Below are 115,343 nucleotides of genomic sequence, written 5' to 3'. Positions count from 1 at the left end.
CAGATGAATGAGCCACCAGGTGCCCGTATGCGGGTTGCACTGACTGGTTTGACCATTGCGGAATACTTCCGTGATGTGGAAGGTCAGGATGTGCTTCTTTTCATCGACAATATCTTCCGTTTCACGCAGGCTGGTTCAGAAGTATCTGCCCTCTTGGGTCGTATGCCGTCAGCCGTTGGTTATCAGCCAACACTGGCAACGGAAATGGGTCAATTACAAGAACGAATTACCTCAACTAAAAAAGGTTCTGTTACATCTATCCAGGCTATCTACGTGCCTGCCGATGACTATACAGACCCTGCCCCAGCGACAGCTTTCGCTCATTTGGACTCAACAACTAACTTGGAGCGTAAATTGACCCAGCTTGGTATTTATCCAGCAGTAGATCCTTTGGCATCATCATCTCGTGCCCTTTCTCCACAAATCGTAGGGGAAGAGCACTATGCAGTTGCCATGGAAGTTAAACGTGTCCTTCAGCGTTACCAAGAATTGCAAGATATTATCGCCATTCTCGGTATGGATGAATTGTCTGACGAAGAGAAGACCTTGGTTGGTCGTGCTCGTCGTATTCAATTCTTCCTATCTCAAAACTTTAACGTTGCTGAGCAATTTACAGGTATGCCAGGTTCATATGTGCCAGTTGCAGAAACTGTTAAAGGCTTTAAGGAAATCTTAGACGGTAAACATGACCATCTACCAGAAGATGCCTTCCGAAATGTCGGTTCAATCGAGGATGTAGTCGCAAAAGCTGCAAAAATGAGATTCTAAGAGGTGGCTTATGGAACAAATGACTGTTCAAATTGTGACACCAGATGGAATGAAATATGACCACCATGCTGCCTTTGTTTTGGTAAAGACTGTCGAAGGTGAGATGGGAATCTATCCCGGGCATGAGGAACTGATTGCCGTTTTGGAAATCGATGAAATGAAAGTCCGCCGTGTAGATGATGAAAACCACGTGGACTGGATTGCCGTCAATGGTGGGATTATTGAAATCAATAAGAATATGATTACGGTAATTTCGGACTCAGCAGAGCGTGAGCGTGATATTGATATCAGTCGTGCAGAACGGGCTAAGTTGCGTGCCGAAAGAGAGCTTGAAGAAGCTCATAAGGCCCACAATGCTGATTTGGAAAAACGTGCTACAGTTGCACTTCAAAGGGCCATTAACCGTATTCGAGTTGGTAAACATTAACACACTAAAAGAGATGGGATTGGACTTAGTTCAATCTCATTTTTTGTTTTCATGGTATAATGAAAATATGATTATTTCAATTTTACAATTTTTTAGTCACATCCTGTTTATCTATCTGGCCCATCATCTTTTGGTGACAACAGTTGACTGGTCACGTTGGTTAAAGGTTACAGGAGAAAACCGGCAGAAAATCAACCTGCTCATTCTCTTTCTAGCCATTGCGCTGGGCTACTTAGTTTCCACCTTCTTTTTAGAATTGTTGGTGGTGGGGCGCTCATTTGCAAGTATGTGATTTAAGTAAGAAAAGGATAGTAAATGGATACAATTATTGTTAAAGGTAGTAAAACTGGCTTGAAGGGTCAGGTAGAAATCGAAGGTGCAAAGAATGCTGTTCTACCATTATTGGCAGCGACGGTACTAGCTAGTCAAGGACAGACCAAATTAACTCAAGTGCCTATTTTGTCGGATGTTTATACCATGAACAACGTCGTTCGTGGTTTAGGAGTTCGTGTGAAATTTGACGAGGAAACAAAGACTATAGCTATTGATGCGACAGGTAAACTTGGTAGCGAAACACCTTATAAGTATGTAAGCCAGATGCGTGCTTCTATTGTCATTTTGGGGCCAATTTTGGCTCGCAATGGTTATGCTAAGGTATCCATGCCGGGTGGGTGTACCATTGGTAGTCGTCCAATTGATTTGCATTTGAAGGGCTTGCAGGCACTTGGTGCCAAGATAAAGCAACGTGCGGGTTATATTGAGGCGAGTGCAGAGAAATTGCAGGGGGCTCATATCTATCTTGATTTCCCAAGTGTTGGGGCTACGCAAAACTTAATGATGGCTGCAACGCTTGCTCAAGGTACGACTGTTTTGGAAAATGCTGCGCGGGAACCAGAAATCGTTGACTTGGCAATTTTCCTCAATAAAATGGGTGCCAAGGTCAAGGGTGCTGGTACAGAAACCATTACCATCACAGGTGTTGACCAGCTGCATGGAGCTGAACACCAAGTTGTTCAAGACCGTATTGAAGCAGGGACCTTTATGGTGGCTGCTGCTATGACTGGTGGAGATGTCTTAGTTAAGGATGCTGTCTGGGAACACAACCGTCCACTCATTTCTAAGATGCTAGAAATGGGTGTTGAAGTGACGGAAGAAGAAGGGGGCATCCGAGTTCGTTCGCAAGTGGATAAACTTAAACCCGTAACCGTAAAAACCTTGCCTCACCCAGGTTTCCCAACAGATATGCAGGCTCAATTTACAGCCCTTATGGCAGTTGCTAAGGGGGAATCAACCATGATTGAAACAGTATTTGAAAATCGTTTCCAACATCTAGAAGAGATGCGTCGGATGGACTTGCATTCAGAAATTTTGCGTGATACAGCTATTATTACAGGTGGTCAGACCTTGCAGGGTGCCCAGGTGATGTCAACGGATTTGCGGGCAAGTGCAGCCTTGATTTTGGCTGGTTTGGTCGCTGAAGGTGAAACGATTGTTGGGAAATTGTCCCACTTGGACCGAGGTTATTATCGGTTCCATGAGAAATTGGCAGGACTTGGCGCTGATATCAGACGTGTAAGTGGAGAAATTGAAAATGTTTAAGGAAAATCTAAACTATGTTGGAAAAAATCTGCTTTTGGTTGCTATCGTAGCACTTTTAGCCCTACTGGTTTTTGCTTTAGGACTTATGGTAGGCTATGGTGTCATTGGTGATGGGGATAATTTATTTGCAGTCCTATCCCCTGCAAAATGGCAGGATTTAATCAATAAATTTACAGGAAAGTAGGGTAACCTACTTTTTTGATGGGGGATTTTATGGCGAAGAAAAATGTAAAGAAACAGGCTATGAGCCTACTAAGTTTGTTAGCTACTATTGTTGTAGTTGGTGGTGGCTACTTTTTAAATAATACGAGCAGCGACAATGCTGCAAACTATTCTTATTATGTCAATCAGTCGCAAGCAAGCGAGTTTACACCTAGCCAGGAGCTGGCTAGTTCGGTATTGACGGAGAAAGTAAGGAAACAACTTGGGAATTCCATTGAATGGAATGGAGCTGGAGCTTTTCTAATCAACGGCAATAAGACTGATTTAGATGCTTCAGTGGCTAGTGCACCTTATGGGGATAACAAGACAAAGACTGTGCAAGGAGAAACGGTTCCAACCGTAGCCAATGCCCTATTGGCTAAGTCAACACGTCAGTATAAGGATCGTGAAGCAACTGGTAATGGGCGTACATCATGGACTCCTGCTGGCTGGCACCAAATTCATGATTTGTCAGGGGAATATGATCATGCAGTTGATCGTGGGCATCTGCTTGGCTATGCTTTGATTGGTGGTCTAGCTGGATTCGATGCCTCAACAAGCAATCCAAAAAACATAGCGGTTCAAACAGCCTGGTCTAACCAAGCCAATGATCCTACCTCAACAGGTCAGAATTACTTTGAAACCTTGGTACGAAAAGCCTTGGACAAGAACAAGCGTGTCCGCTACCGTGTTACCCTAATCTATGCAGAAAACAATGACTTGATTCCAGTAGGAAGCCATCTAGAAGCAAAATCATCCGACGGTAGCTTAGAGTTCAATGTATTTGTCCCCAATGTGCAGAGTGGCTTGAGTATAAACTACCATAGTGGTGAAATCACGGTGAATGAATAAAGAAATCAGTTGCTAAACTGCCTATATTTTGTTAAACTAGAAGTAATTGAATAGAAGTCTGTGAGACTAGTACACCTATGGAAACTGTCCAGGGAGTTGAGCCGTGACTGCAAGCTCAATCAGTGAAAGTTGGTCGAATTCACTCACGCAAGGACTTAGAACTAAGGTCTGCTTAGCAGATGAAAACGGATGGTACCGCGTGACAACGCTCCGATACGAGTGGTGTCATGCGTTTTTTTATTGGAGGAATTATGTCAAATATTGAACAACAGTTGGCTGAATTAAGCCAAACGACACTAGAAAAGTTAAAAGAAATCCAGCACCAAGGAGAAAAAGAACTACAAGACCTGCGTGTTGCGGTTTTGGGTAAAAAAGGGTCCTTGACTGACTTGTTGAAAGGTTTGAAAGACCTATCTAGCGACATGAAACCAATCGTTGGTAAGCAGGTCAATGAAGTACGTGATGTGCTGACAGCTGCCTTTGAAGAGACAGCTCAAAAGGTTGCAGCAGCGAAAATTCAACAACAATTAGCATCTGAAACCATTGATGTGACCTTGCCGGGTCGTCAGGTCAAGGTCGGAAAACGTCATGTCTTGACCCAAACTTCTGAGGAAATCGAAGATATTTTCTTGGGCATGGGTTTCCAAATCGTTGACGGATTTGAAGTGGAGAAAGACTACTACAACTTTGAGCGTATGAATTTGCCAAAAGACCATCCAGCGCGTGATATGCAGGATACTTTCTACATCACTGAAGAAATTCTTATGCGGACCCACACATCACCTGTTCAGGCACGTACAATGGACCAGCATGATTTTTCAAAAGGTGCTTTGAAGATGATTTCGCCTGGACGTGTTTTCCGTCGTGATACGGATGATGCGACCCACAGCCACCAGTTCCACCAGATTGAAGGCTTGGTTGTCGGTGAAAATGTATCCATGGGTGACCTCAAAGGTACGCTTGAAATGATCATCAAGAAGATGTTCGGTGAAGAGCGTCAAATTCGTCTGCGTCCGTCTTACTTCCCGTTCACAGAGCCTTCTGTTGAGGTGGATGTTTCCTGCTTCAAGTGCGGTGGTGACGGCTGTAACGTATGTAAGAAGACAGGCTGGATTGAAATCCTCGGTGCCGGCATGGTCCACCCGCAAGTATTGGAAATGAGTGGCATTGACTCAACCAAGTACTCTGGATTTGCCTTCGGTCTTGGTCAAGAACGTATTGCCATGCTTCGCTACGGTATCAACGACATTCGTGGTTTCTACCAAGGTGATGTACGCTTCTCGGAGCAGTTTTAACGTAGCACTACTTAAGGCTGACAAAGCCAGCTCTTAAGAAGACGGAAATCGCCATTAAGCGACTTTCCTAGCTACCTTACTAGGCTTTCAAGCGAAAAATATCGTTTCGCTTGAAAGCCGTCGTGATTTAGTAAGTTTGTCAGGTTGTTTAAGGTGAAAAACGGTAGCTGCTATGGCGGTCTACCTACTCCCCTCACTAAGTTCAAGGTTGGAAAAAATGTCGTTTTCAACCTTAGAACGTCGTAATCTCGCACTATTTAAGGTGTGGGAATCGTTATTGAGCGACTTTCCTAACCCAGTTAGAAATGAGAGGCAATGAGATGCAGATTGATCCTATACGTTTGGAAGAGGTTTCTGTTTTGCAGGAGCTGGCTAAGCAGACTTTTGCAGAGACCTTCGCTCACGATAATGACCCGAAGGAACTGGAGGCATTCTTTGAGGAGTCGTATTCCTTGGAGGTCTTGACTAGTGAGTTGTCGGACCCCAATTGCCAGCATTATTTTCTAAGGATTGATGATCAGGTGGCTGGTTATCTTAAGCTCAACCAAGGTTCTGCCCAGACGGAGCAGGAGTTGGAAAATGCCTTTGAAATCCAGCGTATCTATCTCTTGCAGGCTTTTCAAGGTCGCGGTCTTGGGAAGGTCTTGTTTGAATTTGCTTTGGAAAAAGCAGAGCAGTCTAGTTGTGACTGGGTCTGGCTGGGAGTTTGGGAACATAATTACTAGGCTCAGAAATTCTATTCCAAATACGGATTTGAAAAATTTGGCCAGCATGAATTTGCGGTCGGTGATAAGATTGATGTGGATTGGCTACTGAAACGGCCTTTGCACCAGAAAGGATAATATGTTAGTAAGTTACAAATGGTTAAAAGAACTCGTTGACTTTGATGCGACAAGCCATGACTTGTCTGAAAAAATGTCAACAACAGGAATTGAAGTAGAAGGTGTTGAGCAAAAGAGTGCTGGCCTTTCTAAGTTGGTTGTCGGGCAGGTTGTATCTGCTGAGCCTATTCCAGATACTCACCTCAATATCTGCCAGGTCAATGTGGGTGAAGAAATCACGCAAATCGTTTGCGGTGCTCCAAATGTCAAGCCTGGTATCAAGGTGATCGTCGCTCTGCCAGGAGCTCGTATCGCCGGCAACTACAAGATTAAGAAAGGCAAAATCCGCGGGGTTGAGTCTTTGGGAATGCTCTGCTCATTGAGCGAAATCGGCGTGTCCGACTCAGTTGTACCAAAAGTCTATGCGGACGGTATCTACCACCTGCCAGAAGATGCAGTCTTGGGTGAGCCAGTCTTTTCATACCTTGACCTCGACGACGAGATTATTGAGTTGTCCATTACACCAAACCGTGCCGACGCCCTCTCTATGCGTGGTGTGGCTCACGAAGTGGCAGCTATCTATGACAGCAAGGTCAACTTCAAGCCGGTGGTCTTGGAGGAAAGTGACAAGAAGGCCAGCGATGTGATTGAAGTGGCCATTGAGTCAGACAGGGTGACTGCCTACACGGCTCGTGTCATTGAAAATGTGACCATCGCACCAAGTCCACAGTGGTTGCAAAATCTGCTCATGAACGCAGGTATCCGCCCGCTTAACAACGTGGTTGACATCACCAACTACATCTTGCTCTACTTCGGTCAACCTATGCACGCCTTTGATTTCGATAAATTTGAAGGCAAGAAAATCGTGGCTCGTCAGGCAAAAGAGGGTGAGAGCCTGGTGACGCTTGACGGCGAAGAACGTGACCTGATTGCCGACGACATCGTCATTTCCGTTGGGGACAAGGCAGTTGCCCTTGGTGGTGTCATGGGTGGTGCCAACACAGAGATTGACAACAACTCTAAGACCGTCGTGCTGGAAGCTGCCCTCTTTGACGGCAAGTCTATCCGCAAGACCTCAGGTCGTCTCAACCTTCGCTCTGAGTCCTCTTCTCGCTTTGAAAAAGGCATCAACGTAGCGACCTTGACGGAGGCTATGGACACAGCCGCTGCTATGATTGCGGAACTGGCTGGCGGTCAGGTCTTGTCTGGTATCGTTTCTGCGGGCAGCGTGGACACATCGGATGTCCCAGTCACAGCGACCATTGATTACGTTAATCGCTCGCTCGGTACTAATCTTGACTATGCCCAAATCGCAGACATTTTCCGTCGTTTAGGTATGGAAACAACTGGCGATGTAAGTCAATTTACAGTCGCAGTACCGCGTCGCCGTTGGGACATTCGCATTCCAGCAGACTTGGTAGAGGAAATCGCTCGTATTTATGGCTACAATAATCTTCCAACCACTCTTCCGAAAGAGGACGGAACAGCAGGCGAGTTGACCCTGACCCAGAGCATCCGTCGCCAAGTTCGTAGCCTGGCAGAAGGTGCAGGCCTGACAGAAATCATTTCCTATGCCTTGACAACGCCTGACAAGGCTGTGGAATTTGCGGCTCGTCCAACCACTGTGACCGAACTCATGTGGCCAATGACCGTTGACCGCTCTGCCCTTCGTCAGAACATGGTGTCTGGTATGCTGGAAACAGTAGCCTACAACGTGGCTCGTAAGAATAAGAATTTGGGTCTTTACGAAATCGGTAAAATCTTTGAACAGTCTGGCAATCCAAAAGAGGACCTACCACAAGAAATCAACAAGTTTGCCCTTGTCTTGACTGGCTTGGTAGCTGAGAAAGACTTCCAGACACCAGCGGTGCCAGTTGATTTCTTCCATGCCAAAGGAATTTTGGAAGCTATCTTTGCTCATTACAAGTTGGCTGTTGACTTTGTGGCGACTAGTGAGATTGCTGCTCTGCATCCAGGTCGTACAGCTGAAATCCATTTGAATGGGGCGGTTATCGGCTTTGTCGGTCAGGTACATCCTCAAACGGCTAAGGACTACGGTATTCCTGAAACCTATGTGGCTGAAATCAATCTGGATGCGATTGAAGAAGCCCTCCAGCCTGCTCAGCCATTTACCGAAATCTCCAAATTCCCAGCGGTTAGCCGTGATATTGCCCTGCTCTTGAACAGTGATGTCAAACATCAGGATGTCTTGGATGCCATTGCGTCTGCGGGCGTGAAACGCTTGACTAAGGTGACCCTCTTTGATGTCTATGCGGGCAGCAATATTGAGTCTGGTAAGAAATCTATGGCTTATAACCTGACCTTCCAAAATCCTGCGGACAGCCTGACGGATGAGGAAGTGGCGAAGTATATGGAGAAAATCAGTAAGGCTTTGGTGGAGCTTGGTGCTGAAATTCGTTAATTTGTAAATCTTGTGATATCCTAGTCTGCGGGCTAGGATTTTTGGGAGGGAGATATGAAGGCTCAAGATATTCACGAAAAATTTTTCCGAGATGGAAAGTTGATTGTCATTCCGAAAAAGTTGAAGAGTAAGCAAGTTTTATTTACCTACTTGCAGGAGGAATTAGCTAAGAAAGGCTCAACATTCACTGAAAAAGAGGTTAATGCCTTTCTAGCTGAAATCTATGATGATTATGCTATTTTAAGACGCTACTTGGTGGACTACGGCTACTTGTCGCGTGACCAGTATGGATTAGAATACAGAATAGAAGAACAGAACTGATGTCATCGAGTAGAGAAAGGCTGGTAATCTGATTTTATCAAATCCTAGTTTTCAGACTAGGATTTTTTGCAATTTTTTTATAGAATTCATAGAAATTTCTTGTACAAAATAGTATAATATATATAATTAAAGGCTAGTTTATCAATAGTAGGTATCAACTCAAGGAGATTTTTCCTTGCTGGTCTTAGACCCGAAGGCTAAACGAAAGGGGTAATCTATGCTAAATAGTGATATTCGTGCGAAAGCAAGAGATATTAGAAGTACAACAGATGGGATGATTTTCTTGTTTATGCCCCCCATTTTGATTTCTTTCCTCTCTACTCTGGTTACATCTTACTTGAAGGTTGCTTATGGCTGGGCTGGTATCCCTATTTTTAACAAAACGATTGAGGAATTTGGCAGTGTTCGTAGCTTTCAAATCCACCTATCTCCACCAAGCATATTTTTTAATCTGGCTATAGAATGCCTGATTATCACCGCTTGTTTTCAGCTCATACGAGTTGTTCGAAAAGAAGGTTGCCGTCTGACTTTCATGGATTGTTTTAACCGACTGGATGAGAAGAATATCTTCCCGCTGGTTTTAACGGTTGTCATTCGAAGAGCCTTGCTCTTTGTGTGCAGTCTGCCGATTTTGATTGGAACCAGCTTGATTACTTGGGCGCTGTTAGATGAGGGAGCTTTAGGAGCTATCTATTTTGGACTACTACCAGACATCGGTGCCTTATTTCATTCTAGTGGTATGCAGTTAGGACTGGTCTTGCTCATCATAGGTGGCTTAGTGACCGGTTTTCTTGGCTATGGTTTTAGCCTGGTCGAATTTCTACTCTATGACCATGTGGAAATTGGGACCTATTCCTCACCTTTGGTCTTATTCAGACAGAGTTGGCAATTGATGAAAGGAAATAGATGGCGTTTGTTTTTGCTAGACCTGTCTTTCCTGGGCTGGTTTATCGGTATTTTCATGACTTTGGGATTGCTAGCTTTCCATGTTTATCCATATTATTGGACCTGTAGGGTCTTGTTTTATGAGGACTTGAAGGCAAAAAATCCTCTTGTCTTTAAAAGTCTTTTCTCAGACAGTAATCGGTTTATATCATCGTCGGTAGTTTAGCTTTTACTTTAGTAGAGTGAATAGTTGAGTTAACAAGTAGAGAGTTGAAAGGAGGGATGATGATGTGGATGAAGGAGAAGATGGCAGAAGCCACCCTGATCCGTGAGGCAACCCAGGGGATGACGGCCGCCTTTTCGCCTGTAGTTGTATTGTCTATTTGTCATCTTCTCGGGGGCTTACTTGCAGCCCTGCGAGGCTTTCTTCTGCTTAGGCAGGATAGCAGTCTGGTTGTAGAACGTTTGGTAGCCCATCTCTCTCTGGCCCTGGTCACTAGCTCGATATTAAATGCTATCATACACATTCTCTTTGGTCTAGCAAGCCTTCAGCTAATAGACTTTCTCAAAGGGCAAGTGGACAAGCTCAGTTTAAAGGGCAGTCTGTTCCTTCCCAGAAAGGAGTGGACAAAACCAGTCTTAATCACTCTGATTTTCCATTACTTGATTGATTTTCTAGCGGGGCTACCGCTGGTCCTAGGTATTGGCCATCTCATCGCCGGCTTGGTTTTACATAGTTTGATGATTTTATCACCTGGGGCAATGGCAGAGCTGGCACTTTATCATCCAAGCCAATTCTTACAGACAGGCTTCATTCTTCTGGTCCTTGGAAGTCTAATCTATTTCTTTATCCATTATCGCTTCTCCCAGACCGTATTTGTTTTATATGACCAACTAACAGAGGACCGCTACCATCAGCCTAGAGCTGTTTTTCAAGAAAGTCAGCTATTGATGAAGGGAGCTTATTGGAAAGCTTTCTGTTTGGACTTGGCATTTTTTGTCTGGTTTATCAGTGAATGCTTGACCCTCAATCTTCTATCATTCTATGTCAGACCTTACTATCAAATCAGCAGAGCTATTTTTTATCAGGATTTAAAAGAAAGACTGTCAGCTAATCACTAGCCAACAGTCTTTCTTCATTATTGAGCTGTATTTTTATTTTTAAAGTAGAGGTCGTAAATCAACCAGGCGATGACAAGACCTTGGACGATGAGGCTGATAACGGATCCTTCCACACCGAAAGCACCGCCTGACAACCAGTCTGGGCCAGAGGTTTCTACTGCAATAAAGGCTTGAACAGCCTGGTTACCGCTCACTGGAAAGGCGAAGACATTTCCTTGGAAACAATTCCATGCGGCATGGATACCACCAATCACCCAGAGATTGCCTGTTTTCAACATGACCAGACAGGCCAGAATGGCAAAGAGGGTCAGGTCTAGGATAGGAATGAGGGAGATAGCATTATTTCCCAAGTGGAGAAAGGTGAAGAAGAGGGAAGAAATAAGGATACCGACAGGGATATTGTGCTTGGCAGCTAGGGATGAAAACATCCAACCACGAGTGAGTAATTCTTCGGTCGTTCCCTGAACGGACCAGGCCAAGACCAGAATGAGAAATTCTCCCAGAAAGGCGGGCGAAACATGGAAGCTAGTAAACTGCACGACACCAAAGGCCCACATAAGCAAGACACAGGCAGTCAACATAGCGGCTCCAAGTCCCCAACCCAGTAGGAAGTCTTTTAGGGCTCCTTTTTTTATCATGCCCAGTCCAGACCAGGAGCTCTTTTCAAGAAATCTAGCCCAGAGGATAACAGCGAGGCTGATAAAGGCAAAGGAAAATAATTCCAAACTTAGTGATACAAATGGGTCGTAGATGTAGTTGAAAAATAAGGTCATTATGACTATATAGCCGATAATTTCCGCTAGAATCATCAAGATAATGCCCACGATAGGCGATAGGATAAAATTGAGATTAAAGCGTGATTTGGCTTTTTCAGAAATGAATGCTGTTTTCATATTTTTCTCCTAGTTTGTGTTTAGTAATAGTCTATCATATTTTCCTATGGAAAACTAGACAGAATTTTGATAAGCGTGATATAATGATACAAAAGTATAGAAGGAGATACATCATGCATTTACAGGATTGGCTATCAGATTTTCAATTTGGCGAACACCAATTGGTAGGTCCGTTTTTTTATGCGACCCCTGTGGCGCTCCGATTTGAGATTGGTCCTGCGGATGAGGCTGAGCAGCTACCTAGAAAAGTGTATCTGGATAGGGCTTATGCGCGTGCGGTAGAGCTTTTGGGGCGGGCTAGTTCAGCATACGACTATGTGGTTCTTTCGCTGCTTCGCCAGGAAGATAGGGACATCGACACTTACCTTTGGCATTTTACATCGAAATTTAACTTTGACAAGTGTCCTGAGCCTGACTTGATTGAAGTGGTGGACTGGACGGGAGAGGTGCTGGTCTTTGAACGCTATCTTTTCACAGTCACTGACCAAGATTTGAAAGCTCTCTTGTGGGAGATTATCCGAGCCGATCATGGTGGCTTTAACTACCTTTCTGCATCTCTTATCTTTCTATCTAGCAAGGAAAAGGTTCTGTACCATTGCTATGACGATAGGGGAGTGGATATCGCGGTGGTGGATGATGACAAGCGTCGTCAGCTTTTTACGGACTGCCATGACCTGCTTTTTGATTATGATATGGAGGAGATGGTGAGGAGGATGAAGAGATAGAAATCCTTGTCTAAAGATGGTATACTACATCTGGAATCAATATTTGAAGGAGATTTTATGGAAATTGATAACCGACTGGTTCTCTTAGGGGATCAGTTAAAAGAACATTTAGGAAAAGGCAGTAAAGTTAAGATGGCTGCAGCAACCTTTTCCATGTTTGCTTATCAGTCTTTAAAAGAAGAGCTCGAGCAAATTGAAGAGCTGCAATTTATTTTTACAAGTCCAACCTTCACGACCAACGAAGTCGCCAAAGAATACCGCGAATATACTATACCCAAGAAACAGCGAGAATCATCTATATTTGGAGCTGAGTACGAGCTCAAATTGATGAATGAACTGACCCAAAAATCGCTTGCCAGAGAATGTGCCGACTGGGTACGTCGAAAGGCTCAGTTTAAGTCTATCAATGTCCATGAAGAAATTGACAACGGCATTCGGATTGACAACGGTCAAATCATCGCAGTAGACAAGCTGAAAAATTTTGACCGTAAGGAACTGGGTTATGAAAATTCTTTGTTTAAGTCCAGTCGCAATCTCTACACAGAGCCACAAAGTTTGACCTATCTGCGAAACTTTGAAGATTACTGGGAAAATGATGAATATTTCCGTGATGTGACCGAGGAAGTTTTAGAAAATCTGACCTTGGCCCATAAGGAACATTCGCCAGAATTCCTCTACTATGTCATGCTTTATAATATCTTTAGTGAATTTTTAGAAGATGTCAATCAAGACCAACTGCCAAATGAACATGTTCAGTATAAGGAAACCAAGATTTGGAATCTCTTGTATGATTTTCAAAAGGATGCGGTCAAGTCGCTGATTTCAAAATTGGAACGATACAACGGCTGTATCTTGGCGGATTCGGTCGGTCTAGGAAAAACCTTTACAGCTCTTGCTGTCATGACCTACTATGCCTATCGAGGCAAACGGATCTTGGTTCTTTGTCCCAAAAAGTTGGAGCATAACTGGAACATGTACCGTCACGACTATGTCAACAATCCCATTTACGACCGCTATCTCCAGTATGATGTGCTCTACCATACAGACCTCAGCCGTGACAAGGGAATATCAAATGGAATTGATTTAGCACTTAATCGTTGGGATACCTATGATTTGGTGGTCATTGATGAATCACATAATTTTAGAAACGGTGGATCATCTGATGCCGAGATTGAAGAAGGTCGTGAAAATCGCTATTCCCGCTTGATGAATCGGATCATCAAAAGCGGTGTACCGACAAAGGTTCTTATGCTGTCTGCTACACCTGTCAATAACCGCTTTAATGATTTGAAAAATCAAATTGCCCTAGCCTATGAAGGTGATACGGCACAATTTGATGCCAAATTAGATACCAAATCCTCCATCAATGATATCTTCCGTCTGGCACAGGCTGCTTATAATCAATGGGCAGAGCTACCAGCAGAATCACGGACGACAGCAGCTTTACTAGATAGACTTGATTTTGATTTCTTCAAAGTTCTTGATAGCGTGACCATTGCACGAAGCCGTAAGCATATCCGACAATTTTATGATAGAAATGCGATTGGTGATTTTCCAGAACGACTGGCCCCTAAAAACTTCTATCCAGACTTGACGGTCAATCGAACAGACATTACTTACGAACGGATTTATTCTCTATTGGATCAGCTACAACTGACCATTTATCAGCCAAGTCTTTTCATTCATCCCTCAAAACGTTCCCGCTATGAAAAAGCGGAAGGGCAAGGTTTGACCCAGCTTGGACGGGAAACGGGAATTAAGAAACTGATGATGATCAACCTCTTGAAACGCTTGGAAAGTTCTATTGAGGCCTTTCGCTATACCTTGATTGACGTGGTCAAGGCTTATGTAGACAAAACAATTCTGAGCATAGAAGAGTTTGAAGTTGCAGGTGGTGAAGGGAATGTTCAGTTGCAAGAGTTGGCTGAAGATGATTTTGATGTCGAAGATAGCAACACGGATTTCTTTGTTGGAAAGAAATTCCCTATCAAGCTGGCAGATATGGACTACCTATCTTGGAAGAGGGATTTACAGGCTGACCAAATAGTTTTGAGAGAATTAGAAGACCTGGTCAATTTAATCACCCCACAGGAAGATCAGAAATTACAGACCTTGTTTAACTTGATTGATGACAAATTGGCACAGCCAATCAATCCAGATAACAAGAAAGTGATTATCTTCTCAGCCTTTGCGACGACTACAGACTATCTTTATAAAAATATTAGCCACTATCTCTTGGATAAGTATGGGCTTCATACAGCCCAGATTTCAGGGACAAAAGGTTTTTCGACTACTTTGCCACTCAAAAATAAGGACTTGAACACCCTTCTGACCTATTTTTCACCGAGATCCAAGCAGAAGGACTTGCTGTATCCTGATGATCATCGGGAAATTGATGTCTTGATTGCGACAGATGTTATCTCAGAAGGTCAAAACCTGCAAGACGCAGATACCATGATTAACTATGACATTCACTGGAACCCTGTCCGTATTGTCCAGCGCTTTGGTCGGGTAGATCGTATCGGTAGTCAGAACAAATACATCCAGCTGGTCAATTTTTGGCCCAACATTGCTTTGGATGCTTATATCGATCTCAAGGCGCGTGTGGAATCCAGAATGAAAATCTCTGTGCTGACTTCAACGGCTGATGACAATGTCTTGACCAATGAGGAAATCGAGGAGAACAATTATCGGAAGAAACAGCTTGAACGCCTCCAGACAGAGGTCGTTGATTTGGAAGATATGAATGAGGGGATTTCCATTATGGATCTAGGTTTGGAAGACTACCGTATGGACCTGCTCAGCTATTTAGCCAAACACCCAGAGTTAGAAGCTATGCCTAAAGGTCTTCAAGCAGTGGTTCAAGCAGGGCAAGGTCAACCAGCTGGAGCCATCTTCCTCTTGAAGAATATTGCCAACCAGACCCATCTCAGTAAAAAAAATCGTCTTCATCCTTACTATCTGGTCTATATCAGTGACCAGGGAGAGACGGTCTACTCCATTGCGGATACCAAGGCATTGCTGGAGCACCTACGCATGATTACCAAGGGCAAAAATCAGCCTGAGAAAGATTTGGTGGCAACCTACAATCGTGCCACTGATGATGGTGCCAAAATGGAGCATTACTCCGACCTCTTGCAAAGAAGTCTTGAAAATCTCGTGGAGAGTGATGAGGAGACCTTCAATGAGTCCCTCTTCACGTCAGATACCATTGACTTTATGGATAGCGGGGTGGACGGAAGTGATGATTTTGAACTAATGGCCTTCTTTGCCGTTTTGAAAGGAGAAGACTAAGATGCCATTTTTACCATCTACTCTAATTCCAAGACCCAAAGTCCTCTACAAGCCTTATCAAAAAGGCAACAAGGACTTTCTAGATAATTTTGGCCTGTCTACAGCTGATAAGCAGCTCCTCAGGCAACAAATCGGCCAGATTACCGCTACCCACCAACTAGATGCCAAGACCCTCCCCATTCCAGCGGGCAAGACCATTCAGCAAATCATCGTCCTTCGGATTGACCTCTTGAGTCAGCAACTAGACACGCACTTACTAGCAGAGCTGGACACTTATCTGGGATTTTACACCCTCTTTCATCTGGTATTTCCAGATGGGACTAGCCAGTATTTGATTCATTATAAGGAAAAGCTGGCGCAATCGAGAGAGGGACGGAATTTTAAGATTGTTCGTCACTTTCAAACAGACAAACCTCTGGCATTGACCTACCAAGAAAGGGACTTGGACCAGTTTTATGAAAACTTGGTCAAACAAGCGGGGGAAGAAGAACTGGTCGGGGGCGGAGCTTCTATCAAAGACCAGATTGAGCAGACGGAACGCTTAGTAGCAATGGAAAAGCAAGCAGCCCAGCTCAAAAAAAAGATGTTTGCCGAAAAAGCCATGCGCAAACAAATGGAACTTCGAAAGGCCTACAAGGCCCTAGAAGAAGAAATCCAACAGTTGAGAACCAGCATTCACAGTTCAGCACCTTCATCTAAGGCTAGTTTTTAAGCTACTCATCGTTCGTTTTTTTCAAAATACAGCCAGTATTTCTTCAAAAAACTGCCTGGATTAGCTAAAAACTATTACTTATATGAAAGCACTTCACAAGTGAATATAGGTTCAAAAAATCCACAGTAAATTCTGTGGACGATATGGTATAATAGAACAGTAGAAAAGTACTCCTGTATCCATGAATGGCTGTAGGAGAAAGACGGTGGTTACTTTCTAAGTGAGAGGCTAACCTAAACTTGATGGCAAGTAAACTTGCTCATCAAGTAACGACAAATCCTAAGCGATTTGTCTAAGGTTCGCACTAGTTCAATTTTTGAAAAATATCGTTTCAAAAATTGAACGTCGGACGCGGGGTTATCAGCAATTGAAGTGGTACAAACTTTATTTAGTTTTGGTGGTTTCACCATCGCCTTGATAGGGTTGTGCTATAAAATCTTCAAAGATGATGACCAAAAGAAATAGCCGTCAAAACTTTGGGGAGTGACGGCTATTTCTAAATTAGCATAACACGAACCACCGTCTTAAGCGGTTCTACTGGGATTGAGTTGACGCTCAATCCCTTTTTCAAAACCATTATACCACAAACTAAAATCGTTTGACAAATGCTACATGAAATTTTAGTAAGCATTAAAATCCAGGTGAATTCTGTAAAAAAACATGGTATAATAGAACAGTAGAAAAGTGCTCCTGTATCCATGAATGGATGTAGGAGAAAGACGGTGGTTACTTTCTAAGTGAGAGGACGGTGATGCCTATGAGCAACTCATCAAAATCTGACGGAAAGGGGGTAACAATCTTTTGACAGCGTTTGAAGTGGTACAAACTTTATTGAGTTTTGGTGGTTTTACCATCGCCTTGATAGGGTTGTGCTATAAAATCTTCAAAGATGATGACCAAAAGAAATAGCCGTCAATACTTTGGCTAGTAACGGCTATTTCTGAATAGTTAAAAATGAGCCACCGTCTTTAAAGCGGTTCTACTGGGATTGAGTTGGCGCTCAATCCTTTTTTCGAAACTATTATATCACAAACTAAAATCGTTTGACAATTTTTTATCTACATCATCAAAAAAGGCTTGACAGCCTAAGAAAAGGAGATTACCATGAGCACAGCACAGCACAGCACAGCACAGCACAGCACAGCACAGCACAGCACAGCACAGCAAAAGCTTGGAGAATACACTCAAGTTGAAAAGCTAGACCTAACGTCAAAAGATATTTTATCAGACAACATTGCAAAAATTGGTCAGCTTTTTCCTGAGGTTCTGACAGAAAGTAGCGATGAAAATGGCAGGTTGCGTCCAGCCATTGACTTTGATAAGCTACGCCAATTCCTTTCAAGAGAGATTGTAGAGGGGCGGGAGTCCTATGAGTTTACCTGGGTCGGCAAACGCGGAGCGATTGCCGAGGCAGGTAAACCGACCACCCAGACTCTCCGCCCAGATCTTGAGGAAAGTGTTGACTTTGATAAGTCTGAAAATGTCTTTATAAAAGGGGACAACCTTGAAGTCCTCAAGGTCTTGCAGGAGTCTTATCTGGGCAAGATTGATATGATTTACATCGATCCGCCATACAATACAGGCAAGGACTTTGTATATTCAGATAAATTCCAGATGAGCGAGGAAGAACTGGCAGATGAAATGGATCTGCGAGATGAGGACGGTTTGCAACGGGTGGGCTTGACCAAGAATGAAAAATCCTCCGCCCGCTATCACTCTGACTGGCTCAATATGATGTACCCCCGCCTAGTCCTCGCCCGCAACCTCCTCAAAGACAGTGGCGTTATTTTTATCTCCATTGACGATAACGAACAAGCCAACCTCAAAGCTATCTGTGATGAGATATTTGGGGAGGGGAATTTTGTTGGGAATTTTGTATGGGAAAAGACTCAGCATTTCGGAAGACAAAAGATAAATTCCTATAATAATGCAGACTATTTACTAGCGTATATGAAAAATTCAATAGATGAAGGGAGACTGAGAGAGGTCCTTGTTGAATTTGAGAAAGAGGAGTTTGAGGATGCTCCTTTGTATAATGCCTCTAATAACCTAAATGTATTGGAGTTTCCAGAAGGAAGTGTACAGTTTAATATACCTGATGGAGAATATTTTCAATCCACAGATGAAAAATATTCTTTGTTAACCCCTGTGACTGTAAAGAATTCCAAGAACCTAAATAATTTTCGGTTACAATTTCGTTCTCGTTGGTCTAATGATACAATTCAGAAAGAGATAAGTAAAGGAACAACATTTTGGGTGAAGACAGATAAATTTGCAATTCGAGCAATTTATGCTGAAGGTAAAAAAGCACTTGAGTCGCCAAGACAAATTATTTTAACCAATAATACAAACAAGTCTCAAACTGTAAGTCGATTTGGAAAGAAAGTAGGAACCTCTGAAGTAGCAACGTCTTACACGAATAATCTGTTGAGTGGAGATTATTTTTCCTACCCCAAGCCAAAGTCTCTTATTGAGTATATTGTAAGTCTATATTATTGTGGAACTGAGCATCCTAAAGATATGTATATCCTCGACTTCTTCGCTGGTTCCGCCACCACGGCTGATGCGGTTATGCAGCTGAATGCAGAAGACGGTGGTAACCGCAAGTACATTCTCTGTACCTTGGACGAGCAGGTGGCAGACAAGTCAGCTGCCAAGGAAGCAGGCTATGAAACAATTGACCAGATTTCTCGTGAGCGGATTCGTCGGGCAGCCAAAAAGATTCAGGAAGAACATCCTGAAACCGTCGGCAAGCAAGACTTTGGCTTTAGGGCTTATAAGCTAGACAGTTCAAACTTCAAGGATGTCAGCCAAACACCAGACAGCTTTAGCCAAGAAAGCCTATTTGACAGTGTTTCCAATATCAAAGACGGTCGGACAGACCTTGACCTCCTCTTCCAGATTATGCTGACTTTGGGGATGGAATTATCTCTTCCAATCACGAAAACTCAAATTGACGGCACAGACATTTACAATGTGGCAGACGGTACCTTGATAGCCTGCTTTGCAGATGAGATTTCGGAAAGTACCCTCCGCCAAATCGCCAAAGAAGAACCACTCCGTGCTGTCTTCAAGGATGAATCCTTCGCCAACTCCGCAGCCAAAATCAACCTAGGCCAAATCTTCAAAGAAGTAGCACCAAATACCAAAGTGAAGGTGGTGTAGGGGATGAATCGAGAAATTTCGGTTAGCTCTTTACAAGAATTTATTGATTTTTTGGATCAGCAATCCAAACTAAATAACTCTTTTTATTTTCGTGGAGAAGAAAGGGACTTTAAACAAACTAAAAACACTGCTAGTGGTTTTAGGTGGATGAGTGAAAATAGCTTACAGTACGGAGAAGAAAATACTACCTTTCCTAGGAATTATTGTGATTTGCTGAAAATGAGGCAGCAATTTTTCAGTGAAATTGGATACAGTCTGACAAAATATGAGGTAGAAAATTTTATTGCTTATTGCCAACACCATGGTTTGCCTACAGAATTATTAGATATTAGCGAAAATCCTTTAGTTGCCTTGTATTTTGCTTGTCAAAATGAAGATGATGGTTTTGTATACTGTTTTGACAAAGTCTTATTTTCAACAATTCCTACTCAACACTCGCTGATTAAGGATGATATTTCGAGACAATCATTTGATTTATTGGGTTTTGGAACAAATTGTTTTGACAAACAAGACTTGATAGAAGGTGTAAAGAAAATAGAGAAGAAAAAAGTTAATTCTACAATAAATTGTTCTTTCACTTCTGTAAAGGAGTTAATGATTCAGGAATTGAAAAAAATAGATATTTCTTCTCAAAAATTGTCGAATAGTGAGTTATGTCAATCTTTTTTAGAAAATCTTTCACAAGTAGATAACCATATTCTTCCCTACTTTCTTCACAAACCATCAGTAAAATTCGATCGTATGGTTAATCAACAAGGATTGTTTGTTGTTCAACAATATTTTTTACATGACTCTTATCAAAAACTATTACCTTCAATTACAATAAGAATTGAAGGAAGACGTAAGGCTATAATATTAGAACAGCTAGACAATGTTGGTATAAATCAGAAATTCATTTATCCTGATGCAGACAATATTGCCAGTTATATTAAAGAAAAAGTTGCCAAGAGTAACAATTTAGTTGAATAAAACATTGAAAGGAATGTTCAGGTTTAACTGAACACGGGCTAGGGACTTGGACAAAAATGCCTATTTTGTCTGTATCCCTTTGACGCTCTTTGTATCTTAATTATGAAACTTCAATTTAAACAGCAGCAATTTCAGTTAGATGCGGTGGCCTCTGTTGTGGATGTTTTTTCTGGTCAGGGAAAACACAGCGGTTTTGACTACCACATGGACAAGGGTCAGGGAATGGATGCGGAACTGGATATGAATTTTATCGGTTTCCGCAATGCTCCCATCCAGCTTTCACAGGATACTATCAGCCAGCAGGTACGAAGTCAGCAGCTCCGCTATGGACTTAAACCTTCAGAAAACTTGTCTATCCAAAAAGTCGATGGTCGTCCGTCTTATAATTTGACCATTGAGATGGAGACAGGGACAGGGAAGACCTATACCTATATCCGCACCCTGATGGAGCTCAACAAGCAGTATGGCTGGCTCAAGTTTATCATTGTGGTGCCGAGTATCGCCATTCGGGAGGGGGTGCTCAAGTCCTTTGAAATCATGGCAGACCATTTCCAGATGGAGTATGGCAAGAAGCCACGCTACTTTGTCTATGACTCTAGCCGTTTGGGAGAGCTGGACAAGTTCGCCAACTCCTCGGACATTCAGGTCATGATCATCAACTCCCAGGCCTTTAATGCCACTGGAGCAGATGCCCGTAGGATTCACACCGAGCAGGAAAGTTTCCGCTGGAGAAAGCCCATCGATGTTATCGCAGCGACCAATCCCATTTTGATTATTGATGAGCCTCAGTCGGTTGAGGGGAAAAAGACTAAAGAACGCTTGGAGGACTTCAAGCCTCTATTTACCCTCCGCTATTCAGCCACCCATAAGGACAAGCACGATATGATTTATCGTCTGGATGCCTTGGACGCCTATAATAAAAAGCTGGTCAAGAAGATTGCCGTTAAGACCGTGGAGCAGACTTCTACCACAGGTACACAAGGCTACCTTTATCTGCAAGAACTGGTTCCGCAAAAATCAGGGCCTAAGGCTCGGATTGAGTTTGAAATGCGGACCAAGTCAGGTAATGTCAAACGGGTAACTAAGCTGGTTGAGCAAAATTTTGCCCTCTATGAAGAGTCTGGTAACCTACCAGCCTATCAGGATGGTTGGACCTTGAGTCATTTTGATGCGCGTGAGGGCGAAAATTCCATTCAAATCGGTGCCAATCGCAAACTCCATGTGGGCGAAGTGATTGGGGAAACCAACGAAGATGATATTCGTCGTATTCAGATAAGGGAAACCATTGCCAGTCACCTGCAAAAAGAAGAAGGCCTTTACAAACGAGGTATCAAGGTGCTATCCCTTTTCTTCATTGATGAGGTAGCTAAGTACAAGTGCTACGACGAGCAAAATGATGCCTACAATGGCACCTATGCCCAGATGTTTGAAGAAGAGTATGAAGCCCAGGTCAAGGCCTTGTTGGCAGATCCCAACCTTCATGGCAGCAATTTTTGGCATTATCTCAACAAGCACCAAGAAGGCAATCCCGTTCACGCAGGTTATTTCTCCGTTGATAAGGTGAAAAAATCGGACAAGGTCAAGTTTGTGGACTACAAATCGGCAACTGAGAAGAAAAACAACCAGTCCAACGACAAGGATGCCTTTGATTTGATTATGAAGGACAAGGAGCGTCTGCTGTCCTTTGATGAGCCAGTACGCTTTATCTTCTCCCACTCAGCCCTTAAAGAAGGCTGGGACAATCCTAATGTCTTCCAGATTTGTACTCTGAAAAATACGGGTACGGAGACAGAAAAACGGCAAAAGATTGGTCGTGGGATGCGTCTTGCTGTTGACCAAAAAGGTGTCCGTCAGGATGAGGAACTCTTAGGAGCTGATGTTCATAATATTAACAAATTGACCGTCATTGCCAATGAAAGCTATGAAGATTTTGCAAAGAATTTGCAAAGAGAACTCAAGGAGATCTTGGCTGATCGACCAAGTAAGGTGGAAGTGGACCTCTTTGTCGATAAGGTCTTGGAAAATGAAACTGGTCAAAAACTGACTGTCACCAAGGAAGTGGCTAAAGAGATTGAATACCAGTTGATTAAGCAAGATTATATTGACAGCAAGGGAAATCTGACCACCGCTTACTTTGAACAAAAGGATACCAATCAGTTTACATTATCTGAAAATCTGGCTGGCTACGAAGTGGCTGTAAAAGATATCTTGGAGTCTATTTATGATGCCAATCGTTACCAGATTGAGCGTGAAAATGATTCGGAAATTGTTTTTGCTAGAGAAATCAATCCTGACAACTACAACCGTCAAGAGTTTAAACGTCTGTGGGAAAGCATTCATCACAAGTCTACCTACTATGTTGAGTTTGACGATGAGGAGTTGATTGAAAAATCTGTTAAGGCTTTGAATGAGACTTTGTTTGTTATAAAGCCAAGCTATATGATTACAGAGGCTGAGGCTAGGGAAATGAAGGCTGAGCAAGGTTTGGATTTCAAGGTCAATAAAGACGGCAAGCGTCAGGCTGAATTGGACAAGTCTTCTATTCAACTCCGCTATGATTTGTTGGGTGAAATCGCCAGTCGTACGGAGCTGAAACGAAAAACAGTTGCAACTATTCTGAAACAAATCTCACCTAGCAAGTTTGATATGTTCGCCTATAACCCTGAGGCATTTATCCAACGAACAAGCCGTCTGATCAATGAGCAAAAGGCCAGTCAGGTCATTGAGCACATTCGTTACAATATCTTAGAAGAAACCTTTGACACTTCTGTTTTTACGGATAACCCAGAAAGCGGAAAATTGTCGGACAAACGGATACTGGAATCGCAAAAAGGCGTGTATAATTATGTGAAGGTCGATTCAGATACGGAGCGGAAGTTCAAAGAAGAGTTGGATCAATTTGAAGATGTCATGGTCTACACCAAATTACCTAGCAATTTTAAGATTTCTACCCCTCTGGGTGCTTACAACCCTGACTGGGCAATTGCCTTTCGAGAAGGTTCGGTTAAGCATGTTTACTTTGTAGCCGAAACCAAGGGTTCCATGTCTAGTTTGCAACTGAAAGGGGCAGAGCTAGCAAAAATTGAGTGTGCCAAGGCCCACTTCAAAGCCTTGAAGGAAAAAGGTTTGATTGCGGACGACCACATGTACGATGTGGTGGATTCCTATGAAAAATTATTAGAAATCGTGAGGGGATAAGCAACCAAGCAATCCTTCTCACAAGAGAAGGAGAAATATATGGGTGCATTTCTATTTTTTACATTTGCCATTTGTTATCTGGTAGGCATTATCGCTATAACGATTGGTCTCAGACGTAGGAAGTAGGAGAAAAGACAAATGGAAGAACTCTTTATGAAACTCTTGATTTGGTTTTTAATCTTGCTTTGGGCCTCACCTGTAATCATTGTCGCATTGGCAGGTGGTTTTGTCATTTTAAGCCTATTGTTTGGCAGAAGGAAATAATGATATTGAAGCATTGCAAAAGAATGTAACCTATCGTAAAATGGTAGTATATTTCAGATATACAGGAAGGGGTTGCTATGCCTTACCGTAAATTAACATCAAGAGATCGGTCTTTTATCAAAGGGCAGACGGACCGCTTGCTGAATCAGATGAATAGCAATGCGGCCTATTTGGGGACAGTTCAGACCTATGAAGCAGCCAAGGCTAGGGCCAACCAAGCCTATCTGGCAATGGAGCTAGAAGATGACCCAGAGAAAAAGGTGCGACTGGCAAAATTGGTTGAAACCTATACTGCACAAGCCCAGGCTATATTGGACGAGTGGGAGGAGAAGAACAGACATGCAGAGAAAGTGGCAAGAAATGTCAAGTTGATCTTGTGGCTGACCGTGCTGTTCACCTTTAGCTTTGTCTTCCCCGTCAATATCATTCTAGCCATTCTTTTTGCCGTTTGGTTTTATCGGAATTACCTTCGTTCCAGTAAATCCGACCGAGTGACTAAGACCGCCGCTAATAGCCAGTCTTTGACAGAAGAGAAAAGGTATGAAGAATGGCTGACAGAAAAGATTGTCATCCTCAACAAGGACAAGCGCCAGTGGACCGAGGGAATAATCGCAAAATATGACAGCTTAGATGACATAGCAGCAGGTATCGTTGAAATGGATGAGATAGATAAAGTGGCTGGTAAGAACCTTCTACGACGCTATCAGGACATTTTAGCAGATATTGAAAAACTTCCTAATTCTGACCAGAAAACCTATTATTTAGATTTTCATCAGGAGATCATTGCTGACTTGGAAGATCTATTCCAACAACTCCATTTTGGATAAAAAAAACCGGTTACAGTACAAGGCTGTTGCCGGTTTTGTTATTCATCGATTGAGAAAATTAGGACCATAATTTGTATAAAGGTAAAGCCCAGGATGAAGGGCAGGGCAGCCCAGGAAACGACTTCAATCATTTCACTGACAACCAGGCTTGGTCTGGTAAAGATGTCCCATGAATTGAGCCGTGCATAGCGTCCGATGTGAATGGCAAAGCTGGATAGAAGGGAAAATCCACCAATCAGAAACAGCCTGAACCAGTAGGATTTGATAGAAAAGGCAGAGAAAATCAGCCGAAGGCTTTCCACGCCAGTCATTACCCCATAGAAAATACTTGGGACATAGAGCATGAAAAGGATCATGCTGTCCCGTTGCCAGAGGACTGTGTTGGCAAAGTGCATGTGGACGATGTCCGTCACCATGTAAAAGGTGTTGGGGTAGAAAAAGAGCCAGAGGAGGCCAGCAATGATTTTGAGGATATTAGATTTTGTGTGGTTGGTGAGGATAGCAAAATCAAGTGCCACCAAAGCCAAAAACATATTCCAAGTCAAGTCAGGTGCAGTGACACCGTAACGCCTAAGACCAGCTGCGATGATGAGGAAAAAAATATGGATAAAAACATTTTTCTTAGTAAACATAGTAAACCTCTTTCTGTAGAATATAAATGCTAGTATATCACATTCAGGAAGAAAAAGGGGACTTGTCATCACATTGTTAGGACTTGTTTAAGATTGGCTTAAGCGATTGGATACAAAAAAGAAACAGTTGACCTGTTTCTTTCAACTCATTTATTCATCAACTGCAAAGACCAAAACCATGATTTGCAGGAGTGTAAAGCCAAAGATAAAGGGGAAGGTATCCCAGGTAATTGCTGAAATCATGCTAGAAAAAACTGTCACAGGGCGGATAAAAATATCCCAGGAGCGAATGTTGGCATAGCGACCAATATAAATAGCATAACTCGCAAATAGAGACAGACTGCCGATAATTAAGAGACGTAGTCCGTAAAATTTAATATTGTATCCCTTGAAAATAGCTTCTAAGCTCTCAACACCAGCCATGATACCAAATAAGATACTTGGGATATAAAGCATGAATAAGAGTAAACTACTACGTTCCCAAAGGGCAGTGCTGGAAAATTGAATATTGACTAACTCAGTTAACACATAGAAGGTATTTGGATAGAAGAAGAGCCAGAAAGGAGTGATAAGCAGTTTACTTGCAAGGTGATTGTTCTGGCGAACTAGGATAGCAAAGTCTAAGGCAATCAAGGCCCAAAACATATTCCAGATTAGTTCTGTATTTTGAACGTCGTTCAGAAGCATTCCGACGCAAATAATAACAAAAAACAAATGTATCAAGAGATTTTTAGGTGTAAACATAGATAACCCCATTCTTTTTCATAACTTCTTCTAGTATAACATAACTTAGAAGGATTGTGGAGGGAATGATTATTTATAAAGCTTATAGGACATTAAAATTTTTTTTATGCGTTCTTTGTGCTATAATGAGACATCGTCAACTGTTTTGATAGGAATCACAAATTGACTTTTACTAGTAAAGTTAAATGGGAATATTTTTTGGGAAACGTTCAATCAAGATAACTTTTAAAGGAGGATTAGGATGGCAGAGGAATTACGATTAAAGTACAACAAGACATTTTTAGAAGAGTTCGCAAAAGCTATTCAAATGCATCATTCTAATTTTGATTCAGAGTCTTTTTATCAGGCTGTTTTACAGGATGACTGGGAGGATTTGGCATTGATGGACCGGTTTAAACGTATGGCAGATGGCACTTATCAGACGCTTGCGCTTCCATACGCAGATGTGGTCGACTTGCTGATAAAACTGAATGCGACTTGCCAAGGATTTGACTATATATTCTTTAATGACATCATTTGGAAATTTGGCTTGGAGGACTTGGCTCATTCCTTTAAAGGAATGGCGGTGTTAACCACTGGCTCTACATCTGAATTTGCTATTCGTTATTTTTTGAACCACAACTTTGATGCTAGCTTTGCTTTTTTAAAAGAGCTGAGCTTCTCAGATAATGAACATCATCGTCGATTAGCCAGTGAGGGAACACGTCTTCGTTTGCCTTGGGGAAAGGCAGTCCCCGACTTGGTGACACATAGGACAGAGATTTTTGAGGTATTAGATACCTTAAAAGCCGATCCCTCTCTTTATGTTAGAAAAAGTGTGGCCAATAATCTTAATGACATGACTAAGTTTTATCCAGATGAAGTGATTGCTCATTTAAAAACTTGGAAAAATCAAGATCCCAATACAGATTGGATCATCAAGACAGCCTTGAGAACATTGATTAAAACAGGCTATCCTGCTGCGCTGGACTTTATGGGGTATTCTCAGGATTTTGAGATAAAGCAGGCTCAGCTAGCTATAGATTCTCTTGAGGTATATGATGGCGATACCAGTCAAATTTCCTATGCTGTAAGGGTTACGTCTCCTGGACCAAGTAAATTTCGATTAGGTTTGGCTTTTGGATTTCAAAAAGCTAATGGTCGGATTGGTGAAAAGATTTTTTATCTGAAGGATACTGATTTTGTAAAGGACATTACTATCTCTGGCCACAAAAATTACCAATGGAAAGATTTAACAACGCGTCGGCATTATTCTGGAAAACATCATATCCGACTGCTTCTAAACGACATTGAATTAGAAAAAGTGGAGTTTATATTGAACAAACAGCCTAGGGATTAAATCGGATGTGTCGGTGAACTGACTAGCTTCTACCGAATATGATTTTTGGCTGATCAATCGGCACAGAGCTGGAATGTGGATTGGAAGTCACTTTGTTTTTGCACAAAAATATGATAAAATGGGGTGTTATCAAGAACAGGGTTTCATTTGCCCTGAGTTGAAAGGAAAAAACATGACAAAAACACCATTTTATATCACCACGCCGATTTATTATCCTTCTGGTAAACTTCACATCGGGTCGGCCTACACAACTATTGCCTGCGATGTCTTGGCTCGCTACAAGCGTCTCATGGGCCACGAGGTCTTCTATCTGACAGGGCTTGATGAGCACGGGCAGAAGATTGAAGAGAAAGCTAAAGAAGCTAGTTTGACTCCGCAAGCCTACGTTGACGGTATGGCGATTGGTGTCAAGGAGCTCTGGAACTTGCTGGACATCTCTTACGACAAATTTATCCGCACGACTGATGATTACCACGAAGAAGTGGTGGCGGCTGTTTTTGAAAAATTGCTGGCGCAGGACGATATTTACTTGGGAGAGTATTCAGGTTGGTACTCCGTATCGGACGAGGAATTTTTCACCGAGAGCCAATTAGAAGAGGTCTTCCGAGATGAAAAGGGCAAGGTAACAGGCGGTATCGCTCCGAGCGGCCACGAAGTAGCCTGGGTTTCAGAAGAATCCTACTTCCTTCGCCTCAGCAAGTATCAGGACAAATTGGTTGAGTTTTTCAATGCCCACCCAGACTTTATCCAGCCAGAAGGTCGCCTCAATGAAATCATGAAAAACTTCATCGAGCCAGGATTGGAAGATTTGGCCGTATCGCGTACTTCATTTACCTGGGGTGTACCTGTACCGTCCAATCCAAAGCACGTTGTCTATGTTTGGATTGATGCCCTGCTCAACTATGCGACTGCCTTGGGCTATGGTCAGGAAGAAAAAGCCAACTATGACACCTTCTGGAATGGAACAGTTTACCACATGGTTGGCAAGGACATTCTTCGCTTCCACTCCATTTACTGGCCAATCATGCTCATGATGTTGGATATGAAGTTGCCAGACCGCTTGGTCGCTCATGGCTGGTTTGTCATGAAAGATGGCAAGATGTCTAAGTCTAAGGGCAATGTGGTCTATCCAGAAATGCTGGTCGAGCGTTTCGGTTTGGATCCGCTCCGCTATTACCTCATGCGTAGTCTGCCAGTTGGTTCTGACGGCACCTTTACACCAGAAGATTACGTTGGTCGTATTAACTACGAACTGGCCAATGACCTTGGAAACCTGCTCAACCGTACCGTTGCCATGATTAACAAGTATTTCGGTGGTCAGGTACCGACTTTTGTTGCTAACGTGACTGATTTTGATGCGGACTTGGCGGCAGTAGTGGCTGAAAACTTAGCAAGCTACCACAAGTATATGGAAGCTGTTGACTACCCACGCGCCTTGGAAGCGGTCTGGAATATCATCTCCCGTACCAACAAGTACATCGATGAAACAGCACCGTGGGTCTTGGCAAAAGAAGAAGCTGACCGTGACAAGTTGGCAGCAGTCATGGCTCACTTGACAGCAGGTCTTCGTGTGGTGGCACATTTGATTCAACCATTTATGATGACGACGTCTAATGCCATTATGGAACAACTTGGTTTGGGAACAGCATTTGACCTTGAAAATCTTGACTTTGCAGGTCTTCCAGCAGATTTGACGGTGGTCGCAAAAGGCACGCCTATTTTCCCACGTCTGGATATGGAAGAAGAAATCGCCTATATCCAAGCCCAAATGGGTGGTAGCTCTGCTATTTCCCAAGAGGAAGAAAAAGAGTGGAACCCAGCTGACGTGGAACTCAAAAACGAGAAAGCCGCGATCAAGTTCGAGGACTTTGACAAGGTGGAAATCCGCGTGGCCGAAGTCAAAGAAGTAGCCAAGGTGGAGGGCTCTGACAAGTTGCTCAAGTTCCGCCTGGATGCGGGTGACGGACAAGACCGCCAAATCCTGTCTGGTATCGCCAAGTACTATCCGAATGAGCAGGAGTTAGTTGGTAAGAAAGTCCAAATCGTTGCCAACCTCAAGCCACGTAAGATGATGGGCTTGCTCAGCCAGGGTATGATCCTATCAGCCGAACACGACGGCAATTTAACACTCTTAACAGTCGATCCATCTGTGCCAAACGGCAGTCAGATTGGGTAAGAAAATTTAAAAAGGAAGCTTCCAGTCGAGGAGGCTTCCCTTTTTGTTGCTTATTAACCTCTGACACAGAGGCCTTTTTTATAGACTTGGTCTGTTAAATTGGTTGCGAAGAAGTAGAAGAGGAAGTCGATATTGGGTGCATCAAAAATAGTAATGTCTGCATCTTTTCCAGGGTGGAAACTACCAATATGGGCTTGTCTATCTACGGAATAGGCAGCGTTGATGGTCACAGCATTCAAGATTTCAACCGGTGTTAAACGCATCATGAAGCTACCTAGCTGCATGACAAATTGGAGGTTGGCAGTTGGGCAACTGCCAGGATTACTATCGGTTGAAAGGGTAATCGCCATGCCCTTATCCAGCATTTTCCGAGCGGGTGCATAGGTATCCTCCATCAGGCTAAAGGTGGTAGCAGGAAGGAGGTTGCCAATAACCTTGGCTTGACTAAGTTTATCAATGCCTTGGTCAGTAATCACCATCAGATGCTCGGCACTGACTGTTCCCAGTTCGGCAGCCAGGTCAACCCCACCAATACTTTTTATCTCATCAGCATGGATACGGAGTTTAAAGCCCATGTCCTTGGCTTTTGTGAGCAGGCTACGAGCTTCCTCTGCCGTGAAGACTCCTTGCTCGCAGAAGATATCACAGAATTCTGCCAAGTTTTCTTCTTTAACTTGTGGCAACATGCTTTCTATGATGAGGTCCAAGTAGGCTTGATTATTTCCCTTATATTCTTCAGGGATGGCATGGGCTGCCATAAAGGTAGAAACTAAATCAATGGGGTGGTCCTCATGAAGTTTTTGCACAACTTCTAGCTGTCTTTTCTCTGTTTCCCAGTCCAGTCCGTAGCCACTTTTAGCCTCTACGGTAGTCACACCGTGGTCCAGCATATAGTCCAGTAGTTTATAGGATTTTTGATAGAGGGTATCAAAATCAGCCTTTCTGGTCGCTCGGACTGTGGATAAAATACCTCCACCATTTGCCAGAATATCCAGATAAGAAACGCCAGCTAGTTTTTGAGCAAATTCATGCTCTCGGCTTCCACCATAGACCAGATGGGTATGGCAATCGATCAGTCCAGGGGTGGCCACCTTTCCTTGACATGAAAGAAGAATCGTTTCAGGGCCAACTAAATCTGCTTGAGGCTCTCCAGTCCCAGTTGCGAGAATTTTTCCATCCTTGATGGCTATGTAGCCGTCTTCTAAGATAGTGGCTACCGCCATTTCCTTACCAGCTAGAGGATGACCGGGGTCATTGGGGCAAAATACCTGATTGAAATGGGTCAATATTTTGTCTGCGAACATAGTGCGTCCTCCCTTGTATGATGTTCTTAGTTCTAGGATAATACAAAACCGTCAAATTTTTGTCAAAAATAAATCTTTTTTCTCAAAAAATAAAAAGTTGTTAAAATAACATATTAACAGACTTTATATAGACGAATGAAAGGTAAACTAGGAATGTATAAAAAGTTCTTGCTTGGAAATGGGTCTATTTCTGAGGAAGGAAACAAGCACTAGATTCAAAAGGAGGATGACCTATGTCACATTTTGAAGAAAAAGATATTGCGGCAGCAATGACCATCAAGTTAGATGATGTCTTGCCTGAAAAGACAGTCTTTGAGGAAGGCATCAGACGAGCACCAGACCGGGGCTTTCGCTTAACACAAGCTCAGACGGAGATTGCCTTGAAAAATGCCCTGCGGTATATTCCAAAAAAATACCATGAGGAAGTCATTCCAGAATTTTTGGAAGAGTTAAAAACTCGTGGGCGGATTTATGGCTATCGCTGGCGTCCAAAAGAAAGAATTTATGGCAAGCCGATTGATGACTACAAGGGAAATTGTACGGCTGCCAAGGCCATGCAGGTCATGATTGATAACAACCTCAGCTTTGAAATTGCACTGTACCCTTATGAATTAGTTACCTATGGGGAAACAGGTTCGGTTTGTGCCAACTGGATGCAGTATTGTTTGATTAAAAAATATCTAGAGGTCATGACAGAAGAACAGACCTTGGTAGTAGAATCAGGCCATCCATTGGGTCTATTCAAGTCCAAACCAGAAGCGCCGCGTGTCATTATTACCAATGGTCTTTTGGTTGGGGAATACGACAACATGAAGGACTGGGAAATCGCTGAGGAAATGGGAGTGACCAATTATGGTCAGATGACAGCTGGTGGCTGGATGTACATTGGACCACAGGGAATTGTTCATGGTACCTTCAATACACTTCTCAATGCTGGTCGCTTGAAATTGGGTGTGGCTGATGATGGGGATTTGACAGGAAAACTCTTTATCTCATCTGGTTTGGGTGGAATGAGTGGAGCTCAGGGCAAGGCTGCTGAAATTGCTAAGGCAGTTGCTATTGTAGCCGAGGTAGACCAGTCACGGATTGAAACCCGCCATTCACAAGGTTGGATTAGTCAGCTGGCAGAAAGTCCAGAAGAAGCTCTGACCTTGGCCTTGGCTGCGAAAGAGAAAGGCCAATCTACCTCAATCGCCTATCATGGCAATATTGTAGATTTGCTGGAATATGTGGTTGAAAAGAATATTCCAGTTGACCTTCTCTCTGACCAAACCTCTTGTCACAATGTCTATGATGGAGGCTACTGTCCAGTCGGAATTAGCTTTGAGGAGCGTACTCGTTTACTCGCAGAGGATAAGGAAAGCTTTGTTAGCCTAGTGGATAAAACCCTGGAACGTCATTATCAAGCTATTAAGACCCTGACTGACCGAGGAACCTATTTCTTCGATTATGGCAATGCCTTTATGAAGTCAGTTTATGACTCAGGTATCAAAGAAATTTCTAAGAATGGTCTGGACGATAAAGATGGCTTCATCTGGCCTTCTTATGTAGAAGATATCATGGGACCTATGCTCTTTGACTATGGTTATGGTCCATTCCGTTGGGTTTGTTTGAGTGGCAAGCATGAGGACTTGATTACTACAGACAAGGCTGCTATGGATGTGATTGATCCAACTCGCCGTTACCAAGATCGTGACAATTATAACTGGATCCGCGACGCAGAGAAAAATCAGTTGGTCGTAGGAACTCAGGCACGGATTTTGTACCAAGATTGCATGGGTCGTGTCAATATTGCGCTCAAATTTAATGAACTCATCCGTCAAGGAAAAATTGGGCCTGTTATGCTAGGTCGCGACCATCACGATGTATCAGGTACTGATTCTCCATTCCGTGAAACATCCAACATCAAGGATGGTTCAAATGTGACCTGCGATATGGCTGTTCAGTGCTACGCTGGCAATGCGGCGCGTGGCATGAGTCTTGTGGCCCTCCATAATGGTGGCGGTACTGGTATTGGTAAGTCTATCAATGGTGGTTTTGGTCTGGTATTGGATGGAAGCGAGCGCGTGGATGAGATTATCAAATCAGCTATTGCTTGGGATACCATGGGTGGTGTAGCGCGTCGGAACTGGGCTCGTAATGACCATGCGATTGAAACGACTATTGAGTACAACCAAATGCGTCAAGGTACAGACCATATCACCATTCCTTATTTGGCAGATGAGGACTTAATTCAGTCTTCTGTTGCTAAATTGTTTGAAAAATAAGTAAATCGGCTAAACAATCATAATAAGAAAGAGGTTTTCAAATGGCAAAACTTGTAGAATGTATTCCAAATTTTTCAGAGGGACGTAACCAGGAAATCATCGATGGCTTGGTAGCGACTGCTAAGAGTGTTCCAGGTGTGACCCTGCTGGATTATTCATCAGACCAAAGTCATAACCGCAGTGTGTTTACTTTGGTGGGGGATGAAGAAAGTATTCAGGAAGGAGCTTTTCAACTGGTAAAATATGCTAGTGAAAAGATTGATATGACCCAGCATACAGGTGAACACCCAAGGATGGGAGCGACAGATGTACTTCCATTTGTCCCTGTAAAAGACATCAGCATGGAAGAATGTGTTCAACTAGCTAGGAAAGTCGCTGAGCGTATCAATAAAGAATTGGCCATTCCAGTCTTCCTCTATGAAGAAGCAGCAAGCAGACCAGAACGACAAAATCTGGCTAAGGTCCGCAAGGGTCAGTTTGAAGGCATGCCTGAAAAATTATTGGAAGAAGACTGGGCGCCTGATTTCGGTGAAAGGAAGATTCATCCAACAGCAGGTGTCACAGCAGTCGGCGCTCGGATGCCTCTAGTTGCCTATAATGTCAATTTGGATACAGACAATCTAGAAATTGCCAATAAGATTGCCAAAATCATCCGTGGTTCAGGTGGTGGCTACAAGTATTGTAAGGCTATCGGTGTCATGTTGGAAGGAAGAAATATTGCCCAGGTTTCAATGAATATGGTGAACTTGGAAAAATGCTCACTTTATCGTACCTTTGAAACCATTCGTTTTGAGGCTAAGAGATATGGTGTGTCGATTATTGGTTCTGAAATCGTTGGATTGGCACCTGCAAAAGCCTTGGTTGATGTGGCAGAATACTACTTGCAATTGGAAGAGTTTGATTACAGCAAGCAGGTACTAGAAAATCATTTGTTGGGATAAGGAGTATGACCGATGGCATTAGTTGATTTAACCCTTACAGAATTTGCTCAATTACTGGGTTCAGATGCCCCAGCACCAGGTGGAGGCTCAGCAGCAGCCCTTTCGGCTGTCAATGGTATTTCATTGACAAAAATGGTGTGCGAGTTGACTCTTGGGAAGAAAAAGTATGATGATTATCAGGCTGCTATCGAAGAAATTCATGAGGTGGCTGGTGATTTGCAAGAGCGTTTATTGCGGGCAATAGATGAGGATACTGAAGCTTTCAATCAGGTATCAGCTGTTTTTGATATGCCCAAGGAAACAGAGGAAGATAAAGAAGCGCGCAGGCAGGCTATGCAGGAAGCCTTGAAGGCAGCAACGCTCTCTCCGTTTGGCATGATGGAAACGATGTTGCAGGCACTTCAGGTAACAGCAGAGGCAGTCGGCAAGTCCAATACCAATGCAGCCAGTGATTTGGGGGTGGCAGCCCTCTCACTCAAAGCTGGTTTACATGGGGCCTGGCTCAATGTTCTCATCAATCTATCTGGTATCAAGGATGAGGACTTTGTCAGTCACTATCGCCAACAAGGCCAGACTATTTTGGAAGCTGGTTCTAGCCTAGCAGACCAGGTATATGAAGACATTCTCCAGATTGTTTAAAGGAGGGAGCCATGGTTTTATCAGATATTGACATTGCGAATTCCGTCCAAATGGAACCCATTGGACAGGTAGCAGACCGTTTAGGTATTCCAGAAGAAAGTTTATCCTTATATGGTAGATACAAGGCCAAAATTGACAGTCGTCAGTTAGAAGCCTTGAAAGATCAACCAGATGGGAAATTGATTTTGGTAACGGCTATTTCACCAACTCCAGCAGGGGAAGGAAAAACAACAACTTCCGTCGGTTTGGTCGATGCCTTGTCTGCTATTGGTAAAAAGGCTATTATCGCCCTGCGTGAGCCGTCTTTAGGGCCTGTCTTTGGGGTTAAAGGTGGTGCAGCAGGTGGTGGCTATGCCCAGGTTGTTCCAATGGAAGATATTAACTTGCATTTTACTGGAGATTTTCATGCCATCGGTGTAGCCAATAACCTGCTGGCAGCCTTGATTGATAATCATATTCATCATGGAAATGCCTTGGGAATTGATAGCCGTCGGATTACCTGGAAACGAGTAGTCGACATGAATGACCGTCAGCTCCGCCATATTGTCGATGGTCTGCATGGTAAGGTAAATGGAGTACCTAGGGAAGATGGCTACGATATTACCGTTGCTTCAGAAATTATGGCAATTCTATGCTTATCTGAAAATATAGCTGATTTGAAGGCACGACTGGAAAAAATTATTATCGGCTATAATTTCCAAGGTCAACCGGTTACAGCTGGAGATCTTAAGGCAGCTGGGGCAATGGCAGCACTCTTGAAAGAAGCCATTCACCCTAACCTTGTTCAAACCCTTGAACACTCCCCAGCCCTTATTCACGGTGGTCCTTTTGCCAATATTGCTCACGGATGTAATAGTGTTCTTGCTACCAAATTAGCCTTAAAATATGCAGATTATGTGGTTACAGAAGCTGGCTTTGGGGCAGATTTAGGCGCTGAAAAATTCATTGATATCAAGTGTCGTCTAAGCGGCTTACGACCATCCGCAGTTGTACTCGTAGCTACTATTCGTGCCCTTAAAATGCACGGAGGAGTTGCCAAGTCTGACCTGGCTCAAGAAAATGTAGAAGCAGTACTTGCAGGTTTACCAAACCTTGAAAAACATTTGGAGAATATTCAGGAAGTTTATGGTTTGCCTGCGGTTGTTGCCATCAATAAATTCCCGTTGGATACAGAGGCGGAATTAGAGGCAGTTTCTACTGCTTGTGCCAAACGTGGTGTTGATGTAGTACTGTCTGATGTTTGGGCACATGGTGGTCAAGGAGGGCGTCAACTTGCAGAGAAGGTCGTCCAACTAGCTCAAGAAGAAAATCATTTCCAATTTGTCTATGATGTAGAAGACAGTATTGAAACCAAATTACACAAAATTGTTACAAAAGTCTATGGTGGTCAAGGGGTTAAACTCTCAGCACTTGCTAAAAAAGAAATAGCAGAACTGGAAAGACTAGGTTTTGGTTTCTATCCAATCTGCATGGCCAAGACCCAGTATTCATTCTCAGATAACCCTAATCTATTAGGAGCTCCGACAGACTTTACAGTGACCATTAGTAATGTCAAAGTTTCAGCAGGTGCTGGCTTTATCGTCGCCTTGACAGGAAATATTATGACCATGCCAGGCTTACCAAAAGTTCCTGCGAGTGAAAAAATTGATATTGACAACCAGGGCAATATCACAGGTCTTTTCTAAGAGAGGTGGAAGGATGATCAGAGTTGAACAGTATAATACAAATGATTACCAAGAAACATCCTGGTCAGGTGGACGAACCACTCAACTCTATCTCTTTCCTACGCAGTCTTCCTATGGTGAAAGAAATTTTCAATTTCGATTGTCCACAGCAAGTATGGACACGGAACAATCTACCTTTACCTCGCTACCTTCATATCACCGAATCCTATTAAGCTTAGACCAAACCATTGTCTTGCAGGATATGAATAGTGGTGAACAAGTAACTCTGGCTCCTTATCACATCCATCGGTTTGAGGGGGAACAATCCATCCAATGCATAGGAAAAGCACAGGATTTTAATATTATATTTGACGATAGTATTCAAGCTGATTTACAGGTGATGGATGAGAACAAGTGGGTGGTAGAGTGTGAGGGTGATTTTCAATTTATTTATGCCTTAGTCAATTTGGATTTCCATATAGAAGGGTGGGGAAGTGGTCATCTAGCAGCAAAGGAATTGCTGGTAGTTGAGACCAAAGAGTTGCCTCCCCGATCCCTTCATCTAACTGCTTGTCAAGCTTGCCAAAAGCCTAAGGCACTTATTGCTAAACTTAGGTCTACTGACCTAAGTAGAAACATGATCTAGAAGAAGATTTAGGAGATCATATCATGGAAAACAAACAGACACAGTTATCGACGCAGGAGAGTGCAAAATTCTCTCTGACAGGAGCGACCTTATACGGTATCAACGCTGTTATTGGGTCTGGTATCTTTCTCTTGCCGCAAAATATTTATAGGGACCTTGGTCCAGCTTCCATCGCTGTTATGCTAGGAACAGCTATCCTGACCATCATGTTAGCGGTCTGTTTTGCTGAGGTAGCAGGTTACTTTGGAAAAAACGGCGGTGCCTTCCAATATTCTAAACGTGCTTTCGGTGATTTTATTGGTTTTAATGTCGGCATCTTAGGCTGGATGGTAACCATGTTCGCCTGGGCTGCGATGGCAGCAGGTTTTGCTAAGATGTTCATCATCACTTTCCCAGCCTTTGAAGGAATGAACATTCCACTTAGTATCGGCTTGGTCATTCTCTTGTCCTTGATGAACATTGCTGGTTTGAGAACCTCCAAAGTCTTTACCATTACGGCAACCATTGCCAAGTTAATTCCAATCATACTCTTCTCCCTATGTGCTATATTCTTTATTCCTAAAGGCTTGTCAAACTTTAGTCCTTTTGTTCAATTATCTGAAGGACAAACCTTGCTGGGAGCGATTTCAGGCACCGCCATCTATATTTTCTATGGCTTTATCGGCTTTGAAACCCTCTCTATCGTTGCAGGTGAGATGAGAAATCCAGAGAAAAATGTTCCTCGAGCTATATTAGGTTCTATTAGTATTGTTTCTATTTTGTATATGCTTATTATTGGGGGTACCATTGCCATGCTAGGTTCTGGTATAATGGATACAAAGGCTCCTGTGCAAGATGCTCTTGTGAAGATGATTGGTCCTGCAGGTTACTGGCTAGTATCAATCGGTGCCCTTATCTCTATTACTGGTCTGAACATGGGTGAATCCATCATGGTGCCACGTTTCGGTGCTGCCATTGCCGAGGAAGGTTTATTACCAGCAGCCATTTCTCGGAAAAATAGCAAGGATGCGCCAGTTGTAGCCATTATTATCTCATGCGTGATTGCTATAATCCTCTTACTATCAGGCTCCTTTGAAATTCTTGCTACCCTCAGTGTGGTCTTTCGTTTCTTCCAATACATCCCAACAGCTCTAGCTGTCAATAAATTACGTAAGGATGAGCCGAATGCACAGGTAGTTTTCCGTCTGCCATTTGGACCAGTCATTCCAACTATTGCAGTAGTTATTAGTTTGATTATGATTTGGGGAGATAACCCAATGAACTTTGTATATGGAGCGATTGGTTTACTGATTTCTAGTGCGATTTACTTCTTCATGCATGGACGAAAGAAAGTGTAATAGAACCCTCCTGAAAAACGAAAGGATGAAAGTTATGACAAAACCACTTGTATTAGATGGAAAAAGTTTGACTTTAGAAGATGTTGTAGCTGTTGCTAGAGATGGTCAGCAGTGCTTGATTTCAGAAGAGGCTAAGGCGGATGTGCTGGCTTCTCGTCAGATTGTGGATGATATTGTCAGGGAAAAGCGGGTTGTCTATGGGGTGACCACTGGTTTTGGTTCCCTCTGTAATGTTAGTATCCCTACGGAAGATACTATTCAGTTGCAAGAAAATTTGATTCGCACCCATTCTAGCGGTTTTGGCAATCCCTTACCAGAGGATGTGGTTCGTGCTATTATGTTAATTCGGATCAATTCTCTGGTCAAAGGGTATTCAGGTATTCGCCTTGAAACCGTTGAAAAATTGCTGGAGATGTTGAACAAGGGGGTTCATCCATTTATTCCTGAAAAAGGCTCCTTGGGTGCATCAGGTGACCTTGCTCCGCTTTCTCATATGGTTTTACCTATGTTAGGTTTGGGGAAGGCCTATTACAAGGGACAGTTGCTTTCAGGTAAGGAAGCGATGAAGCAAGCAGATATTGATATTATTCACCTAGCAGCAAAAGAGGGCTTGGCCTTGATCAACGGAACAACGGTCTTGACAGCTATCGGTGCTCTAGTGACCTACGATGCCATCCAGCTTTTGAAATTGTCAGATATTGCTGGAGCATTGTCACTGGAAGTTCATAATGGTATTACCAGTCCATTTGAAGAAGAATTACATCTTATCCGTCCTCAAAGTGGCCAACTTGCAACGGCAAGAAATATCCGTCAGCTTCTTGAAGATAGTGGCAATACGACAGTGGCGACCATTCAGCGCGTGCAAGATCCATATACCTTACGTTGTATCCCGCAAATTCATGGAGCGAGCAAGGATTCGATAGCCTATGTCAAAGAAAAAGTAGAAATCGAAATTAACTCTGTTACGGACAATCCAATCATTTGTAAGAATGGCCACGTTATTTCAGGCGGGAATTTCCACGGGGAACCCATGGCTCAGCCATTTGATTTATTGGGTATCGCGATTGCAGAAATCGGTAATGTTTCCGAACGCCGTGTTGAACGTCTGGTTAATAGTCAGCTCAGCAAATTGCCGTCCTTCTTGGTTAAACACCCTGGTTGCAATTCAGGCTTTATGATTACCCAATATGCCTGTGCAGCCCTAGTATCTGAGAACAAGGTACTCTCTCATCCAGCCAGTGTGGATTCTATTCCATCTTGTGAAAACCAAGAAGACTTTGTCAGCATGGGAACAATTGCAGCTCGTAAGGCAGGAGAAATACTGAAAAATGCACGCCGTGTCCTTGCAACAGAAATCATGGCTGCTTGTCAAGCTCTGGATTTGAAAGAAAATAGTGCCAAACTTGGTAAGGGGACCAAACCAGCCTATACAGTCTTTAGACAGCAGGTGGATTTCATCGAAAATGACAAAGACATTGAAATCTATGATGAGCTGAATAAAGCCTCACTTGTGATTGAAAGTCCGGAATTCTTGGCTGCAGTGGAAGAGGCTGTTGCCCTGACAATCCAGTATGAATAAGCCTGCCTGAACAGAATTTGACAGGAAGTAGTTAGATAGCTATACTAAATAGGAGGTCTTATCAAGGAACAAGACCTCCTATTCTGTCAGAGTTTGATGATGAAGACGATAACCAGGAGAAAACATGCTAAGTAACTATTATCCAATGACCTATCCCTATTATCAAAGAGGGTTTGATGATGATCTCTATACTGCCAAATGGGGCATGGTGATGGAATTTATTGATCTCAATGACCAAACGTTGAAACGCTTCGATGGAAAGCATTTTGGGATTATTGGTTTTAAGAGTGACAAGGGTGTCTATATCAATCATGGACGTGTTGGAGCCGTAGAGGGGGCTAGTAGTATCCGAACCCAATTAGCTAAACTACCTTGGCATTTGGGCAAAGAAGTCAAGATTTACGATGTCGGGGATATAGATGGCCCCAATTGTAGCCTGGCTCAATTGCAGGACAGTTTGGCTGCAGCTGTTCAGCGCATGCTGGAGTTAAATCTCTTTCCGATTGTCCTGGGTGGAGGCCACGAAACAGCCTATGGACACTACAAGGGATTACAGGCTGGCTTGGAACAGGAAGGACCTATCGCTGTTATCAACTTCGATGCACATTTTGATCTTCGCCCTTATGACCAGACTGGCCCAAATTCTGGTACTGGTTTTCGGCAGATTTACGATGACTGTAAGGCAAAGGGATATGAATTTCCTTACTTAGCCTTAGGGATTCAAGAACATAATACCAATCTTTTTCTCTTTGATTTTGTTGCCAAATCAGCAGGTATTTCCTTTTTAACAGGGCAGAATCTCTATGTAATGGGCTATGAAAAAATATGCGCTTACTTAGATGAATTTATCCAAGGTCAGCAGTCTATCCACCTGACCATTGATATGGATTGTTTTTCAGTGGGCTCTGCACCAGGTGTCAGTGCCATTCAGTCTCTTGGGATCGATCCAAACCTAGCCGTTCTACTCTTACAATATTTGGCGGCTAGTGATAAAATTGTTGGTATCGATATTGTTGAAACATCTCCACCTCATGATATAGACAACCATACGGCCAACTTAGCAGCAACGCTTATCTTCTATCTGACACGGATTTTAGTGCAAACACACGACAGAAAATAAAAACTTTTCCTACGATAACTAGAAAAAGGAAGGACTATCAGTGAATAGATCCTTCCTTTTTGGTTGTATGATTGTAGTTGAGCTTATTTAGTTGCTTTCATGAAATTCTCCAAATCTTCCAGAAGCAAACGGTCGCGATAAGGGTTCAGAAATTGTTTGGCGATGTGGTAGTAGTGGCTGAAGTCATTTTCTAATTTATGAGCGAATTCTTCCTTTAATGATGGGTTGTCATTTATTTCATTCTTTAATTTTGCCATCAGGTAATAAATCATGCCCTTGTCTCTTGGGTTAGAATAGAGAGAAATCAAGGCACCCTTCCTGTCGAGCAGGTCATGGGCCATTGCATAATCATGTTTCTGGCAGCCAAGTAGTGCCAAGTAAAGCTTGAGTTGCACTTCTTTCCAAGGATAAATCTGCTGATTAACTTCTTGCATAGCAGCCTGGAAGATGGAATGAGCTTCTGCAAAATCTTGTAAATGGTAATAGGAAGTCCCCAAGCCGATATAAAAACCAAGAGTAGATGACTGTGGAGCCTGGTCTTGCACCAATTCGATAGCATCTTTTTGCAGGTGGATGGCAGTCAGAAAATCTCTTCGAATTTGAGCCATCTCAGCTAAATAATCCAAAGCAGCAGCAATCTGAATGGCGTATTTTTTCCTCATGGAAGCTGTCAGACTAAAGCAATCAATAGCTTCGTAGAGAAGACGACTAGCCTTCTCCTCATCCCCTAACATGAGATTAAAAAGTCCTTTAAATCGTAAAAACATCCCAATTGCCTCGTGATTATTGGCCTCTATAGCGGTTTCCAGACCTAATTCAGCATAGTAGCCCAGGTCGGTTTTGTTTTCAATTTGTATGCAGTAATGGATAAACTGTCGATAACCCTTTAATAGATAGTCTTGATTGTGGAGCGCGTGGGCTCTGGCGATCACATTCCGAATACTGCTTACCCCCTTCTGATAGTTACCAATTCGAATATAGTAACGACCTTCATAAAATTCAAATCGAACTTGAAGAAGCTGGAACTGACGCTGGTCGCCATAAAGCTTTTCGAGATGGGCCATGGTTTCCCGCACCTCAGCCAACTGTTCCTGGATCCAGAGCACATTCTTTTCTTCCTTGCCCCTGCTTAGTTGGCCATTACTAGAGCTCAAAGGAAAAAGATCGTAGTGCGACTTGATTGCCAGATTTAAGTGATGTAAACGATATTCCAGAGCCATCAGGGGTTGTTTGGCAGCTGTAAAATGCCTTGCAATCTTTAGCAATAGGACACTGTTGTTGGGTTGAAGTTGTAATTTTTGGATTAGATGAAAGGCAATTTGTTCATGCAAGATTCGTCTTTTTGATAGAGGCAGCTGATCGTAGAGAAATTCTCCTAAGACAGCTTGACGAAATTGTACTTCCAGTCGATCATCAACTTCCTTCTGTAGGATGAGAGATTTGCTGGTTAACTGATCGATCAATGCGACCATTTCATGATGGCTTAGTCCCATTAAATCAGTCAATAGACTAACATCACTTCCAGCACTGCAGGTTGAGAGGTAGTTGAGCAACTCTTCTTCTTTTGGCTCTAGGGCATGAACCTGCAAAGCCATTTTGGAACGAATAGCTGCCGTTAGAGGATGAAATACATGGCCTTCCTTGATTTGCTGGGCATATTGGTCCAGGAGAAATAAATTACCTTGACTGTAGTGGTAAATCTGATCAATATCATAGAGAGCGGCCTGCTGGCTAACTTCTTGCAAGAAGTTCTGACTTTCAGAAAAGGATAAGTTTTTCAGATCCAGTCTTTCTGCAAGTTGACGATTGGATAGGTAATGCTCCAGGTAATCCAAGTCCTTATTTTGCCGCAAGTTTCTGGTCAATAGAAATGCTAGAGGAGCACGGCTTAGAGCATGAATACAGTCCAGCACTATTTGTAAACTTTCTTTATCCATCCAATGAGCATCCTCTATCAAAAAAAGAATAGCTTGTTTCTGACTAGCCTTGTCTAAACAATCAATTATGTAATCACTGTGCCTTGCTTGGTCTAAAGACGCCATTGTGTCTAATCTATCTGGAAAAATCCATTGGTAGCTACGACTTATCTTTTGCCAAATGGAGTGAGGCTTGTAGAGGTCCTCTGGTAAACAGTTGATTTGAAGGATAGAAAAACGTTGGTCCTGGTTGGCCAAGACCTGGCGGACCAGGCTTCGTTTTCCTGAGCCAACTTCACCGTGGAGGAAAAAGGCGCGACTACTAGTTTCTAAGACAGAGGCTAGGAAATGTTCGAGAGCATGGATTTCTTCAATTCTTCCATAAAAGTAGTCGGTTTTGGGTGCTAACTGAGTGTCTTTTTTCTCTGTATGGTCCCGGACTACTTGATAATAGAGGTTTTTTATCGCTTCACCAGGACCAATTCCTAGCTCCCTATCCAAAAGTTGCGCTAAGCGATGATAGGTTTCAATAATCTTTCCTGTCTGCCCTACCTCCAAATAGAGTTTCATCAAGCTAAGATAGTAATCCTCATTGAATTCATCCATGTTAATCATCCGAAGGATGAGGTTCTCAGCTCCTTCTAGGTCAGACAAGTGCTCTTGTTTTTCCAGCAACTGCTGACAGGCTGTCAGATAGGTCTTTTCCAGTTGGGACTTGATTTTTTCTATCCAAAAGTCAAACTCCTGGCAATTCTTGATATAAAAATTTTCCAGAAACTCTCCTTTGAAGAGATGGAGCTTGTGCACAGGGGCTGATAAAAATAATTGCACATCACAGGAGATGTCTATATCAGGGTTCATAGCTAGCATGGACCTGTTAGGGCTGATAATGGCCTCAATGCCTAATTCTCTATTGGTCTGATAGATGGTATTGCGCAGGTTTTTTCTAGCCTTTTCGGAATTCTTATCCCCCCACAAGAGTGTAGCTACCTCTTCACGACTGGCTTCGCCTCTGAGGATGAGATAGTAAAGTAGGGCAGCGATTTTTGTGTAGGACGGTGTGACTTCCGTTTGATTGACTGAGATAGTCGGAGTTCCAAATAGGGAACAAGATAAACGAATCATAAGCATGCGCCTCCATATATTCTTATATTTACTATAACAAAAAAATATAAGGGAAACAAATGATATATCATAATATCTAAAGTTGATTCTTCTGTAATAGATTAAGTAATCTCCTTGAAACATATTGGTAGCTTTTACGAATAAATAGGATGAGGAAAAAATATGTTTATCGTAAAAAATAAAACCAATCAGTTGTTTAATATTCTAGAACTTGGCAATTTTGGGGCTGATGACTTTTATTGTCCCCTATGTTCCAGTCCAGTCCGCTACCGTTCTGGCAAAATCATGCGACCGCACTTTGCTCATCTTAGTCGGAAAGAGTGCCCGTTTTTTACGGAGAATGAATCTACCCAGCATCTCTCCCTCAAATCTGAGCTTTATAGCTGGCTGGTAGGAGTGGAGCAGGTTGAGCTGGAAAAATACCTACCAGAGATTAACCAACTAGCAGATTTATTGGTTAATAAGCGACTGGCCTTAGAAGTCCAATGCTCCAGTCTATCAATTTCTCACTTACAAGAACGAACGCGGGCCTATCATGAAGCTGGCTTTCAAGTTCTTTGGTTGCTAGGCAAGGACCTCTGGCTTAAGGATAGGTTGACCAAACTGCATTACCAGTTATTCTCCTTTAGTATGAACATGGGCTTTCATCTCTGGGAGTTGGATGATGAAAGAAAGCAATTGCGTCTACGCTACCTCATTCATGAAGACTTGCGGGGCAAGGTGCATTGTTTGACCAAGGTCTTTCCTTTTGGTCAAGGAAACTTACTGGATATCTTGCGATTGCCCTTTGCCAAGCAAGCCTTATCTCGTATGGATTGTAGATTGGATAGGGATTTACCAGCATATATTGCTCGACAACTTTACTACAAAACCCCAAAATGGTTAGCTCTGCAGGCAGAAGCTTATGGTCGTGGAGAAAATCTACTGACCAAGACAGCACTAGACTGGTATCCCCACTATCGTCTGCCCCGCTCTGCCATTGGCTTTGCCCAAATCAAACAAGACCTGACACCAATCTATCTGGCTTTTGATAAGTTTTATGACAAAATGCAAGACAAGGAAAAACAAGTGCTGTATCCACCTATAATTTACAGACAAAATGTGTAAATAATGATATAATAAACTAAAAAGGATACAGGAGGTTTGTCATGAAATTCAGTCGATTTGCTTTAGTAAGTGCTTCTTTGCTACTATTGTTTAGCTTATCGGTCTGTGCTGTAAGGCATGAGGAGGGGCAAACCACCACAGCCTCCAGTCAGCAAGTGCAAACAATCAATGAGAAAGAGGCTCAAAAGTTTACAACCCAACATAGTCAGAATGTAGCATCTAAAGAAGTAGGAGATGACGGAGGAACACTCATAGTCTTTGAAGATGGTACGGAATACCTTTTTACTGAAGAATATTATATGCTTTCCTATCCAAGCGGTTGTAAGATTACCTATTTTGTCGAAAGCGGTGACTATACAGTAGCGACTGACAAATACGAAGGCGAAGAGAAGGCAAGCGAAGCTAAGGGGCAGGTTGGACAGTATTTTGTAGCTAGTGGCTATTCTATCGCTTTTGCAAATGATGGACATTTAACGATTGACCTACAAGGAAATTTTGTCCATCAGGCTAATAATCAGGAGAAAAAAGGAAGTATCAAAGAGGCTGAAGGAAGCAGTTACGTTGACGGTTTGTTAAATAAATATGGTATCCCCAATCTTGCATTCTATGACAGCTTTGTCAAGGAAGCAGTATCAGATGCCAAAACCTACTTTACTGGTAGTGAGTAAAGTGTAAGCCCTCCACTTTCCGTTGGAAAGAGGGGCTCTTTTATGTTAGAATAAGAGTTACGGAGGATTTAATATATGTCTAAACAACGTCATGAAATCGAAGAAAAATACCAGTGGGATTTAGCGACTATTTTCCCAACAGATGAGGCTTGGGAAGTCGAGTTGGCTGATCTCCAAGCAGAAACAGAAAAAGCCAAGGCCTTTGCAGGTCACTTGTTGGACTCAGCTAATTGCCTTTTGGAGATTAGCGAAACCCAGCTTGGGCTCATGCGTCGACTTGAAAAGCTCTATGTCTATGCGTCCATGAAAAATGACCAAGACACTTGTGAAGGGAAGTATCAGGAATTTCAGGCTAAAGCTTTGAGCATTTACTCAGTTTTTTCTCAGACCTTTGCCTTCTATGAGCCAGAATTTATGGCCATTACCGAAGAGCAGTTGGAAGCCTTTAAAGCGGAAGAACCAGCCCTTGTTCAGTACAGTCACCAGTTTGAAAAACTCTTGTCAGCCAAGGATCATATCTTGTCACAGGAAGTAGAAGAAGTCCTTGCGGCAACCAGCGAGATTTTTGAAGCACCATCTGAAACCTTCTCTGTCTTGGACAATGCCAGCCTGCGTTTCCCAGAAATCGCAGATGAGGACGGCAAGTTGGTGCCCCTTTCTCACGGCAACTACATCTCCTTCATGGAGTCCAAAAATCGCGAAGTGCGTCAAGAAGCCTACGAGGCTCTGTACGAAACCTACGAGCAGTTCCAGCATACCTACGCCAAGACCCTTCAGTCTAACGTTAAGGTCAATAACCTGAAAGCTCGTTTGCGGAAGTACGATTCAGCCCGTCACGCAGCCCTTTCTGCCAACTTTATCCCAGAGTCCGTTTACGATACATTAGTATCAGCAGTCAACAAGCACCTTCCGCTCTTGCACCGCTACATCAATTTGCGTAAGAAACTCTTGGGTATTGATGACCTTAAGATGTACGATATGTACACACCACTTTCTAGCACAGACACAAAAGTTACTTATGAGGAGGCCTTGACTACTTGTGCGGATACATTGAATATCTTTGGTGATGAGTACGCAGCTATCGTCAAAGAAGCCTTTGAAAATCGCTGGATTGATGTTCATGTAAACGAAGGAAAGCGTTCAGGAGCCTATTCAGGTGGTGCTTACGACACCAACGCCTTCATGCTCCTCAACTGGCAGGACAATTTGGACAATATGTACACCCTGATTCACGAAACAGGGCATTCGCTCCATTCGATGTTGACTCGTCAGAACCAGCCCTATGTCTATGGTCACTATTCGATTTTCTTGGCTGAGATTGCGTCAACAACCAACGAAAATCTCCTGACAGAGAAGCTCTTGGCAGAAGTAGAAGACGACAAGGCCCGCTTTGCTATTCTCAATCACTACCTCGACGGCTTCCGTGGAACGGTCTTCCGCCAAACCCAGTTTGCTGAGTTTGAGCAGGCTATTTACAAGGCTGACCAAGAAGGCCAAGTCTTGACTGCTGATTTCCTCAACCAGCTCTATGGTGAGCTTAACGAGAAGTATTACGGCCTGTCTGCGGAAGAAAATCCACTGATTCAGTATGAGTGGGCTCGTATTCCACATTTCTATTACAATTTCTATGTTTACCAATATTCAACTGGCTTTGCGGCAGCGTCTGCTTTGGCAGACAAGATTGTCAATGGTAGCCCAGAGGACAAGGACAACTACCTCAACTATCTCAAGGCTGGTAGCTCTGATTATCCACTCAATGTCATTGCAAAAGCTGGTGTGGATATGACCAAGGAAGACTATCTCAACGATGCCTTCAAGGTCTTTGAAGCCCGCTTGACAGAGTTGGAAGCTCTTGTTGAGAAAGGTGTTCATAAATGAACAATATCAAGAATAGGATTGAATATAGAAAGGGTCAAACATCCATTATCTGGATATTGATTTACGCTACTATTGTAACAATCTTCTTCTTGTTTCTGACACAACCGGACTTAAGCAGCAGTAGTACTTCTACTGCAACAGACCTATCGACTACCCGTGAGCAATACATACTCGATGCTGAACCAATGACGATTGACAGGGTAAGAATCATTTCTCCAAAAATGGAAAATGAAACGGATGCAGAGTATCAAGAGCGTTTACAAGAGATTGTCAATGCGGTCAATTTGAGAATGGAAGAGAGAAAATCCAGTATCAGACGACAAGCCGAGACGGTGCAGACTCAAAATAATAAGTTTATATCTCCCATTTTAATAGCTATTTGGGGAATTACCTCTGCTTTTGTTATAGCAGCCCTTATCAGTAACTATGTGAAATCTCGCCAACCTATTGCAGTAGTGATGACTGAGGAATATATTGAGTTAAAGGCTGGGATGTTTCGTGAAGAACATCGTCTCTACTGGAACGAAATTGCAGCTATAGAATACAGTATTAGGTATCAACGTCATTCGAATTCGGGGAGCTATACTACACGGAGATACTTATATTTTAAAGATTTTAATGATACGATTTTGGATAAAATCAATATAAATAGCTTGGAAATTTCTGATTTCAATAGTATTCATCGTGATATTAGCAGTTTGGTTCCAGATTTGAATTGGATTTATCCCTAATCTTTTGAAATTGGAAGCTCTTGTTGAGAAAGGAGTGCATCTCTAATATGATTTCCTACAAACGCTCGATTGTAATACCTATGGTTATTAGCACGGTATTTATTTTGATTGGTATGGGCTTAATGTTTAAGCCAGAACCTGCTATTCTATCAGGATTGTGCTACATGCTGCTAGCTCTTCCTTCCGCCTTCTATGCTTTTTTGTGGCGGAAACAAGGGCAAGTCTTTGTCCTCAATCAGCAGTGCTTAGAGTATAAAAACAAACTTTGGGAGGATAGAATAAGCATTCCAGTTGCAGAAATTGGGAAAATTCACTATGAGATTGTCTACATTTACCGGGATATTTACTCAAAACGGATGCGTATTGTAGGAAGAACAGGAACTTTTTTAGCTGAGGTGAAACTTGATAATCTTTCGGGAGCTGATTTCAATGACATTTATCAATACCTTAGCCCGTTTGCACCCCATATCATGTGGGAATTTCCAAAATAAAAAATAAAGATGAATAGGAGGCAGTATGCTGACAGAAGAAAATTTACAGGATATTTTTGAGATTGCAGACCTACTATCAAATGGTGATAGGGAATTATTTATCCAATTAAAAGAATGTGTCTTTGCTAGTGATCCCAATCATATTTTAGATTTGCTTGAAGGTATTTTATCACCTGAAGCGTTCGATGCATTCTTAGATTGTGTGGGTGAGGTAGAAAAGGATAACCTATTGCTTATCCTGTCAGTCCTTCTAGCGCATAACCAGTACCTTTGTGTTCGACCGCGCAAGGATTTATTAGCCGATTTTATAGCGGCTTTTGACCGCCTACAAGCAGTCCGTAATGCTGGGATTTTGTTAAAATTAGATGCGGCTGGCTTGGAGGAAACTGGCAATGTACCAGACTGGGCTGCGGTAGTTGATGAAAAATATGCTAGTGAACAATTTTGTTTGGCTGCTGTCGAGATGAATGCAGACCAGTACCATCTGCTATTCGGTAAAGTAGCTACCATTAAACGTGTACAGCAACTCTTTGCTAATCTAGGCTATCGTCTTGACTATGCAAAAAATATGTAAGTAAAGGCAGGAGAAATCCTGTCTTTTAGTATATGAGAGAAGAAATTGTTGGTGACTTGTGTTATAATTGTCCCTATGGTTGAATCATATTCTAAAAACGCAAACCACAATATGCGCCGTCCTGTTGTCAAGGAAGAAATTGTGGACTTTATGCGAACACGTCAGGCGCAAAATACTGGATTTTTAAAGGAATTAGAGGACTTTGCCCGTCAGGAAAATATTCCCATCATCCCTCATGAAACAGTAGCTTATTTCCGTTTGCTCATGCAAACTCTACAGCCAGAGCGTATTTTGGAAATCGGAACGGCTATTGGATTTTCTGCTCTTTTGATGGCCGAGAATAGTCCGCATTCGCAGATTACTACCATCGACCGCAATGAAGAAATGATTGGTTTTGCCAAGGAAAATTTTGCCAAGTTCGATAGTCGCAAGCAAATTGAATTGTTAGAAGGTGAGGCGATGGATTTACTGCCGGATCTGCCTGATGATAGCTATGACTTTGTTTTTATGGACTCGGCCAAGTCCAAATATATCGTATTTTTACCAGAGGTCTTGAAAAAGGTCAAGGTCGGTGGCTTGGTTGTTTTGGATGATATTTTCCAAGGCGGTGATGTTGCTAAAGACATCATGGAAGTTCGCCGTGGTCAGCGAACGATTTACCGTGGCTTGCAACGCTTGTTTGATGCGACCCTGGATAATCCTGATTTAACAGCCAGTTTGATTTCCATGAGCGATGGCCTGCTCATGTTGCGAAAAAATGTGGCCAATGTTGACCTAAAGCTTGAAGAAAATTAAGCCCTTTTTAAGAATTTATGGTATAATGAAAGGGTTAATGAAGAAAAGGAGAGATTTTCTAAATGAAGAAAACAAAAAAAATTCTTGCAGGTGCAGTAACCCTCCTTGCAACTGTGACGCTTGCGGCGTGCTCAAGCTCAGCAGATAAAGACATTATTACGATGAAAGGCAATGCTATCTCTGTATCAGAGTTTTATGAGCAGGTTAAAACAAATGCCCAAGCTCAACAGGTTTTGCTTTCTATGGTTATCAGCCATGTCTTTGAAGAGCAGTATGGTGATAAGGTATCTGAAACTGAGGTCAACGAAGCCTATGAAAAAATGGCTGAGCAGTATGGAGATTCATTTGCAACTGCCCTTGCTTCAGCAGGTTTGACGACTGATAGTTACAAAGAGCAAATCCGTACTAACAAATTGGTCGAGTATGCTGTGAAACAGGCTGCAGAAAAAGAATTGACCGATGAAAACTATAAAGCTGCTTATGAAGCTTACACTCCGGAAGTGACTGCCCGTATCATCAAACTAGATGATGAGGCTAAAGCTAAGGAAGTCCTAGCAGCAGCTCAAGCTGAGGGAGCTGATTTCGCTCAATTGGCTAAAGACAATTCAACAGATAGTGCAACCAAGGAAAACGGTGGAGAAGTCAAGTTTGATTCTACCTCTACAACGGTTCCGACTGAAGTTCAATCAGCGGTATTTGCTTTAAACGCTGGTCAAGTAGGTGCATCTGTAGTAACAGTTGTAGATATGACAACTTACACAACAAGCTATTATGTTGTTAAACTAGAAGCAAAATCTGAAAAATCAGCTAATTGGGAAGATTACAAGGACAAACTTAAGGAAATTATCGTTGCACAGAAACAAAACGATGCAAGCTTTGTAGCAACTGTCTTGAAAGAAGCTCTTTCAAAAGCTAATGTTAAGATTAAAGATGCTGCCTTCCAGAACCTTCTATCACAATATGTGGCGACTGATGAAAGCAGTTCTTCAACAGAAGCTTCAAGTTCTACAACTGAAAGCTCATCAGGTCAGTAAGAACCAAACCTATTAAGAATAAATACTCGATCCCTTAGTCCAGAAAATTGGCGGTTGTTGCGAGCCATCTAAGCCGAGTATTTTGCTACTTAATGGAATACATCATTGAATATGAAATGAGAATGACAAGTCATTGAATGAAGGTGGTACCGCGGTTTTTCGCCCTTCGTTTGGTTTCTTGTCATTTTTTTGGAGGGAGTCATGAAACAATTTCAGGTCAAACAACGTTTTGTTTTGGGTGGTGAAAAATTTGATATTCATGATAGTCATGGACAGCTTGCTTATCAGGTAGAGGGCACCTTCTTTGAAATTCCCAAGCGGTTTACGGTGACCAATGCCAGAGGTGGAGAAGTTTGTCGGATTACCAAGAAATTTTTGACCTTCCTACCCCAATTTACCATTGATATGGCGGATGGACATTCTTTCTACTTGCAAAAAGAATATACCTTTTTCAAGGACCGCTATAGCGTGGAAAATCTAGGATTGGTCCTAGAAGGCAATATCTGGGACCTGGATTTTCGACTGAAAAAATCTGATGGTCAGCTAGTAGCTGAAATCTCCAAAGAACTCTTTCACCTGACTTCTCGTTACTCCGTAACAGTAGTCGAGGATGACTATGCAGACTTGGTCATTTCCCTAGTGGTCGCAATCGACTACGTCGAAATGATGGAAGACGTATCCAGTTAAGTGTAACGTAAAATTAAAAAAAATGGTTCAGTTGGCTAGCTTGCTAAATTGAACCTGTCTAATAAAAAAGAAAGGCAAGGGCATCGAGTTTATTGTGAAATGAACTCGGGCTAGGGACTTTGTCAAAAAGAGAAACACTTCCTAGACGCCAGCGTCTTCGTCAGGTTTTCTATTTTGATAGTGTCCGTTTAACGCCCTTAGTATCTTAAACTTATGAAACAATTATCATCAGCACAAATCCGCCAGATGTGGTTGGATTTCTGGAAATCAAAGGGTCACTCTGTTGAGCCTTCAGCAAATCTTGTCCCTGTTAACGATCCAACTCTTTTGTGGATCAACTCTGGTGTGGCAACGCTTAAAAAATATTTCGATGGCTCTGTCATCCCTGACAATCCACGGATTACAAATGCTCAAAAATCTATCCGTACCAACGATATTGAAAATGTTGGTAAGACAGCTCGCCACCATACCATGTTTGAAATGCTTGGTAACTTCTCGATTGGTGATTACTTCCGTGATGAAGCGATTGAGTGGGGCTTTGAGCTCTTGACCAGCCCAGAATGGTTTGCCTTTCCAAAAGACAAGCTCTACATGACCTACTATCCAGATGATGTGGATTCTTACAATCGCTGGATTGCTCTTGGTGTAGAACCAAGCCATCTCATTCCACTTGAAGATAACTTCTGGGAAATTGGTGCAGGTCCTTCTGGTCCAGATACGGAAATTTTCTTTGACCGTGGCACAGATTTTGACCCTGAAAACATTGGCATTCGTTTGCTGGAAGAAGATATTGAAAACGACCGTTATATCGAGATTTGGAACATCGTATTGTCACAATTCAACGCTGACCCAGCAGTTCCTCGCTCTGAGTACAAGGAATTACCAAACAAAAACATTGATACGGGTGCAGGTTTGGAGCGTTTGGCAGCTATTTTCCAAGGAGCTAAGACCAACTTTGAAACCGACCTCTTCTTGCCAATCATTCGTGAAGTTGAGAAAATTTCTGGTAAGACCTATGATCCAGACGGCGACAACATGAGCTTCAAGGTCATCGCAGACCATATCCGTGCCTTGTCATTTGCCATCGGTGATGGTGCTCTTCCAGGAAATGAAGGTCGTGGTTATGTCCTTCGTCGTCTTCTCCGTCGTGCTGTCATGCACGGTCGCCGTTTGGGTATCACTGAGCCATTCTTGTATAAGTTGGTGGAAACGGTTGGTGCTATCATGGAAAGCTACTACCCAGAAGTGCTTGAAAAACGTGACTTTATTGAGAAAATCGTTAAACGTGAGGAAGAAACCTTTGCTCGCACCATTGATGCTGGTAGCGGTCACTTGGATGATCTTTTGGCTGACTTGAAAGCAGCTGGTAAGGATACTCTTGAAGGTAAGGATATCTTCAAACTTTACGATACCTATGGTTTCCCTGTGGAATTGACCGAGGAATTGGCTGAAGATGCAGGCTACAAGATTGACCATGAAGGCTTTAAGGCTGCCATGAAGGAACAGCAGGACCGTGCGCGTGCAGCCGTTGTTAAAGGTGGCTCAATGGGTATGCAAAATGAAACTCTAGCAGGTATTACCGAAAGCTCAACCTTTGTCTATGGTCAAACTAGCCTAGATGCTAAATTGGAAGTGATTATCGCGGACAATGAGCGGACAGAAGCTGTGTCAGAAGGTCAAGCCCTTCTTGTCTTTGACCAAACACCATTCTACGCTGAAATGGGTGGTCAGGTTGCCGACCGTGGTGTGATTAAAAATGCTTCAGGTGATGTCGTTGCAACAGTTGTAGATGTGCAGAAAGCACCGAATGGTCAGCCATTGCACACTGTAGAACTCTCTGCCAGCATTTCGCTTGGTCAAACTTACACGCTTGAAATCGACACAAATCGTCGTCGTGGTGTTGAGAAGAACCACACAGCAACTCACTTGCTCCATGCTGCCCTTCACAATGTCATCGGTGTGCATGCAACCCAGGCTGGTTCCTTGAACGAGGAAGGATTCCTCCGCTTTGACTTCACACACTTTGAAGCAGTGACAGCTGATGAACTTCGTCGTATTGAAAATGAAGTCAATGAAAAAATCTGGGAAGCCTTGGATATTGTCACAGTTGAAACGGATGTGGATACGGCAAAAGAAATGGGTGCTATGGCCCTCTTTGGTGAGAAGTATGGCAAAGTGGTCCGTGTGGTTACAATCGGTGACTATTCTATCGAGCTTTGTGGTGGTACCCACGTTGGCAATACAGCTGAAATCGGTCTATTCAAGATTGTCAAAGAAGAGGGAATCGGTTCAGGAACTCGCCGTATTTTAGCGGTGACAGGCAAGGAAGCTTTCCTAGCTCTTCGTGACCGCGAAGATGCTCTCAAAGCTGTTGCGCAGACTCTTAAAGTGCCACAAATCGACCAAGTGCCGACAAAAGTGGAGGCACTGGCTGCGGAGCTCCGCGATTTGCAAAAAGAAAACGCTAGTCTGAAAGAAAAAGCAGCGGCAGCAGCTGCTGGTGATGTCTTTAAAGACGTTAAAGAGGCAAACGGTGTCCGCTACATTGCTAGCCAAGTTCAAGTTTCAGACGCAGGTGCCCTCCGTACCTTTGCGGATAACTGGAAGCAAAAAGACTACTCAGATGTCTTGGTGCTAGTAGCAGCCATCGGTGACAAGGTCAATGTCCTTGTAGCCAGCAAATCAAGCGATGTCCATGCAGGCAACCTCATCAAAGTCCTTGCTCCAATCGTAGCAGGTCGTGGTGGTGGTAAGCCAGATATGGCCATGGCCGGTGGTAGCGATGCTTCTGCTATCCAAACCCTCTTGAACAGCGTGGCTGACAATCTCTAATCGCTCACTAAACTCTTTTATCCTTTGGGTAGAAGAGTTTTTTTGTATCTTATTATAGTCATTCTGACCATCATTCGCTACATTTTGACAAATTTCATAAACTTTTTGACAAAAATTATTATTTTTTTGACAAAGATACTTGTCAAAAAGAAAAAGAAGTGTTACAATGATATCAAGATAAAGAGATGAAAACGAATTCATCAGGTAAATAAACAGAAAGTAGGAAATAAATATGAAAAAGATAAACAGAATTCACATCGCACGATTTCTACAAGTAACAGCAATCGCCTATCTAGTTTTTGTCCTACTGGCTGACATTATGAAGTGGCAGCAGTTGGATAATACCCATGTCGTTCTTGCCATTTGCACTATCGCAGTGACAGATGAGCGCTTGTGGAAACTAGCTGGCAGAAAAGAGCAGAAGGAAGAAGATTAAAATTAGTCGAGAGTAAGTGGTGGAAAGTTATGAAAAACAATAACAATAAAAAAGGAATTTTGATTACAGGAACAAGCGTTGTGCGAGGAGTGCAGGTTCTAGTTGCACTATATTTGATTTATAGTTTAGTTAAAAACATCGTATTTGGTCGGGAGATAGATACCATGATACTCTTGATGATGATGAATTCTCTCCTTCTTTTAGAAGTCACTCTCAGCAGAGAAAAGGAGAAGAAAAATGAACAAGACAGTTAAAAATGGAATGAAAGTAGTCCTACTGTTTTTCGCACTCTTCTTGATAACTATTTTGATATTTAAAATTTTTGCCTTGCTAGGATTTGACATTGGTTTGACGGAAATGAGTTATCCCTTTCCTCCTTTATTGGCGACACTGGTGTTAGCTCTGCAATTTAACAAAAAGAAAAATAGTGAAAAAAGCTAAGGAAAGACAGGAGAAACCTTATGAAACGACACATTTCATCTGATATGGCAGCAATTATTATTGCAGGCGCAAGTATTATTGGCTTACTGATTGGAGTTGCTCTAGGACTATATAGTTTAGTCTAGCTTGAAGGAAAATGAAGGAGAAGAAAGATGGAAGCGAAAAAGAAATTATATGAAGTCAATATCATGGAAAATAAGAAATTTGTCTGGGGATTGAATATTCTTGCGATTGTTCTAGTCTTCCCATTTGCTCTGCTATTTGGTAAGTTAGCGTTTTCCTTGCTGGCTAATGTAGATCAAAATTTGCCACTTACCTTACCAGAGTTATGGCTAGCAACAGTTCTATTTCCTCTTTTGATAGTTTTACATGAAGCTATTCATGGATTATTTTTCAAGATTTTTTGTCCTGAAAATCCTGTTAAGTTTGGTTTTAAATGGAAATCGGGTATGGCCTATGCGACCAGTCCAGGTTCGCTCTATAATCGGATGCAAATGCTAGTAATCAGCTTGGCTCCCTTTGTTGTGATTAGTTTGGGCTTGACCATGGTAGCAGTTTTTTGGAGGATGGATGTATCTCTTTATCTGACATTGGCTACTATACATGCAGCGGCTTGTGCAGGCGATTTCTACTATACCTATCTTTTATTGGTTAAGTTTGCCGAGGGAAATATAGCTGTCGAAGACACAGAAACAGGCTTGATTATCTACCAATCCTAGAAAGGAAAACTCATGGAATATGTCTAAAAAAAATTGGCTCAAGGAATTACGAGCCAGAGATGGTCTCAATCAAACGGAACTTGCCAAGTTGGTATCGGCTTACTGATTGGAGTTGCTCTAGGACTATATAGTTTAGTCTAGCTTGTAGGCGAATGAAGGAGAAGAAACATGGAAGCGAAAAAGAAATTATATGAAGTAGATGTTAGAAGCGATAAAAAGTTGGCGGCAAGGTTGTATGTAACTACAGTTTTATTAGTGTTTCCGTTCTTTTGGTTATTTGGATTCATAGCTTCTAAAGTTGAGTTTCAAAATGTCACGAATGAGTTGCAATTTATTGAAGCGCTATTTGTTTTTATATTGCTTATTATCTTGCATGAATGGATTCATGGATTGTTTTTCAAGATTTTTTGCCCTGAAAATCCTGTCAAATATGGAATTAAATGGAAAACAGGTATGGCTTATGCAATTAGCCCCGACTCCCTTTATAATCGTTTCCAAACGATTGTCATTGCTCTTGCCCCCTTCGTTTTGATTACTTTGAGTTTAACAGCATTTGCAATGTTGGGATGGCTTGACAAAGGGGCCTATCAGATTCTAGCAACCATGCACGCAGTGGCATGTATCGGTGACTTTTATTACACCTACTTACTAGCGACAAAATTCAAAGAGGTAGCGGTAGAAATAGCTGTAACAGAAATAAGCATGGTTATCTACCAAGCCTAGAAAGGAAACAACATGGAATATGTCTTAAAAAATCGGCTCAAAGAATTGCGAGCCAGAGATGGTCTCAATCAGACAGAGCTAGCAAAGTTAGCAGAAGTATCACGGCAGACCATTAGTTTGATTGAGCGGGGCGAATATACGCCCTCGGTGGTCATTGCCATGCGAATTGCACAGATTTTTAACGAAAATGTAGAGAATGTTTTTCAATTAGTGGAGGTAGGAGAATGAAACAGGGGAAACAATTAACGACAAAACAAAGATGGGTGAGGAATCTTATCTATTTACTTTCAGGAGCTATCTTTGGCGCATTTTGTGGCTTTTTTGGAGTATTGATTTCTAAGTTTGGATTACCGTCTTTTGTTACCCTAGATAACTTCTTGTTTTGTTTGCGTATCATTACTTTTGTAATTTTCGCTGGAACCGTATATTTTGGTCTTAAGGCTAATCAAACTCATAAACTTTACCATTCTATTTCAGATGAGGATGAGGAACGGGCAGATGAACTAAATATGAAAATGTATCGTAACCTAGAATATGCGATTATAATGTTTAATGTTGCCGTATCATTGACTCTGTTAAATTTGGTTCTAGGATTTGGTGTTACCTTCTTAGAAGACGGCGCGATCATGTACGGGTCAATTTTTGACTTGATCTTCTTTATCGTACTTCTAATCACTCAAGTGTTTATTATTAAATTAACAGAGAAAATTCGTGACTATCAGTTGTCTGCTTTTGCTACGGTAAAAGAAATGAAGGATTTTATGGAGGCAATGGACGAAGGTGAGAAACAAGCAAACTACGAAATGAGTTTCCAAATCGTCTTCACTTTGAATCAAATCGTGTTACCAGGTTTGTATCTATTCCTATTTGTACTTAGCATGCTATTGCAGGAGCGACAAATTACAGCATTTCTAGTTGTTGCCTTTCTTCACATTTACATCAATGTGATGCAGGTTCGCATGGTACGTCGTTACTTTAAATAAGAATGTTATGAAAGTTTTTAGGTGATGATTATGAAAAAGGAAAATCTACACATCAAAGCAATCCGTTATTTCTATGATATTGTTGCTGAGTTAGACGAGGTGTCTTATGCGGCCTTGACCAATTTCGGCAACAATATGTATATGCTCTTTATGACAGTGACACTGCTGAGCTTCCTAGTTAGCTTTGCGCTGGGAGAAGATGTCATGGGAATCAGCCTCTTCTTGACACTTGTTTATTCTCAGGTCGAGCAAGAGGCCACTATTAAACGGCTGGGCTTGGATAAATTGTTTGTTGCCAAGGCTGATGTAAAAATGGCTCGGAAGAAAATGATGAAACGAACTCTGTATCAAACCCTACAGATTGCCGTTTTGAGTTTGCTGGTTAGTATTGGCCTCTGGCAGTTACAAATTCCACAGGAAAGTGGAACATCTGCAACGGAGTATTTCCAGTTTGTCACTCCCATGACAGTTGTTCTTCTGACCTTAGTAGGATTTGTTAGTTTCTACTTTGCCAATCGTAAGAAAATCACATTCATTTAATGTAAATGGAGGTATCAACAATGAAAGTCTTTAAGAAAATTTATCTTGCTTCATTTATCGGTCTTGGCTTGTACGCAGTTGGCTATGTTTTCGGAGAATGGCTGGCTACTGGGCAGATTGATTTGTCAAATCTGAATATCCTTCTGCCGATGGTTTTGGGCTTGCCTGCTCTGCTATTGATCGAAAAAGAAAGTAATGAAAACTGACTTAGTGTATGCGAAGGAGATTGCTATGAATAGACTTGGAAATGTCAAAGATTGGAATGTGGTTAAAAACTGGAAATTTCTCTTTGTGGGACTGGCTGTCCTTGCACTAAATGGATTGATCCAGATGGCCATGTTTGCCCTACCAAATTTTGACGGTAATAATCTACTGATTGCTGCAGCGCTTATATTGCTTGCAGTGGTAGTCGGTCTTGTGTTGACAAGTAAAATTGGCCTATGGAAGAGCGAGCAGAAGTGGGGAATGTTAAAGAATATTGGTTTTGTTGTCCTTGCTTTTATCGTCATGTTTGGTCTGAAAATAATCGGTGGGCAATTGATTATGCTGGAAGAAGGATATGGTCAAACGACTGCTAATCAGGAAGTCATCAATAACTCTGGTCTGCCAGCCTTGCTCTTGTTTCTCTTTGCTGTACTTTTTGCTCCAGTTCTTGAAGAATTGATTTTCCGTGGCATTCTCATGGGGAAAGTCTTTGGTAAGGATTCGAATGTTGGATTGTTGCTATCAAGTTTTCTATTTGGACTTATTCACAATCCGACCAATATCGGATCTTGGGTTGTCTATGGAGGCATGGGTCTAGTACTAGGACTTGCTTATCGGATTTCTGGCAAATATACCAACGCCCTTATTCTTCACATGGTCAATAATTTCCTGAGTGTCTTGCTCATGTTACTTTTACAGAGTATAGGTTTCATTTAGAAAGGAAATGAGATGGAGATTTTTCAATGGATAGCCTTTGCTTATCTATTATTCAGCTACCTGTCAGATAGGAAAAAGGTGAAACAGTTACAAAGCAAGGTAAACAAACTACAAAAAGGTCTAAAAGGAGAAAATCAGATGTCACTTTTATTAAATGAATTGGTGGGAAGTAAAGCCAAAATCCGTTTCGATGAGGAATTTATGACTATTTACGAATACAGCATTTTAGCTGTGGATGAGGATTGGGTTAAAATCTCCCGTGAATTAGCGAATGGGGAGCTTGAAACCAAGTTGGTTCGGGTTGATAACATTGTTGACGTGACCGTTTTATAATAAGGAGGAATACATCATGAAGAAATTTTTTAAACATACTGGTTTATTATTAGCCTATTACATTGCCTATCAATTCGGATTCCAGTTCCTCCAGATACCATGGGCTACTGAGCAGGTAGAGGGTATTCCAGCTAGTGCTGCAGAAGGTTTATATTGGTTTGGACTGATTGTGGGTCTACCCTTGTTAATTGGTTTTTCCTACCTTCTTTGGAAAGTCTTGTACCCGAGAAAAACAATGCAGCTGACGCTAGATAAGCCTTGGCTAAAACAGATTGCCTATCCCTTACTGGCCTATCTTGCATACTTCATTCTCCAATTTCTCCTACCAGTTCCTGAATCAGATAATCAGAAAAACGCAGTTGCCTTTATCCAGTCTGCACCTATTCACTCCTTTTTCATGGTAGTCATTTTTGCAGGTATCTTTGAAGAATTGATTTTCCGTGGTTTCTTGGCAACCTATTTCTTCCCTAAATTATCGGATGTCAAATCTGTGGTGCTCTATGGTCTAGTTTCAGGAACCCTCTTTAGTTTTGTGCATGGTCCAGCAACCCTTCCACAATTTTTGATTTATTTCACAATGGGAGTAATCTTTGCATGGATCTATTTGGTGAAACAAGATATCCGTTATCCAATGGCCCTACACATGCTTAACAATGGCATTTCCTATTTTATGATTGTGTTTTTAGTATAAAAAGAAAGCAGCTCAATGAACTGCTTTTTTTGATTATAATCCGTACAAGTAATCATCGTCCTGCATGGCTTCAACTTCACCGAGTAGATATCCGTTACCAACTTGTGAGAAGAAGTCGTGGTTAGATGTACCAGTTGAAATACCGTTCATGATGATTGGGTTGACATCATCCGCTGAGTCAGGGAAGAGTGGGTCTTGTCCCAAGTTCATGAGGGCCTTGTTGGCATTGTAACGAAGGAAGGTCAAAACTTCCTCAGTCCAGCCGACTGCGTCATAGAGGGAGCGCGTGTAGCCTTCTTCATTTTCATAAAGTTGGTAGAGCAGGTCGTACATCCAGTCACGAAGTTTGTCCTGTTCTTCCTCGGACAATTCATTGAAACCAAGTTGGAACTTGTAGCCAATGTAGGTACCGTGAACAGACTCATCACGGATAATCAGCTTGATGATTTCTGCAACGTTGGCCAGTTTGTTGTTGCCAAGGTAGTAGAGTGGCGTGAAGAAACCAGAGTAGAAAAGGAAGGTTTCTAGGAATACGCTGGCAACTTTCTTTTCAAGTGGGGTACCAGTTTCGTAGATTTCGTTGATAATCTTTGCCTTGCGTTGCAAATATTCGTTGCTGTTGGTCCACTCAAAAATTTCTTCAATTTCAGACTTGGTGTTCAAGGTTGAGAAGATAGAAGAGTAAGACTTGGCATGGACTGACTCCATGAATTGAATATTGTTGTAAACAGCTTCTTCATGAGGCGTACGAATGTCGTTGCGGAGGGCTTGGACCCCTGTTTCAGACTGAAGCGTATCCAGTAGGGTCAATCCACCGAAGACCTTACCAACCAAGTCTTTTTCTTGGGCAGTCAGTTTCCGCCAGTCATCCAAGTCGTTTGACAAGGGAATCCGCGTATCGAGCCAGAATTGCTCAGTCAATTTTTCCCAAGTTGACTTGTCAATAACATCCTCAATGGCGTTCCAGTTTATGGCTTTGTAGTAGGTTTCCATAGTTTTCTCTTTCTTTTCTAGAAATATCTACACTATTGTATCATATTTTTTGCTAAAAAACGCCCCAAGGACGTTCATTAGATTGCTTTGTTCGCAAGTAGCACAATTTGACATATGGTAGCCAGCTAATCCGCAAATAGCGGTTGGCGTAGATTAGGTAGTTGGCTTGCCAACAGCTAAACTTGTGAAAGTTACGACCTGAGAAAAGTTGTTCGATAATAACGACTTTTCGAGGTAGTAAGCCACTTAGAGGCTGGGCTCAAGCCCAGCACCGCTTCTCAGAGTTCGTGTCAACATCTCAGCGCAGTGGTTGATTGGCAGATTTGTTCGTGTTTTACACTCCAAATCTGACCTAATCAACTGTGTGGGGGTGGGAAGACGAACTCTTTTTAGACTGGTCGAGTTCTTTCCCACTCCCGTTCATTCATTAGATGCTTTAGCATTCGTGTCTTACGACACGTAGAAACTGAAGACGATATTTCTTCAGTTTCGGAGTTAGTGAGGTAGCTAGCCAATCCGCACATAGCGGTTGGCGTAGATTAGCTAGTTGGCTTGCCAACAGCTAAGCTTGCTACGTTAGATCACACAACTTTCACATTGGTTTGCGCCGACTTCTTCTCCGTCATCGGTAAAGGTACGGATGTAGTAGATAGACTTGATACCTTTGTTGAAGGCGTAGTTACGAAGGATAGAGAGGTCACGCGTTGTTTGTTTGTTCTCTTTTTTCCATTCGTAAAGGGCTTTTGGCAATTCACTGCGGAGGAAGAGAGTGAGGGACAAACCTTGGTCCACGTGCTCAGTTGCAGCAGCATAGACATCAATGACCTTGCGCATATCCATATCATAGGCAGACTTGTAGAATGGAATGGTTTCGGTTGCCAAACCAGCTGCTGGATAGTAGATTTTACCGATTTTCTTCTCTTGGCGTTCTTCAATCCGTTGGGTAATTGGATGAATAGAAGCAGAAACATCGTTGATGTAGCTGATAGAACCGTTTGGTGCAACAGCTAGGCGGTTTTGGTGGTAAAGACCATCTGCCATGACTTTCTCACGGAGGTCAGCCCAATCTTTTCCACTTGGAATGAAGATGCCTTCAAAAAGTTCTTTAACACGGTCAGATTGCGGTTGGTAGTCTCCAGTCACATACTTGTCGAAATACGTACCGTCCGCGTATTTTGATTTGTCATAGTTGTGGAAGGTCGCCTTGCGTTCGCGAGCAATATTGTTTGATTCTACCAAAGTCCAATAGTTGAGGAGCATGAAGTAGATATTGGTAAATTCCACAGCTGTTTTTGATCCGTAATCGATCAAGTTTTGTGCCAAGTATGAGTGAAGTCCCATGGCACCAAGCCCGATAGAATGCGCACGTTCATTTCCAGCTTCGATAGACGGCACCGCAGAAATGTGCGAATGGTCTGTTACATAGGTAAGAGCACGTGTCATGGTACGGACAGAAAGTCCAAAGTCAGGCGATTTCATCAAGTTGACAATATTGGTTGAACCAAGGTTGCATGATACATCTGTCCCCATTGTCAAGTATTCCTGAGAATCATTGATAACACTTGGCGTCTGAACTTGAAGAATTTCTGAACAGAGGTTGGACATGATAATCTTACCGTCAACAGGATTGCTACGGTTGGCAGTGTCGATGTTGATAACATAAGGGTAGCCAGATTCCTGTTGAAGTTTAGAAATCTCAGTTTCTAAATCACGAGCCTTGATTTTTGTCTTACGGATACGTGGGTTTGCTACCAATTCATCGTATTTTTCAGTAATATCAAGGTAGCTGTAAGGCACACCGTATTCCAATTCAACGGAGTAAGGGCTGAAGAGGTACATATCTTCATTTTTACGTGCCAACTCATAGAACTTATCAGGAACAGTAATTCCAAGTGACAAGGTCTTCACACGCACTTTCTCGTCAGCATTTTCTTTCTTAGTTGAAAGGAAGGCGATAATGTCTGGGTGGAAAACATCTAGGTAAACAACCCCAGCCCCTTGACGTTGCCCAAGTTGGTTAGAGTAAGAGAAGCTGTCTTCGAAAAGTTTCATGACAGGAACGACACCAGAAGCAGCTCCCTCGTAGCCCTTGATTGGTGCGCCTGCCTCACGCAAGTTGCTGAGGGAGATGCCGACGCCACCACCGATACGGGACAATTGCAGAGCAGAGTTGATAGAACGTCCAATAGAGTTCATGTCGTCTGTGACTTGGATGAGGAAACAGGACACCAACTCACCACGACGAGCACGACCTGCGTTGAGGAAGGAAGGAGTAGCTGGCTGATAACGCAAATGGATCATTTCGTTGGCCAAATTCAAGGCCAATTCTTCATTGCCCTCTGCAAAATACAAGGCGTTGAAGAGAACACGGTCTTCCATGCTCTCCAAGTAGTAGGCACCGTCGTTGGTTTTAAGGGCATACTGGTTATAGAACTTGTAGGCTGCCATGAAAGACTTGAAGCGGAAGTTTTGGTCTTTCAAGAATTGATCAATTTTGATGATAAATTCTGGACTATATTGGTCCAAAAATTCTTTTTCCAGATAGTTTTCTTCTAATAAGTAGGCAATCTTGTCTAAAATGCTATCAAATTGCTTAGTATTTGGAAGGACGTTTTCCTTGAAGAAAGCCTTGACAGCCTCTTGGTCCTTGTGGAGAGGAATTTGTCCATTGACTGGACGGTTGATTTCGTTATTTAAACGGAAGTAGGACACATCGCCTAACTCTTTCAAACTCATAATCGCAATCTCTTTCTATACTAGGGGTAACTTGGTATAGTTTATACCAAGGCTTTCAATTTTGTTGGTTGGAAACCAGAGAAAACTTCATTTTCAGTTTCAATAACTGGCGCTGCTGAGAAACCAAGGTTTTTAACGTGGTCGATAAATTCAGGTTGCTCGTCTAGATTGATTTCTTTGTAGGCCACATTGTGCTCATCAAGAAATTTTTTACTCATCTTACATTGAACACAATTATTTTTTGAATAGATGGTAACCATTCAATTTCTCCTTTTTAAAATAAATATACCAATCTAGGATACTAGATTTTGGGGTCAAAGTCAAGAAGGAAGTCCACAACTATCACAAAATATAGTATGACAAAAAACGAACAAGCACCATATCTTGTGTAAATAGCACAAATCCTTTGAAACCAAGCTTTCAAGATGTTTTCAGGACTTTTATAATCTCATAAAAAATAGTTTTACTGAAAGAAACGCAAAAAATTCTTGAAAATGATTTCAAAAAGTGATATAATGCTTTTTGTAAGGGTTATCACAAATAACTCAAAATTTTGTAAAAACAAAGGAGAATCCAACTATGGCTTCAAAAGACTTCCACATCGTGGCAGAAACAGGTATCCACGCACGTCCAGCAACTTTGCTTGTTCAAACTGCTAGCAAATTCGCTTCAGACATCACTTTGAACTACAAAGAAAAATCTGTAAACCTTAAATCTATCATGGGTGTTATGAGTCTTGGTGTTGGTCAAGGCGCTGATGTAACAATCTCTGCTGAAGGTGCTGATGCTGACGATGCAATCGCAGCTATCACTGAAACAATGGAAAAAGAAGGATTGGCATAAGAAGATGACTGAAATGCTTAAAGGAATTGCAGCATCTGATGGTGTTGCCGTTGCTAAGGCATATCTACTCGTTCAGCCAGATTTGTCCTTCGAAACTGTTACAGTTGAAGATACAAATGCAGAAGAGGCTCGTTTGGATGCTGCTCTTGCAGCCTCTCAAAACGAGCTTTCTGTTATTCGTGAGAACGCAGTAGCTAGCCTTGGTGAAGAGGCCGCAGCCGTATTTGATGCACACTTGATGGTTCTTGCTGACCCAGAAATGATTGGTCAGATTAAGGAAACTATCCGTGCTAAGAAAACAAATGCTGAAACAGGTTTGAAAGAAGTAACGGATATGTTCATCGCTATCTTTGAAGGTATGGAAGATAACCCATACATGCAAGAGCGTGCAGCAGACATCCGCGACGTTGCTAAACGTGTCCTTGCTCACTTGCTTGGCGTTCGTTTGCCAAACCCAGCGACAATTGATGAAGAGTCTATCGTTATTGCACACGACTTGACACCATCTGATACAGCACAATTGAACAAACAGTTTGTTAAAGCTTTTGTAACAAACATTGGTGGACGTACAAGCCACTCAGCTATCATGGCTCGTACACTTGAGATTGCAGCTGTATTGGGTACAAATAATATTACTGAAATCGTGAAAGATGGTGATGTCCTCGCTGTTAACGGTATCACAGGTGAAGTTGTTATCAACCCATCTGAAGAAGTGATTGCAGAATTTAAGGCAGCTGGCGAAGCCTATGCTAAACAAAAAGCTGAGTGGGCACTCTTGAAAGATGCTCAAACAGTGACAGCTGACGGCAAACACTTCGAATTGGCAGCTAACATCGGTACACCAAAAGACGTTGAAGGTGTAAACGATAATGGTGCTGAAGCAGTTGGTCTTTACCGTACAGAGTTCTTGTACATGGACTCACAAGACTTCCCAACGGAAGATGAGCAATACGAAGCTTATAAGGCTGTTCTTGAAGGCATGAACGGTAAGCCAGTTGTGGTTCGTACAATGGATATCGGTGGTGATAAGGAGCTTCCTTACTTCGACCTTCCACACGAAATGAACCCATTCCTTGGTTTCCGTGCCCTACGTATCTCAATCTCTGAGACTGGTAACCAAATGTTCCGTACTCAGTTGCGTGCCCTTCTTCGTTCATCGGTACATGGTAAACTTCGTATCATGTTCCCAATGGTTGCCTTGTTGACAGAATTCCGTGCAGCAAAAGCAATCCTTGAAGAAGAAAAAGCTAAACTCTTGGCTGAAGGTGTAGCAGTTGCGGATGATATCCAAGTTGGTATCATGATTGAAATCCCTGCAGCAGCAATGATTGCTGACCAATTTGCTAAAGAAGTTGACTTCTTCTCAATTGGTACAAACGACCTTATCCAGTACACAATGGCAGCAGACCGTATGAACGAACAAGTTTCTTACCTCTACCAGCCTTACAACCCATCTATCCTTCGATTGATCAACAACGTTATCAAGGCTGCTCACGCAGAAGGCAAATGGGCTGGTATGTGTGGTGAGATGGCTGGTGACCAACAAGCAGTTCCACTTCTTGTCGGAATGGGCTTGGATGAGTTCTCTATGAGCGCGACTTCTGTACTTCGTACACGTAGCCTCATGAAGACACTTGACACAGCTAAGATGGAAGAATATGCTCACCGTGCCTTGACAGAATGTGCAACGGCTGAAGAAGTTCTTGAACTTCAAAAAGAGTATGTTGATTTTAACTAATAGATAAAATGGAAAAACAAGGCTAGAAATATCCTTGTTTTTTCTATAACAAAAATAGACTTGCCGGGGCAAGTCTATTTTTGTCTTTAGTTCTTCTGATAAAACTTATTGTGCTGATAGATAGGATCAAAGGTTAAATTGATGCCTAACTTGCGTAGAACACTCTTGTCTTCATCGGATAGGATAACGGTTGAGTGGGCTTCGCTACCATTTAATTGGCCTAATTCTTTCATTGCTTGTGTAGCGACAGGGCTATCTTGTGCAGTGATGGCAAGGGCGTTAAGAATCTCACTTGCATCGAGTCGTGTATTTGCCTTATCCAGATAATCTGCCTTCAATTCTTGAATTGGACGGATGTAGTTTGGTTCAATGAGAAGAGTTTCATCATCGATTTTAGCAATTTGCTTGATAGCATTGAGAAGGACAGTTGCAGTTGGTTTGAGGAGGTCGGATGTCTTACCTGTTACCATCTCTCCAGTTGGCAACTGAATAGCAAGGGCAGGGCTGGAAGTTAGCTCTGCTTTTTCGCGCGCAGCGACAACAACCTTACGGTCAGCAGGTGTCACGCCTACCTCGTTCATGAGGAGCTCAATCTTTTTAACGGCTTGCTCGCCCACCCGCTCCGCTTTGAAATCAACGAGTGTCTGATAGTAGCGGCGGATAATTTCTTGCTTAGATGCTTCGATCGCAGCCTCTTCGTCTACGATGGAGTAGCCCACCATGTTGACCCCCATATCTGTTGGAGAGGCATAAGGAGATTTGTTCAAAATACGTTCAAAGGTACGGTTGAGAACAGGAAAGACCTCGATGTCACGGTTGTAGTTGACCGCAGTTTTGCCGTAGGTTTGCAGGTGGAAGGGGTCGATCATGTTGAGGTCGTCCAGGTCGGCAGTTGCTGCTTCATAGGCCAAGTTAACGGGATGGTGGAGTGGTAAGTTCCACACTGGGAAGGTTTCAAACTTGGCATAGCCTGATGTTACTCTATGCAATTGGTCGTGGTAAAGTTGGGAGATACAGGTCGCCAATTTACCTGAACCAGGTCCAGGTGCGGTGACAACGACGAGATTGCGACTAGTTTCAATGTAGTCATTTTTGCCCATACCTTCTGGTGAGATGATGTGGTCGATATCAGAAGGATAACCCTTGATTGGGTAGTGGAGATAGGACTTGATACCATGTTTTTCCAACTGTTTGCGGAAGGCGTCTGCGGCTGGTTGGTTGCGGTACTGGGTAATGACCACAGAACCAACATAAATATCAATATCATTAAATGTATCAATCAAGCGGAAGACTTCTTGGTCGTAAGAAATGCCTAGGTCGCCGCGTGCCTTAGAATGTTCGATATTGCTGGCATTGATGGCGATGACAATCTCCACTTGGTCTTTTAACTCTTGGAGGAGTTTGATTTTATTATCTGGTTCATAGCCAGGTAAAACACGGGCTGCGTGGAAATCTTCCAGCATTTTTCCGCCAAATTCCATATAGAGCTTGCCTTCAAACTGAGCAATTCGTTCTAAAATATGGTCACGTTGCAAATTCAAGTATTTAGTTGAATCAAATGCGATTTTCTTCATCAAATAAGTCCTCCAAATGTGTAATTTTCTCTGGGAAAAACAAAAATAGCTCCCTAAAACTAGGGAGCCTTTTCTCCGACCTCTCAAAAGAGGTGCCCGAACAATACTATAACAAACTGTGCTAATCTTGTCAAGAAAAAGTCAGATAGAAGAAAAATTAAACAAGCGTTTAAAAAATATTTAATTTTTATAAAATTAAGTATTGACTTTATCAAAATAAAGTGTAAAATTATATTAAACAAATATTTAATTGATTTTTAAGGAGATGTTTATGAAAAAGTTGATTCACAATAAATTATTTCTATCTAGCTTTGTAGCAGACTTGATTTCTAACTTTGGAGATACGCTTTACTATCTGGCTTTGATGAACTATGTTTTACTCTTACCAGATACCAAGTTTGCCTTGGCTATGATTACCGCATCTGAAACCCTGCCGATTTTGGCAGGCCTCTTTATCGGGATTTGGGCAGACAAGACCAAAAACAAATTGGATACTATTCTTGCAACCCTGCTGGTTCGTGTCGGTCTCTATGCCTTTGTTGGCTTCTTGATGGGATTTGCACCAGCCCTTTGGATTGTAGCAGTCGTATGTGTCATCAATTTCTTGTCTGATTTGTCGGGTCAATATGAAAATGGCCTTTATATGCCAGTTAGTCTGAGGGTTGTGGCAGCGGAAGATCGTGAAACAGCAATGGCATTCAAGATGACGGTGAAATCACTTTTGCAAATTGCCTTCCAAGCTAGCGGTGCTATCCTGATTGGATTTATGTCTTACCAGAATCTCGCCTTCTTCAATGCAGGGACCTTCTTGGTCAGTCTTGCTATCATGACAACCCTCCGTCCAGCTCTTGCCAAGCTACTGAAGGAAAATCCAATCCAAGAAGCTGAGCAAACAGAAACAGAAGCAGGTATTATCAAGGGCATGCGTAACAGTCTCAAAGAATCCTACCAAGCTGTTCAGAATATTCCTGTTCTCAAAGCGTCAATTGTGACCATTGCCAGCCTGAATGCCATTTTTACCGCACTTTCACCATTAGTTATTCTAAATATGAAGGAGTTCTCAGACTTTGTGATTGTCAATGCAGGAACAACCCTTGCTTTGATTTCCATTTTCTTCTCGGTTGGTAGTATCTTGGGGTCAAGTATCGGTATGGCTTTGTTCAAAAATGTTAGCTTGATCAATCTCCTCAAATTCTCTACATTGATGCCAGTCTTGATTTTCTCAGGTTTCTTCCTCCACAATATCTATGTGGTATTGACGGTTATTTTTGTGACAGCTATGACTTTGGGTGTCTTCAATCCGAAAATGAATGCCTTGGTCTTAAATGAACTGTCTGAAGATAAATTGGCGACAGTCGGTGGAGGGATTGATGCTTTCTGCCAGATTGGTATGGTAGCAGGTCAAGCCTTGGTAGCCCTTATGGTGACGGTGCTTTCTGCGACAAGTATTTCCCTCATCTTTCTCTTGCTTTCTGTGGTGCTAGTAAGCTATACTATTCTTGTGGGGCGTAGGCCTGAAAATGAAGTAGTTGTTAAAGCTTAGAAAGTATGCGTATGAAATTAGATTACCGTGATTACCGCAGTGAAATTGTGGAAAAACTGTTCATTCCCTTGATTGTCAAGGATCGTGAGGAACCGATTGAGGCGGATTTTTCACAGAAAGAAAAAGACATTCTCAAAGATGCCTTGGACATTCGTGATGAGATTGAAGAAAAGTTGGTAGATTTTCGTCAGGAAGTCAATCAAGTCTTTGTCTGGGGACATATTTTTAACATTTTACATAGTCTTTATTTCTATATCTTGAATGATGGGCAGGATCCAAAGACAGTCGAGGAGGCTTGTCAGCTGATCTTGGCCTTATCGCAAGAAGAGGTAGAAGATGCTATGCGGACTATGCTAGCGTCTGAAAATGACGGACATAGTGAGAAAACCCTCAGCCTCATGGAACTCTTGGAAAAAACGGATAAAAAGCCGGCAGATAAGTGGTACTGGTCACTGGCTATCCGCAATCCCTTGGAAACGGTTCAGCGGTCTGTCGCTCTCTTGGATAAGATGCTTCCAATCTACCAGCCCTATTTTGAGCAAGCAAGAGTTGAGCGGGAAGCCTTTGCTAGGGATTTTGACATTGAACAACTCTACAGAGAATCCAAGCAGTTAGCCATGACCAGTTTGGATAGCTTGGGTGTAGAAACTGCCCAATTCTTCGTTCTCAGTCCGTGGAATTATTGGTTTGCTTATTATGGCAACGAAGAATTTGACTATATGAAAGTCGCTCTTTTAGCATCTTGTCGGATTGATCAGATGATGCTGTCAAATGACGAGTTGGATCTTGATGATTTGACAAGGGCTCTTAAAGTCGTCAGCGATAGCACGCGTTACCAGGTCTTGGTGGAACTGACCAAGCCCCATGCCAAGAGCAAGGACATAGCAGAGCGACTGAATATCACAGGAGCAGCCGTATCCTTCCACACCCAAAAGCTGATTAACGGTGACTTACTTCTCTTCAATACAAAAAATAGCGATGTCAAATACAGTGTCAATCGCGACCTGCTCCAACAGGTGATTGATAAGTTGAAAGAGGATTTTGATTTGTAAAAAAGCCTTGTAAGTTAAGTCTTACAAGTTTCTTTTGTGCTTAATGATTAACCAGCTGAGCAGTTGGCAAGTGATGATGGTGATAAAGAAGACTAGCCAACCTTGCTGTATTAAAGTCAGGGAATGATTTTCTAGGAAGAAAAAGCTGACTTCGACTGGGATAACATGGATAAAATAATAGTAACTGGCATATTCCTTTAGAAATTGGAATTTTTTCTGGCGGAAGAGGTCGGTGGTTAGGGTCCAGGCGACTAGATAGGCTGTGAACGGAATTAGGCTAAATAGAAAGTTCTTGTCGTAGCCCTGATTGAGATAGATGATTGTAGCCTCAAAAGTTAAAAGAGCTATGCAGACAAGTAGTTTGGTTTTTTGTCGGTATTGGAAAATGGGTTGATTGAGTTTGTCGGCTAGATAAAAGCCTGTCAGGACAAAAATCGGTGCGTAGAAGAGGCCGTTGCGGCTGGTGAAAAAGAAGGTTTTGTAGATGTCAAATGCGGTTAGTAAAGCCGATTCTGCCAGGTAGGAGGAGTAGGTTTCAACTGAGCCTAGGAGATAGAGGAGGCAGGCTAGACATGCTGTGATGCGCCAGCCACATTTCCTTAAAGAATAGTGGACGAGGACAAGACCTAGCAGGAAGGCGGGCATGTACCAGAGTTGGTAGCTGGTGCCGGTGTAGGTCAGGCCGACTAGGAGGGCGAGGGGGTAGTGGAGTAGGGGGATTTCTTGGAGTGTTAGGTAGAAGAGGTAGAAGGGCAGGTAGAGGGCGGACCAAGTCAGGTACTGCTTGCTGTAGCGGATCAGGTATTGTTTGGAGAGGCTAGGGTAGTTGCGTCGGAGGAAGAAGCTGGCGGTGACCATGAAGTAGGGAACGACCATGCGGCTAAAGATGGATTTTTGGATGAAGTGGAGCTGGTCTGCTTCAAATAGTCTGCGACAATGGATGGCAATGACTAAAACAGCTCCCATAAATTGCAGGAGGGAGAGGAGCGAGGTGTTGAGTGGTTTTGGTTTGTTTTGCATGTTAACTCCCTTCTTTTTTCTTCCATTTTATCGAAAAAGGATGGATATGTAAATGTTTGCAAAAAGATGAAGAGGGCTATTTGTTGAATGTTCAGTTCCAGAGGGAAGTCTTGTGGGAAATATGGTATAATATTAGGATGAAGTGAATTTGAAACTTCTATTTTTTAACGATTACTCTTTAGAAAGGAGTTAGATGATGAAAGATTTACATACAAAACTCTTGGCGGATTTTGGGATTGATTTTTCGGATTTGAATTTGTTGGAAACGGCTTTTACCCATACTTCTTATGCCAATGAGCATCGCCTTCTAAAAATTTCACATAATGAACGCTTGGAATTTTTAGGAGACGCTGTTCTCCAGTTGATGATTTCCAAGTATCTCTATAAAAAATATCCGGATAGACCGGAAGGGGAGATGTCCAAGTTGCGTTCGACCTTTGTTCGTGAGGAGTCCTTGGCTGGTTTTTCGCGTGCCTGTGGCTTTGATAGCTTCCTTCGTCTTGGTAGAGGAGAAGAGAAGTCTGGGGGGCGCAATCGTGATACCATTTTGGGAGATGCTTTCGAGGCTTTCTTAGGAGCTCTGCTATTGGACAAGGGAGAAAAGACCGTGGAGGAATTTATCTATAAGGTCATGATTCCTCGTCTGGAAGAGGGAAATTTTGAGCGTGTAACAGACTACAAGACTGCCTTACAGGAAATCTTGCAGGTAAATGGTGAGATTGCAATTTCTTATCAGGTGGTGGCTGAATCAGGTCCTGCCCACGATAAGACCTTTGAAGTCGAGGTATCTGCAGACCAGCGTGTGATTGGTCGTGGTCGTGGTCGTTCCAAAAAGTTAGCTGAACAAGCCGCCGCAAAAAATGCTGTGGAGGCTAGAGGATAGGTATGTATCTAAAATCGATTGAAATGCAGGGCTTCAAGTCCTTTGCGGACAAGACCAAGGTGGTTTTTGATCGTGGAGTGACTGCTGTTGTAGGACCAAATGGTTCGGGCAAGTCCAATATTACAGAAAGTCTGCGTTGGGCCTTGGGAGAGTCGTCTGCCAAAAGCCTTCGTGGAGGCAAGATGCCGGATGTTATCTTTGCGGGGACTGAAAGCCGAAAACCGCTGAATTATGCTTCCGTTGTCGTAACCTTGGATAATAGCACAGGTTTTATTGCTAATAAGAATAAAGAAATCAAGGTAGAACGCCATATTTATCGGTCTGGCGATAGCGAGTATTTGATAGATGGTCAGAAGGTTCGATTGCGGGATATTCATGATCTTTTCATGGATACTGGACTTGGTAGAGATTCCTTTTCTATCATTTCCCAAGGTCGGGTTGAGGCTATTTTTAATTCCAAGCCAGAAGAACGCAGAGCTATATTCGAAGAGGCTGCTGGTGTTTTAAAATACAAGACCCGTAAGAAAGAAACGGAGAGCAAGCTAGCTCAGGCTCAAGGGAATTTGGACCGTTTGGACGATATTATCTATGAATTGGACAATCAGGTCAAACCCTTGGAGAAACAGGCGCTAACGGCTAAACAATTCTTGGAACTAGATGGCCAACGTAAGGAGCTGTATCTGGATGTTTTGGTTGCTCAGTTAACAAAGGGTAAAGAAGCTTTGACTGCCAAGGAAAGCGAACTTGAAGTAGTTAAGTCAGAATTAGCAAGCTACTACCAACAACGTTCTGAGCTAGAGCAAGAAAACCAGTCCTTAAAAGAAGAACGCCATCGCTTATCCGAGCAAATGGAGCGTGAACAAGCTGTTTTGTTGGATTTGACCAAGTTGATTAGTGACTTGGAACGAAAAATTGACCTTCATAAGTTAGAAAGCAGTCAGAATGAATCTAGTCGACAAGAAGCACAAGAGCGTTTGGAAAGCATGCTAGAGAAGCGGGCTAGTTTGGAACAACAGATAGGGCAAAGGCAAGAAAAAATTGGTCAGTTGGAGCGTTCTTTGTCTAGCTTGAAAGAAGAGATTGCTTCGGTTGATAAGGAGATTTCCTATTTCTCTGAAGATCCAGATCAGGTATTGGATCACCTGCGTGAGCAGTATGTCGCTCTCATGCAGGAAGAGGCTGAAGCATCAAACCGCTTGACCAAGATTCAGCAGGATATTACCAATCAAATCAGCTTATCAGAAAGTAAATCTGCTGACCTAGTACGTTTACAGACAGAAAAACAGGCAGCCCAAGAAGAATTGGCTAAGAGCCAGCTAGCCGCAGAACAGGCTGACCAAGTCTTGCAGGACTTATTGGCAGCTTATCAGACTCAGAAAGCAGAGCTTGAACAGGCTCAGGCTGCCTATCAGGCTGAACAAGATCGCTTGTTTGATCTAATTGATCAATTGAAAGGCAAGCAGGCTCGTCAGTCAAGTTTGGAGGCTATCTTAAAAAATCACTCCAATTTCTACGCAGGGGTCAAGGCTGTCTTGCAGGCTGCGTCTAGTCTAGGTGGCATCATCGGAGCAGTCAGTGAGCAGTTGACTTTCGATACTCGTTACCAGACAGCTTTGGAAATTGCCTTGGGCGGAGCTAGCCAAAACGTTATCGTTGAAGACGAGGCGACAGCCAAGCGAGCGATTGCTTTCTTGAAGGAAAAACGTCAAGGACGGGCGACCTTCTTGCCTTTGACCACTATCAAGCCACGTCAGCTATCTGGTCAGCAGCTTTCTATACTTGAATCTTCTGCCGGCTTTTTGGGACTAGCAAGTGACCTCGTGACCTATCAACCAAATCTAGATGCTATTTTCCAAAATTTGCTAGGCACTATTGCGATTTTTGATAGTATTGACCATGCCAATCAGGCAGCGCGTGCGACCAAGTTTCAGGTCCGTATGGTGACTATGGATGGTGCAGAAATCCGTCCTGGCGGTGCCTTTGCGGGTGGTAGCAATCGAAACAACAACACCACCTTCATTAAGCCTGAACTCGACACTCTTTTAGGAGAAATAGCAGAGCTGTCTAGCCAGTTGAAAGAACAAGAAAACTTGGTGGCGACTAAGAAGACAAGTCTAGACCGCATCACAGAAAGTCTGGAAACCATCAAGGCTGAGGGTGAAGAGGCTAGACTGAGCCAGCAGAGCGCAAGGATTCATCAAGAACAGGCAGAAAATCGTCTAGCTCAGGTGACAGCCCAGTATGACTTACAAATGAGTCAGGTCAGCCCAAGAGTTTTGACTGAGTTAGAAGATGAAGCTAGCAAGGAAGAAATCAGCCTTCAATCCTTGACGGAGAAAAAACAAGCTTTAGACAATCAAATCAATCAGGTGCGTGACAATCGCGACAGCATCCAAGAAAGTCTGCAGAAACTACAAAGTCAGAAAGGTCAATTGACCTTGGAGCAGGCAGAAGTTTCTAGTCAGCTGCGCTTTGAACAGACAGACCTTGGTCGTTTACAGGAAGAAAAAGGGACTACTGAAAAGGAAATCTCTATACTGGAAGACCTGATTAACCAGAAAGTTGTGGCTCTAGAAGATACGAGTATTGAGGTTTTGGAAGAGCAGCTACAGGCTGCGACTGATAAGCAAAGCCAAACCAATCAGATTCAAATCCGCTTGAAATTTGAGTTGGAAGACATTGATGGTCAGTTTGAAGACTTGGAAGGTCGTTTGGACCAGGCTCGTTTGAAAAATGATGACCTCATTCGCAAACAGGCCAAGTTAGAAGCTGATTGTGAGCAGGCTGGAGATCGGCTACGGACCTTACTTGGTCATTTGACAGAGCATTTCAAATTGAGCTTTGAAGCGGCTCAGGACCAGGCAAACGAAGTAGAGAATTTGCCTCTGGCTGAACAAACCTTGAAAGAATTGGAGAGGGCTATTCGTGCCTTGGGACCAGTCAACTTGGATGCTATTGAGCAGTATGATGAGGTTAATAACCGTCTGACCTTCCTCAATGAACAACGGACAGATATATTGTCGGCGCGTGATTTGCTCTTGAATACCATTCATGAAATGGATGATGAAGTCAAGGAACGTTTTAAGGTTACCTTTGAAGCCATTCGCGAAAGCTTTAAGCAGACTTTCAGACAGATGTTTGGCGGTGGTTCTGCGGACTTGATATTGACGGAGCAGGATATCTTGACTGCGGGTGTGGAGATTTCAGTTCAGCCTCCGGGTAAGAAAATCCAATCTCTCAACTTGATGTCTGGTGGCGAAAAGGCCCTCTCAGCCCTCGCTCTGCTATTTTCCATTATCCGCGTCAAGACCATTCCTTTTGTCATCTTGGACGAGGTGGAGGCAGCCTTGGATGAGGCTAATGTCAAGCGTTTTGGGGATTATCTTAACCGCTTTGATAAGGACAGCCAGTTTATCGTTGTGACTCACCGAAAAGGGACCATGGCGGCGGCGGACGCTATGTATGGGGTGACCATGCAGGAATCTGGTGTGTCCAAGATTGTTTCTGTTAAACTGAAAGATGTGGAAAAATTATAGATGGGGTAGGTTTTATTAGCCTTCTTGTAGAAACCAGTAGGCAGAATTCTCTATCCATGCTATAATGAATGTAAACGGTTTAGCTGAAAGGAGCAATTCATGACAAATTTAAAGGAGCAAGTTGGGATTAAGGCGGCGAAGTTTGTGATGGATGGTATGATTGTTGGCTTGGGAACAGGTTCAACAGCCTACTATTTTGTCCAAGAAATCGGACGTCGGGTGCAGGAAGAAGGCTTGCAGATTACAGGTGTAACGACCTCTCATGCCACTGCAGACCACGCAGCCTCTTTAGGAATTTCTTTAAAGAATATAGATGAAGTTGACTACGTAGACTTGACAGTTGACGGAGCTGATGAAGTTGACGGAGCCTTCAATGGTATTAAGGGTGGAGGTGCCGCCCTGCTCATGGAGAAGGTGGTTGCGGTCAACAGCAAGGATAGCATCTGGATTGTGGATGAATCTAAGGTGGTCGATACCTTAGGCGCCTTCAAGTTGCCAGTGGAAGTGGTGCAATATGGTTCTGAAAATCTTTTCCGCCTCTTCGAGAAAAAGGGTTATCGTCCAAGTTTTCGGATGAAGGATGGACAGAAACATGTGACCGATATGAAGAATTTCATTATAGACCTAGATTTGCAACGGATTGAAGACAGCTACGCCTTGGCTGATGAATTGGATAGAACAGTTGGTGTCGTAGAGCATGGGCTCTTTATAGGCTTGATTTCTAAGGTCATTGTCGGCACACCGCAGGGACCAAAAATTCTTGAAAAGAAATAAAGTGAAAACGCTTCTCATTAAACTAACTATGAGAGGCGTTTTTGTGGTATAATGAAAAGACGAACAATGGAACCTGTATTCACTATTCAGCACCTCGCTTATCAATACAAGTTCTTAGAAAAAGGAGTTCTTATGTCTAAATTTAAACGTATTCATCTGGTGGTTATGGATTCTGTTGGAATCGGTGCGGCACCAGATGCAGACAAGTTTTTCAATGCTGGTGTCAACGACACAGAGTCTGATACACTAGGTCATATCTCTGAGAAGGCAGGGTTAGCAGTGCCCAATATGGCTAAAATCGGTCTTGGAAATATCCCTCGTGACACAGCTCTTGCCACTGTTCCAGCTGAGGAAAGTCCAACTGGCTATGTGACTAAGTTGGAAGAAGTATCGCTCGGCAAGGACACTATGACAGGTCACTGGGAAATCATGGGTCTTAATATCACTGAGCCATTCGACACTTTCTGGGACGGTTTCCCTGAGGAAATTTTGACAAAAATCGAAGAATTTTCAGGTCGTAAAATCATCCGCGAGGCGAACAAGCCCTATTCAGGTACAGCTGTCATTGATGACTTTGGTCCTCGCCAAATGGAAACTGGGGAGTTAATCGTCTATACTTCCGCAGACCCTGTCCTTCAGATTGCGGCCCACGAAGACATTATTCCGCTGGATGAATTGTACCGTATCTGTGAATATGCTCGTTCCATCACCCTTGAACGCCCAGCTCTTCTCGGTCGTATCATCGCCCGTCCATACATTGGTGAGCCAGGCAATTTGTCTCGGACTGCCAACCGTCATGACTATGCGGTGTCACCATTTGAAGCAACTGTCCTCAACAAACTTGCTGATGCAGGTGTGCCAACTTATTCTGTCGGCAAAATCAGCGACATTTTCAACGCATCAGGTATCACAAATGACATGGGTCACACCAAGTCAAATATGCACGGTGTCGATGTCTTGATTGAAACCTTGCAGTTAGCTGACTTTGAGAAAGGTTTCTCCTTTACCAACTTGGTGGATTTTGATGCTGTTTATGGTCATCGCCGTGACATCGAAGGCTACCGCGATTGTTTGGAGGAATTCGATGCTCGTATCCCAGAAATTATCGAAAATATGCGTGAGGATGATTTGCTCTTGATTACGGCAGACCACGGAAATGACCCAGCCTATGCAGGTACGGACCATACCCGTGAGTATGTGCCACTCTTGGCTTACAGTAAGTCATTCAAGGGAAGTGGAGTCTTGCCAGTTGGACATTTTGCGGATATTTCAGCTACAATCGCTGAAAACTTTGGCGTTGAAAAAGCCATGATTGGTGAAAGTTTCTTGGACGGATTGGTTTAATGGAACAACTGACGGTTTATATCAATCCCGACTGCAGCAAGTGTAAGAAATTACAAGTCTTATTGCCTAGTCAGAACTTGGACATCAAGTGGGTCAATTATTTAGAACATCCACTGACAGATGTAGAATTGACAGCTCTTTTGAAAAAAATGGGAAGTCAACCTTCAGCAGTCATTCGGTTGACGGAAGAGGAACGACAAGGTTTGTCAGAAACAGACATTTTCCAACGTCTAGTTGCAGAACCTGCCTTGCTCAACCGTCCTATTATCGAGCGAGAACAGACAGCCTTTCTCTGCCGTCCCCTTGACATTATCAAAGAAAACATGCCAGAATATGACTGGTCAACTTATTTATAAAAGGAGAAAAAATGAGTTTACTTGCAAAAATTTATGAAACAAAAAATTTCTTAGAAGAAAAAGGAATGATTAAACCTGAATTCGGTTTGATTTTGGGTTCTGGCTTGGGTGAATTGGCTCAAGAAGTTGAAAATGCTATCGTTATCGACTATGCGGATATTCCAAACTGGGGCAAGTCAACAGTTGTTGGTCACGCTGGTAAGTTGGTTTATGGTGATTTGGCTGGACGTAAGGTCTTGGCTCTTCAAGGTCGTTTCCATTTCTACGAAGGAAATCCGATGGAAGTTGTGACTTTCCCAGTTCGTGTCATGAAAGCTCTTGGTTGTGAAGGAGTGATTGTCACCAATGCCGCAGGTGGTATCGGTTACGGTCCAGGTACCCTCATGGCCATTACAGACCACATCAACATGACAGGTCAAAACCCATTGATTGGTGAAAACTTGGAAGAGTTCGGACCACGTTTCCCAGATATGTCCAATGCCTACACCAAAGAATACCGTGAGAAAGCCCATGCTGTTGCGGAAAAATTGGGTATCAAGTTGGACAATGGTGTCTACCTTGGTGTGACAGGTCCTACCTACGAAACTCCAGCTGAAATCTTGGCCTTCAAGACCATGGGGGCCCACGCAGTCGGTATGTCAACAGTGCCAGAAGTTATCGTGGCGGCCCATTCAGGCATGAAAGTCTTGGGAATTTCTGCTATTACCAACTTTGCGGCTGGTTTCCAATCTGAACTCAATCACGAAGAAGTGGTAGAAGTAACCGAGCAAATCAAGGGCAACTTCAAAGGCTTGGTGAAAGCCATCTTGGCTGAGTTGTAGGAGGGACCAATGACCAACAAACCCTGGTTCAGTGTTCTGAAAGGGATAGGCATTATTGCGCTACTTACAATCGTATGGTTGTTCTTCTTCGCAGCTATTGATACAAGTGGCTCTGAAACCAACTATGAGCCTTTCGATGGTGCTTCGATTATTTGTGCAGTAATTTCTTATCTGATTATTTTATTTATACTACAATATAATAAGGTTGTTCACTTAAAAGAGGAGATTACCACTTCTTACAATGCAATAGAGATTAAACAACTACATGTTACAAAGTTGTTGGACCAACTGCAAGAAGTGACGGATAAAATTGTAGATCACGAGTTAAAAATGTCTGTGAAGAATACCTTTTCCGAGTTGATTGAAGAGGAGAAGCAATCAGATCGTTTGACTGCAGAAGGAAATGATGCCAATCATCATCAGACCAAGAAGAAATTTACTTCCAATTCAGGTTCCAACAATTTCCATGACCATCTGTCGCAACAATCTGAAAAAGTTACAAAGTTGGGGGAACGGATCGAACGGGATACAAAAGGAAGGGCTGATGAGAGTTTGCGGGATTTGATGCTAGAAATCAAAGAAGCTGAAGCTCTGGTGACCAACCAACGCCTGTATTACAACGATACGGTTTCACAATACAATAAATCAATCTATGCCTTGCCATTTGCCTTCTTAAGAGGGACACTTGGTTTCAAGGAGCAAGCCTATATGTAACCTAGTCAATTTGGAATCTGTGTTACATAAATAGAGAAAGGAAAGGAAGGGCTAGTAGCCCTTTGTGAAAAAAATGAGTATCCATATTTCCGCAAAACCAGGTGAAATCGCTGATAAGATTTTGCTTCCTGGTGATCCACTTCGTGCTAAATTTATCGCTGAAAACTTCCTTGAAGATGCAGTTTGCTTCAACGAAGTTCGCAATATGTTCGGCTACACAGGTACCTACAAGGGTCATCGTGTCTCTGTCATGGGAACAGGTATGGGAATGCCTTCTATCTCTATCTACGCCCACGAGCTTATCAACGACTACGGCGTGAAGAAGCTTATCCGTGTGGGAACTGCAGGTTCGCTTAACAAGGATGTCCATGTCCGTGAATTGGTCTTGGCTCAGGCAGCAGCAACCAACTCTAAAATGATGAACATTGATTGGCCAGAATATGACCTGCCACAGATTGCTAGCTTCAATCTCTTGGACAAGGCCTATCATATTGCTAAAGACCTTAACTTGACTACACATGTTGGCAATGTTCTGTCTTCTGACAGTTTCTACTCACCAAAACTCTTTGCTCGTAACTTGGAACTGGGGCAAATTGGTGTTAAGGCAGTCGAAATGGAAGCAGCAGCCCTTTATTATTTGGGTGCTAAATTTGGCGTAGAAACGCTAGCTATCATGACCATCTCAGATAGCTTGGTCAATCCAGAAGAAGATACGACAGCAGAAGAGCGTCAAAACACTTTCACAGACATGATGAAGGTCGGTTTGGAAACCTTGATTGCGGAATAAAACAACTAGCGGTGTGATTAGGAGGTATCGTATGACATTTGCAAACTTTGAGCCCACACGACATGTAGAAGATTTTCATCTTGCTGGTTTTGCCTACTATGATGGGCTAGATGTGATCGATGAGTTGAAGCTGGGCACTTCCTTAGAAATGCTTGCAGAACCGACCAATCCCTATGATTCAGAGGCTGTTGTAATTCTGTATCAAGGGAAAAAGCTAGGCTACATTCCCAAGCATAAGAATAGCTTGATTAGTCGTATGTTATTTTATGGACATGGTGACATTCTTGAAGCCCGTGTTCAAATGATTGATTTGACTGAACACCCTGAGCGTCAACTTCGTGTGGTTGTAAAATTTAAAGATAATCGCAAAAAATAAGGGACAGGGCTAATTAGTTCATTCTGAATGCTATAGAATAAAAAGGCGAACTATATACAGGATGGTATAATAGCTTGCCTTTTTTCGCTAAATAAGGTATAATTATCATATAGAAAACGTTTACAAAAAAATGAGAAACGTTTCTGAATGATTACATTAACATATACAAAAGGAGATAAGCAGTGATTAACTTACAAAATTTTGTCCAATCCATGTATGCAAAGCGTATCGAGGACTGTTCTGACCATGAACTTTATTATGCTTTGCTCGCATTTACCAAGCAACAGAGTGAAGCAAAATACACCAATGAGCAGAAGAAAAAAGTTTATTACATTTCTGCGGAATTCTTGATTGGTAAACTCTTGTCTAACAACTTGATTAACTTAGGTGTTTACGATGAGGTGAAAAGCCAGTTAGCAGCTGCAGGTAAGGATTTGATTGCTATTGAAGATGTTGAGATGGAGCCATCTCTTGGTAACGGTGGATTGGGGCGTTTGGCTGCTTGTTTCCTTGATTCCATTGCTAGTCTTGGACTAAATGGTGATGGTGTTGGTCTCAACTACCACTTTGGACTATTTCGTCAGTTGTTTGAATACCACCAGCAATCGGCAGTGCCGAATGAGTGGATTACGCCACGTTCTTGGTTGACAGAGTCTCCAATTTCTTACCAAGTTCCATTTGCTAACTTTACTTTGACGTCTAAGTTGTACGATATCGATGTACCAGGTTATAAGACTGAGCGGAAGAACCGTTTGCGTTTGTTTGACTTAGGCTCTGTGGATGACAATATCATCTATGATGGGATTGAGTTTGACAAGGAAGATATTTTCCGTAATTTGACTCTCTTCCTCTATCCAGATGATTCAACGGATGAAGGTAAAGTTCTCCGTATCTTCCAGCAATATTTCATGGTATCAAACGCAGCCCAACTCTTGATTGACGAAGCAGTAGCTAAAGGTTCAAACCTCCATGACTTGCCAGACTATGCAGTAGTGCAAATCAATGATACTCACCCATCCCTTGTCATTCCAGAATTGATTCGTCTTTTGGAACTCCGTGGCATTTCCTTTGATGAGGCAATCGAAATTGTTAAGAAAATGACTGCCTACACCAACCACACAATCTTGTCTGAAGCCCTTGAAAAATGGCCGCTTGACTTCTTGAATCGGGTAGTTCCACACTTGGTGCCATTTATCGAGGAATTGGACCGTCGAGCAAAAGAAGTGAAAAATGATTCAGCAGTCAATATCATCGATGAACATGGCCGTGTTCACATGGCTCACATGGATATCCACTATGGATATTCTATCAATGGTGTGGCAGCCCTCCATACTGAAATCTTGAAAACTTCAGAGTTGAAGGCCTTTTACGAGCTCTATCCAGAGAAGTTTAACAACAAGACAAACGGTATCACCTTCCGCCGTTGGCTCATGCATGCCAATCCACGTTTGGCAGGTTACCTGGACGAGCTACTGGGACATGGCTACCACCACGATGCCAGTGAGTTAGAGAAACTATTAGATCACAAAGACAGTAAGGAATTGAGAGCATGGTTGGAAAAAACAAAGCAACACAACAAGCGGAAGTTGCAACGTCATATTGCCAAAACTCAAGGTGTACATGTCAATCCTGAATCCATCTTTGATGTGCAAATCAAGCGCATGCACGAGTACAAGCGTCAACAGATGAATGTCCTCTATGTGATTCATAAGTATTTAGATATCAAGGCAGGCAATATCCCGACTCGTCCGTTAACAGTCTTCTTTGGAGGAAAAGCAGCTCCAGCCTATACAACTGCCCAAGACATCATTCACTTGATTTTGGTCTTGTCACAGGTTATCAAAAATGATCCAGAAGTTGCACCACACTTGCAGTTAGTTATGATTGAGAACTACAATGTAACAGAAGCTAGCTTCATCATCCCAGCAGCGGACATTTCTGAGCAAATTTCACTTGCATCTAAGGAAGCATCTGGTACTGGTAACATGAAATTCATGCTCAACGGCGCTTTGACTATCGGTACAGACGACGGTGCAAACGTGGAAATTCATGAGTTGGTCGGTGATGAAAATATCTATATTTTCGGTCAAGATAGCCAAACCGTTATTGACCACTATGCAAATGGAACTTACAACCCATATGCTTTCTATGAGCGTGAAGCGATCCGTCCATTGATTGACTTCATCACTTCTGAAACCATTCGTCATGCTGGTGGTATTGATGAACGCCTCTGGCGTTTGCAGGATAACCTCAAGCACAATGACCACTTCATGACCTTGCTAGATTTGGAAGACTATATTGTGACTAAGGAAAGAATGTTGGCTGACTATGAAGACCGCGATAGCTGGTTGGACAAGGTCATCGTCAACATTGCCAAGGCAGGATTCTTCTCATCAGACCGTACTATCCAACAGTACAACGAAGATATTTGGCATTTGGAAGCTAAATAAACTAAAAATGACCTTGCGAGGTCATTTTTTCTGTATTCTATTTTTGAAAGATTGAGCGATTGCGGAGTGTTCCAAGAAGTTTCCAAGGGCAAAACCAGAGGTGTTGAGCAAGATGTCGTTGAGGTCAAAGAAGCCCAGTGAAAAGAAGAATTGACAAGCTTCAACCAGTAAAATAGCCCCTACAAAGAGAGAAAGTTTTTTCCAAGAAAATGAAAAAAGCAAGCCGAGTGGTAAAAAGAGCAAGAGGTTAAAGACCAATATAGCAGGATTGAGAAACAGGTCTTGAGAAAAGGTGCTAAGAAGATTCCAATTGACACCTTTGACGCCCATACTTTTGAAAAAGAGAAGATAGACTAGCAGAAGCCCGTAGCAAGCGTAGAAAAACCAAATTGTCAGTCTCGAAATGTGGGGCTTATAGACAAGTCGAAATAGGGTAAAGCAAAATCCGGTCATTAACAGGATTGCGGCAAGTGTCGGCCAAAAATCAATCGTCATGAAAATGGTCGTGAACTGGTAAAAAAGAAAGGTCATAAAGAGCCAGCGACAAAGCAAAAATGATAGAATCAAATTGATACAGTCGTAGAAAATTTCTTTTTTCATAGAGGACCTCCTTTTTATTTCATTATATCATTATTTGAGGGGGGGTAAAGTATCTAGAAAATAATTTTACTGACAGTATGCTATAATAGTTAGTATGAAAAAACGACCGACATCTGCCTATATCCACATTCCATTCTGTACCCAGATTTGTTACTACTGTGACTTTTCCAAGGTCTTTATCAAGAATCAGCCTGTCGACGAGTATTTGGCAGCCCTCATGGAAGAGGTCAAGTTTTACGACCTGCCAGCCCTCAAAACCCTCTATATCGGAGGCGGAACACCATCGGCTCTCTCGGCAGACCAGCTAGATTATCTCCTGACCAGTCTGGAGGAACTATTGGACTTGTCGCAACTGGAAGAATTTACCATCGAGGCCAATCCAGGTGACTTGACGGCAGACAAGATTGCAGTTTTGAAAAAATCCAAGTGCAATCGGGTGTCGCTGGGGGTCCAGACCTTTGACGACCGCATGTTGAAAAAAATCGGTCGCAGCCACAATCAGGCCCAGATTTATGAAACAATTGCAGCCCTCAAGGAAGCGGGTTTTTACAACATTTCCATTGACCTGATTTATGCCCTGCCTGGTCAGACCATGGAGCAGGTGGTGGACAATGTTGCCAAGGCCTTGGAGCTGGATATTCCCCACATGAGCCTCTATAGCTTGATTTTGGAAAACCATACGGTCTTCATGAACCGCCAACGCCGTGGCAACCTCCATCTGCCCAACGAAGATGTAGAGTCCGATATGTTCGACTACATTCTTCAAGAGTTGGAGAAAAACGGCTTCGAGCATTACGAGATTTCCAACTTCACCAAGCCTGGTTTTGAAAGCCGCCACAACCTCATGTACTGGGACAATTCCGAGTATTACGGTTTGGGGGCAGGGGCTTCAGGCTACATCGACGGCATGCGCTACCGCAACCGCGGCCCCATCCAGCACTACCTCAAGTCCATCCGCGAAAAAGGCCATTCCCGTCTGCACGAAGAGTTTCTCAGCAAGACCGAGCAAATGGAAGAAGAGATGTTTTTAGGCTTACGGAAAAAAACTGGCGTGTCTATTGAGCGATTCGAGGAAAAGTTTGGCATTTCCTTTGAAGACCGCTACGGTCAGGTGGTCAGAGACTTGAAAAATGAAGGTCTTTTACAAGAAGAAGACCGTTGGCTTCGGATGACTAAAAAGGGATTGTTTTTAGGCGACACAGTTGCCGAGCGTTTCATTATAGAAGATTAGAAAGAGGACACAATGGGACGAACATACCAAGAAGAGTTCACCATTCCCTTTGATATGGTGGATGTTAAACAAGAGATCAAACTGCCGGACTTTATTTCCTATTGTCTTGGTGTGTCAGGTCGGCAGTCGGAAGAACTGGGTCGCAGTGACCTCTATGTTTTTCAGGAATTTGGCTTGATTTGGGTGGTGACAGATTATGAACTGACTATTCAAGGCCTACCCAAGTACAATGAAACTATCACAATCAAAACAGAAGCAGTTGCCTACAATAAGTTTTTCTGTCATCGGATGTTCTATATCTACGATGCAGCAGGCAATCTTTTGTTGGACATTCTCTGCTATTTTGTCCTGATTGATTTTGAAACTCGCAAGGTGGCGCCTGTGCCAGAAGATTTGATTGCTCCTTATCAGTCTGAGCAGGTCAAGAAATTGCCTCGGGCTCCCAAGTATCAGCGCTTGGAAAAACCATCTGCCCAAGAATTCCCTGTTCGCTATTTTGATTTAGATATGAATGGTCATGTCAATAATGGCAAGTATCTGGAATGGATGTATGAAGCACTGGGCTATGATTTTCTGCTCTGCCATGTCCCTAAAAAAATCCAACTCAAGTATCTCAAGGAAGTAGAGGCGACTAGCTTGGTGAGTTCACGCATGGTGGCAGAAGCTGGTGTCAGCCAGCATGAAATCGTGGTAGATGGGCATATCCATGCGCAAGCTGTCATAGAATGGAGGGAACGTCATGTCGCAGGATAAGTGGTTGGAATGGGCCGTACGTTTACAAGCCTTAGCACAGACAGGCTTGGCCTATGGAAAAGATGTTTATGACATGGAACGATTTGAGGAAATCCGTCAGATTGCGGCGGAAATGTTGGTAGAGCCATCTGGTCAGCCCTTGGAAGTGGTGAAAGACTTGTTTTGCAATGAAACAGGCTATCAGACACCCAAACTGGATACCCGCGCAGCTATTTTTCAAGAGGATAAAATCCTATTGGTCCAGGAAAACGATAGGCTCTGGTCCTTACCAGGTGGTTGGTGCGATGTGGACCAGTCTGTCAAGGACAATGTGGTCAAGGAAGTAAAGGAAGAAGCGGGGCTGGATGTGGAGGCTCTGCGAGTCGTGGCGATTTTGGATAAGCACAAGAACAATCCTGCCAAGTCAGCCCACCGCGTGACTAAGGTCTTCATTCTATGTCGGCTCCTTGGCGGGGAGTTTCAGCCCAATTCGGAAACAGTTGCCAGTGGCTTTTTCAGTCTAGATGTCTTACCGCCGCTCTCGCTTGGGAAAAATACAGCTGAGCAGTTAGCACTTTGCTTGGAAGCCAGTCGATCTGAGCACTGGGAAACACGATTTGATTAAGGAGAAAGTATGACCTATCAAGGCTATTTGATTGATTTAGACGGAACTATTTATGAGGGGAAGAAACGAATTCCAGCTGGTGAACGGTTTATTCATGGCTTGCAGGAGCGCAACATTCCCTATCTCTTTGTGACCAACAATACCACCCGTCGTCCTGAGATGGTGCAGGCTATGTTGGCTGAAAACTTTAACACTGAGACACCGCTTGAAACCATCTATACAGCCAGTCTGGCGACAGTAGATTATATGAATGACTTGGGGCGGGAAAAGACAGTCTATGTCATTGGAGAAGACGGGCTCAAGTCTGCCATTTTTGAGGCAGGTTATGTGGAAGACACGGAAAATCCAGCCTATGTTGTTGTCGGTTTGGATACTCAGTTGACCTATGAAAAACTGACCATTGCCACCTTGGCTATTCAAAAGGGAGCTACCTTCATCGGTACCAATCCTGATTTGAACATTCCGACGGAGCGAGGTCATCTGCCAGGTGCTGGTTCATTGATTGCGCTTTTGAAAGCTGCTACCCGTGTTGAGCCGACCTTTATCGGAAAACCTGAAGCCATTATCATGGACAAGGCTCTGGAGATTTTAGGGACGGAACGCAGTCAGACGGTTATGGTGGGGGATAACTATCTGACGGATATTCGAGCTGGGATTGACAATGGATTTCCAACCTTATTGGTCTTGACTGGCTTCACTAAACCAGAAGAAGTAGCAGACTTACCCCTTGCTCCGACCCATGTCCTCAACAGCCTAGATGAATGGAGTTTTGATGAGAACTAAGTTACAGATTATCGGAACGATTTTATTTGTCTTGTCGGCAGCAGTTCTAGGTACCATCTATCTAGCTTGGCTAGTTTATCCGCTTGAGATTTCTTTTTTAGGGTTGGAAAAAGTTGTTTACATGAAGTCATCAGATATTTCCTATAATTTTAATATCTTGATGAACTATCTGACCAATCCATTTGCAAGTGTTTTAGACATGCCAAATTTTTCCTCTTCAGCTGATGGTCTCAAACATTTTGCGGATGTCAAAGGCCTCTTTCATCTGGCACAGGTTATTTTCCTGATTAGTTTGCCTGCGGTTTTCTATTTTTGGAAAGAAGTGGTGCGAAAAGGATTTGGAAAACTCTATCGAACTGTTTTTATGTGGATGGCTCTTGCTCCTGTGATGATTGCAGTGATGGGCGTGTTGATCGGTTTTGATAGCTTTTTTGTCCTCTTCCATCATCTGCTCTTTCCTGGTGATTCAACCTGGCTCTTTGACCCGCTGACAGATCCAGTTATCTATATACTTCCTCAGGAATTTTTCCTCCATTGCTTTATTCTCTTTTTCGTCCTGTATGAAGTGCTCTGTTTGATATGGCTTAGGATGGTTAAAAAATAACATTAGCCAAGAAAAACCTCTTGACAATGCGGTGAATTTACAGTAAAATAAGTAAGACTTTGAAATTGAGGGGAGTGAAAATAATGTCAAAAACAGTAGTACGCAAGAACGAATCACTTGATGATGCTCTTCGTCGTTTCAAACGTGCGGTTACTAAAGCTGGTACTCTTCAAGAAACACGCAAACGCGAATTCTACGAGAAACCATCTGTAAAACGTAAACGTAAATCAGAAGCAGCTCGCAAGCGTAAAAAATTCTAATTGAATTTGAACAGCCTGAGGGCTGTTTTTTTGTTTACTTTTCAGCCTGTCTAACTTATAATAAGTATATAAAATATTGTCCAAGTGAAAAGGAGTATATATGAGTATCTTGGTTACAGGTGGAGCTGGCTATATTGGTAGTCATACCGTTGTGGAGTTGTTGAAGTTGGGTAAAGACGTTGTCATCGTAGATAATCTCTCCAACTCAAGTATTTTGGTTTTGGATCGCATCGAAACCATTACTGGCAAACGTCCAACTTTCTATGAATTGGATGTAGCAAATAAGGTTGCCTTGCGTGAGGTTTTTGAAAAAGAAAGTATTGAGGCAGCAATTCACTTTGCTGGCTACAAGGCGGTTGGTGAATCGGTTCAAAAACCAGTCATGTATTATGAAAATAATATCATGTCCACTTTGGCTTTGGTGGAAGTTATGGCAGAGTTTGGTGTCAAGAAGATTGTCTTCTCATCTAGCGCAACTGTCTATGGACTCAACAATCCATCGCCTTTGGTTGAAACCATGCCAACTAGCGCAACTAACCCTTATGGTTACACAAAAGTCATGTTGGAACAGATCTTGCGTGATGTGGAAGTAGCAGATAAGGAGTGGAGTGTTGCCCTTCTCCGTTACTTCAATCCAATCGGTGCCCATGAATCCGGTCTAATCGGTGAAGATCCAGCTGGCATTCCAAACAACCTTATGCCGTTTGTGGCTCAAGTTGCTGTTGGCAAACGTCCAGAACTCAGCGTCTTTGGTAATGACTATGATACAGTGGATGGAACAGGTGTTCGTGATTATATCCACGTCATTGACTTGGCTCTAGGTCACATCAAGGCGCTGGAAAAAATCTCAACGACAGCAGGTGTCCATACCTATAACCTTGGTTCAGGTCAAGGAACCAGTGTTTTAGAACTGGTTCAGGCTTTTGAAAAAGTGAACGGTGTACCGGTACCTTATAAAATCGTTGACCGTCGCCCTGGCGATGTAGCGACCTGCTATGCCAACGCCGATAAGGCTCTAGCTGAACTCAATTGGAAAACAGAGAAAACGATTGAGGACATGTGTCGTGACACATGGAACTGGCAGTCTAAAAATCCAAATGGATACCAAGGATAAGAAAAGATGTGAGTTTTGGCTCACATCTTCTTTTTGTCATAGTGCAAAAGAAAAACAGGCACAGGGCCTGTTTCACTATCTTATTGATTATTTTTTCAACAAGTCGCGGATTTCTGCAAGCAATTCTTCTTGAGTTGGACCAGCAGGAGTTGCTTCTTTCTTAGGCATTGCTTTTTCAGCAGCCTTAACGATGAAGAACAAAACAGTACCGATAATCAAGAAGTTGATAACAGCGCTCAAGAAGTTACCATAAGTAACACCATTCCAGCTCAAGTCAGCAATTTTATCTGCGCCAGCAGCTTTCAAAGCTGGAGTAAGCAACAATGGTGTGATCAAGTCAGCAACGAATGAATCAATGATGGCTTTGAAGGCAGCACCAAAGATAACTGCAACAGCAAGGTCAATAACATTACCTTGGAACAAAAACGCTTTTAAATCTTTCAACATATCCTAAATATGTCCTTTCATAAATATTTTACTCTATATATTATAACCATTAAAAAATATTTTACAAGCAATTTGTTTCAGAAATTTTACATTTTTCAATTTTTGGTATAAAATAGAATATGTTAGACTAAGGGAAGAGTGTCCACTTTTCAATTAGCAAATAGGATGTTGAGGAGGATATATGCTGTCAAAAGATAAAATAACAGAAATCAAACAAGCCCTCAATATCGTGGATGTGATTGGTGAAACAATTGCTTTGACCAAGGCTGGACGCAATTTTCTTGGTCTTTGTCCCTTTCATGGAGAAAAAACTCCTTCCTTTAACGTCATTGAGGATAAACAGTTCTATCATTGTTTTGGTTGCGGTAAGTCTGGGGATGTTTTTAAATTTATTGAGGAAACCCGAGGTGTTTCTTTCACTGATGCGGTAGCCATTTTGGCAGAAAAAGCTGGGTTTCAGGTAGAAGTATCCACCAATCATTTTCAGCCTAAGAAGGAAAATCCACATCAAGCTCTCTATGATATCCATCAAGATGCGACAAAGTTTTACCATGCCTTGTTGATGACGACAAAGATGGGCGAGGAAGCTAGACAATATCTCCATCAGCGTGGTTTAACGGATGAAGTTATTAAGAATTTTCAACTAGGTTTAGCACCAGATGGACAAAATATTCTTTATCAGAAACTTTCTCAGAACTACGATGAAGATAGCCTGCTTCATTCGGGTCTTTTCAATCCCAGTGAGCAGAATATGATTTTCGATGCTTTTCAAGGGCGGATCATGTTTCCGCTAACCGATGAATATGGTCGAGTGATTGCCTTTTCAGGTCGGATTTGGACAGAAAAAGACCTGCAGAACAAGCAATTAGCCAAGTATAAGAATTCTCGTAGCACAGCTATTTTCAATAAAAGTTACGAATTATATCATTTGGATAAAGCTAAGGCGGTTATCAAAAAGCAGCGGGAAGTTTACCTGATGGAGGGATTTCTAGATGTTATTGCGGCTCATCGGGCTGGTATTGACAATGCGGTAGCTTCTATGGGGACGGCTCTGACTCGCGAGCATGTTGGTCATCTGGCCAAGTTTTGCAAGAAAATTGTTCTGACCTATGATGGTGATAGGGCTGGTCAAGCTGCCACTATGAAGGCTTTGGATGAATTACGAGATTTTCAAGTTGAGATTGTTAGTCTACCTGACAATATGGACCCTGATGAATTTTTACAAAAAAATTCAGAAGAGGCCTTGCGCCAAGTCCTTACTAAGTCACGGATTAGCGATGTAGAATTTTTGATTGACTATCTAAAGCCAGAAAATCCAGATAATTTGCAGATGCAGATTGAATTTGTGGAGAGGATTGCTCCTATTATTGCAAGGGTTTCGTCGATTACTGCACAAAACACTTATATTTATAAGGTTGCGGAAGTCCTATCTGATTTTGACTACGGTCAGGTGGAGCAGGCTGTCAATGCTGTTCGCTTACATCAGCGACAGGAACGAAGTCAGCAAGCCTATCATCAACAGAAAGAGCAGGTCTATGCACCGCCTGTTCAGGCTATTTCCCGGCTGACAGGTCTTATCCGAACTGAAAATCACCTGCTTTACCGTATGGTCGAGCACCCTTATATTTTAAATGAATTTCGTCTGCGAGAAGATTTTTATTTTGCGACACCGGAATTGCAGGTATTATATGAATTACTGAAAAATCAAGGTGAGATTAGTAGTTTTGGCTTATCCAAGTTAGATGATACCGTCCAACAAGCCTGGTATCGGATTTTGGAAGAGCGTCTGCCAAAGGAAGTGGCGCAAAATGAAATTGAAGAATTAGAATTTCGCCGTGACAAGGAATTGTTACGAAAGGAAAATCAACACCTAACACGGAAAATCCGTGAACATTCCCATGTGGGAAATGCTGATATTGCCCTCGATGAGTTACAAAAATTGCTCGAGAAAAGAAAACAAATGGAGTAAATATGACAAGTAAAAAAGATAAAAAGACAGAAGTAACGACCTTTGATGTGCAAGTTGCTGAATTTATTCGTAATCACAAGAAACAAGGTTCGGCAACCGATGATGAAATCAATGACCAGCTGGTTATTCCGTTTACACTTGATGCTGATGGGATTGATGACTTGCTCCAACGAATTCAGGATGCAGGAATTTCGATTGTGGATAAGGAAGGTAACCCATCTGCGCGTGCTTTGCAGGTTGAAGAAGAACCAGAATTATCTGACGAAGAATTGCTAGGAAGCACGTCCGCAAAGGTTAATGATCCCGTCCGCATGTACTTGAAAGAAATCGGTGTTGTGCCACTCTTGACCAACGAAGAAGAGCAAGAATTAGCCTTGGCAGTTGAAGCTGGCGATCCTGAAGCAAAACAACGTTTGGCTGAAGCTAACTTGCGTTTGGTTGTTTCCATTGCTAAACGCTATGTGGGGCGTGGTATGCAGTTCCTTGATCTTATCCAAGAAGGAAACATGGGCTTGATGAAGGCTGTTGACAAGTTTGACTACTCAAAAGGTTTCAAATTTTCAACTTATGCGACTTGGTGGATTCGTCAGGCCATTACCCGTGCTATTGCAGACCAAGCTCGTACGATTCGTATCCCTGTTCACATGGTAGAAACCATCAATAAATTGGTTCGTGAACAACGCAATCTCTTGCAAGAGTTAGGACAGGATCCAACGCCAGAACAAATTGCAGAGCGTATGGATATGACACCTGAAAAAGTCCGTGAAATCCTTAAGATTGCCCAAGAGCCAGTGTCTTTGGAAACCCCAATCGGTGAAGAAGATGATAGCCATTTGGGAGATTTCATTGAAGATGAAGTGATTGAAAATCCAGTTGACTATACTACTCGAGTTGTCCTTCGTGAGCAATTGGATGAAGTGCTAGATACGCTGACAGACCGTGAAGAGAATGTTCTTCGCCTCCGCTTTGGTTTGGACGACGGAAAAATGCGAACTCTTGAAGATGTAGGTAAAGTCTTCAACGTAACTCGTGAACGTATTCGCCAGATCGAAGCCAAAGCCCTTCGTAAACTCCGCCACCCATCCCGTAGCAAACCACTCAGAGATTTTATTGAGGATTAAAAACCTCCGGGGGAGGTTTTTAACCCGAGCCTAGAAATATGAAAGCGAGGCATAAGCCTACGAATAGGCTTTCTCAACGTCCGCCTAGAAATCCGTAAGCGTACAAAGTCAGGTGGTACTTATCAGGTCGCTTGCAAAAAATTTGAAACAAGCGAGAGTCTGGGGGAGGTTTTTAACCGCTCGCTGAAAACTAGAAACGAGCGAGAGTTCGGGGAGGTTTTGACACAAACTTCGTTTGTTTTATCTCCAACCTTCAACAGTCTCACAGACTGTTGAAGCCTGTCCAGAAATAAGAAAGCAGGCTAACCCAGTGGTGTTTTAACCCGAGCCTAGAAATAGGAAAGCGAGGCATAAGCCTACGGATAGGCTTTCTCAACGTCCGCCCAGAAATCCGAAAGCGGACAAAGGTCTGTGGACTAAAAGGTTACTGACTTCCGTCAGTTCTATTTCCCACCTTCAACAGTCTCCCAGACTGTTGAAGCCTGCTTGAAAATAAGAGAGCAGGCTAACCCAGTGGTGTTTTAACCCGAGCCGAGCCTAGAAATATGAAAGCGAGGCATAAGTCTACGGATAGGCTTTCTCAACGTCCGCCTAGAAATCCGAAAGCGGACAAAGTTCGGTGGCACTTATCAGGTCGCTTGCTAAAAATTTGAAACAAGCGAGGGTCCGGGGGAGGTTTTGACACAAACCTGGTTTGTTTCATTTCTAACCTTCAATAGTTCATGGCTTATTTGGATGAAATTTTTGTTCCTTTAGATGACAATGCAATAGTGAAAAGAAAGAGAGAAAAATGGCCTATACAGAAGAACAGGTAAAAGAAATTCAAGAGCGTATTTTTCATGCTCTAGAAGACGTGATTGACCCTGAGCTAGGGATTGATATTATCAATTTGGGGCTCATTTATGAAATTCGTTTTATCGAAGGTAAGGCCGAGATTGATATGACTCTGACAACTATGGGCTGTCCCTTGGCTGACTTGATTACCGATCAAATTCATGATGTCTTAAAAGATGTTCCAGAGGTAACGGAAGTAGATGTTCGCTTGGTTTGGTCACCGGCCTGGACAGTTCAAAAAATGAGCCGTTACGCTCGAATTGCATTAGGAATTAAATAAAAAAACAAAATGGTTTCGAACGTTTGAAGCCATTTTTTTATGAATGTTTGGATTTTTTATAAAAAATATTAAAAATTATACTTGTCAAAGACAAATTTCCGTGTTACAATAAACTAGCCTAGGAAAAGTAATTATAGCTATTCTAGCAAATATCAGACCTATATGGGATGGGTAGCTCTGCTATTTATCATAACCAAAGCCTACGGACAGGCGGGTCGAATGCCGAAGCGTGGCGTAAGCCACATTATTGATAGGGTTAAAAGCCTACATTTTATAAGTTGATGTTGGGAAGTTTTTCCTAATTTCTAATTTTGTCAGTGTGGTGAAAGCACACGTCATCTTGTGAAACGGTCAATAAAGTACGTATATATTTGCACTGGAGAGTAGGAAACGGTAGGCACATAAACTCAAGAGAAGAATAAAAAGCGTCAATTTGGATTGTAGAGCAGGATGAACCCTGCTCTTTTTCTTGTTTAAAAGAGTGGGAGTCCATCAAGCAAAGGAGTTTTTCAATATGAAAAATCAACACCAAGCCCCTATTTATCAGGGATTGGTACAGTTACGCCGAAAACGGATTGTTCCCTTTGATGTGCCTGGACACAAACGGGGTCGGGGAAATCCTGAATTAGTAGAACTACTTGGCGAAAAATGCGTGGGGATTGATGTCAATTCCATGAAACCCTTGGATAACTTAGGGCATCCAGTCTCCATTATCCGAGAGGCCGAGGAATTGGCAGCGGAAGCCTTCGGCGCCAGCCATGCCTTTCTCATGGTTGGAGGGACAACCTCTTCCGTCCAGACCATGATTCTGGCGACCTGTAAGGCGGGCGATAAAATCATTCTCCCTCGAAATGTCCACAAGTCAGCCCTCAATGCCCTGGTTCTCTGTGGCGCCATCCCTGTCTATGTGGATATGAGTGTGGAGCCACGGATTGGTATTGCTCTTGCCTTGGAAAATGATGCCTTTGAACGGGCTATTTCTGAGCATCCTGATGCGGTTGCTGTCTTGATTAACAATCCGACCTACTATGGAATCTGCTCAGACCTGCGTACCTTGACTGAGAAAGCTCACGCAGTGGGCATGAAAGTCTTAGTCGACGAGGCTCATGGTGCGCATTTGCATTTTTCGGAAAAATTGCCAGCGGCGGCTATGGATGTGGGGGCTGATATGGCAGCTGTTTCTATGCACAAATCAGGTGGCAGTCTGACTCAGAGCTCGCTCCTATTGGTCGGTCCTGATATGAATGTAGAGTATGTCCGCCAGATTATCAACTTGACCCAGTCAACGTCTGCCTCCTATCTCTTGCTGGCTAGTTTGGATATTTCACGGAGAAATCTGGCCCTTCGTGGGAAAGAGTCTTTTGAAAAAGTCATTGAAATGTCTGAGTATGCTCGTCGTGAAATCAATGCCATCGGTGGCTACTATGCCTATTCCAAGGAATTGATTGATGGTAAAACGGTGCATGATTTTGATGTAACCAAGCTCTCCATCTATACGCAGGGCATTGGTTTGACAGGGATTGAAGTCTATGATTTGCTGCGGGATGAGTACGACATCCAGATTGAATTTGGCGATATTGGCAATATCTTGGCCTATATTTCCATCGGTGACCGCTTGCAGGACATCGAGAGACTGGTTGGGGCAATGGCTGACATCAAGCGATTGTATTCGCGCGATGGTTCGGATTTGATTTCAGGGGAGTACATTCAGCCGCAGCTAGTTTTGTCACCGCAGGAAGCCTTTTATGCAGAGCGGGAAAGCCGTTCCCTGCAAGAAGCAGTTGGTCAGGTCTGTGGAGAATTTGTTATGTGCTACCCGCCTGGTATTCCGCTTTTAGCTCCAGGTGAACGAGTGACCCAAGAAATTGTTGATTACATCATCTTTGCCAAGGAGCGCGGCTGCTCTGTCCAAGGTACGGAAGATCCAGATGTCAACTACATCAATGTTATAAAGGAGGGCTAACGATGGAAATGTGGTTTTCAGAAGTCCAAACGCCAGATGTCAAGTTATCCATTCGCACCAGCCAGCAGCTCTATGCTGGCAAGAGTGAATTTCAGGACATTGCTGTGTTGGACTCGCCAGCCTTTGGAAAGATTTTGACCCTTAACGGCCGTGTCCTCTTTTCAGATGCAGATGATTTTGTTTACAACGAAATGGCCGTCCATGTACCCATGGCCGTCCATCCCAATCCCAAGAAAATCTTGATTCTGGGTGGGGGAGATGGTGGAGTTGCTCAAGTTCTCAGTATGTATCCTGAAATTGAACGTATTGACGTTGTAGAGCCAGATGAGTTGTTGGTTGAAGTGTGTCGTCAGTATTTCCCAGACTATGCATCGGGTTTAGAAGATGAGCGGGTCGAGGTTTATTTACAAGATGGTCTGCGTTTCTTGCGCAACTGTGAGAACGAATATGACATCATCATCAATGATGCGACAGATCCATTTGGGCATACGGAAGGACTCTTTACCAAGGAATTTTATGGTAATGCCTACCGAGCTTTGAAGGAAGATGGCATCATGGTTTACCAACATGGTTCGCCATTTTATGACGAAGATGAGTCTGCCTTTCGTTCCATGCACAGAAAGGCGACCCAGTCCTTCCCTATCAGCCGTGTTTATCAGGCCCATATTCCGACATCTGCGGCAGGCTATTGGTTATTTGGCTTTGCCTCTAAAAAATACCATCCCATTGAAGATTTTGATAAGGAAAAATGGAAGGCACGTCAGCTTTTCACAGAATACTATACCGCAAACTTGCATATTGGAGCATTTCTCTTGCCCCGTTATGTCGAAGACATTTTAGAAGAAGAGGAGAAAAAATAATGAGTCGTTTGTTAGTAATTGGTTGTGGCGGAGTTGCCCAAGTTGCCATCAGCAAGGTTTGCCAAGCAGAAGATACCTTCACGGAGGTCATGATTGCCAGCCGTACCAAGTCCAAATGTGATGATTTGAAGGCTGCCTTAGAAGGAAAAACTTCCGTAAAAATTGAAACTGCCCAAGTGGATGCGGACAAGGTGGAAGAAGTGATTGCCTTGATTGAAAGCTACCAGCCCAAAGCTGTCTTGAACGTTGCCTTACCTTATCAGGACTTGACCATCATGGATGCCTGCTTGGCGACTGGAGTGGACTACATCGACACCGCCAACTACGAGTGTGAGGATACAGAAGACCCAGAATGGCGGGCTATTTATGAAAAACGCTGTGCTGAAGAGGGCTTTACGGCTTACTTTGACTACTCATGGCAGTGGGCTTATAAGGAGCGTTTTGAAAAAGCAGGGCTGACAGCACTTTTGGGGTCCGGATTTGATCCAGGGGTGACCAGCGTATTTTCAGCCTACGCACTCAAGCATTATTTTGATGAAATCCACTATATCGACATCCTCGATTGCAACGGTGGTGACCACGGTTATCCATTTGCGACCAACTTCAACCCTGAAATCAACCTGCGTGAGGTTTCTGCCCCAGGTTCCTACTGGGAAAATGGCAAATGGGTGGAAGTTGAAGCCATGTCTATCAAGCGAGAATATGACTTCCCAGAAGTGGGTCAGAAGGATATGTACCTCCTCCACCACGAAGAAATCGAATCGCTGGCTAAGAATATTCCAGGTGTCAAACGTATTCGCTTCTTTATGACTTTCGGTCAATCCTACTTGACTCATATGAAATGCTTGGAAAATGTTGGTCTTTTGCGGACAGACCCAATCAATTTCAACGGACAAGAAGTGGTGCCAATCCAATTCCTCAAGGCATTATTACCAGACCCAGCCAGCCTTGGTCCTCGTACCGTTGGCAAGACTAATATCGGCTGTATTTTCACAGGTATCAAGGACGGTGTAGAGAAGACTATTTACATCTACAATGTTTGTGACCACCAGGAATGTTACAAGGAAGTTGGTTCACAGGCGATTTCCTACACAACTGGTGTGCCTGCAATGATTGGAACTAAACTTGTTATGGACGGAACTTGGAAAAAACCTGGTGTTTACAACTTGGAAGAATTGGATCCAGATCCATTTATGGACTTGCTCAACCAGTATGGTCTACCTTGGCAGGTAGTAGAAAATCCTGTTTTGGTGGACTAAATGAGAATAGATCAAGTTCCAACACCAGCCTATGTCATTGATGAAGCCAAGCTGGTCAATAATTTAGAAATTCTCAAGTCTGTCCAAGACCGTACAGGCTGTAAGGTACTTTTGGCCCAAAAAGCCTTCTCCATGTATGCTACCTATCCTCTAATTAGTCAGTACTTAGCTGGAACAACTGCTTCAGGTCTTTATGAAGCTAGGCTGGGTCGTGAGGAGTTTGGGGGCGAAGTTCATGTTTTTGCCCCCGCCTTTAAGGATGCGGATTTGGAGGAGATTTTAGAGATTGCAGACCATATTGTCTTTAACACAGAGCGCCAGCTCCGCAAGCATGCGGACAAATGCAGAGCAGCAGGAGTAAGTATTGGTCTGCGGATCAATCCAGAATGTTCCACCCAAGGTGAACATGCCCTCTATGATCCCTGTGCAACAGGCTCTCGTTTTGGTGTCCGCATCAGTCAGTTTTCAGAAGACCTGCTGGACTTGGTGGATGGCCTGCATTTCCACACTCTCTGCGAGCAAAATTCAGATGATTTGAAAACCACCTTGGAAGCTGTCGAGGACAAATTCGGCCCCTATCTACATCGTATTAAATGGCTCAATATGGGCGGAGGCCATCATGTGACCAGAGAAGATTATGATGTAGAATTGCTGATTGCCTCTATCCAGCACATGCAGGAAAAATATGGGTTGGAAGTCTACATCGAGCCTGGTGAAGCCATTGCTCTCAATGCAGGCTATTTGGTGACAGAAGTGTTAGACATTGTCGAAAATGGTATTGAAACGCTAGTGTTAGACGCTTCGGCTACCTGCCATATGCCTGATGTCTTGGAAATGCCCTATCGCCCACCGCTTCGTCATGGCTTTGAGGCTGGTGAAAAGGCCTATACTTACCGACTATCTTCCAATACCTGTCTGACGGGGGACATCATCGGCGATTATTCCTTTGAAAAAACTGTGGAGATTGGTGACAAGCTCTATTTTGAGGACATGGCAATCTATTCTTTTGTTAAAAATAATACCTTTAACGGCATTGGTCTGCCTAGTCTGGCCCTCATGGACAAGGTTGGCGACTGCCGTATTATCAAGGAATTTGGCTATGAAGATTTCAAGGGGAGGTTGTCATGATAGAAAGTCCCAAAGCAGCGGGTTACCGCATGCCTGCTGAGTATGAGCCCCATCATGGAACCCTAATGGTGTGGCCGACTCGCCCAGGATCCTGGCCCTTTGATGGTCAGGGGGCAAAAAAAGCCTTTAGCCAGGTCATTAAAACCATTGCTGAAAGCGAGCAGGTCTATCTCTTGGTGGACGAGGCACACCGTGAGGAGGCACAATCCATGCTGGGTGATGGTGTAACCTACCTGGACATCCCCACCAACGACGCTTGGGCGCGTGATACAGGTCCGACGGTCTTGGTCCATGAAAATGGCAGAGCTTTGTCTGTCGATTGGGCCTTTAACGCTTGGGGCGGAAGCTATGATGGTCTTTATCAGGACTATGAGGCAGATGATCAGGCGGCTAGTCGATTTAGTCAGGCCATCGGTCTGCCAGTCCATGATGCCCATCCCTTTGTCCTAGAAGGAGGAGCCATCCATAGCGACGGCGAGGGAACCATCATGGTGACCGAATCCTGTTTACTGAGCCCAGGCCGTAATCCCCATCTGACCAAGGACCAGATTGAGCAAGTGCTTCTAGATACTCTCGGAGCTGAAAAGGTCCTCTGGCTCCCATACGGTATCTTTAATGATGAAACCAATGAACACGTGGACAATGTTGCGGTCTTTGTTGGCCCAGCTGAGATAGTTTTAGCCTGGACGGATGATGAGGCAGACCCCCAATATGCCATGTCCAAGGCAGATTGGGACTACTTGGAAGAGCAAGTGGATGCCAAGGGTAGAAACTTGACCGTCCACAAACTGCCTATTCCCAAAAATCCCATTTTGGTGACAGAAGAGGATTTGCCAGGCTATGTCTATGAAGCGGGGGAAGAAGTACGGACAGCTGGCGAACGTTTGGCGGCTTCCTATGTGAATTTCTACATCAGCAACGGTGCGGTTCTGGTGCCCCAGTTTGATGATGAGCATGATGCGCAGGCACTTGAGCTACTAGCGCAGCTTTTTCCAACCAGAAAAGTCGTCGGCATTCCAGCTCGCGACATCCTGCTAGGGGGTGGGAATGTTCATTGTATTACCCAGCAAATTCCCCTTTATGGGGCTAAATGTCCCTGATATTGCGTCAAGTCGGTTTGGTATACTCTAGTATAGCCTGTACCGTCTTTCCTTATCTCAGGTACATTCTATCGCCCATAAAGAACTTACGAAAAGGATTGAAATTATGAGAAATGTTACTGTAGCTGCTGTTCAAATGCAGTGTAGTCAGGACCTTTGGGAAAATCTGGCAACTGCAGAGCGTTTGGTCAGACAGGCTGCTGGTCAGGGAGCGCAGATTATTCTCCTGCCTGAACTCTTTGAGCGTCCTTATTTTTGTCAAGAACGCCAGTATGATTATTATAACTATGCCAAGTCTGTAGAGGAAAATGATGCTGTTCAGCACTTTATTCCTATTGCCAAGGAATTGCAGGTGGTATTGCCTATTTCTTTCTATGAAAAAGATGGTAATAGCCTGTATAATTCCATTGCGGTCATTGATGCGGATGGGACAGTTTTGGGAGTTTACCGCAAGACCCATATTCCTGACGACCATTATTACCAGGAGAAGTTTTACTTCACACCTGGAAATACTGGATTTAAAGTTTGGAAAACGCGTTATGCGAAAATTGGCATTGGCATTTGTTGGGACCAGTGGTTCCCAGAAACGGCTCGCTGCCTGGCGTTGAGTGGGGCAGAATTACTCTTTTATCCCACAGCCATCGGTTCGGAGCCGATTTTGGACACGGATAGTCAAGGACATTGGCAACGAACTATGCAAGGTCATGCTGCGGCCAATATCACCCCGGTCATTGCGGCCAATCGGATTGGCTTGGAAGAAGTGCAGCCTTCTGTTGAAAATGGAGGTCAGTCTTCTAGCCTGCGTTTCTATGGTTCATCCTTTATGACGGATGAAATAGGTGAATTGATTGAAAAAGCGGGACGGGAGGAAGAAGCAGTCTTGCTAGCTACTTATGACTTGGATAAGGGTGCGCGTGAGCGCTTGTACTGGGGGCTCTTTAGAGATCGTCGACCGTATATGTATCAGAAAATTACAGAATAAATAAAACAGCCTTGTCAGATGATAAGGCTGTTTGGACTATTATTTGAGGATTTGTTGTAAAAATTGGCTTCCATAAATCCAAAAGAAGCTGTAGGCAACGATGGAAAATGGACGACAGAGGAGAGTGATGGTGATAAATTTTCGATAACTCATACTAGTTAAGCCTGTAATCATGACAACAATATCAGCAGGTGAAATGGGAGAAAGCATGCAAAGAATAAAGAAAATTTCATAACTACGTTTATTATCAATTTTGCTTTCATATTTGTAAAATGTATCTTCAGACATGAAGAGGAGACAAAATTTCTTTCCATAGCGACGAGCCAACCAGAAAAGGATGATACTACCGATTGAAATTCCAAGATAATTGAGAAAGAATCCCCACCAAAAATGAAATACGAGGAAACCCACAACAGTCGTAACACCGCCTGGAATAATCGGAAATACAACTTGAATAATCTGAATAGCTAAGAATGAAAGACTGCCAAATGCACCTAGACCTTTGATGAACTCAGAAAGTGCATTTTGATCGTTTAAAATACCAATTTTATATAACCAAAAAAGAAACACAAATGTCCCGATAAGTGTAATAACACTCAATACTTGGATCGTTTTTTGCCAGAATTTATACATAATTATATTGTACCATATTTCAAAAAATTTTAAAATTGTAAGGAAATTGTAAAAAAATAGCTTTGCTTTTTGCGAAAAAATCTGCTATAATAATTTTCGTATCAAACCTAAGGGGTTGTTACGGATTCGACAGGCATTATGAGGCTTGTTCTGCAACTCATCGGCAGATGTAAAAATGCCAGTTAAATATAACTGCAAAAAATACAAACACTTACGCATTAGCAGCTTAATAACCTGCCTGCGTGACCAGTCGCGAATTGCTTGTGTTTGCTGATTGGTCTTAAAATAACAAGCTACGTTGGGATTGAGTCAGGCTGTCCCAAAAGAGATGAACTGACTCGCTTGTGCTAGGTTTGAGTTATGTATCGAGCCCAAGTTAAAGCAAGACATAACCTATGGTTGTAGACGAATAAGTTAGCAGGTGTTTGGACGTGGGTTCGACTCCCACCAGCTCCATATATGGAAGATTACTCAAGAGGCTCAAGAGGCCGTGTTGGAAACGCGGTAGGCGTGTAACAGCGTGCGTGGGTTCGAATCCCATGTCTTCCGTATGGCAAGAACGATGAAAATCGTTCTTTTTTTCTTGCACTTGAAACTATCTAAAAAGAATAATGTTCATTTTTTGTGAAAATTATCTTGTAATTTGTCAAAAATGTGATATGATAGTTAACAATATACTTACGAAAGAGGAATTGTTGATGTTGAATGTACAAGAATTAGCCAAGACAGAATTGCATTGCCATTTGGATGGTTCCCTATCTTTATCGGCAATCCGACAACTTGCCCAACTGGCAGAAATTTCCATTCCAGACAAGGATGAGGAACTCAGAAAATTGGTCAGTATAGAGGGCAAGGTTGATAGCCTGATGACCTATTTGAAAACCTTTGATTTTGTTCGACCTCTTCTACAAACTGAGGAAGCGCTGGAAATAGCAACCTACGATGTTCTAAACCAAGCGGCTGAAGATGGCGTTCTATATATTGAGCTACGATTTGCACCTGAATTATCGACTGATAAGGGTTTGGCTATCCTGGAAGCTGTGAAAGCCGTCTTGCGTGGGATGGAAAAGGCTCAGAAGGAATTTGGTATAGTTGCCAAGCTCTTGGTCTGTGGCTTGAAACAAACTGATCCAAGTCAGACCAGAGAAATCTTTTCTGCTATCGCTGATTTGACACCCAAAGGCTTGGTTGGCTTTGATTTTGCTGGAAATGAAGCAGACTACCCAACTCAAGAGCTGGCTGAGTTGATTGACTACACTCGATCTCTAGGTTACCCCATGACCTTCCATGCTGGTGAGTGTGGTTGCGTGACCAATGTAGCCCAAGCTCTGGCCTTGGGTATCAAACGGATTGGACACGGAACGGCTCTTAGCGGTCACGCTGAGGCTATTCAGGCTTTTGTTAATAGCGGAGCAACGCTTGAGATGTGCCTGACTTCAAATCTCCAGACCGGAGCTGCTCAAACTCTAGCAGACTTCCCCTATGAACAGCTAGTTCAAGCGGGAGCAAAGATTACCATCAATACTGATAATCGAACGGTTTCTAATACAAACCTAAATAAAGAATATCAGCTATTTGTAGAGTATTTTGGAACGACCAAGGAAGAATTTTATCTATTCAACAGAAATGCTATCCAAGCAAGCTTTGCCAGTGAAGAAGAAAAGGCAAACTTACTTGATGTCCTAGCCCAAAAGTATAATTTGTAAAAAGAAAGCTCTAGGCCATGTCAGAACGACAGGCAAAGAGCTTTTTCTTATTGCAAATTCAATTTCTTAGTCATGATAAAGTGTGTACCAAAATAGTAGGCAAAGGCCAGAATGATATTGACCAAGGCCAAGATAGGATTTGGGTATAATGGTTGTGCTGCATTATAAAGGTTCTCTAGATAATTGGTAAAAACAAGAGTTCCAAACACACCAACTACAATTGAAATGCCAATATAGGTCAAAATGGCAAACAGTAGACGGTGGTCTTTAAACAGTTGACCAACAGATATGGAGAAGTAAATGAGCAAGATTCCCATTGTTGACTCGATAAGTGCATAAAATAGATGAGCAAAAACTACAGACCAGTCTAATTGTTGAATAAGAGTTTGTAGCTCAGGGACAAGAAATTCTTCAATTTCGAACATGAGCACCGCTAAAATAATCCCGATAGAAAGAATAATGGTAACACCTGCTAAAAAGTACCAAACCAATGAAGCTACAAGTTTGCTGAGGATAATTTGGTGGCTGGAGACAGGCAAGGTCATGGTCAAATAGCCCTGACGGCCATAGACATTTTTTCTAAAACGATTGATGACCATGAAAAAGGTGGATAAACCAAGTGCTGCAATTAAGATACCGAAGGTCATTGAGAATGTACCGAAAAGGACCATTTCAGCACCACCAGGTGCTTTGGTTCCACCTTGTGTCCGTATGGTCAAAGCTTGTAACCAGAATCCAAGTATGGCAGATAGGGCCAATGCCCCGGCATAAATTCCTAGATACCATTTTCCAACGGATTGAAATTCATATTTGAGTAATTTCTTAAACATAGCAATCTCCTTCTAACTAAGCCTTAAAGTCTTGGCGGAAGAGTTCGTCAATAGACTCGCCACTTTCAATACGAAGGTCATCCACATTTTCATGGCGAATAACGCTACCATATTGAAGGAAAATTACTTCGTCCAAAATCTGTTCAACATCTGAAATCAAATGAGTGGAGATGATAACAGAGGCAGTAGGCGAATAGTTGTTGACGATGGTTTTTAAAATATAATCCCGAGCAGCAGGGTCAACACCACCAATTGGCTCATCCAAGACATAGAGTTGTGCCTGACGGCTCATTACCAAGATTAGCTGAACCTTTTCCTTGTTCCCTTTTGACAGGTGTTTCATGCGGCTGTTTATATCAATCCCCAAGTCTTGCAAGAGATGAAGAGCCCGTTCCTTGTCAAAGTCCGCATAGAAATCTGTAAAGAAGGTGATAGCATCAGAAACCTTCATATTTTCATCAAGATAGGTCGTATCTGGCAAATAAGATACGATTGCCTTGGTTTCAGGTGAAGGTGTACGACCATTGATAAGGACTTGACCGTACTCAGGTTGCAAAAGTCCGTTGATGAGTTTGATTAATGTCGTCTTACCAGAACCATTTGGTCCCAAGAGTCCAATAATCTTTCCTGCTGTCAATTTCAAGTTAACATTGTTGAGAGCTACAGCTCCGCCATAGGATTTTGAAACCTGTTGTAATTCTACCAGGGTATATGCGTTATTCATAAGACGCTCCTTTCAAATAATCATCTAACTGGTGGGTTAATTCATCTTGATTGAAGCCCAAGTCCAGCATATTGGTCACAAAGTTTTCAAGTTCTTTCTGTGCCAAATGCAGTCGGGTCTGTGAAATCAATTCTTGATTGTCTGTGACGAAACGTCCTGTTGTGCGGACCGAGTAAACAAATCCCTCTGTTTCCAAATCAGACAGGGCCCGTTGCACCGTGTTTGGATTGACACCAGCTGTTTCAGCCAAGTCACGAACGGTTGGCAATTTATCTCCCGATTTTAGTTGATTGGTCACAATCTGTAATTTTATAGTATTACTGATTTGAATATATATGGGCATATTGTTGTCAAATTTCCAAGCCATTATTCTTTCCTTTCTAGGCATTTTTTTGCCAATACCTATGTTCTAACAAAATAATACAATAAAACATAAAAAATTGCAAGTCTTTTGACTGAATTTCTTAAAAATAATTTCCTAGATTATTTGGTATAATAGAAGAAATAAAAAGGAGAAGACCATGCTGGCACAACTAGATACAAAAACCGTCTATACCTTTATGGATAGCATGGTAACCATTGAAGAATATGTAAAGAGAGCCAAGTCGCTGGGCTACCAAGCCTTGGGGATGATGGATAAGAATAGTCTATATGCGGCTTACAGTTTTATGGAAACTTGTCAGAAGGCAGGAATACAGCCAATCATTGGTTGTGAATTGGACTGGCAGTTGGAGGGGCGGGAGCGAGAATTGACGACACAGTTGATTGCCTTGACCACCAAGGGCTATCGAAATCTCTTGAAAATATCGACTGCAAAAATGACTGGACAGGATAACTTTGAAGATATTCGCCAGTATTTAGTGGATATCGCTATCATCATTCCCTATTTTTCAGGGATTGAAGAGCTGGATATTGGGCTGGATTACTATGTCGGAGTGACAAGGGATACACCTGTTCAAGATTTTCATGGCCCAATTCTTCCTATACATACTGTTCGCTTCTTTGAAGAGGAACAGTTGGAGAGCTTACAGGTTCTTCATGCTATTCGGGACAATGTGCCACTCAATCAAGTGGCGGATTTGGATAAGCGACAAATTCTTTTATCTGCTGAAAGTTTAACCAGTCTATTTTCCAGTCGTTTTCCTCAGGCGGTAGATAATCTGCGTGATTTGGTAGCAGGTATTTCCTACCAATTAAATACTGACTTGAAGTTACCTCGTTTCAACCGTGAGCGACCTGCGGTGGAAGAATTGCAGGAGAAAGCCTATCAGGGCTTGGAAGAAAAAGGATTGACGGGGGCTGTCTATCAAGAACGCCTGGAAAGAGAGTTGTCCATTATTCATGAGATGGGCTTTGATGATTATTTTTTGATTGTCTGGGACCTGCTCCGCTTTGGACGTAGTCAGGGCTATTATATGGGTATGGGTCGTGGTTCTGCGGTAGGAAGTTTGGTTGCCTATGCCTTGAATATTACAGGCATTGACCCAGTTAAACACCAGCTGCTCTTTGAACGTTTTTTAAATAATGAACGCTATAGCATGCCGGATATTGATATCGATATTCCAGATATCCATCGGCCTGACTTTATTCGTTATGTGCGGGACCGCTACGGTTCGACCCATGCTGCCCAGATTGTGACCTATTCAACTTTTGGTGCCAAGCAGGCTATCCGCGATGTTTTCAAACGCTTTGGAACTCCTGAGTATGAGTTGACCAATATTACCAAGAAAATATCATTTAAAGACAACCTAGCTTCAGCATATCAACGTAACGCAGCCTTCCGACAGATTATCAATAGTAAAATCGAGTACCAAAAAGCCTTTGCCATTGCCCAGCAAATTGAGGGACAACCACGTCAGACTTCCATTCACGCAGCCGGTGTGGTCATGAGCGACGAGGAATTGACAAATACCATTCCCTTGAAAATAGGGGATGATATGCTGGTGACCCAGTATGACGCCCATGCGGTTGAGGCTAATGGATTGCTCAAAATGGATTTTCTTGGTTTGCGAAATCTGACCTTTGTGCAAAAAATGGCAGAAGGGGTTCGAGAGCGCTACCAGAAAGAAATTGACATTGCCCAGATTGATTTAGAAGATAGAAAAACCTTGGAACTCTTTGCTGCCGGCAAGACCAAGGGGATCTTTCAGTTTGAACAACCGGGTGCCATTAGCCTCTTGCAACGGGTTCGCCCAGAGCGTTTTGAGGATGTGGTAGCCACCACCAGTTTGAATCGACCAGGGGCCAGTGATTATTCGGATAATTTTGTCAAACGCAAACACGGGCAGGAAAGAATTGACCTGCTGGATCCATCTATCGCACCGATTTTAGAGGGTACCTACGGTATCATGCTTTATCAGGAGCAGGTTATGCGGATAGCCCAGGTTTATGCAGGTTTTACATTGGGGAAAGCCGACTTGCTTCGTAGGGCCATGTCCAAGAAAAATGCACAAGAAATGCAGGCCATGGAAAACGAGTTTCTGGCAGGTGCACGTGAGCGAGGACATGAGGAAGGAAAAGCCAGAGAAATTTTTGCCATGATGGCTAAGTTTGCAGGCTATGGTTTTAACCGCAGTCATGCTTATGCCTATTCGGCTCTAGCCTTTCAGATGGCCTACTTTAAGAGCCATTATCCAGATGTCTTTTTTGACGTTATGCTCAATCATTCAAGCAGTGCATATATTGAAGATGCCTTGCAATTTGACTTTAAAATCGCCAAATTATCAATCAATACCGTACCCTACTATGATAAGTTTGACAAGGACCAGATTTTTCTAGGCTTGAAAACCTTGAAGGGCCTACCCAAGGATTTTGCCCTCTGGATACTGGACCAACGTCCATACAAGTCTGTGGAAGATTTTGTCTTGAAACTTCCTGATAATTATAAGAAGAAAGAACTGTTGGTCCCTCTTTTTCAAATCGGTTTGTTCGATGAGTTTGAAAGCAATCGAAAGAAAATTCTAGAAAACCTAGACAATCTCTTTGTCTTTGCTGAGGCATTTGGGACCTTTTTTGCGGAGGAAAATTATAGCTGGACGGAGGCAGAGGATTTTAGTGAGGCTGAAAAATTCGAATTTGAGCAGGGTTTGTTGGGAGTTGGCATTAGTCCACATCCCCTGGTCAAAATCTGCCGTGAGTCCAAGCGAACTCTTACAGACCTAGCTGATTTGGTGGTAGCTAGTCGGGTGACCATCCTAGTACAAATTCAATCCATCCGCTTGATTCGGACTAAGAAAACGGGTGAACAGATGGCCTTTCTCCAAGTGACAGATACCAAGAGAAAGTTGGATGTGACACTCTTTCCAGAAAGCTATCGCCAATTTTCTCAAGACCTGAGAGAAGGGGCAATTGCCTACATGACAGGAAGGGTACAGGAACGAGATGTACAAATGCAACTGGTTTTAGAACAATTGGAGCCAGTCAGTCTGGAAAAATTTTGGATTTTGTTGGAAAACAGGGAGCATGACCATGCAGTTGCTCGGATTTTGGAAAAGTATAAGGGAAGTATTCCGGTAATTCTCCACTATCAAGATTCCAATCAGACTATTCAAGCGGAGCATTATAAGGTTATGAAAACGCCTCAATTAGAGGAAGAGTTGAGAGAATTTGTCATGAAAACGGTTTTTCGTTAAAAAATAGCAAAAAGTCAAGCAAGTTCTTTTTAAGTGTGTTATAATAAGGCAGTTAAATTGAAAATTTAAAGGAGCAAATGAAATGAAGCGTATTGGTGTTTTGACCAGTGGTGGTGATGCCCCTGGTATGAATGCTGCCATCCGTGCAGTTGTTCGCCAAGCAATTTCAGAAGGAATGGAAGTTTATGGTATCAACGAAGGTTATGCTGGTATGGTAGCCGGAGATATTCACCCATTGACAATCCGTTCAGTTGGTGACATCATTTCTCGTGGTGGTACTTTCCTTGGTTCTGCTCGTTACCCAGAATTTGCCAAGTTGGAAGGCCAACTTAAAGGGATTGAGCAGTTGAAAAAACACGGTATTGAAGGTGTTGTTGTTATCGGTGGTGATGGTTCTTACCACGGTGCTATGCGTTTGACAGAACATGGTTTCCCTGCAATCGGTGTACCTGGTACAATTGACAACGATATCGTTGGTACAGATTTCACAATCGGTTTTGATACTGCTGTTACAACTGCTATGGATGCCATTGATAAAATCCGTGATACATCATCTAGTCACCGTCGTACTTTCGTTATCGAAGTAATGGGTCGTCATGCAGGTGATATCGCTCTTTGGTCTGGTATCGCTGCTGGTGCAGATGTTATCGTTGTTCCAGAGGAAGACTTTGATATCAAAGATGTAGTTGCTAAAATCAAGCAAGGCTATGAAACTGGTAAGAAACACAGTATTGTTGTTTTAGCTGAAGGTGTTATGCCTGTTACCCAATTCGCTGAAGAATTGAAGTCTGCTGGTGATGTGAGTGATCTTCGTGTAACGGAACTAGGTCACATCCAACGTGGTGGTTCACCAACTGCGCGTGACCGTGTCCTTGCTTCACGCATGGGTGCTCACGCTGTTAAATTGCTCAAAGAGGGTCGCGGTGGTCTTGCCGTTGGTATTCGTAATGAGCAAATGGTTGAAAACCCAATTCTTGGTACGGCTGAAGAAGGAGCTTTGTTCAGCTTGACAGAAGATGGTAAGATCATTGTCAACAACCCACACAAGGCTGACTTGGGTCTTGCTACCTTGAACAGAGAAATCTCGTTCTAATTTCCAAATACATTTGTTAACTAGGGTCATAAGACCAGTAAATTTAAAAGGAGTTTTTGTTAGATGAATAAACGTGTAAAAATCGTTGCAACCCTTGGTCCTGCGGTAGAAATCCGTGGCGGTAAAAAATTTGGTGAAGATGGTTACTGGGGTGAAAAACTAGATGTTGAAGCTTCAGCGAAAAATATTGCCCAATTGATTACTGAAGGTGCTAACGTATTCCGTTTCAACTTCTCACATGGTGACCACCAAGAGCAAGGTGATCGTATGGCGACTGTACGCCGTGCAGAAGAAATCGCTGGTAAAAAAGTTGGTTTCTTGTTGGATACAAAAGGTCCAGAAATCCGTACAGAATTGTTTGAAGGTGAAGCTAAAGAGTTTGCTTACACAACTGGTGAGAAAATCCGCGTTGCAACAAAGCAAGGTATCAAGTCAACTCGCGAAGTAATCGCTTTGAACGTTGCTGGTGGTTTGGATGTATTTGACGATGTTGAAGTTGGTAAACAAGTTCTTGTTGATGACGGTAAACTTGGTTTGACTGTTGTTGAAAAAGATGCTGAAAAACGTGAATTTGTAGTAGTTGTTGAAAACGACGGCGTTATTGCTAAACAAAAAGGTGTAAACATCCCTAACACTAAAATTCCTTTCCCAGCGCTTGCAGATCGTGATAACGCAGACATCCGCTTCGGTTTGGAGCAAGGTTTGAACTTTATCGCTATTTCATTCGTTCGTTCTGCAAAAGACGTAGAAGAAGTGCGTAACATCCTTAAAGAAACTGGTAACGAACACGTTCAACTCTTCTCAAAAATCGAAAACCAACAAGGTATCGACAATATTGATGAAATCATTGAAGCATCAGATGGTATCATGATTGCTCGTGGTGACATGGGTATCGAAGTACCATTTGAAATGGTTCCAGTTTATCAAAAAATGATCATCACTAAAGTGAATGCAGCTGGTAAAGCAGTGATTACAGCGACAAACATGTTGGAAACAATGACTGAAAAACCACGTGCAACTCGTTCAGAAGTTTCAGACGTATTTAACGCTGTTATCGACGGTACTGATGCTACAATGCTTTCTGGTGAGTCTGCAAACGGTAAATACCCAGTTGAGTCTGTTCGCACAATGGCAGCAATCGCTAAGAATGCACAAACTCTTTTGAACGAATACGGTCGTTTGAACTCAGATAACTTCAACCGTGCTTCTAAGACAGAGGTGGTTGCATCAGCAGTTAAGGATGCTTGCCACTCAATGAATATCAAGTTGGTTGTAACAGTTACTGAAACTGGTTATTCAGCACGTGCTATTTCTAAATACCGTCCAGATTCAGACATCTTGGCAGTAACTTTCACTGAAAAGGTTCAAAAATCATTGATGTTGAACTGGGGTGTGATTCCAGTTGTAACTGAGAAACCAGCTTCTACAGATGATATGTTTGACTTGGCTGAGCGTGTTGCTAAAGAGCAAGGTTTGGTTGAAGCAGGCGATGATATTGTTATCGTTGCAGGTGTTCCAGTAGGTGTTGCTGGTTCAACAAACACTATGCGTATCCGCACTGTAAAATAATTTATAAGAAAAAGCCTATTGTACCAACGTTTCTGCGTTGTGCAATAGGTTTTCTTTTTGTTTTGGGGCATTTTGGGGGCAAATTATAAAGGTAATTCATCAATAACTTCAATAACTTTCTCCTACATCTTGTTGGTGACGTGGGTATAGATTTTCATAGTTGTATCGCTATCTTCATGACCTACCCTGTCCATTATCGCTTTCAATGGCACTCCTTTTTCAGCCAGAAAGCTAACTAGGGTATGTCTGAAGATGTGAGAAGTGATTGGTTTATTGATAGGCTTTGGTAATCTTTGATTGGCAGCTTGAATTGATTTATTAAAGGCATTGCGTTGCAACGGCACTCCTTTATCAGTCACAAAGATATACTCTCTAGTTCTTCTAGTAACGACTATTATTAGTTACTGGCTACTGGCTTCCTCTATTTTTAAGAGAGATTGATGTTATTGGTGCTTAATGGGCATCGGTTCACAACTAAAATAATGAGATTGAAAAACGAATGGTGATGTTGAGTAAGATATGTTATTCAGTATTGCTCATTCGTTTTTTAGTTGCACGCCAGATTAAGTATTTGTCTACTGTAATGCTTCAAATAGAAGCTTTTCGGTAGACAGTAAGCCGTAATACTTGTTTCCTTATCCTTGAGAGAGTATAATGGAAGGGTATATTTTAAGGGGGATTTGAGAAATAATGAACAAACATTTCAATGAGAAAGAAGAGCGTTTTTCACTGCGTAAACTATCAGTAGGTCTTGTTTCAGCAACGGTAGCAAGCCTATTTTTTGCAGCTTCCGTGGCAGCTGCACCTGCTGTTAGTGCTCAGTCAATCAACTATACATATGTAACTGAGCAGGAATTAACAGAGGCTGAAAAAGAGCTCATTATTCGGGATTTGCCAGGTTTAGCACAGGCGACGGATGCTAATTATTATTTAGTCTATCGTCCGGTCGGAGCAAGCAAGCCATCTACTGTTGTAAATACAAACAGTCGTTCGGAAATTTTACCGAAAACAGGTGTTATGGAAACAGGCGCAATGGCCCTTGCTGGAATTTCTCTCCTTGTTCTTGCTATAAAAATTGGCAAAAAAGGGAGGAAGGAGCTTGCAGGTGTTATTTTATTAGCGGCTACTGGTGCAAGCTTCTTGGCACCAACCAGCTCGGCCTTGACCAGTCATATTTTGGCTCAGTTCAACCATGCGGTAGAAAGAACAGCAGGCCAGGCCTTGCCAGCGCCAGTTGAAATTGAAGGCTATGTCTATGTGGGCTATTTTAAAGATAGCAGAGCAGAAGAGAAATTGTCTACGGAAGCCCAAAAAACGCCTGAAAAAGAATCTGTAAGGGATACTACAGAAGAAACAGTTACGGAAGTTCCGAATACAGCACCAAGTCATCAACTGCCAACTGTTGAGATTTTTGAAAAGATCATTACCAAGTCAGAAGTGATTACTTTTGATACTCAGACGGTTGAAAATCCTGCCTTGGCAGAAGGAACTGAAAAGGTAATCCAAGAGGGTCAAAATGGTGAGCGTACTATCACAATTAAGCAGACATTTGCAGATGGTCAGCTTTTGAAGGAAGAGGAAGTTTCGTCAGAAATTACTAAAACTACTACTCCAAAAATCATTGAAATTGGAACCAAAAAGGCTGAAGACTCAGCAATAACAGTTGTTCCAGATACGGCACCTACCCATGAAGTTCCTGCACTTGCGATTACTGAAGAAGTGTCATCACATACAGAATCTATATCTTTTGAAACAGAGGAAGTCTATGACGATACCTTACCAGAGGGAACTAGGCAGACAGTTCAAGCTGGGCAGGCAGGGCAAAAGACCTTTGAGGTTAAGAAAACATTCGCGGATGGCCTTCTCATCAAAGCAGAAGTCCTTTCTGAAACAGTCAGTCAGGCTCCTGTTAATCAGGTAGTGAAAGTTGGAACCAAGAAGGCAGAAGAGCCAGCCATTACAGCTCTTCCAGATACGGCTCCTAAGCATGAAGTTCCAGAAATGGTCTTGACGGAAGATACGATTACAAATACGGAGGCTATTCCATTTGAAACTCAAGTTATCTACGATGATAGCTTGGCTGAAGGCACACGAAATGTGGAACAAGTTGGTAAAGCCGGAGTTCAAACGACTGTTATCAAGAATTTCTACGCTGATGGTGTTTTGCTTAAATCTGAGCAAGTTTCAAGCTCCGTAACAAGCTTGCCAGTGATGGAAATTGTTCGTCTTGGTACAAAGAAAGTTGATGTGGTTACCACGGAAACAGAGCAAGATACCAAAGTCCTTCCGTTCGAGATTAGTTATCAAGACGATGCGACCTTGCCAGTTGGAGAAGAAAAAATCATTACTGTTGGTCAAAACGGTCTTGCCACTATTACAACAACCTATACGGTCATTAACGGTGTTCGTCAAGCAAATCCTACGGTTACTGAATTGGTAACTACTCAGCCAGCAGCTCAAGTTGTTGCTCGTGGCACGAAACCCGCTAGCCCAACTCCAGTTGAGGGGACAGAGGCTGTAAAAGAAACAGTTGAAATCCCATTTGAAACCAAGGTAAGCGAAAGTGCTGACCTCTATGTTGGCGAAGAAAAGGTTGTTACGGAAGGCAAAAATGGTAGTAAAAACATCACAACAACCTATGTGACAATCGACGGAGTTCGCCAGCCAAATCCAACTGTGACTGAAACAGTAGTAGTTGAGCCAACGACAAAGGAAGTTCTCAAAGGAACCAAGCCAATTGAAGGAACAGAAACAGATAAGGAAACTGTAGCCATTGCCTTTGAAACCAAGGTAAGTGAAAGTGCTGACCTCTACACGGATGAAGAAAAAGTAGTGGTTGAAGGTAAGGATGGTAGCAAGGAAATAACTACTACATACCAAACTATCAAAGGTGTTCGCCAGCCTAACCCAACCGTATCAGAAAAAGTTATCCTTGAGCCAACGACAAAGGA

General features: G+C 42.7%; 104 protein-coding genes, 1 tRNA gene, 1 other RNA gene and 3 pseudogenes (1 of these 109 running past the window's edge). 92 read left to right on the top strand and 17 right to left on the bottom strand.

Features of this window, described 5'->3' with window-relative positions:
* The 12 genes and pseudogenes from atpD to ACEE44_RS05465 form a co-directional block, all read left to right on the top strand.
* Window positions 1–768 carry the 3' portion of a F0F1 ATP synthase subunit beta gene (gene atpD / locus ACEE44_RS05520; protein ID WP_105124188.1) on the top strand. 639 nt of this gene lie to the left of the window's left edge, so the window shows 768 of its 1,407 coding nt (coding positions 640–1,407); its start codon lies beyond the left edge, outside the window; its stop codon occupies window positions 766–768.
* A 10-nt stretch (window positions 769–778) separates the two neighbouring features.
* Entirely contained in the window at window positions 779–1,195 is a 417-nt protein-coding gene (locus ACEE44_RS05515; RefSeq protein WP_105145390.1) for a F0F1 ATP synthase subunit epsilon, read from the top strand.
* Window positions 1,196–1,262: 67 nt separating this feature from the next.
* A complete protein-coding gene (locus ACEE44_RS05510) occupies window positions 1,263–1,487 on the top strand; it encodes a DUF1146 family protein (RefSeq protein WP_332411415.1) in 225 nt (74 codons plus the stop codon).
* Window positions 1,488–1,510: 23 nt separating this feature from the next.
* A complete protein-coding gene (murA, locus tag ACEE44_RS05505) occupies window positions 1,511–2,794 on the top strand; it encodes a UDP-N-acetylglucosamine 1-carboxyvinyltransferase (RefSeq protein WP_449171542.1) in 1,284 nt (427 codons plus the stop codon).
* Window positions 2,787–2,978, top strand: a complete 192-nt coding sequence (locus ACEE44_RS05500; protein WP_105113934.1) for a DNA-directed RNA polymerase subunit beta — start codon at window positions 2,787–2,789, stop codon at window positions 2,976–2,978. The genes murA and ACEE44_RS05500 overlap by 8 nt, the downstream gene beginning before the upstream one ends.
* A gap of 29 nt (window positions 2,979–3,007) precedes the next feature.
* Window positions 3,008–3,847 (top strand): DNA/RNA non-specific endonuclease, encoded by an 840-nt coding sequence (locus ACEE44_RS05495; protein WP_449171541.1) that lies wholly within the window; start codon window positions 3,008–3,010, stop codon window positions 3,845–3,847.
* Between the two features lie 251 nt (window positions 3,848–4,098).
* Complete coding sequence (gene pheS / locus ACEE44_RS05490) at window positions 4,099–5,142, top strand: phenylalanine--tRNA ligase subunit alpha (RefSeq protein WP_024392320.1); 1,044 nt, start codon at window positions 4,099–4,101, stop codon at window positions 5,140–5,142.
* Window positions 5,143–5,462: 320 nt separating this feature from the next.
* Window positions 5,463–5,984 (top strand): annotated as a pseudogene (locus ACEE44_RS05485) (GNAT family N-acetyltransferase).
* Window position 5,985: 1 nt separating this feature from the next.
* Window positions 5,986–8,385 carry a phenylalanine--tRNA ligase subunit beta gene (pheT, locus tag ACEE44_RS05480; protein WP_449171540.1) on the top strand — a complete coding sequence of 800 codons (2,400 nt, stop codon included), beginning with the start codon at window positions 5,986–5,988 and terminating at the stop codon, window positions 8,383–8,385.
* Between the two features lie 54 nt (window positions 8,386–8,439).
* Window positions 8,440–8,706: a DUF2087 domain-containing protein gene (locus tag ACEE44_RS05475; protein WP_172050484.1), complete on the top strand. Its 267-nt coding sequence runs from the start codon at window positions 8,440–8,442 to the stop codon at window positions 8,704–8,706.
* 217 nt (window positions 8,707–8,923) lie between these two features.
* Window positions 8,924–9,817, top strand: coding sequence for a DUF975 family protein (locus ACEE44_RS05470; protein WP_449171539.1), 894 nt, complete (start codon window positions 8,924–8,926; stop codon window positions 9,815–9,817).
* 59 nt (window positions 9,818–9,876) lie between these two features.
* On the top strand, window positions 9,877–10,713 hold the full coding sequence (locus tag ACEE44_RS05465) for a DUF975 family protein (protein ID WP_449171538.1): 837 nt from the start codon (window positions 9,877–9,879) through the stop codon (window positions 10,711–10,713).
* A 17-nt stretch (window positions 10,714–10,730) separates the two neighbouring features.
* Here the strand turns inward: ACEE44_RS05465 and ACEE44_RS05460 are convergent, their stop codons facing one another.
* Entirely contained in the window at window positions 10,731–11,606 is an 876-nt protein-coding gene (locus ACEE44_RS05460) for a CPBP family intramembrane glutamic endopeptidase (RefSeq protein WP_449171537.1), read from the bottom strand.
* A 113-nt stretch (window positions 11,607–11,719) separates the two neighbouring features.
* Here ACEE44_RS05460 and ACEE44_RS05455 point away from each other — a divergent pair, with 113 nt between their 5' ends.
* From ACEE44_RS05455 to ACEE44_RS05410, 10 genes are all read left to right on the top strand, one after another.
* A complete protein-coding gene (locus ACEE44_RS05455; protein WP_449171536.1) occupies window positions 11,720–12,331 on the top strand; it encodes a DUF3885 domain-containing protein in 612 nt (203 codons plus the stop codon).
* A 57-nt stretch (window positions 12,332–12,388) separates the two neighbouring features.
* A complete protein-coding gene (locus ACEE44_RS05450; RefSeq protein ID WP_449171535.1) occupies window positions 12,389–15,625 on the top strand; it encodes a helicase-related protein in 3,237 nt (1,078 codons plus the stop codon).
* A gap of 1 nt (window position 15,626) precedes the next feature.
* Window positions 15,627–16,337, top strand: coding sequence for a DUF4391 domain-containing protein (locus tag ACEE44_RS05445; RefSeq protein ID WP_449171534.1), 711 nt, complete (start codon window positions 15,627–15,629; stop codon window positions 16,335–16,337).
* Between the two features lie 372 nt (window positions 16,338–16,709).
* Window positions 16,710–16,802, top strand: coding sequence for a putative holin-like toxin (locus ACEE44_RS05440; protein WP_449171533.1), 93 nt, complete (start codon window positions 16,710–16,712; stop codon window positions 16,800–16,802).
* 351 nt (window positions 16,803–17,153) lie between these two features.
* A complete protein-coding gene (locus ACEE44_RS05435; RefSeq protein ID WP_079269952.1) occupies window positions 17,154–17,246 on the top strand; it encodes a putative holin-like toxin in 93 nt (30 codons plus the stop codon).
* 195 nt (window positions 17,247–17,441) lie between these two features.
* On the top strand, window positions 17,442–19,502 hold the full coding sequence (locus ACEE44_RS05430) for a site-specific DNA-methyltransferase (protein WP_449171532.1): 2,061 nt from the start codon (window positions 17,442–17,444) through the stop codon (window positions 19,500–19,502).
* A 3-nt stretch (window positions 19,503–19,505) separates the two neighbouring features.
* The gene (locus tag ACEE44_RS05425) at window positions 19,506–20,471 is read left to right on the top strand and encodes an FRG domain-containing protein (protein ID WP_449171531.1); all 966 of its coding nucleotides are present in this window, start codon (window positions 19,506–19,508) and stop codon (window positions 20,469–20,471) included.
* 102 nt (window positions 20,472–20,573) lie between these two features.
* Window positions 20,574–23,669, top strand: coding sequence for a type III restriction-modification system endonuclease (locus ACEE44_RS05420; protein WP_449171530.1), 3,096 nt, complete (start codon window positions 20,574–20,576; stop codon window positions 23,667–23,669).
* Window positions 23,670–23,807: 138 nt separating this feature from the next.
* Window positions 23,808–23,933 carry a hypothetical protein gene (locus ACEE44_RS05415; protein WP_256769054.1) on the top strand — a complete coding sequence of 42 codons (126 nt, stop codon included), beginning with the start codon at window positions 23,808–23,810 and terminating at the stop codon, window positions 23,931–23,933.
* 77 nt (window positions 23,934–24,010) lie between these two features.
* A complete protein-coding gene (locus tag ACEE44_RS05410) occupies window positions 24,011–24,760 on the top strand; it encodes a hypothetical protein (protein WP_449171529.1) in 750 nt (249 codons plus the stop codon).
* A gap of 38 nt (window positions 24,761–24,798) precedes the next feature.
* Here ACEE44_RS05410 and ACEE44_RS05405 read toward each other — a convergent pair whose 3' ends face one another.
* Both ACEE44_RS05405 and ACEE44_RS05400 read right to left on the bottom strand, forming a co-directional pair.
* Complete coding sequence (locus ACEE44_RS05405) at window positions 24,799–25,392, bottom strand: DUF1361 domain-containing protein (RefSeq protein ID WP_449171528.1); 594 nt, start codon at window positions 25,390–25,392, stop codon at window positions 24,799–24,801.
* A gap of 150 nt (window positions 25,393–25,542) precedes the next feature.
* On the bottom strand, window positions 25,543–26,136 hold the full coding sequence (locus ACEE44_RS05400) for a DUF1361 domain-containing protein (RefSeq protein WP_172003419.1): 594 nt from the start codon (window positions 26,134–26,136) through the stop codon (window positions 25,543–25,545).
* 241 nt (window positions 26,137–26,377) lie between these two features.
* On the opposite strand from ACEE44_RS05400, the gene ACEE44_RS05395 reads away from it, so the two are divergent.
* Together ACEE44_RS05395 and metG are read left to right on the top strand one after the other, a co-directional pair.
* On the top strand, window positions 26,378–27,475 hold the full coding sequence (locus ACEE44_RS05395) for a DNA alkylation repair protein (protein ID WP_449171527.1): 1,098 nt from the start codon (window positions 26,378–26,380) through the stop codon (window positions 27,473–27,475).
* 118 nt (window positions 27,476–27,593) lie between these two features.
* Window positions 27,594–29,651 (top strand): methionine--tRNA ligase, encoded by a 2,058-nt coding sequence (metG, locus tag ACEE44_RS05390; RefSeq protein ID WP_449171555.1) that lies wholly within the window; start codon window positions 27,594–27,596, stop codon window positions 29,649–29,651.
* A 53-nt stretch (window positions 29,652–29,704) separates the two neighbouring features.
* Here the strand turns inward: metG and hutI are convergent, their stop codons facing one another.
* The gene (hutI, locus tag ACEE44_RS05385) at window positions 29,705–30,955 is read right to left on the bottom strand and encodes an imidazolonepropionase (protein WP_449171526.1); all 1,251 of its coding nucleotides are present in this window, start codon (window positions 30,953–30,955) and stop codon (window positions 29,705–29,707) included.
* Window positions 30,956–31,188: 233 nt separating this feature from the next.
* On the opposite strand from hutI, the gene ACEE44_RS05380 reads away from it, so the two are divergent.
* The 8 genes from ACEE44_RS05380 (at window position 31,189) to hutG (ending at window position 41,148) form a co-directional block, all read left to right on the top strand.
* Window positions 31,189–33,222 (top strand): urocanate hydratase, encoded by a 2,034-nt coding sequence (locus ACEE44_RS05380; protein ID WP_449171525.1) that lies wholly within the window; start codon window positions 31,189–31,191, stop codon window positions 33,220–33,222.
* 41 nt (window positions 33,223–33,263) lie between these two features.
* Window positions 33,264–34,163 (top strand): glutamate formimidoyltransferase, encoded by a 900-nt coding sequence (gene ftcD, locus ACEE44_RS05375; RefSeq protein ID WP_449171524.1) that lies wholly within the window; start codon window positions 33,264–33,266, stop codon window positions 34,161–34,163.
* A gap of 12 nt (window positions 34,164–34,175) precedes the next feature.
* The gene (locus ACEE44_RS05370; protein ID WP_449171523.1) at window positions 34,176–34,802 is read left to right on the top strand and encodes a cyclodeaminase/cyclohydrolase family protein; all 627 of its coding nucleotides are present in this window, start codon (window positions 34,176–34,178) and stop codon (window positions 34,800–34,802) included.
* An 11-nt stretch (window positions 34,803–34,813) separates the two neighbouring features.
* Window positions 34,814–36,487 carry a formate--tetrahydrofolate ligase gene (locus tag ACEE44_RS05365; RefSeq protein WP_449171522.1) on the top strand — a complete coding sequence of 558 codons (1,674 nt, stop codon included), beginning with the start codon at window positions 34,814–34,816 and terminating at the stop codon, window positions 36,485–36,487.
* A 13-nt stretch (window positions 36,488–36,500) separates the two neighbouring features.
* Entirely contained in the window at window positions 36,501–37,112 is a 612-nt protein-coding gene (locus ACEE44_RS05360; RefSeq protein WP_449171521.1) for a HutD family protein, read from the top strand.
* A gap of 23 nt (window positions 37,113–37,135) precedes the next feature.
* Window positions 37,136–38,449, top strand: coding sequence for an APC family permease (locus tag ACEE44_RS05355; RefSeq protein ID WP_449171520.1), 1,314 nt, complete (start codon window positions 37,136–37,138; stop codon window positions 38,447–38,449).
* Window positions 38,450–38,483: 34 nt separating this feature from the next.
* Window positions 38,484–40,028, top strand: coding sequence for a histidine ammonia-lyase (hutH, locus tag ACEE44_RS05350; RefSeq protein ID WP_449171519.1), 1,545 nt, complete (start codon window positions 38,484–38,486; stop codon window positions 40,026–40,028).
* A 124-nt stretch (window positions 40,029–40,152) separates the two neighbouring features.
* Window positions 40,153–41,148: a formimidoylglutamase gene (gene hutG / locus ACEE44_RS05345; protein WP_449171518.1), complete on the top strand. Its 996-nt coding sequence runs from the start codon at window positions 40,153–40,155 to the stop codon at window positions 41,146–41,148.
* An 83-nt stretch (window positions 41,149–41,231) separates the two neighbouring features.
* On the opposite strand, the gene ACEE44_RS05340 is transcribed toward hutG, so the two are convergent.
* Window positions 41,232–44,189 carry an AAA family ATPase gene (locus ACEE44_RS05340; protein ID WP_449171517.1) on the bottom strand — a complete coding sequence of 986 codons (2,958 nt, stop codon included), beginning with the start codon at window positions 44,187–44,189 and terminating at the stop codon, window positions 41,232–41,234.
* 162 nt (window positions 44,190–44,351) lie between these two features.
* Here ACEE44_RS05340 and ACEE44_RS05335 point away from each other — a divergent pair, with 162 nt between their 5' ends.
* The 23 genes and pseudogenes from ACEE44_RS05335 (at window position 44,352) to ACEE44_RS05225 (ending at window position 60,773) form a co-directional block, all read left to right on the top strand.
* Entirely contained in the window at window positions 44,352–45,296 is a 945-nt protein-coding gene (locus tag ACEE44_RS05335) for a competence protein CoiA (protein ID WP_449171516.1), read from the top strand.
* A 41-nt stretch (window positions 45,297–45,337) separates the two neighbouring features.
* Window positions 45,338–45,964 (top strand): hypothetical protein, encoded by a 627-nt coding sequence (locus tag ACEE44_RS05330; protein WP_449171515.1) that lies wholly within the window; start codon window positions 45,338–45,340, stop codon window positions 45,962–45,964.
* Between the two features lie 75 nt (window positions 45,965–46,039).
* A complete protein-coding gene (gene pepF / locus ACEE44_RS05325; RefSeq protein ID WP_449171514.1) occupies window positions 46,040–47,842 on the top strand; it encodes an oligoendopeptidase F in 1,803 nt (600 codons plus the stop codon).
* Window positions 47,839–48,573, top strand: a complete 735-nt coding sequence (locus ACEE44_RS05320; RefSeq protein WP_449171513.1) for a hypothetical protein — start codon at window positions 47,839–47,841, stop codon at window positions 48,571–48,573. The genes pepF and ACEE44_RS05320 overlap by 4 nt, the downstream gene beginning before the upstream one ends.
* Window positions 48,574–48,620: 47 nt before the next feature.
* Complete coding sequence (locus ACEE44_RS05315) at window positions 48,621–49,064, top strand: hypothetical protein (RefSeq protein WP_449171512.1); 444 nt, start codon at window positions 48,621–48,623, stop codon at window positions 49,062–49,064.
* Between the two features lie 25 nt (window positions 49,065–49,089).
* Window positions 49,090–49,638, top strand: a complete 549-nt coding sequence (locus tag ACEE44_RS05310) for a DUF6630 family protein (RefSeq protein ID WP_248032388.1) — start codon at window positions 49,090–49,092, stop codon at window positions 49,636–49,638.
* A 75-nt stretch (window positions 49,639–49,713) separates the two neighbouring features.
* Window positions 49,714–50,433 (top strand): O-methyltransferase, encoded by a 720-nt coding sequence (locus ACEE44_RS05305; protein ID WP_449171511.1) that lies wholly within the window; start codon window positions 49,714–49,716, stop codon window positions 50,431–50,433.
* A gap of 62 nt (window positions 50,434–50,495) precedes the next feature.
* Entirely contained in the window at window positions 50,496–51,467 is a 972-nt protein-coding gene (gene prsA / locus ACEE44_RS05300) for a peptidylprolyl isomerase PrsA (protein ID WP_449171510.1), read from the top strand.
* 201 nt (window positions 51,468–51,668) lie between these two features.
* On the top strand, window positions 51,669–52,154 hold the full coding sequence (locus tag ACEE44_RS05295; RefSeq protein WP_449171509.1) for an LURP-one-related/scramblase family protein: 486 nt from the start codon (window positions 51,669–51,671) through the stop codon (window positions 52,152–52,154).
* Between the two features lie 213 nt (window positions 52,155–52,367).
* Complete coding sequence (alaS, locus tag ACEE44_RS05290; RefSeq protein ID WP_449171508.1) at window positions 52,368–54,986, top strand: alanine--tRNA ligase; 2,619 nt, start codon at window positions 52,368–52,370, stop codon at window positions 54,984–54,986.
* Window positions 54,987–55,218: 232 nt separating this feature from the next.
* On the top strand, window positions 55,219–55,422 hold the full coding sequence (locus ACEE44_RS05285; protein WP_449171507.1) for a hypothetical protein: 204 nt from the start codon (window positions 55,219–55,221) through the stop codon (window positions 55,420–55,422).
* A 29-nt stretch (window positions 55,423–55,451) separates the two neighbouring features.
* Complete coding sequence (locus ACEE44_RS05280) at window positions 55,452–55,676, top strand: hypothetical protein (protein ID WP_105107547.1); 225 nt, start codon at window positions 55,452–55,454, stop codon at window positions 55,674–55,676.
* Window positions 55,660–55,863 (top strand): hypothetical protein, encoded by a 204-nt coding sequence (locus tag ACEE44_RS05275; RefSeq protein WP_105122179.1) that lies wholly within the window; start codon window positions 55,660–55,662, stop codon window positions 55,861–55,863. Before ACEE44_RS05280 ends, ACEE44_RS05275 begins: the two co-directional genes overlap by 17 nt.
* A gap of 152 nt (window positions 55,864–56,015) precedes the next feature.
* A complete protein-coding gene (locus tag ACEE44_RS05270) occupies window positions 56,016–56,582 on the top strand; it encodes a DUF3267 domain-containing protein (protein WP_449171506.1) in 567 nt (188 codons plus the stop codon).
* 19 nt (window positions 56,583–56,601) lie between these two features.
* Window positions 56,602–56,673: pseudogene (locus tag ACEE44_RS05265) on the top strand (transcriptional regulator); the annotation flags it as partial.
* 77 nt (window positions 56,674–56,750) lie between these two features.
* Entirely contained in the window at window positions 56,751–57,305 is a 555-nt protein-coding gene (locus ACEE44_RS05260; RefSeq protein WP_449171505.1) for a DUF3267 domain-containing protein, read from the top strand.
* 12 nt (window positions 57,306–57,317) lie between these two features.
* Complete coding sequence (locus tag ACEE44_RS05255; RefSeq protein WP_014637779.1) at window positions 57,318–57,533, top strand: helix-turn-helix transcriptional regulator; 216 nt, start codon at window positions 57,318–57,320, stop codon at window positions 57,531–57,533.
* Window positions 57,530–58,288 carry a DUF3169 family protein gene (locus tag ACEE44_RS05250; protein ID WP_449171504.1) on the top strand — a complete coding sequence of 253 codons (759 nt, stop codon included), beginning with the start codon at window positions 57,530–57,532 and terminating at the stop codon, window positions 58,286–58,288. Before ACEE44_RS05255 ends, ACEE44_RS05250 begins: the two co-directional genes overlap by 4 nt.
* A gap of 30 nt (window positions 58,289–58,318) precedes the next feature.
* The gene (locus tag ACEE44_RS05245) at window positions 58,319–58,828 is read left to right on the top strand and encodes a DUF3278 domain-containing protein (RefSeq protein WP_449171503.1); all 510 of its coding nucleotides are present in this window, start codon (window positions 58,319–58,321) and stop codon (window positions 58,826–58,828) included.
* 20 nt (window positions 58,829–58,848) lie between these two features.
* Complete coding sequence (locus ACEE44_RS05240; protein WP_105111439.1) at window positions 58,849–59,034, top strand: hypothetical protein; 186 nt, start codon at window positions 58,849–58,851, stop codon at window positions 59,032–59,034.
* Window positions 59,035–59,059: 25 nt separating this feature from the next.
* The gene (locus ACEE44_RS05235; protein WP_449171502.1) at window positions 59,060–59,749 is read left to right on the top strand and encodes a CPBP family intramembrane glutamic endopeptidase; all 690 of its coding nucleotides are present in this window, start codon (window positions 59,060–59,062) and stop codon (window positions 59,747–59,749) included.
* A 138-nt stretch (window positions 59,750–59,887) separates the two neighbouring features.
* Window positions 59,888–60,082: a hypothetical protein gene (locus ACEE44_RS05230; RefSeq protein ID WP_449171501.1), complete on the top strand. Its 195-nt coding sequence runs from the start codon at window positions 59,888–59,890 to the stop codon at window positions 60,080–60,082.
* Between the two features lie 16 nt (window positions 60,083–60,098).
* Window positions 60,099–60,773 (top strand): CPBP family intramembrane glutamic endopeptidase, encoded by a 675-nt coding sequence (locus ACEE44_RS05225; protein WP_449171500.1) that lies wholly within the window; start codon window positions 60,099–60,101, stop codon window positions 60,771–60,773.
* A gap of 33 nt (window positions 60,774–60,806) precedes the next feature.
* On the opposite strand, the gene nrdF is transcribed toward ACEE44_RS05225, so the two are convergent.
* The 3 genes from nrdF to nrdH form a co-directional block, all read right to left on the bottom strand.
* Window positions 60,807–61,766, bottom strand: a complete 960-nt coding sequence (nrdF, locus tag ACEE44_RS05220) for a class 1b ribonucleoside-diphosphate reductase subunit beta (RefSeq protein WP_172043467.1) — start codon at window positions 61,764–61,766, stop codon at window positions 60,807–60,809.
* Between the two features lie 576 nt (window positions 61,767–62,342).
* Window positions 62,343–64,502 carry a class 1b ribonucleoside-diphosphate reductase subunit alpha gene (gene nrdE / locus ACEE44_RS05215; RefSeq protein ID WP_449171499.1) on the bottom strand — a complete coding sequence of 720 codons (2,160 nt, stop codon included), beginning with the start codon at window positions 64,500–64,502 and terminating at the stop codon, window positions 62,343–62,345.
* A 41-nt stretch (window positions 64,503–64,543) separates the two neighbouring features.
* Window positions 64,544–64,762: a glutaredoxin-like protein NrdH gene (nrdH, locus tag ACEE44_RS05210; RefSeq protein ID WP_172028553.1), complete on the bottom strand. Its 219-nt coding sequence runs from the start codon at window positions 64,760–64,762 to the stop codon at window positions 64,544–64,546.
* 319 nt (window positions 64,763–65,081) lie between these two features.
* Between nrdH and ACEE44_RS05205 the strand changes: the two genes are divergently transcribed.
* A complete protein-coding gene (locus ACEE44_RS05205) occupies window positions 65,082–65,345 on the top strand; it encodes a phosphocarrier protein HPr (RefSeq protein ID WP_002936050.1) in 264 nt (87 codons plus the stop codon).
* Between the two features lie 4 nt (window positions 65,346–65,349).
* Window positions 65,350–67,083 carry a phosphoenolpyruvate--protein phosphotransferase gene (gene ptsP / locus ACEE44_RS05200; RefSeq protein ID WP_172050793.1) on the top strand — a complete coding sequence of 578 codons (1,734 nt, stop codon included), beginning with the start codon at window positions 65,350–65,352 and terminating at the stop codon, window positions 67,081–67,083.
* Window positions 67,084–67,169: 86 nt separating this feature from the next.
* Here the strand turns inward: ptsP and ACEE44_RS05195 are convergent, their stop codons facing one another.
* Window positions 67,170–68,657, bottom strand: coding sequence for a DUF1846 domain-containing protein (locus ACEE44_RS05195; RefSeq protein WP_449171498.1), 1,488 nt, complete (start codon window positions 68,655–68,657; stop codon window positions 67,170–67,172).
* 271 nt (window positions 68,658–68,928) lie between these two features.
* On the opposite strand from ACEE44_RS05195, the gene ACEE44_RS05190 reads away from it, so the two are divergent.
* Complete coding sequence (locus ACEE44_RS05190; protein WP_449171497.1) at window positions 68,929–70,200, top strand: MFS transporter; 1,272 nt, start codon at window positions 68,929–68,931, stop codon at window positions 70,198–70,200.
* An 11-nt stretch (window positions 70,201–70,211) separates the two neighbouring features.
* Entirely contained in the window at window positions 70,212–71,252 is a 1,041-nt protein-coding gene (locus ACEE44_RS05185; RefSeq protein WP_449171554.1) for an ArsR/SmtB family transcription factor, read from the top strand.
* A gap of 21 nt (window positions 71,253–71,273) precedes the next feature.
* Here the strand turns inward: ACEE44_RS05185 and ACEE44_RS05180 are convergent, their stop codons facing one another.
* Window positions 71,274–72,272, bottom strand: coding sequence for an acyltransferase family protein (locus ACEE44_RS05180; protein WP_449171496.1), 999 nt, complete (start codon window positions 72,270–72,272; stop codon window positions 71,274–71,276).
* 196 nt (window positions 72,273–72,468) lie between these two features.
* Between ACEE44_RS05180 and rnc the strand changes: the two genes are divergently transcribed.
* From rnc to ACEE44_RS05130, 10 genes are all read left to right on the top strand, one after another.
* Entirely contained in the window at window positions 72,469–73,155 is a 687-nt protein-coding gene (gene rnc, locus ACEE44_RS05175) for a ribonuclease III (protein ID WP_449171495.1), read from the top strand.
* 2 nt (window positions 73,156–73,157) lie between these two features.
* The gene (smc, locus tag ACEE44_RS05170; RefSeq protein ID WP_449171494.1) at window positions 73,158–76,691 is read left to right on the top strand and encodes a chromosome segregation protein SMC; all 3,534 of its coding nucleotides are present in this window, start codon (window positions 73,158–73,160) and stop codon (window positions 76,689–76,691) included.
* Window positions 76,692–76,790: 99 nt separating this feature from the next.
* Window positions 76,791–77,465, top strand: a complete 675-nt coding sequence (gene rpiA / locus ACEE44_RS05165; RefSeq protein ID WP_449171493.1) for a ribose-5-phosphate isomerase RpiA — start codon at window positions 76,791–76,793, stop codon at window positions 77,463–77,465.
* 132 nt (window positions 77,466–77,597) lie between these two features.
* A complete protein-coding gene (locus tag ACEE44_RS05160; protein WP_449171492.1) occupies window positions 77,598–78,809 on the top strand; it encodes a phosphopentomutase in 1,212 nt (403 codons plus the stop codon).
* Complete coding sequence (locus ACEE44_RS05155; protein WP_449171491.1) at window positions 78,809–79,165, top strand: arsenate reductase family protein; 357 nt, start codon at window positions 78,809–78,811, stop codon at window positions 79,163–79,165. Before ACEE44_RS05160 ends, ACEE44_RS05155 begins: the two co-directional genes overlap by 1 nt.
* A gap of 11 nt (window positions 79,166–79,176) precedes the next feature.
* Window positions 79,177–79,986 carry a purine-nucleoside phosphorylase gene (locus ACEE44_RS05150; protein ID WP_172049669.1) on the top strand — a complete coding sequence of 270 codons (810 nt, stop codon included), beginning with the start codon at window positions 79,177–79,179 and terminating at the stop codon, window positions 79,984–79,986.
* Between the two features lie 9 nt (window positions 79,987–79,995).
* Window positions 79,996–80,700 carry a LemA family protein gene (locus tag ACEE44_RS05145; protein WP_449171490.1) on the top strand — a complete coding sequence of 235 codons (705 nt, stop codon included), beginning with the start codon at window positions 79,996–79,998 and terminating at the stop codon, window positions 80,698–80,700.
* 73 nt (window positions 80,701–80,773) lie between these two features.
* Window positions 80,774–81,487: a purine-nucleoside phosphorylase gene (deoD, locus tag ACEE44_RS05140; protein ID WP_449171553.1), complete on the top strand. Its 714-nt coding sequence runs from the start codon at window positions 80,774–80,776 to the stop codon at window positions 81,485–81,487.
* A gap of 31 nt (window positions 81,488–81,518) precedes the next feature.
* A complete protein-coding gene (locus tag ACEE44_RS05135) occupies window positions 81,519–81,863 on the top strand; it encodes an HIRAN domain-containing protein (protein ID WP_449171489.1) in 345 nt (114 codons plus the stop codon).
* Between the two features lie 182 nt (window positions 81,864–82,045).
* Window positions 82,046–84,313: a glycogen/starch/alpha-glucan phosphorylase gene (locus ACEE44_RS05130; protein WP_449171488.1), complete on the top strand. Its 2,268-nt coding sequence runs from the start codon at window positions 82,046–82,048 to the stop codon at window positions 84,311–84,313.
* A gap of 21 nt (window positions 84,314–84,334) precedes the next feature.
* Here the strand turns inward: ACEE44_RS05130 and ACEE44_RS05125 are convergent, their stop codons facing one another.
* Complete coding sequence (locus tag ACEE44_RS05125) at window positions 84,335–84,913, bottom strand: VanZ family protein (protein ID WP_449171487.1); 579 nt, start codon at window positions 84,911–84,913, stop codon at window positions 84,335–84,337.
* Window positions 84,914–85,007: 94 nt separating this feature from the next.
* On the opposite strand from ACEE44_RS05125, the gene hemW reads away from it, so the two are divergent.
* The 7 genes from hemW (at window position 85,008) to galE (ending at window position 90,262) form a co-directional block, all read left to right on the top strand.
* Window positions 85,008–86,144, top strand: a complete 1,137-nt coding sequence (hemW, locus tag ACEE44_RS05120) for a radical SAM family heme chaperone HemW (RefSeq protein ID WP_449171486.1) — start codon at window positions 85,008–85,010, stop codon at window positions 86,142–86,144.
* Window positions 86,145–86,156: 12 nt separating this feature from the next.
* On the top strand, window positions 86,157–86,897 hold the full coding sequence (locus ACEE44_RS05115; protein WP_449171485.1) for an acyl-ACP thioesterase domain-containing protein: 741 nt from the start codon (window positions 86,157–86,159) through the stop codon (window positions 86,895–86,897).
* Window positions 86,884–87,501, top strand: a complete 618-nt coding sequence (locus ACEE44_RS05110) for an NUDIX hydrolase N-terminal domain-containing protein (protein WP_449171484.1) — start codon at window positions 86,884–86,886, stop codon at window positions 87,499–87,501. Before ACEE44_RS05115 ends, ACEE44_RS05110 begins: the two co-directional genes overlap by 14 nt.
* Window positions 87,502–87,510: 9 nt before the next feature.
* The gene (locus ACEE44_RS05105; protein ID WP_449171483.1) at window positions 87,511–88,284 is read left to right on the top strand and encodes a TIGR01457 family HAD-type hydrolase; all 774 of its coding nucleotides are present in this window, start codon (window positions 87,511–87,513) and stop codon (window positions 88,282–88,284) included.
* Window positions 88,274–88,888, top strand: a complete 615-nt coding sequence (locus ACEE44_RS05100) for a TIGR01906 family membrane protein (RefSeq protein ID WP_449171482.1) — start codon at window positions 88,274–88,276, stop codon at window positions 88,886–88,888. Before ACEE44_RS05105 ends, ACEE44_RS05100 begins: the two co-directional genes overlap by 11 nt.
* An 83-nt stretch (window positions 88,889–88,971) precedes the next feature.
* Window positions 88,972–89,148 (top strand): 30S ribosomal protein S21, encoded by a 177-nt coding sequence (gene rpsU / locus ACEE44_RS05095; protein WP_000048054.1) that lies wholly within the window; start codon window positions 88,972–88,974, stop codon window positions 89,146–89,148.
* Between the two features lie 100 nt (window positions 89,149–89,248).
* A complete protein-coding gene (gene galE / locus ACEE44_RS05090) occupies window positions 89,249–90,262 on the top strand; it encodes a UDP-glucose 4-epimerase GalE (protein ID WP_449171481.1) in 1,014 nt (337 codons plus the stop codon).
* Window positions 90,263–90,349: 87 nt separating this feature from the next.
* Here the strand turns inward: galE and mscL are convergent, their stop codons facing one another.
* Window positions 90,350–90,709 (bottom strand): large conductance mechanosensitive channel protein MscL, encoded by a 360-nt coding sequence (mscL, locus tag ACEE44_RS05085; protein WP_449171480.1) that lies wholly within the window; start codon window positions 90,707–90,709, stop codon window positions 90,350–90,352.
* A gap of 181 nt (window positions 90,710–90,890) precedes the next feature.
* Between mscL and dnaG the strand changes: the two genes are divergently transcribed.
* The 9 genes from dnaG (at window position 90,891) to aguB (ending at window position 102,205) form a co-directional block, all read left to right on the top strand.
* The gene (gene dnaG / locus ACEE44_RS05080; RefSeq protein ID WP_449171479.1) at window positions 90,891–92,678 is read left to right on the top strand and encodes a DNA primase; all 1,788 of its coding nucleotides are present in this window, start codon (window positions 90,891–90,893) and stop codon (window positions 92,676–92,678) included.
* A 2-nt stretch (window positions 92,679–92,680) separates the two neighbouring features.
* A complete protein-coding gene (gene rpoD, locus ACEE44_RS05075) occupies window positions 92,681–93,799 on the top strand; it encodes an RNA polymerase sigma factor RpoD (protein WP_449171478.1) in 1,119 nt (372 codons plus the stop codon).
* A 790-nt stretch (window positions 93,800–94,589) separates the two neighbouring features.
* Window positions 94,590–94,913 (top strand): metal-sulfur cluster assembly factor, encoded by a 324-nt coding sequence (locus tag ACEE44_RS05070; RefSeq protein WP_024379411.1) that lies wholly within the window; start codon window positions 94,590–94,592, stop codon window positions 94,911–94,913.
* 514 nt (window positions 94,914–95,427) lie between these two features.
* Window positions 95,428–96,876, top strand: a complete 1,449-nt coding sequence (locus ACEE44_RS05065; RefSeq protein WP_449171477.1) for an aminotransferase class I/II-fold pyridoxal phosphate-dependent enzyme — start codon at window positions 95,428–95,430, stop codon at window positions 96,874–96,876.
* 2 nt (window positions 96,877–96,878) lie between these two features.
* A complete protein-coding gene (gene speE, locus ACEE44_RS05060; RefSeq protein WP_043024956.1) occupies window positions 96,879–97,736 on the top strand; it encodes a polyamine aminopropyltransferase in 858 nt (285 codons plus the stop codon).
* Window positions 97,736–98,995 (top strand): saccharopine dehydrogenase C-terminal domain-containing protein, encoded by a 1,260-nt coding sequence (locus ACEE44_RS05055; RefSeq protein ID WP_172100161.1) that lies wholly within the window; start codon window positions 97,736–97,738, stop codon window positions 98,993–98,995. The genes speE and ACEE44_RS05055 overlap by 1 nt, the downstream gene beginning before the upstream one ends.
* Window positions 98,996–100,123, top strand: coding sequence for a carboxynorspermidine decarboxylase (gene nspC, locus ACEE44_RS05050; protein ID WP_449171476.1), 1,128 nt, complete (start codon window positions 98,996–98,998; stop codon window positions 100,121–100,123). It begins immediately after the preceding gene.
* Window positions 100,120–101,223, top strand: a complete 1,104-nt coding sequence (aguA, locus tag ACEE44_RS05045; RefSeq protein WP_449171475.1) for an agmatine deiminase — start codon at window positions 100,120–100,122, stop codon at window positions 101,221–101,223. Before nspC ends, aguA begins: the two co-directional genes overlap by 4 nt.
* Before the next feature lie 106 nt (window positions 101,224–101,329).
* Window positions 101,330–102,205 (top strand): N-carbamoylputrescine amidase, encoded by an 876-nt coding sequence (gene aguB, locus ACEE44_RS05040; protein WP_449171474.1) that lies wholly within the window; start codon window positions 101,330–101,332, stop codon window positions 102,203–102,205.
* 39 nt (window positions 102,206–102,244) lie between these two features.
* Here the strand turns inward: aguB and ACEE44_RS05035 are convergent, their stop codons facing one another.
* Window positions 102,245–102,838, bottom strand: coding sequence for a TVP38/TMEM64 family protein (locus tag ACEE44_RS05035; protein ID WP_449171473.1), 594 nt, complete (start codon window positions 102,836–102,838; stop codon window positions 102,245–102,247).
* 111 nt (window positions 102,839–102,949) lie between these two features.
* On the opposite strand from ACEE44_RS05035, the gene ssrA reads away from it, so the two are divergent.
* From ssrA to add, 3 genes are all read left to right on the top strand, one after another.
* Window positions 102,950–103,297, top strand: a transfer-messenger RNA (tmRNA) gene (ssrA, locus tag ACEE44_RS05030).
* A 2-nt stretch (window positions 103,298–103,299) separates the two neighbouring features.
* Window positions 103,300–103,387 (top strand) — tRNA-Ser (locus ACEE44_RS05025).
* A gap of 149 nt (window positions 103,388–103,536) precedes the next feature.
* Complete coding sequence (gene add / locus ACEE44_RS05020; RefSeq protein WP_449171472.1) at window positions 103,537–104,544, top strand: adenosine deaminase; 1,008 nt, start codon at window positions 103,537–103,539, stop codon at window positions 104,542–104,544.
* Between the two features lie 47 nt (window positions 104,545–104,591).
* Here the strand turns inward: add and ACEE44_RS05015 are convergent, their stop codons facing one another.
* The 3 genes from ACEE44_RS05015 to ACEE44_RS05005 are packed head-to-tail and all read right to left on the bottom strand — an operon-like array spanning window position 104,592 to window position 106,465.
* The gene (locus ACEE44_RS05015) at window positions 104,592–105,374 is read right to left on the bottom strand and encodes an ABC transporter permease (RefSeq protein ID WP_318818619.1); all 783 of its coding nucleotides are present in this window, start codon (window positions 105,372–105,374) and stop codon (window positions 104,592–104,594) included.
* Between the two features lie 16 nt (window positions 105,375–105,390).
* On the bottom strand, window positions 105,391–106,098 hold the full coding sequence (locus tag ACEE44_RS05010) for an ABC transporter ATP-binding protein (protein ID WP_449171471.1): 708 nt from the start codon (window positions 106,096–106,098) through the stop codon (window positions 105,391–105,393).
* Window positions 106,091–106,465 carry a GntR family transcriptional regulator gene (locus ACEE44_RS05005; RefSeq protein WP_332410560.1) on the bottom strand — a complete coding sequence of 125 codons (375 nt, stop codon included), beginning with the start codon at window positions 106,463–106,465 and terminating at the stop codon, window positions 106,091–106,093. Before ACEE44_RS05005 ends, ACEE44_RS05010 begins: the two co-directional genes overlap by 8 nt.
* Window positions 106,466–106,619: 154 nt before the next feature.
* Here ACEE44_RS05005 and ACEE44_RS05000 point away from each other — a divergent pair, with 154 nt between their 5' ends.
* The 3 genes from ACEE44_RS05000 to pyk all read left to right on the top strand — a co-directional run bounded on the left by ACEE44_RS05000 (window position 106,620) and on the right by pyk (window position 112,392).
* Window positions 106,620–109,730 carry a DNA polymerase III subunit alpha gene (locus tag ACEE44_RS05000; RefSeq protein WP_449171470.1) on the top strand — a complete coding sequence of 1,037 codons (3,111 nt, stop codon included), beginning with the start codon at window positions 106,620–106,622 and terminating at the stop codon, window positions 109,728–109,730.
* An 82-nt stretch (window positions 109,731–109,812) separates the two neighbouring features.
* Entirely contained in the window at window positions 109,813–110,823 is a 1,011-nt protein-coding gene (gene pfkA, locus ACEE44_RS04995) for a 6-phosphofructokinase (RefSeq protein ID WP_449171469.1), read from the top strand.
* A 63-nt stretch (window positions 110,824–110,886) separates the two neighbouring features.
* Complete coding sequence (gene pyk, locus ACEE44_RS04990; protein WP_449171468.1) at window positions 110,887–112,392, top strand: pyruvate kinase; 1,506 nt, start codon at window positions 110,887–110,889, stop codon at window positions 112,390–112,392.
* Between the two features lie 122 nt (window positions 112,393–112,514).
* Here the strand turns inward: pyk and ACEE44_RS04985 are convergent.
* Window positions 112,515–112,772, bottom strand: a pseudogene (locus tag ACEE44_RS04985) (tyrosine-type recombinase/integrase); the annotation flags it as partial.
* A 310-nt stretch (window positions 112,773–113,082) separates the two neighbouring features.
* On the opposite strand from ACEE44_RS04985, the gene ACEE44_RS04980 reads away from it, so the two are divergent.
* The coding region (locus tag ACEE44_RS04980; RefSeq protein ID WP_449171467.1) for a G5 domain-containing protein at window positions 113,083–115,343 on the top strand (2,261 nt) is incomplete at its 3' end.

The sequence above is a fragment of the Streptococcus sp. 32226D021BW genome (assembly GCF_053545015.1).
The sequence above is the reverse complement of the archived record's forward strand: the minus strand, read 5'-3'. Positions and strand labels throughout refer to the sequence as shown.

Coding starts and splice junctions, on each gene's coding strand:
- ACEE44_RS05515 (WP_105145390.1), top strand. CDS start 779: ATGGAACAAATGACTGTTCAAATTGTGACACCAGATGGAATGAAATAT.
- ACEE44_RS05510 (WP_332411415.1), top strand. CDS start 1,263: ATGATTATTTCAATTTTACAATTTTTTAGTCACATCCTGTTTATCTAT.
- murA (WP_449171542.1), top strand. CDS start 1,511: ATGGATACAATTATTGTTAAAGGTAGTAAAACTGGCTTGAAGGGTCAG.
- ACEE44_RS05500 (WP_105113934.1), top strand. CDS start 2,787: ATGTTTAAGGAAAATCTAAACTATGTTGGAAAAAATCTGCTTTTGGTT.
- ACEE44_RS05495 (WP_449171541.1), top strand. CDS start 3,008: ATGGCGAAGAAAAATGTAAAGAAACAGGCTATGAGCCTACTAAGTTTG.
- pheS (WP_024392320.1), top strand. CDS start 4,099: ATGTCAAATATTGAACAACAGTTGGCTGAATTAAGCCAAACGACACTA.
- pheT (WP_449171540.1), top strand. CDS start 5,986: ATGTTAGTAAGTTACAAATGGTTAAAAGAACTCGTTGACTTTGATGCG.
- ACEE44_RS05475 (WP_172050484.1), top strand. CDS start 8,440: ATGAAGGCTCAAGATATTCACGAAAAATTTTTCCGAGATGGAAAGTTG.
- ACEE44_RS05470 (WP_449171539.1), top strand. CDS start 8,924: ATGCTAAATAGTGATATTCGTGCGAAAGCAAGAGATATTAGAAGTACA.
- ACEE44_RS05465 (WP_449171538.1), top strand. CDS start 9,877: ATGATGTGGATGAAGGAGAAGATGGCAGAAGCCACCCTGATCCGTGAG.
- ACEE44_RS05460 (WP_449171537.1), bottom strand. CDS start 11,606: ATGAAAACAGCATTCATTTCTGAAAAAGCCAAATCACGCTTTAATCTC.
- ACEE44_RS05455 (WP_449171536.1), top strand. CDS start 11,720: ATGCATTTACAGGATTGGCTATCAGATTTTCAATTTGGCGAACACCAA.
- ACEE44_RS05450 (WP_449171535.1), top strand. CDS start 12,389: ATGGAAATTGATAACCGACTGGTTCTCTTAGGGGATCAGTTAAAAGAA.
- ACEE44_RS05445 (WP_449171534.1), top strand. CDS start 15,627: ATGCCATTTTTACCATCTACTCTAATTCCAAGACCCAAAGTCCTCTAC.
- ACEE44_RS05430 (WP_449171532.1), top strand. CDS start 17,442: ATGAGCACAGCACAGCACAGCACAGCACAGCACAGCACAGCACAGCAC.
- ACEE44_RS05425 (WP_449171531.1), top strand. CDS start 19,506: ATGAATCGAGAAATTTCGGTTAGCTCTTTACAAGAATTTATTGATTTT.
- ACEE44_RS05420 (WP_449171530.1), top strand. CDS start 20,574: ATGAAACTTCAATTTAAACAGCAGCAATTTCAGTTAGATGCGGTGGCC.
- ACEE44_RS05415 (WP_256769054.1), top strand. CDS start 23,808: ATGGAAGAACTCTTTATGAAACTCTTGATTTGGTTTTTAATCTTGCTT.
- ACEE44_RS05410 (WP_449171529.1), top strand. CDS start 24,011: ATGCCTTACCGTAAATTAACATCAAGAGATCGGTCTTTTATCAAAGGG.
- ACEE44_RS05405 (WP_449171528.1), bottom strand. CDS start 25,392: ATGTTTACTAAGAAAAATGTTTTTATCCATATTTTTTTCCTCATCATC.
- ACEE44_RS05400 (WP_172003419.1), bottom strand. CDS start 26,136: ATGTTTACACCTAAAAATCTCTTGATACATTTGTTTTTTGTTATTATT.
- ACEE44_RS05395 (WP_449171527.1), top strand. CDS start 26,378: ATGGCAGAGGAATTACGATTAAAGTACAACAAGACATTTTTAGAAGAG.
- metG (WP_449171555.1), top strand. CDS start 27,594: ATGGGGTGTTATCAAGAACAGGGTTTCATTTGCCCTGAGTTGAAAGGA.
- hutI (WP_449171526.1), bottom strand. CDS start 30,955: ATGTTCGCAGACAAAATATTGACCCATTTCAATCAGGTATTTTGCCCC.
- ACEE44_RS05380 (WP_449171525.1), top strand. CDS start 31,189: ATGTCACATTTTGAAGAAAAAGATATTGCGGCAGCAATGACCATCAAG.
- ftcD (WP_449171524.1), top strand. CDS start 33,264: ATGGCAAAACTTGTAGAATGTATTCCAAATTTTTCAGAGGGACGTAAC.
- ACEE44_RS05370 (WP_449171523.1), top strand. CDS start 34,176: ATGGCATTAGTTGATTTAACCCTTACAGAATTTGCTCAATTACTGGGT.
- ACEE44_RS05365 (WP_449171522.1), top strand. CDS start 34,814: ATGGTTTTATCAGATATTGACATTGCGAATTCCGTCCAAATGGAACCC.
- ACEE44_RS05360 (WP_449171521.1), top strand. CDS start 36,501: ATGATCAGAGTTGAACAGTATAATACAAATGATTACCAAGAAACATCC.
- ACEE44_RS05355 (WP_449171520.1), top strand. CDS start 37,136: ATGGAAAACAAACAGACACAGTTATCGACGCAGGAGAGTGCAAAATTC.
- hutH (WP_449171519.1), top strand. CDS start 38,484: ATGACAAAACCACTTGTATTAGATGGAAAAAGTTTGACTTTAGAAGAT.
- hutG (WP_449171518.1), top strand. CDS start 40,153: ATGCTAAGTAACTATTATCCAATGACCTATCCCTATTATCAAAGAGGG.
- ACEE44_RS05340 (WP_449171517.1), bottom strand. CDS start 44,189: ATGATTCGTTTATCTTGTTCCCTATTTGGAACTCCGACTATCTCAGTC.
- ACEE44_RS05335 (WP_449171516.1), top strand. CDS start 44,352: ATGTTTATCGTAAAAAATAAAACCAATCAGTTGTTTAATATTCTAGAA.
- ACEE44_RS05330 (WP_449171515.1), top strand. CDS start 45,338: ATGAAATTCAGTCGATTTGCTTTAGTAAGTGCTTCTTTGCTACTATTG.
- pepF (WP_449171514.1), top strand. CDS start 46,040: ATGTCTAAACAACGTCATGAAATCGAAGAAAAATACCAGTGGGATTTA.
- ACEE44_RS05320 (WP_449171513.1), top strand. CDS start 47,839: ATGAACAATATCAAGAATAGGATTGAATATAGAAAGGGTCAAACATCC.
- ACEE44_RS05315 (WP_449171512.1), top strand. CDS start 48,621: ATGATTTCCTACAAACGCTCGATTGTAATACCTATGGTTATTAGCACG.
- ACEE44_RS05310 (WP_248032388.1), top strand. CDS start 49,090: ATGCTGACAGAAGAAAATTTACAGGATATTTTTGAGATTGCAGACCTA.
- ACEE44_RS05305 (WP_449171511.1), top strand. CDS start 49,714: ATGGTTGAATCATATTCTAAAAACGCAAACCACAATATGCGCCGTCCT.
- prsA (WP_449171510.1), top strand. CDS start 50,496: ATGAAGAAAACAAAAAAAATTCTTGCAGGTGCAGTAACCCTCCTTGCA.
- ACEE44_RS05295 (WP_449171509.1), top strand. CDS start 51,669: ATGAAACAATTTCAGGTCAAACAACGTTTTGTTTTGGGTGGTGAAAAA.
- alaS (WP_449171508.1), top strand. CDS start 52,368: ATGAAACAATTATCATCAGCACAAATCCGCCAGATGTGGTTGGATTTC.
- ACEE44_RS05285 (WP_449171507.1), top strand. CDS start 55,219: ATGAAAAAGATAAACAGAATTCACATCGCACGATTTCTACAAGTAACA.
- ACEE44_RS05280 (WP_105107547.1), top strand. CDS start 55,452: ATGAAAAACAATAACAATAAAAAAGGAATTTTGATTACAGGAACAAGC.
- ACEE44_RS05275 (WP_105122179.1), top strand. CDS start 55,660: ATGAACAAGACAGTTAAAAATGGAATGAAAGTAGTCCTACTGTTTTTC.
- ACEE44_RS05270 (WP_449171506.1), top strand. CDS start 56,016: ATGGAAGCGAAAAAGAAATTATATGAAGTCAATATCATGGAAAATAAG.
- ACEE44_RS05260 (WP_449171505.1), top strand. CDS start 56,751: ATGGAAGCGAAAAAGAAATTATATGAAGTAGATGTTAGAAGCGATAAA.
- ACEE44_RS05255 (WP_014637779.1), top strand. CDS start 57,318: ATGGAATATGTCTTAAAAAATCGGCTCAAAGAATTGCGAGCCAGAGAT.
- ACEE44_RS05250 (WP_449171504.1), top strand. CDS start 57,530: ATGAAACAGGGGAAACAATTAACGACAAAACAAAGATGGGTGAGGAAT.
- ACEE44_RS05245 (WP_449171503.1), top strand. CDS start 58,319: ATGAAAAAGGAAAATCTACACATCAAAGCAATCCGTTATTTCTATGAT.
- ACEE44_RS05240 (WP_105111439.1), top strand. CDS start 58,849: ATGAAAGTCTTTAAGAAAATTTATCTTGCTTCATTTATCGGTCTTGGC.
- ACEE44_RS05235 (WP_449171502.1), top strand. CDS start 59,060: ATGAATAGACTTGGAAATGTCAAAGATTGGAATGTGGTTAAAAACTGG.
- ACEE44_RS05230 (WP_449171501.1), top strand. CDS start 59,888: ATGTCACTTTTATTAAATGAATTGGTGGGAAGTAAAGCCAAAATCCGT.
- ACEE44_RS05225 (WP_449171500.1), top strand. CDS start 60,099: ATGAAGAAATTTTTTAAACATACTGGTTTATTATTAGCCTATTACATT.
- nrdF (WP_172043467.1), bottom strand. CDS start 61,766: ATGGAAACCTACTACAAAGCCATAAACTGGAACGCCATTGAGGATGTT.
- nrdE (WP_449171499.1), bottom strand. CDS start 64,502: ATGAGTTTGAAAGAGTTAGGCGATGTGTCCTACTTCCGTTTAAATAAC.
- nrdH (WP_172028553.1), bottom strand. CDS start 64,762: ATGGTTACCATCTATTCAAAAAATAATTGTGTTCAATGTAAGATGAGT.
- ACEE44_RS05205 (WP_002936050.1), top strand. CDS start 65,082: ATGGCTTCAAAAGACTTCCACATCGTGGCAGAAACAGGTATCCACGCA.
- ptsP (WP_172050793.1), top strand. CDS start 65,350: ATGACTGAAATGCTTAAAGGAATTGCAGCATCTGATGGTGTTGCCGTT.
- ACEE44_RS05195 (WP_449171498.1), bottom strand. CDS start 68,657: ATGAAGAAAATCGCATTTGATTCAACTAAATACTTGAATTTGCAACGT.
- ACEE44_RS05190 (WP_449171497.1), top strand. CDS start 68,929: ATGAAAAAGTTGATTCACAATAAATTATTTCTATCTAGCTTTGTAGCA.
- ACEE44_RS05185 (WP_449171554.1), top strand. CDS start 70,212: ATGAAATTAGATTACCGTGATTACCGCAGTGAAATTGTGGAAAAACTG.
- ACEE44_RS05180 (WP_449171496.1), bottom strand. CDS start 72,272: ATGCAAAACAAACCAAAACCACTCAACACCTCGCTCCTCTCCCTCCTG.
- rnc (WP_449171495.1), top strand. CDS start 72,469: ATGAAAGATTTACATACAAAACTCTTGGCGGATTTTGGGATTGATTTT.
- smc (WP_449171494.1), top strand. CDS start 73,158: ATGTATCTAAAATCGATTGAAATGCAGGGCTTCAAGTCCTTTGCGGAC.
- rpiA (WP_449171493.1), top strand. CDS start 76,791: ATGACAAATTTAAAGGAGCAAGTTGGGATTAAGGCGGCGAAGTTTGTG.
- ACEE44_RS05160 (WP_449171492.1), top strand. CDS start 77,598: ATGTCTAAATTTAAACGTATTCATCTGGTGGTTATGGATTCTGTTGGA.
- ACEE44_RS05155 (WP_449171491.1), top strand. CDS start 78,809: ATGGAACAACTGACGGTTTATATCAATCCCGACTGCAGCAAGTGTAAG.
- ACEE44_RS05150 (WP_172049669.1), top strand. CDS start 79,177: ATGAGTTTACTTGCAAAAATTTATGAAACAAAAAATTTCTTAGAAGAA.
- ACEE44_RS05145 (WP_449171490.1), top strand. CDS start 79,996: ATGACCAACAAACCCTGGTTCAGTGTTCTGAAAGGGATAGGCATTATT.
- deoD (WP_449171553.1), top strand. CDS start 80,774: ATGAGTATCCATATTTCCGCAAAACCAGGTGAAATCGCTGATAAGATT.
- ACEE44_RS05135 (WP_449171489.1), top strand. CDS start 81,519: ATGACATTTGCAAACTTTGAGCCCACACGACATGTAGAAGATTTTCAT.
- ACEE44_RS05125 (WP_449171487.1), bottom strand. CDS start 84,913: ATGAAAAAAGAAATTTTCTACGACTGTATCAATTTGATTCTATCATTT.
- hemW (WP_449171486.1), top strand. CDS start 85,008: ATGAAAAAACGACCGACATCTGCCTATATCCACATTCCATTCTGTACC.
- ACEE44_RS05115 (WP_449171485.1), top strand. CDS start 86,157: ATGGGACGAACATACCAAGAAGAGTTCACCATTCCCTTTGATATGGTG.
- ACEE44_RS05110 (WP_449171484.1), top strand. CDS start 86,884: ATGTCGCAGGATAAGTGGTTGGAATGGGCCGTACGTTTACAAGCCTTA.
- ACEE44_RS05105 (WP_449171483.1), top strand. CDS start 87,511: ATGACCTATCAAGGCTATTTGATTGATTTAGACGGAACTATTTATGAG.
- ACEE44_RS05100 (WP_449171482.1), top strand. CDS start 88,274: ATGAGAACTAAGTTACAGATTATCGGAACGATTTTATTTGTCTTGTCG.
- rpsU (WP_000048054.1), top strand. CDS start 88,972: ATGTCAAAAACAGTAGTACGCAAGAACGAATCACTTGATGATGCTCTT.
- galE (WP_449171481.1), top strand. CDS start 89,249: ATGAGTATCTTGGTTACAGGTGGAGCTGGCTATATTGGTAGTCATACC.
- mscL (WP_449171480.1), bottom strand. CDS start 90,709: ATGTTGAAAGATTTAAAAGCGTTTTTGTTCCAAGGTAATGTTATTGAC.
- dnaG (WP_449171479.1), top strand. CDS start 90,891: ATGCTGTCAAAAGATAAAATAACAGAAATCAAACAAGCCCTCAATATC.
- rpoD (WP_449171478.1), top strand. CDS start 92,681: ATGACAAGTAAAAAAGATAAAAAGACAGAAGTAACGACCTTTGATGTG.
- ACEE44_RS05070 (WP_024379411.1), top strand. CDS start 94,590: ATGGCCTATACAGAAGAACAGGTAAAAGAAATTCAAGAGCGTATTTTT.
- ACEE44_RS05065 (WP_449171477.1), top strand. CDS start 95,428: ATGAAAAATCAACACCAAGCCCCTATTTATCAGGGATTGGTACAGTTA.
- speE (WP_043024956.1), top strand. CDS start 96,879: ATGGAAATGTGGTTTTCAGAAGTCCAAACGCCAGATGTCAAGTTATCC.
- ACEE44_RS05055 (WP_172100161.1), top strand. CDS start 97,736: ATGAGTCGTTTGTTAGTAATTGGTTGTGGCGGAGTTGCCCAAGTTGCC.
- nspC (WP_449171476.1), top strand. CDS start 98,996: ATGAGAATAGATCAAGTTCCAACACCAGCCTATGTCATTGATGAAGCC.
- aguA (WP_449171475.1), top strand. CDS start 100,120: ATGATAGAAAGTCCCAAAGCAGCGGGTTACCGCATGCCTGCTGAGTAT.
- aguB (WP_449171474.1), top strand. CDS start 101,330: ATGAGAAATGTTACTGTAGCTGCTGTTCAAATGCAGTGTAGTCAGGAC.
- ACEE44_RS05035 (WP_449171473.1), bottom strand. CDS start 102,838: ATGTATAAATTCTGGCAAAAAACGATCCAAGTATTGAGTGTTATTACA.
- add (WP_449171472.1), top strand. CDS start 103,537: ATGTTGAATGTACAAGAATTAGCCAAGACAGAATTGCATTGCCATTTG.
- ACEE44_RS05015 (WP_318818619.1), bottom strand. CDS start 105,374: ATGTTTAAGAAATTACTCAAATATGAATTTCAATCCGTTGGAAAATGG.
- ACEE44_RS05010 (WP_449171471.1), bottom strand. CDS start 106,098: ATGAATAACGCATATACCCTGGTAGAATTACAACAGGTTTCAAAATCC.
- ACEE44_RS05005 (WP_332410560.1), bottom strand. CDS start 106,465: ATGGCTTGGAAATTTGACAACAATATGCCCATATATATTCAAATCAGT.
- ACEE44_RS05000 (WP_449171470.1), top strand. CDS start 106,620: ATGCTGGCACAACTAGATACAAAAACCGTCTATACCTTTATGGATAGC.
- pfkA (WP_449171469.1), top strand. CDS start 109,813: ATGAAGCGTATTGGTGTTTTGACCAGTGGTGGTGATGCCCCTGGTATG.
- pyk (WP_449171468.1), top strand. CDS start 110,887: ATGAATAAACGTGTAAAAATCGTTGCAACCCTTGGTCCTGCGGTAGAA.